Source organism: Bartonella sp. AP280QHHD (assembly GCF_042196125.1).
GTDB lineage: Bacteria > Pseudomonadota > Alphaproteobacteria > Rhizobiales > Rhizobiaceae > Bartonella.
Genome location: NZ_JBHIPQ010000050.1, coordinates 1 through 115,343, shown reverse-complemented (window position 1 = coordinate 115,343; position 115,343 = coordinate 1). Strand labels below are relative to the sequence as shown.

The window sequence follows — 115,343 nt, the reverse complement described above, 5'->3', positions numbered from 1 at the left end:
CTCTTCTCTATATTTCCATCAAGATGTGTTAGTACTTTATTCAGCATAAAAAAAACCTTTCAAGCCTTGTGTAATTATATTATAGATGCGATGACTTTAAGCCTCTTGTAAGATTTTGCAAGACACCTTATTCATTTTTGACATTGTGAGCAGTAAAAACTTGAACGTCCAGCCTGTAAAATGCGCATAATAGGCGCTCCACATTCCAAACATTGCTTGCCTTCTCGTCCATAAACTGAAAAAGCATGCTGAAAATAACCAAGCGAACCATCTATATGCATATAATCACGTAAAGAAGAGCCACCAGACAAAATGGCTTCAGAAATCACATTGCGTATATTTTGTGCTAAAGAATCTGCAAATTCACGTGCACGTGCCGTTTTTGATGCTAATGTAAATGCACCACGTTGTGGAGACAAACGACTCCGCCAAAGTGCTTCACAAACATAAATATTCCCAAGACCTGCAACAATAGACTGATCAAGTAAAACACCCTTGAGAGACATTTTTTTATTAACAAAAGCCTTTTGTAAATAACGACCAGAAAACGAATTACTTATAGGTTCAAGACCTAGCTTATTTAAAAGTGGATGTTCATAAAGCTTATCCGTATCGACTAAAAGCATAAACCCAAAGCGACGCACATCATTATAAATAAGACGATAAACGTCACCATTCTTTGTCTGAATATCCATGACAAAATGATCATGTTTAACTAATTTACTTGACGCTGAACAAGCTTTTCTTAAAAAATCATTCTCTATACGCCATGAACCAGACATTCCTAAATGGCTTAAAATCGTTTCATCCTGAGAAAGATGAAATAATAAATATTTCGCACGCCGACCAAGTTCTATAATTGTTCTGCCAATAAGGCGCTCAGAAAAAGCCTCAGGAAAAGGAAAGCGCAAATCTCTACGATTAAGTTTGACAGATACTATCTTTGCATCAGTTACAACGGACTCAAGTCCACGACGAACTGTCTCTACTTCAGGAAGCTCAGGCATTACTCTTCTTTAATAATTATACACTTTCCAATCGTATCACTGATAAATTGACTTCTTCCCCCCTCAAAAAACGAAGACTTCCTCTACATCTACTAAACAAATTCTTGATGAGTCGATTTTACTTGGATTCCTACTCATGTGAATCATTTAACTAAAGGCTTTATGGACAAACCCTGCCTTGAATATATACCACACACTCTAAAATACTTAACGTATCAATAAAGCTTACATCCCACCCCACCTCAAATGACCGTGTTTTATGGTAACAAAATTAAGCCCATTCACCCTTACGAAATACAGGAACTCTTACACCATCTTGGGTAATGCCATCTATGTCAATTTCACCAGAACCAATCATCCAGTCAATATGAATGACACTTTTATTCCCACCACGTGCTGCAATCTCTTCTGACGTCAATGATGCCCCATCTAAAAAGCATTTGGAATAACACTGCCCTAAAGCAATATGACATGCAGCATTTTCATCAAATAAGGTATTATAAAAAAGGAGGCCACTCTTAGAAATTGGTGAAGAATGGGGCACAAGGGCAACTTCGCCCAACCGGCTTGCACCCTCATCACTTTGCAAAACCTGCTGTAAAACTTCTTGGCCTGTTGATGCACGAGCCTCAACAATACGCCCGGCTTCAAAACGTACTTCAATATTATCAATCAGAGTTCCTTGATAGGAAAGGGGCTTTGTTGAGCGAACGAAACCTTCAACCTTATGAGCATGAGGAGTCGTGAAAACTTCTTCTGTCGGAATATTCGGATTGCAAATAACACCATTTTGAGCAACGGATGCACCACCATGCCATTCATGATCATCTGCCAAACCAACAGTTAAATCAGTCCTTGGCCCTGTAAAGTGTAAGGCAGAAAAACGCTGCTCATTAAGCCAAGATGACCGTTTCTTCAAATGTGCATTATGAACAGTCCACGCCTGCACCGGATCTTCTCCTGTAACACGTGAAGCAGAAAAAATTGCATCGGCTAATTTTTTAATCGCCTCATTAAGTGGTAAAGAAGGAAACATTGCCTCAGCCCATCCTGCTGTTGGATAAGCAACAATCGACCAATTCATAGCAAAATTTGATATTTGCTTGAGTGCCGGCTGGTAAGCTATTGAAGTGGCTTTATTTAAACGTGAAACCTTATCAAAATCCTGATTGGAAAGGAGCAAAGGATTATCACCAACAATCGCTAAACGCGCTGCCCCATTTTCAAAAGCCTTTGCCATTCCCTCATAAAGCCAAGAAGGGGCACAATCAAAACTAGCTGTATGGGCATTTTCAAACCGTGTAAGCGATAACATATCATCACTAAAAATTGGTGTAATGACACCAGCACCAACCTTATAAGCATGATATGCAATACGCCGAACAAAAGGTAACGCTGAAACTGGAGCAGTTAAAACAAGATCCTGCCCCTCTTGTAAATTCAACCCCACTTTCACTGTAATTTCTGCAAGACGATTAAGCATTTCAGGCAAAATTGTCTCATGAATATCAAAGTACATTACCAATACCCTTCTTTAAATAGAATGCGTTCTTTATGTCGTCATATTATAAATTGTTTTTCAGATCCTTTGAGTTCGCTTTCTCTACGTATATTTATGCGTATCATTATCGCTAAAATTCACTTAATTCATAAACCGCAATGGGTATATCATCCTTCTTTGGTCATGAAAAACTTACTAGTTCCTGTGTCGTTTTTCTAACATTGCAACAATTGCATTTAACTGATCAGATGAAGGTAAAACCATAATCGTTTTATTTTCCTCTTTCCTAGCTAGATGTTGAGGTGCATAGGCAGGGATAGGAACTTTATCAAGCTGTACCATAGCAAAAGGCGCAGGATGTGCCATCTTGGACTGTGCTACTTCTGTCGAAGGAGATGTACTTTTCTCTGCCTTTACGCCCCTACTCTCTAAGCCTTCATCTATAAAGCTTGGCGCATGACCAGAACGTTCTTGAGCAAAAGCATAAGCAACATCATAAGGGCGATTATTTGTAGGAACTTGAAGCTCTCCATCACGTGATCGTTTTTCATAAAAAGCATTTCCCCCTGCAACCTGAACATAATGCATGTTTTTATACGGAAAAGACAAACCAGCGGTATGAAAAAACTTAGCGTGTTTAACTTTCTTATCTCGTTCACCCCGTAAAACGGCATCAGCCGCCTCTCTTACACGAGCAACAGATGCTTTCTCCGTCATAGGACGCGTTAAAACACCAGGAGCAAATTGCCTATATTGACCAACAACACCACAAATCGTCTTAGGATAGGCGGTTGAATTAACACGATTCATAACAACCGTTCCAACGGCAATCATTCCTTCACGGCTTGTGCGATTTGATTCAAAATACATCGCTCGCATAAGACATTGACGCTCTGTCAATGGATATGTAACCGCTTTTGTCTTATTATTATTTATTTTTCCAGCATCTAAATGACTTGAAGCACATCCCACAACAACTAACGGCGCTACACAACAGGTAACAAAAACATTCCAACGATTTTTTTTCATCTTATGCAATACATTCCTATAATCTCTGATATATTCAAGTCTTGAAATGAGCTTTAAATGTATCTCTCAATAAAGTACATAGCTAATTGTTACCACTCAGTAAAATTTTAATACAAGAGGTAATCAAAAAGTATCTATGCAAAATAAAAAATAAAAAACTCTTAATTTACAGATCGATATTGTTATTCTTCATGGTTCAATATAGGCTATAATAACCCACACGTTTCAATTACAATAAAGTAACACTATCCACTTCTTCTACATACGAAAAAATAATACAGATATCCCCTTTAATATAAAATTTTAACAAAATGATCTGAAAGGAAATTCCCCTAGAAAACTCCCCTCCTGCCACAATACGAGTGATGATATCATCCAATATACAAATATGTCAAACCAAGAGTTAACAATCTGCCATGCTTCTCTGAAAAAACTCTTTGTTGCTTCTTTGTGCTTTGCCATAAAATGGTTATCTTATTCTTCTTATAGCTGCACTGTAAGAAAATACTCATATATCTACAAACTTATTTTATACATATAAGAAAAATTTTAATCTATTTTCTTCTCACCTACCCCAACTTTATAAGTAAGGTCATCACGAGGACGATCAGAGGACATATGGTAACCCGTTATGATATAATGCAGCATTTCAGCAATATTAGTAACATGATCACCAATTCGTTCAATATTCTTTAAACAAAACAGTAAGTGCGTACAAACCGTAATATTGCGCATATCTTCCATCATATACGTCAAAAGTTCACGAAAAAGAAAAGTATACAAAGCATCAATCTTCTCATCACGCTCACGCACCGCGTCAACACGCTCTAATAGGCGACTCGTATAAGCATTTAAGACTTCTTTTAATTGATTGAGTGCTAAAGCTGTAATTGTTTCAAGCCCATGATAAACAGAAGCAGATTGACGTATTTCTGAAAGTGCAACAGTCCTTTTAGCAATGTTTTTTGCCATATCCCCAATCCGTTCAAGATCAGAAGAAATACGAATGGCTCCAATAATTTCACGCAAATCGACAGCCATCGGTTGGCGTTTGCAAATAATAGCAACCGCTTTTTCATCAATGTCACGTTCTGCTTCATCTAAAAACACATCATCGGCAATCACTGTCGTTGCAAGTTGAAGATCACTACTCACAACCGATGCGACAGAACGTTCAATCATCCTTTCTGCATGGCTCCCCATTTCTGTAATCCTTACTCTTAAATATTTTAGTTCTGCATCATAAGAACGGACAGTATGTTTCATAGACATATCTTACACTCCTCAATTCACCTATCCAAAACGCCCCGTAATATAATCTTGTGTCCGTTGCTCTTTTGGTGAGGTAAAGATCATTTCAGTCGCACCAACTTCTACCAAATGCCCTAAATGAAACATAGCCGTATATTGAGAAACACGTGCGGCCTGTTGCATGGAATGCGTTACGATAACAATTGTATAATTTTGCCGTAACGCATCGATAAGCTCTTCAATCCGTGCTGTTGCAATGGGATCAAGAGCTGAACAGGGCTCATCCATCAAAATAACTTCAGGACTAACCGCAATAGCACGTGCAATACACAAACGCTGTTGTTGTCCCCCTGATAAACTTGTTCCAAGATCATGAAGGCGGTCTTTTACTTCTTCAAACAAACCTGCCTGCCTCAAACTCTTTTCAACGACATCATGCAATTCAGAGCGTGTTTTAACTAAACCATGAATGCGTGGACCATACGCAACATTCTCAAATATAGATTTTGGAAAAGGGCTGGGCTTTTGAAAAACCATTCCAACACGAGCGCGCAATTCTACAACATCAATCCGTGTGTCATAAATATTCTCCCCATCTAAGGTAATAAGACCAGTTGTTTTAGCGCCTTCAATTGTATCATTCATACGGTTAAAACAACGCAAAAAAGTTGACTTTCCGCATCCTGATGGACCAATCAAAGCAGTTACTTGATGTTCAGGAATATCAAGTGTAATACCGTGGAGTGCTTCTTTATCTCCGTAAGAAACCTTCACATCCTGACCGCGCATTTTAATCTTCATTACAAAAATTCACCTTACAAAAATCTTATCAAAGCTGTTGTTTTATTAAAATTACTGGCGGCGTTCAAATCGTCGACGTAAAAAAACCGCAGAAATATTCATGATCGCAAGAAAAATCATCAATACAATAATAGCACCTGATGTCTTTTCAACAAAAGCACGCTCTGCTTCACCCGCCCACATAAAAATTTGAACAGGCAAAGCCGTTGCTGGATCCATGGGGGTCGTAGGAATATTAACAACAAAAGCAACCATTCCAATCAAAAGCAAAGGAGCTGTTTCACCCAAAGCCTGAGCGACTCCAATAATTGTGCCTGTTAAAATGCCAGGCGCAGCTAAAGGAACAACATGATGAAAAATCATTTGTGTTTTTGATGCTCCCAACCCCAAAGCTGCAGAACGAATAGAGAGAGGAACAGCACGCAGAGCAGAACGTGTTGCAATAATGATCGTGGGAAGAGTCATGAGCGCTAAAACAAGACCACCAACAAAAGAGGCTGAACGTGGTAATCCTAAAAAATTAACAAAAAAAGAGAGTCCTAAAAGACCAAACACAATTGAAGGAACAGCTGCAAGATTATTGATATTAACCTCTATAAAATCTGTAAATTTATTTTTGCGTGCATATTCTTCTAAATAAAGAGCCGTTGCTATGCCTATCGGAAGGGAAACTAATAAAACGATGCCTATCATATAAAGAGAACCAATGATCGCAACACCTAATCCCGCAGTCTCAGGACGACTTGAAGCGCCAAATGTAAAAAAACCAATATTAAATGTTTTATAAAGCGTACCATCATGCGCTAAACGCTTTATCCATTCTATTTGTCGATTAGAAACTTTACGGTTTTTTTCTGCTACACGCAGATCAATCTGTCCCTTATAAGCAGAATCAATATCCGCAGATGCCAAAACTTTAACTTTTTGCATTGTGCCAATCAGTTTTGGATTTTTTGTCACCATTTCACGCAGTTGAACACGGACACCATTTGAAAACATACGGTTAACGTCCAAAAGAGAGGCTCGATCATTTTGATTGATATTAAGTTTCTTCGCTAAAGCATTGCGTACAAGAAGTGGATAATTCGCCGTCATGAGCACTTGTGGTTTTGTTTTACGTTGACCACTTGGATCAATGATCTTTTCATCCAAATAAATCGATAATGTCATTTCACTTTGAAAAAAAGCTGTATAACCCTGACTAATGATAGACCATAAAAGCGTAAATAAAAAAAATAAACCAATAAAAATGGCAATCAAACCATAGGCACGAAAACGACGTTCAGCCCAATACCGACGCTTGAGACTAATATTGCGACGAGGAAAAAAATCTTCATTCATTCATATTGTTCCCGATATTTACGCACAATATAAAGAGCTAGAATATTCATCAAAAGTGTCATAACAAAGAGCGTCATCCCTAAGGCAAAAGCCACCAGAGTTTGTGGAGAATTAAACTCAAAATCACCGGTCAATTGATTAACAATCTTAACAGTCATCGTAGTCATTGCTTCGAAAGGATTGAGTGTTAAATTTGCTGCAACACCTGCCGCCAAAACCACAATCATTGTTTCTCCAATTGCACGCGATGCCGTCAACAAAATAGCCCCCATAATCCCTGGAAGCGCTGCTGGTATAACAACTTTTTTAATTGTTTCAGATTGCGTTGCGCCTAAACCATAAGAACCTTCACGTAAAATGCGTGGAACAGCCGTAATAACATCATCCGATAAAGAGGAAACAAAAGGTATCAACATAATTCCCATCACAACTCCAGCAGTCAAAACACTTTGTGCCATAATAAAACTAACCCCGTCTGAGAGAGAAGCAGAGAGATCTCGTAAAAATGGTCCCACAACCTTCAAAGCAAAAAAGCCATAAACAATCGTTGGAATGCCAGCAAGAACTTCTAACAATGGCTTCACAATTGCTCGCAATCGCGCAGAAGCATACTCCGCCATATAAAGAGCTGAAAATAGTCCTATAGGTACAGCAAAAAGCATGGCAACAAATGCAATATAAAGCGTACCAGCAAGAAGCGGTATTAGACCAAATTGTCCTACTTCATCGCTGGAACCGCTCGCGGAAAAACGCGGATCCCAAACTGTTCCTAAAAAGAAATTTGAAAAGGATACAGACTGAAAAAAGCTTACTGTCTGAAAAAGCATAGAAAGCGCAATGGCTATTGTTGTCAAGACTGCAACAATAGATGCACAAATCAATCCAATAATAATAAAAGATTCAACCTTATTACGGGCACGTTGATGAGGCGCAATTTGCATCATTCCACAGATAAAACCAAAGGACGCAATAGCAAAAAGAAAAACATAACCTATAAACTTAAGCTTTTCAGAAGAGAATACCCACGACTGTGCTATTTTGAACACATCATCCGATGCTTCATCGGATAAAATCAATCCCTTCGCGAGTAATTGTGCCTGCACTTCCTTATAGGAAGCGGTAGAAAGATTCCCCTCAAAGCGATGAATCTTTTTGACGAGACTTCGAAGTGTCTCCCAAAGTAGATCGTGATTTACAGGCTCTGTTACATGCGCACTATACGCCCCCAGCTCTCGAGAGGCATTATATTCTAAATAAATTGTACTCCCAGCATCCCAAACAATTAAAAAAATAAAAGCTGGAATAACAGTAATCAAAAATGTCCACCAGCCATAATAATACGCACGAGAATGCATTTTATGTTGTCTGTATTCAAGAATGCGTGCTCGCATATAAGAAATACAAAAGCCACAAAATCCAAAAATCAATAATAGCAAAACAATGAAGGAAATGCGCATTTTATCTTTCAGTTTTTATAAAAAAATAGCACCCAAATTTCCTATCTCAGAAATCCAACAAATTTTCCCTGCAAATTATTTCAATGTCATTACTCGACCAGCAGAAAAATCAGAACGCTGTGCTTGACGTTCCTTTTCAGGAGAAACAATCAAACCATATTCAGCCAAAGGACCCTCTGGACCAATCATTTGATCAGAAAGAAAAAAATCAACATACTCTCGCAAACCTGAAATAATACCTAAATGTGCTTTCTTAATATAGAAAAAAAGCGGACGAGAAACCGGATATTGTCCACTAGAAATCGTCTCAACTGTTGGCGCAAAACCGTTAATATCGGCAACCTTTAGCCTATCAGCATTATTTTGATAAAAAGACAAACCAAAAATACCAACCCCTGTTTTATTAGAAATTAGACGCGCAAATGTTTCAGAATAATCACCATCAATATCAACCGCTTTTCCATCCTTACGTACCGCAATACAAGCAGTGTGTATCTCCTTATCATCCATTCCTAAAGACTTCATCACCTCAACTGCCCCACTCTCTTTACACCCCTCAGTAAGTAATTTTTCCTCAAAAACTTCACGTGTCCCATGCTTCTCCCCAGGAATATACGCTGCTATCGTCCAATCAGGAAGAGCACTATTGACTGCACTCCATTTCAAAACATTATTCGGTTGCAACTTTCCGTCTATAATAATTCGAGCAGCAAGGGCTTTATAAACATCTACTGGCTGTAATTTCCAATCAGGTCCCTTAATATCAGTTGCAAAAACAATGCCATCATACCCAATACGTATTTCCTCAACATCTTTTACACCAGCATCAAAACAAGACTGTAATTCACTCGGTTTCATTGCTCGCGAAGCATTAACAATATCAACAGTGTTCTCCCCAATACCACGGCAGAATTCCTTAATACCAGCTCCTGTTCCTCCCGATTCGATAACAGGAACCTTAAAATGGGGATAAATTTCTCCAAATGTTTCAGCAACAATCTTTTGATAAGGTAAAACTGTAGATGAACCAGTAATCTGTATTTGATCGCGCGCATTGCCTCCATTTGCTGACAGCAGTAGCGCAAAAATCAATCCCACTCCAATTGATAATACTTTGTTCATCTATAAACTCCCTAAAAATTGAAAACAAAGCCTCTTAATTTATATTATACGGTCATTCTAGTTCACATTTGCAACATAACAAATATAAAAAACAACATGGATCATTTTTTTAAAACCATGTTTTTGTCCTCTGTCAAATAAATTCATTTGAACGCTTGAACTCAATAACATCCCAAAACAAATGAGCAACATCCGTACCGCAGAAGCGTTTAATTTCACGAATTCCCGTAGGAGACGTCACATTAATTTCTGTTATATAATCTCCGATCACATCAATCCCCACAAAAAGAAGACCGCGTTCCTTTAAGGCTGGACCAATGCGTTCACAAATTTCATAATCACGTTTTGTTAACTCCACATTTTCCGCGCGACCTCCAGCATGCATATTAGAGCGCACATCTGTTTCTGTCGGAATTCGATTAATAGCTCCAACAGGTGTACCATCAAGCAAAATAATCCTTTTATCTCCTTTTCGTACTGCCTCTAAATAGCGCTGAACAATAAAAGGTTCGTGATAAATTTCTGCAAACATTTCTAACAATGATGCTAAATTGCGATCATCTTGTCTTAAATAAAAAATACCAGCGCCCCCATTCCCATAAAGTGGTTTAACAATAATATCGCCAAATGTCTCTCTAAAAGCTGTTATTTCTTCAATATCTTTGGTAATTAATGTTTCTGGCATCAGATCAGAAAATTCAGTAACAAAAATTTTTTCTGGACTGTTGCGTACCCATGCAGGATCATTCACAACGAGTGTTTTAGGATGAATACGCTCTAACAAATGAGTTGTTGTGATATAATTGAGATTAAAAGGTGGATCTTGGCGTAAAAGAACCACATCCATATCTGTTAATTCCGTACGAACAGGCTTTTCTAATCGATAGTGGCTTCCCTCTTTATCATGTACAATCAATGGCTCTAGTCGTGCAATCACACAACCATCGTATAGAGATAAACGATCTGGTGTATAATGGAAGAGAGAGTGTCCACGTTCTTGGGCTGCTAAAGCGAGTGCAAATGTCGTATCTCCTTGAATCCGAACTGTTGAAATATGATCCATCTGAATGGCAATTTTCATAAATAAATCCTCTCTATCCTAAAAGCAGACTGGTCTATGCATCATAAACTTAGTAAACAATAAAAGAACTATGACAAGAGAAAATTTATGACACAAGAAACAGATATAAAATTAAACAACAAAGAAATCGAACGCTATGCACGCCACATCATTTTGCCTGAGATTGGTGGTGCAGGGCAACAAAAGCTAAAAACAGCACGTGTTCTTGTTGTAGGCGCGGGTGGTCTTGGTGCTCCTGTCTTAACCTATTTGGCTGCCGCAGGTGTTGGAACCCTTGGAATTGTCGATAACGACATCGTTTCACTTTCCAATTTACAACGCCAAGTTATTCATAAAACAAATGCAATCAACAAAAGCAAAACAGACAGTGCTGAAACCACTATAAAAGCAATAAATCCCCATGTTGTAGTTGAAAAACACACCCTACGCTTAGATAAAAGTAATGTGGATAAACTGCTCAATGCTTACCACATCATTGTTGATGGAAGTGATAATTTTACCACACGCTATCTTCTCGCTGATCACGCTGCCCAATGCAAAAAACCTCTAATAAGCGGTGCTGTAGAACGTTTTAATGGCTCATTAACGGTCCTTATGCCGTATAAAGACAATAATCCTCACTATCGCGATTTATTTCCCACCACTCCAGCTCACGGGACTATCCCAACATGCGCTGAAACTGGAATCATCGGTGTTTTACCTGGCGTTATTGGGACCCTACAAGCAATGGAAGTTATTAAAATGATCACAAACATCGGAGAGCCATTAGTAGGAAAGATTCTTCTCTATAATGGATTATTAGCGCAATTTAATATTATTACTTATAAACGCTCAAATTATAAAGAAAATACCATAGTTATTAAGAAGCTTGGAGAATCATGATTATGTCCTCTCTTCCACTAATTTTTAGCACTCTCGCAATATGTATTGAAATACTAATTAATTTTATCGCAAGTCATCGAAACATTGTAACCAATGAAACCTATTAAATTTATCACAAATATGGCAAACCTTTTGTGAAAAAATAATTCTCTATAATGGATTATCAGCATAATTTCATGTCATCGTCTATAAATGGACAGAGACTCGTGGGAACGCAGCTGCTATCAGTATTCTTGTGTAAAAAATTTTCGACGTAGATAAAAATACAATCAGCAGAACTCTATTCAACTATTTTACTATTCACACATAAAAATTGTTTCACATGAAAGTGCTTACTTCAAACCATAACCTATAAATAAATAATTTAAGTCATATTTTAGTGATCGATACTATAAAAGGTCAATGATCTGTCCGTACATCTCTAACCTCAAGAGAAAACGTCTATTCATCGAGCATCATAAAATGCAGCTTAGGATTATTGCACGTATAAGAACAATCAATTGTCTCTGTTCATAAGAAAAATACATGGGACTTGATGTAAAAGTACATAGGGATTGATGTGTATAGAAGGATTGAGATAAACCTCATGGAGAGCTTTAATTACATAATTATTGCATTCAGAAGCAGAAAGCTGCGGCTCATGAATTGATAATCCTTCAGCAATAATTTCACAGACAAGTACAAGTATATGTAGAAAAAGTGAAGCACACAAATCTTGAAAACCAATCCACAGACGACAGCGTAAAGAGTGCATTTTTATAAAAGATCTCTTTAAAATAAGCGAGTAAATATGCAATGTTAAATATGTTCTGTTTTGCGTGAGGGGCGTTCCCCCCTAACAAAACATCAATAAGAGCTCTTTTTATAAAACTGTGAAACTAAAATTACAAAAAAATCAGACTTCTTTCTAAAATTAACATCTATGGTATAAGTTAATTTGGCTCGTTCGCTTTATTATTATCCATTGGTAAAGGAACAGGATGATCGGATAAACTGCGTAAATAAAGCAAGAGATCGGCACGATCTTGGTCATTTTTAATTCCACGAAAAGACATAATGGTCCCAGGAAAAGCTTCACGTGGAGAATGTAAATAACGATCTAACGTTACAAAATCCCATTTTTGATCAGAATGAGCACGTAATGCCCGTGAATAAGCAAAACCTGCTGCTGATGCCAAAGGGCGGTTAACAATCTCCCAGAGAACTGGACCAACACGCCCTGCTTCATTGCGTCCAGATGTGTGGCATATGGCACATTGGCGAAAAACTTTACGGCCATTTTCAAAATTGCCTTGTTGAAGGCGGCTATTTAGTGATAGGGAAACATCAGGTGCTTTTTGTTTTTCTTGAAATATATCATTCTTGGCAACTGTATGATGATATTGGACTGATGTAGGATGATCGTAAATTATATTGCTGAGTGTGGAAATCCCCACAATAGCGACCAGCACACATAAACAAGCACAAATAAAATAAATAAATCTCGAGCGATTCATAAAAACTCAAATGTTCACGGTTTTATTACCATTTTTAGTTTAAGCTTTTTCTTTATAACACACAATATCATAAATGCATCACAGATGACATTGGGAATCTTACAATGGCTCTTGAACCAATTATTCTTATTCCTGCCCGTATGGGCTCAACCCGTCTTCCTCAAAAAGCTCTCGCTGAAATTGGCGGAAAACCGATGATTGTTCATGTCGTAGAACAAGCCAAAAAAGCTGGAATAGGACGTACAATCGTTGCAACAGATCATAATGATATCGCTAAAGCTGTTGCAGATTATGGGCATGAATATATCATAACACGAGGTGATCATAAGTCTGGATCTGATCGTATTTATGAAGCTTTAGTGCGCATTGATCCTGAACAACGCTACAACGCCATTTTAAATATACAAGGTGACTTACCAACAATCATGCCTCGTGAAATCATTCGTGCGCTACGCCCTTTAGAAAATAGCTTTACTGATATTGCAACCTTGGGTGCCAAAATCATTGAAGAAAATGAAACAAGAGATCCCAATGTTGTCAAAATCATTGGTACACCGCTTTCTCAAAATCGCCTTCGTGCTCTTTATTTTACGCGCGCCAAAGCACCTTATGGAGAGGGTCCTCTTTATCACCATATTGGAATATACGCCTATAGGCGCGAAGCACTTGAGAAATTTGTATCATTCAAACCCTCACCACTTGAGAAACGTGAAAAACTTGAACAATTACGTGCATTAGAAAACAATATGCGTATCGATGTGGAAATAGTCGATACAATTCCCTTAGGTGTAGACACACAACATGATCTCGATAGAGTTTGTGAGATTTTAGCATGAAAATACTTAAAAAAACCAATAAAATTTCTTTCCAAGGAGAATACGGCGCTAATTCCCATATTGCTTGCTCCAATATGTTCCCCAATATGGATGCTGTTCCCTCTGCTACTTTCGAAGACGCCCTTAATTTAGTGGAAAGCGGGAAAGCTGATCTTGCTATGATCCCTATTGAAAATACCCTTGCGGGACGCGTTGCAGACATTCATCATCTTTTACCACAGTCATCTCTTTATATTATTGATGAATATTTTTTACCTATCCATTTTCAACTCATGGTTTTGCCCGGCGTTACACATGACGAAATTAAAACCGTCCACAGCCATACGCATGCCCTTGCACAATGCCGAAAAATCATACGAAACAACGATTGGAAACCTGTTGTTTCTGCTGACACCGCTGGAGCTGCAAAATTTATTAAAAAAAATGCTAAACGTTCACAGGCTGCCTTAGCACCTTTAATCGCAGCAGAACTCTATGGACTTGATATTCTTGAAAGAGATGTTGAAGATAACCCTCATAATATTACCCGTTTTGTCATCCTTTCACGCTCCAAACGACATGTCCCCAAACCTCAAAATGGCGAAAAAATCATCACCAGTCTTCTTTTTCGAGTGCGCAATGTCCCCGCTGCTCTCTATAAAGCTATGGGAGGATTTGCAACGAATGGTATCAATATGACAAAATTAGAAAGCTATCAAATTGGTGGAAATTTCAATGCAACACAGTTCTTTGTTGATATTGAAGGACATCCTGAAGACCCGATGATGAAACTTGCCTTAGAAGAATTATCTTTCTTTTCTGCAGAACTGCGTATTATCGGTACTTATCCAGCACAAAACGATCGAACATCGTATATATAAAAGCAATTAAGCTGCTATCATTTTTTGTTGATATCAAAAAGCATCGTAAAAATTTCATAATGCAACGTATCCTGAAAGAGCTCGTTTTTTTCTACTCAACACCCTTCATAAAAACTGAAGAAGAAAAAACAGCTCGTAACAGAATATATAAATTATTTGCATAATATTTTCTCACAAATTATATCATGATAAAAAGCACTTCAACTTGTATAAAAACCAGTGTAAAAAAACACAGTAACCAAAAATAAAAACGCTTGTACCATCTATTTCCTTTTATATATTCAAAGAGAGCTTCTTGAGAAAAGTCATTTCCTCTGACAATATTCCAATAAAGATAACGAACTTCTAAATTAGCTCTCAAAACAATTCAAATTATTATACATAATAGAGCATTCAAATCTCTTAGATTAATGTCATTCTAAACATGGTTTAAAACTAGAAAATGCAACTTAGCCCTGATTTTAGCGTTAAGTTTGAGCTTTTATCTTTATAAAAATTGATTTATGATTCACCTCACTTTAGAAAAAGGAGAGGATAATGAAAAAAATCTTCATGCAAGGATTATTAGCCACAAATATTCTCGCCTACTCTAGTGGTGCGTTTGCTGGCTTTGGTGAGAGAAAATGGAATTTTGGGCTGGATGAAAGTGTTGTGATCATCCCATCCGATACAATCCATCAAGGAGCTGAATACTCTTGTAGTATCTTTGAACCGAAGAAAGTATCCTTTACTTTATCATACTCTACCCCTTCTGATTTAAACAAATTGAGAATTGCTGTTGATGATGAAAAGAAAATAACCCATGATAAAGAAAAGAAGATCTTTATCCTAAAAAATATAAAATCTCTTCATATAAGTTTTCCTTCGTCAGGACATTATATTTTTAAAAATATTACGAAGAAAAAAGTTGTTGGAACAAATTGTGACACAGGAGATTATGATTAACAATATTTCTATAACATCTAAATTTGAGTAGAGTTATTCTTTTTTTAGGTATTTTTTTCAAAATAGGGCATAATGAGCCATTAAAGCTAATCGCTGAAAAGCTTATTTTTATCCTAATATGGCAAACCTTAAGCTGCTTATAAGGTTAGATATTAAAGAACTTTTGCGAAAACTAAATGACTAAAATTAAATTGTTCTGTATTTTCTACTATCAGAGCTATTTTTTTAATAAGAATATAACTTCTATCTTTGCAACTGCTTTATTTTAAGTACTATAAAGCACATCGTACCCAAATCACTTAGATAAACAGAAAAGTAAAATTTGCTCTACAGATGCATTCCTCACTGCACTTTAAGTCATACTCATTCAGCTTTTTATAAAAATTATCTCGCTTTTCCCTCCTTATTAAAGAATATAATTATCTGAAACTATAAAATGTCGCTTATATCGAATAAGAACCATTTTTATGCTTATAAAATCAGTACCCCCTTATTTCTATAGCGTTTAATGTTGCATCTTCTCTTGCATGAGTACAGTCTCTTAAAAATATATGAAACCTTTTCTCAAATAATAAAAATTCATATATTGATCCATCTTGTGATAAACATCAATGTTTTTTAATTAAAAGAACAAGCACGCAAAAAAAGAGCGATAACATCTACTCAGTATTTATATACGTTAAAAGAAAAAATATTACATATTTGATATTCTCATTCACTATAGAAATGAGGTGGTTCTCTTATAAGATATTTAATATATTGACTTATCATTATAAGAGTTCGATTTTTTATACTGAATTACAACCACAAATAAAGTAAGATCCTCCCATCTTAAATCTCATATTGAATCAATTAAAATCATTTCCTTGAAAGTTACAAATGGGAGTGGTGTGTGAGTAAAAACGATTAAAAAAGGAATAAAAATGCTTCTTATAAAGCCTCTCAAGTGCAAGGGATCGCAACATTGGGAGTTGTTAAGTAGTATGAGGGCTAAAATTTATACTTTTATTAAGCATAAAAAAGATAGTGCACAATGGACTTATATCTCAAGGAGAGTATGTATACTATTTATGAGTGGAGTTTGAAATATAGTTAAGAGTATTGAGCAATCGCTCTTTAAAAAGCCTGTGAATGTATAACATTAAATGTATTCTGTTTGGGATGTTCTGTTTTGTATAGAGGAGCAACACCATTAAAGCAATATTTTATAATTATTTAAATAGCACTCTTCCCCCTAACTTTCAAATGTTAGCCAATTACATGATCTATCTGCTTTATTTGCTTCTTTGACTGTTGTAAATTTTTGATGATTCAATTTCGTAGTTTTAGAACAGATGTATCTATCCTAAAACTCTTACATGTTTCAGCGAATGAGAATAATTATACATTCAGACTATCTTAAGCGAAAAAATATTTTCATACCAAATAAATATGAAGAGCTACTGCTATAAAAACTGGTAAATCCACAATCTCTTTGTTGTTTATATGTCAATAAATTAAACGCAAAGGAAAATTCTTCGTCGTTCTTAGGATATTTTTCGTTTCTGATCTTGATTTTTCATTCCAAATCGACAATATGAGCTTGGGAGGTTGGTGGTGGACGGACTACTCGCCAACTGGGTCAGGTCTGGAAAGAAGCAGCCCCAACGAGTTCTGGTACGGGTCATCGTTCCAACCTCCTATTTTGCTGAAGAAATTATTTTTTATGCTGTCTTTTAGCGAGGTATTTTTAATCTTCAGAGCAGCATTTGTATGCAGCAAATAAAGGGGTTTTGTTATTTTTAAACAAATTGTCCCATAAATAATTTGATTAAGAAAAAATCCTTTTATATGAGACTACAGTATTGATCTATGCTTTTGTATTATCAAAATGTACGCATAAAGAACTTCGAAGTTGGAAATACTCATGGAAAATTTACCGGTAGAAACAGCCTATCGTGTTCTTGCTCGTAAATATCGACCCCAAAACTTCTCTGACCTCATTGGTCAGGAAGCTATGGTGCGTACTCTCACCAACGCCTTTGAAAAAGGTCGTATTGCACAAGCGTGGATGTTAACAGGGATTCGTGGCGTAGGTAAAACCACAACAGCACGTATTTTGGCACGTGCGCTTAATTATAAAACAAAAGATATTGATCAACCAACAACTGTATTGGACTCTCTTGGTGAACATTGCACACAAATTATCGAAGGACGCCATATTGATGTTATAGAAATGGATGCCGCTTCTCATACGGGCATTGATGATATTCGTGAAATTATTGAACAAATACGCTATCGTCCTGTTTCTGCACGCTATAAGGTTTATATTATCGATGAAGTACATATGCTCTCAACACAAGCCTTTAATGGTTTATTGAAAACTCTTGAAGAACCACCTTCCCATGTGAAATTTATTTTTGCCACAACAGAAATTCGCAAAGTTCCTATTACAATTCTTTCGCGTTGCCAACGTTTTGATTTACGACGTATTGACTCAAAAGCTTTGAGTGCACATTTGCGTCAAATTGCGAAATATGAAAAGGTAGAAGTAGAAGATCAAGCACTCTCTATGATTGCCCGTGCTGCAGAAGGATCTGCACGTGATGCATTATCCATTTTTGATCAAGCAATCGCCCATAGCAATGGCAATGTTAATGCTATTGCGGTGCGTACAATGTTAGGATTAGCGGATCAAGCACGTATTATTGATCTTTTTGAATTTATCATGAAGGGCGATGTTGTCAATGCGTTACATGAATTACGCAGTCAATATGAAGCAGGTGCTGATCCTCTTACTATATTGACAGAACTAGCCGATTTTAATCATCTGGTCACACGTTTACGTTTTACACCAGAAATAGTGGAAGATTTCTCTCTGACTGAAGAACAACGTTTAAGAAGTTTAGACTTTTCAAAAAAACTTTCCGTTCCTATTTTATCCCGAAACTGGCAAATGTTACTCAAAGGTTTACAGGAAGTTAATCAAACTGCACGTCCTCTTCAAGCCGCTGAAATGCTTTTAATTCGTCTTGCTCACATGGCTGACTTACCAACTCTTGATGAGGCTTTAAAAAAGCTTACGCAAGAAAAAACGCCTCTCACACTGGTTAAAAACTCTTCTCATCAAGAATCTACAAATGCAAATAATATAACAAAAGAAACAATGGTCGGAGCCCATGCTTCCTCGAGCATTTCAAATACATTAGCCGATCAATCAGATTTAAAAACATCTTTGAAAAACCAATTAGATCATTCCTTACAACCAGAAAATTTAGTTAAAAATCAAAACCATGACAAAATCAGCGCCCAAGAAGTAACAGAAATTCTAGAAACTTCTCAATCTACTGATCTTTCTGAAAAGATTGCAAATTTATCGCATTCTGTCACGCAAAAAACAGAAAAGATTACTGAACCTAAAACTCTCGTGATTAATTCTTTGCACGATATTGTTCAATTAGCCGAACAGCATAATGACGTTCCTTTCAAACTCCTTGTTAAAGAATTTGTTCATCCTGTTTCTTTTGAAGCTGGGCATATTACCTTAAGACTTTCTGAAAATACCCCACAATTTCTTGCTCATGATATAGAAAAAAAGATATCTCAATGGACTGAAAAACGCTGGACAATAACTTTTGTTAATGAAGGAGGTGGCCCAACCTTACAGGAGGAAAGTATAGCGATTCAAAAGACTCTTTTTTCCAATGCAGAAACAGATCCTGATATCGCGAAAATCCTCAATCATTTCCCAGAAGCAAAAATTGTCGATATTCGACTCAATAAAGAAGAAAATGATCTTGATTTACTCCCCAATACCTTTAAAAATGCTGATATTTTTAAAAATAAAAATGATATCAATGATGAATAAGGATACCTATTCCTATGCGTGAAATGATGAGCATGATGAAAAAAGCCAAAGAAATGCAAGAAAAAATGCAGAAGATTCAGGAGGAAATAGCTAATCTGCAAGCTGTGGGCACTGCAGGGGGTGGTCTCGTCAATATCACTTTAAATGGCAAAAATATTATAACAGCAATTCAAATTGATCCTTCATTACTCAAACCTGAGGAAGCTGAAATTCTTGAAGATCTCATTATGGCAGCTTATAATGAAGCAAGAACAAAAATCGAAGTCGCAATAGAAGAAAAAACCAAAAGTATGACGGCAGGGCTACCACTCCCATCAGGTTTCAAGCTTCCATTTTAATGAAACGGATTTTTTCCGTGGGACAAAAATATGTCTAAATACATTGCAGGACCTGAGATTGAACGTCTCATTCAGATTTTATCACGGTTACCAGGTCTTGGTCCACGTTCAGCACGTCGTGCTGCGCTTCATCTTATCAAAAAAAAAGAGACATTGCTGGAGCCTTTGGGAGCGGCTATACAAGCAGCTATAGAAAAAGTCGGCATTTGTTCTGTTTGTGGAAATGTCGATACCATTGATCCTTGTTCAATTTGTACAGATTTGCGCCGCGATGATACAACAATCATCGTTGTTGAGGATATTGCTGATCTGTGGGCTCTTGAACGCGCAAAAACTTTAGCCGCACGTTACCATGTGTTGGGTGGACGACTCTCCCCCTTAGATGGAATAGGTCCTGACGAACTCAACATTGCCACCTTAATACAGCGTGTTGTACAAAACCCTATTACGGAAATTATTCTTGCTGTCAATGCGACTGTCGAAGGTCAAACAACTGCTCACTATATCACCGATCAGCTTTCCAATTTTCCAGTTAAAATTACGCGACTTGCTCATGGTGTCCCTGTAGGAGGCGAGCTTGATTATCTTGATGACGGAACTTTAGCAGCAGCTGTACAAGCAAGAACAAATCTTTAAAGCTTTTTCTTCTTAACCTTTAGCTCTTTAATGACGGGGGAATATTAAAATGATAAAGAAAAATCTCTCACTTTTAAACGACTTTGGTCCTGGTGTTTTAGTATGTTTACTCATATCAGCCTTAGCTTATGGCTTAGAAGTTGTAGAAAAACAGCTTTTCACGGAAGCGTGGCTTGAAAGCCTTGTTTTGGCAATTCTTTTGGGATCGATTATCCGTAGTTGTTTTCCTTTGCCAACATATTTTCAAAAAGGTATCACCTTTTCTGCAAAAACACTTCTCGAAATTGCTATCGTTCTTCTAGGAGCAAGCATTAGCATTAACGCAGTCCTTTCAGCTGGTTGGAATTTGCTTGCTAGTATCATTTTCGTGATATTCGTAACGATTATCCTGAGCTTTGCCATCGGCCGACTTTTCGGGCTTTCTACACATTTAGCAATGCTGGTCGCTTGTGGGAATGCTATTTGTGGCAATTCAGCTATTGTCGCCGTTGCACCTGTCATAAAAGCAAAACATGACGATGTAGCCGCGTCAATTGCCTTCACTGCTCTTTTAGGAATTCTTATTATTTTATTTCTACCCTTTTTACATCCATCTCTGAATTTGTCATTTAGCCAATATGGTGTGCTTGCTGGCATGGTTGTATATGCTGTACCACAGGTTTTAGCAGCAACAGCACCTATCTCTTTTCTAAGTGTTCAAATTGCAACAATTGTCAAATTAGTACGGGTTCTCATGTTAGGCCCTGTTATTTTTACTCTATCAATCATTTATCGCCAATCAGCACAAACACGCTTGCGTTTACATACCCTCGTCCCATGGTTTATCATTGGCTTTATTATCATGATGCTTGTTCGCTCAAGTGGTCTTATCCCTGAAAAGGCTATCAATCCCATCAAATTTATTGCCCAGTTGTTTACTGTTATCTCAATGGCTGCACTAGGATTAGGTGTTGATATCCGATCACTAAAAAAAGCAGGATGGCGCGTCATTTTGGCGTCAACCTGCTCCATAATTATTCTCGGTATTTGTAGCCTTATTATGATACAATTGAATGATTTAAATCATATAACATTTTAAAATGTGCATTGATTATTATTTTTTCAACGTAGTATGCAATCAACCCAAAGTCCTTATTATTATTAAAATCAGTTCTTTCATAAACCAGAAAAAGTTCTAAAATACTGCTCATTATTCTATACAAAAAATTGAAAGAGCTGATATTTAAGTGAAAACTGTCAAATGTGCTTTTCAGTCCATAATGATTTGCAACAGGGTAGTATCAAAATACGTAACTCATGCAAAACAATGCCATTTCTTTCATCTGCTCTCATTACGCTAAGTTTTTTATATAAAGACGGATAGAATATGTTCTTATTTGGAAAAAATGTGGGGTCATAACTTTTCCTCTTTTAAATTACTTTTACTTACTATGTAATACAAGTGGCATCAAAGTACTATTTGATAGCTTACAAGTTGTGACAACCCTTACATTTAAACGATTCGTGAAGGAGTTTTTATTCTTTTCTTCAACAGTTTTGATTCATACGCTAACTCCGCTTGTAATATACAAGCTAATAACTTTAATTGTTTCACCATAAGTAGACTTAAAATAAGAGAATCTTACAATACTCAAGGTACTCATTCAAAAAGTGATAAAAATAAGGATTAAATCAACATCTCGTTCTATCCCATAAAAAGATATTGTTGCTTATTGGTACTAGTAACTTTCTTACAAATGAAATATACGATAATGAAAAGATTAAAAATACAGCAGGACTTTTATTTATCGTTTTATTCAACTAAAATATTTTTATGCTTATCCTTGCTATAGATACTGCTTCAATTTATTGTGCTGTTGCGCTTATTCGTCATAAATCTGTTATTGCGCGTATCAATGAGCGCATGAACAAAGGACATGCTGAAAAACTTATTGGGCAGATTACACAAATAATGAAACAAGCCAATATGACGCTTGATCAAGTTGAGCATATTGCTGTCAATATTGGACCTGGATCATTTACTGGTGTACGTGTCGGTGTTGCAACAGCGCGCGCTTTGGCATTAGCACTTGAAATACCTGCTGTTGGAGTGAGTGCTCTTGAAGCGTTAGCAGCACAAGTCATAAACAATAAAAGTACAGCATCGGCAATTACTGTTGTCATTGAAGCAGGGAGAGGGATGTTCTACCATCAAAATTTTCATAATGATCTCACACCTTTGGGAGCGCCGGGATTAAAAACAATTGAAAATATCCTCGAAGATTTGCCCAAAAAAACCCGACTGACTGGCCCAGCTGCTGATATCGTTGTGGAGCATATTAAAAACCATAAAATATACGAAAAAATTGTCCTAGAAAAAATCCCCTGCGAAGCGGCCGATATTGTAAACTATGCTTATCTTGCTGCAAACAAACAATCAAAAAATTCACCTCGCCCACTCTATCTACGCAGCGCTGATGCAAAACAACAAACCAATTTTGCTTTACCACAAAAAAAATAATGCCCAAATTTTCATTGACAGAAAAGAATTTTGGAATTGCTCCGCTACAAGTTAATGATAGTGCTTCTCTTCATCAAATTCATCAGCATTGTTTTACCCCTTCTTGGGAAAAACAAGCTTTTGATAATTTCTTAACAGATCACTCTATCTTCGGATACAAAGCTTTTCTCATTGATCACTCTGATCAAATTTTAGGCTTTTGCCTATGCCGTCTCATCCTTGATGAAGCAGAAATCATCACAATTGCTGTTCATCCTCATTATCGTCAAAAAGGAATTGGTACCTTTCTTATCGATCGTACAGTTCACCATCTTCACGACAAGGGCGCTACAAAATTATTCTTGGAAGTAGAAGCCACAAATCTTTCTGCTTTGAACCTTTATCAACGCTTTGAATTTCAAAAAATTTCTGAACGTCTTGCCTACTACGCGTCAAAAAATGGTCGTGGTGATGCAATTATCATGCAAAAAACTTTTAAGCAAATAGATTGAGATTTGTGTAAAAAACATTTACACATGCGCTATGAATAAAGTAAATCCTAAAAATACGCCTCCTGTTGCTCCTAAAAAGGTTTTTATCAAAACCTATGGATGTCAAATGAACGTTTATGATAGCCAACGGATGACTGATAGCCTCAGTTCGCAAGGCTATGTGACAACACAAATTCCCAATGATGCCGATCTTATTCTTGTTAATACCTGTCATATTCGTGAAAAAGCAGCAGAAAAACTTTATTCTGATCTTGGTCGTTTGCGCGTTATGCGTCAAGAGCGCACACCTGATAAACCCCTGATGGTTGGTGTAACAGGTTGTGTTGCACAAGCTGAGGGAAGTGAAATCTTGCGCCGTGCTCCAACAGTGGATCTTGTTATTGGTCCGCAAATGTATCATCGCTTGCCAGAATTGTTAGAAAAAGCCAAACAAGGGAAAAAAATTATCGAAACAGACTATGCTGTTGAAGATAAATTTGCTCATTTGCCGCCCCATAATAAACATGCAGTAAGAAAACGAGGTGTTAGCGCATTTTTAACAGTACAGGAAGGTTGCGATAAATTTTGCACTTTTTGTGTTGTTCCTTACACACGCGGTGCTGAAATATCACGGTCTGTCGAGCAAATTACCGAGGAAGCCCTTCAACTCATCGAAGCGGGTGTCAAAGAAATTACGCTGCTTGGACAAAATGTCAATGGTTGGCATGGACAAAGTGCTGATGGCAAAACTTGGCGTCTTGGCGATCTTCTTTATCATCTCGCAAAACTCAATGGTTTAAAGCGTTTGCGTTACACAACCAGCCACCCACGTGATATGGATGATAGCCTTATTGCCGCGCATCGAGATCTTGATATGTTAATGCCTTACCTCCATCTTCCTGTTCAATCAGGTTCAGATCGCATCTTAAAAGCCATGAACCGACAACACAAAAGCTCTCATTATCTTCATCTTATCGAAAAAATTCGAACCGCACGGCCAGATATCGCCTTTTCAGGCGATTTTATTGTAGGGTTTCCAGGAGAAACAGATGAAGACTTTGAAGAAACCATTAAACTTATTCAACAAGTACAGTACAGTTTAGCTTATTCTTTTAAATATTCCCCCCGTCCTGGAACAGTGGGAGCCACAATGAAAAATCATGTTGATGAATCTGTAAAAGATGCCCGACTTCAACATTTACAAGCCCTTCTCCTTGAGCAACAAAATGCGTTTTTGCGTTCTAAAATTGATCAAAAAACGAACGTTCTCATCGAAAAACCTGGACGTCACTCAGGGCAAATGGTAGGGCGTTCCCCTTGGCTTTTACCTGTTGTTGTCAATACAGAAGCCTCTACAGGTAGCGTGATAGAAATTCATATTAAAAATGCAAGCTCAAACAGTTTTGTTGGTGAAGTGACAAATAGATAAACATGCCTCTAATACCTCGTTCAAAAATAAATATTTTGGAAAACTCTTTTATTTTAAAAGCAAATGATTACATCTAAAGCGTGCACTTTTTGTAAAAATTGTCTTTTATAAAGTTTACTTAACAAAATGTGCAATATTTATGTAAATATGGAGAATAGGCTGAAAGCTTCAACCGAAAAAATAAAGCGTATTAAAGAAAAAGTAAATACGTCCCTTGAAAAGGCTGATACCTTGAAACAAACAAGCGCTTCAGATGTGAGCCAAGTTGTTTTGATTTTCGAAAATAATAAATATGCAAAAGCAGTTTTTGGTAAATTTGACGAAAATCTCGCTTATATCGAAAAAAAACTCGAACTTAGTATTCATCCGCGTGGTAATGAAGTCTTAATCCGTGGAAATGTTTCTGTTATAAAACGTGCGCAATATGTATTGCAGCAGCTTTATGAACGTGCCAAAACACATCAAGAGCTCACTTTATCAGATATAAAAGGAGCGATTGCTATGGCAAATATACCAAAGAAGCAGAAAGAAGACACAATAACACACAAATCTGCAACGAAACGTATACCAGCTCGGTTGAGTACCCATAAAAAAATAATTCATGCAAGAACTCCAACACAAGACGCTTACATAAGTGCTATGGAGCATACTGAACTTGTGTTTGGTGTAGGACCAGCAGGAACAGGAAAAACATATCTTGCTGTTGCTCATGCTGCAATGCTTCTAGAACGTGGTATCATTGAGCGAATTATTCTCTCACGTCCAGCTGTTGAAGCTGGAGAACATCTTGGTTTTCTTCCCGGTGATCTCAAAGAAAAAGTCGACCCATATTTACGACCACTTTATGATGCTCTTTATGATATGATGCCCGCTGAAAAAATAGAACGCATTTTAGCCTCTGGTGTCATAGAAATTGCTCCTCTCGCCTTTATGCGCGGACGAACACTTGCCCATGCTGCTGTTATTCTTGATGAGGCACAAAATACTACGCCCATGCAAATGAAAATGTTCCTCACACGTCTTGGAGAAGGAACACGTATGATTGTTACCGGTGACGTAAGCCAAATTGATTTGCCTACAGGGCAAAAATCAGGTCTCATTGAAGCAATTCGCATTCTTTCAAATGTAGAAAATATTGCAATTGTGCATTTTGATGAAAAAGATGTTGTACGCCACCCACTTGTTGCTGCTATCGTTCGTGCTTATGATCGTGATTCCGAAATACAAAATAAAAAAAAATCATTCGCATGCGATGCATTAAAAAATGAATTTGATTCATCATGATTATTATTGATATAATGATTAAAAGCGCAGGGTGGAATGATGAGAAAATGCTTTATAATATCACTGAAAAAGCATTAATGGCAACTATGCATCATGTTTCATTGGCAAATGTTGTAAGCGAGATTAGCCTGCTTTTTACGGATGATGAACATATGGCACAAATCAATGCACAATGGCGCAACAAAAACAAATCTACTAATGTATTATCCTTTCCTGCTTTTCCACTTAAAGCTGGAAATCGACCTGGTCCCATACTCGGTGATATTATTATTGCCCGAGAAACTGTTGTTTTCGAAGCAGAGAAAGAAGGAAAAACATTTCAAGACCATTTAACACATATGATTGTTCATGGTATCTTGCATCTGCTTGGTTATGACCATGAAACTGATGATGAAGCATATAAAATGGAAAAGCTCGAAAGAGAAATTCTTCAAAAGCTTTCCATAAAAGATCCTTACGCATAATTGTCTATCAATGATAAAATTTAACTTTTAAAATCAATATTACCAGCATACCATTTAAAGCCTCTTATTTATCTATTATAAAAAAGAAAGTCTAGAAGATTTCAAAACCATGGCAAACAAAATAAATGCACAAAATAATAGTCAAGCATCTTCTAATAATGAAAAAGACCCCTCTCAGCAGACGAATCATACAGAGAAATATTCCCTGATGAATCATTTATTTTCATTCTTACGGGGTCGTAATTGTGCATCTACGTCACTGCGCGATGATCTTACCGTTGCACTCACGACTAACAATGAAAAAGATACCGCCCTCTTCTCACCTGAAGAACGTACTATGCTGCATAACATTTTACGCTTACGTGAAGCACGCGTGGATGATGTTATGATACCTCGTTCTGAAATCGAAGCATTAGAAATAAACACCTCTCTTGGAGAAACCCTTAAATGTTTTGCAAAAATTGGTCATTCTCGTATCCCCGTTTATGCTGAAACTTTAGATGATCCGCGCGGCATGATCCATATCCGCGATATTCTTAACTACATCACTCGCTTTATTATCAACCCAACAAAAACCGAACAAAAATCTGATTTGCTTCAATTAAACCATACAGACTTGCATACTCCAATCGGTGAATTGGATTTGATCCGAACAGTTCTCTTTGTTCCCAGTTCTATGCTTGCAAGCAAATTATTAACACGGATGCAAACTACACGAACTCAAATGGCTTTAGTTATTGATGAACATGGAGGAACAGATGGTCTCGTTTCAATGGAAGATATTGTTGAGTTAGTCGTTGGGGATATCGAAGATGAACATGATAATGTCGACAATGCTATCGTACGTGAACCAAATAATAAATGGCTCGTTGATGCAAAAACTGAACTAGAAGATGTGGAGAAAGCTCTTGGTCCTGATTTTATCGTAGGGGAATATGGTGATGAAGTTGATACTATTGGTGGTTTGATCGTCTCAATTCTTGATCGCATTCCTGCTAAAGGTGAAATTGTCGAAGCTGTACCTGGCTATAGATTTCGTATTTTAGAAGCTGATAAACGCCGGATTAAACGATTGCGCATTTTTCGCATTCCCAAAAATGAGAATCTTGAGAACAATGCCATCCCTAAAGAATAGTCCAGTATTTTTAAACAATTTCATCGTTTTTTTGTTCTCTGTTACAGGCTGGAAGCGCCAAGCATGGATATTTCTGTGTGGTGCTCTTACTTCTTTTGCACTTCCACCCTTTTATTTAACGCCTCTTTGCTTTTTAACTTTCCCTCTCTTTATTGTTTTACTTGACTCAATACGGGCCACCAAAAACAATAAAAAATATTTTTTTACTTACGCTTTAAGCTGTGGAACCTTTGGTTTTAGTTATTTTATTTGCGGCCTTTGGTGGCTATGCAATGCTTTGTTAACAGATCCAGATTCTTTTGGTTGGGCAGTCCCATTAGCCATTTTATTCCCTCCACTCTACCTTTCTCTTTATTGGTTTTTTTCTGGTTTTATTGTCGGTTTATTATGGACAAAAGGAATAGCACGCTTTTTTGTTTTAGCCTTTGCATTAGGATTATCCGAGTGGTTGCGTGCGTTTTTATTCACAGGATTTCCATGGAATTCTCTTGGCTATACAGCCATGCCAACCCCAATGTTCATGCAATCTGATGCAATCGTAGGACTTTACGGAATGAATATTCTTGCTGTCTTAGCCTACAGTTTGCCAACTGTTTTATTAACGGATGAAAAAAAGAAAGTGGCACTTTCTCTTTGCTTATCACTTATATTCATTCACTGTGGTTTTGGGTTTTATCGTCTCCATACTATAGAAAACACAACTGAAGATCAAAAAAGTGCTTATTGGGTGCGCATTGTTCAACCGTCCATCCAACAAAATATAAAATTGCGTGATAATACACGAGAATCTATGTTGGAAGCACATATGAAGCTAAGTGCAACGCCAACAACCGATCAAAATTCAGAACCCGATTTTATCGTATGGCCTGAAGCTTCCGTTCCTTACCTTCTCTATGATAATTCATCTATCACAATGCGCATTGCCTCTCTTTTAAAACCTAAACAATGGGCTATTGTTGGAGCAATACGCGCCAGCAATGATCTACCTCATTCCCAAACACAATATTTTAATACAATTGCAGTCATTAATGCTCAAGGTAATATTTTAAATACTTCCGATAAACTTCATTTGGTTCCTTTTGGTGAGTATCTTCCTTATCAGAATTTATTGAAAAAAATTGGATTGCGTACCCTTGCTGATAATATTGGTGGATATAGTGCTGCAAGTGTGCGCAAAATTGTTACAATGCCAAACGGATTTTCTTATCTACCCTTAATTTGTTATGAAGCAATATTTCCCCATGAAATGACTTTTAAAGGCTCCCCACCTCAAGCAATTATTAATATTACAAATGATGCATGGTTTGGTGTAACACCTGGACCCTATCAACATCTTCAACAAGCACAGCTTCGTGCCGTTGAACTGGGAATCCCCCTCATACGGGCCGCCAATAATGGCATATCAGCTGTTATTGATTCTTATGGACGAATCGTTGTAGCTCTTCGACAAAATGCTGTGGGCATTATTGATTCACAAGTTCCATCATCCATTACCCCTATAGGAAGCAATGAATACAGAACTTTCTCTACTTTTATCTTATTCATCCTTATGCTATTGTGTCGTATTGGTTTTGGTTTTACAAAACAGCTTAAATGATTCAAGTGCCCTTTGTACGGTATTGTGTTGTGTGTACCAGTGATATTGGGAAAAAATATTACATATTGTTTTAATTATATGATAAATCAACTGCGCATAAATATGATGTTGGTTTAGAAGAAAAATGCTGGAAATAAAGAGTTGCATTATGACCGAAACTAGAAAAAAACCTGACCCTATAGATATCTATGTTGGAACTCGTATCCGTTTACGTCGTAATATTTTAGGACTCACTCAAGAGAAACTAGGTGAAAAATTAGGAATTACTTTTCAGCAAATCCAAAAATATGAAAAAGGAACAAACCGTATTGGTGCCAGCCGTCTTCAAGCGATAGCGGAAATTATGGATGTTCCTGTTTCTTACTTTTTTGATAAAGGTATTACCTCCCAACAAGTAGAGGGTTTTGCTGAAAGTGAACACAATTTTATAGACTTTTGTTCTAGCAGCGAAGGGATTCAGCTCATGCGCGCTTTTACAAATATATCTGATGCTAAAGTGCGTCGAAAAATTATTGACTTGGCAAAAGCACTTTCTGAGGAAGATTTGACAAATAAGTTATAAATTAAAATTATATCTTTTCTCTTTTATTCATATACATTTGCATTGACTATTTGCTGTAGAATTAGCAAATGGTGACGACTTTAGTAAGCAATTGATTAAATCGTTGGTTTTCTTTTTTGAAGGAGTTCCTATGCCGCATCAAGATTATCTTTTTACGAGCGAATCGGTATCGGAAGGACATCCTGATAAAATTTGTGATCGTATTTCCGATGAAATCGTTGATATGATCTATAAAGAAGCTGAAAAGACTGGTACTGATCCATGGTTAGTACGCGTTGCCTGTGAAACTCTCGTCAGTGTCAACCGTGTTGTTATCGCTGGTGAAGTACGTGTTCCCGATACGCTATTAAAAAAAGATAAAAACAAAGAATTCATCTATGATGAAACTAGCTTTCCACTCATTAATCCTACACGTTTTCGTACAGCAGCGCGCCGTGCTATTCGTACCATTGGCTATGAACAAGCAGGCTTCCATTGGAAAACTGTTAAAATTGATGTTCTTTTGCGCCCACAATCAGCTGATATAGCAAGAGGGGTTGATAATGCTACGGATCGGCATGGTGAAGAAGGAGCGGGTGATCAAGGTATCATGTTTGGATATGCTTGCCGTGAAACACCTGATCTCATGCCTGCGCCAATTTATTATGCGCATAAAATTCTCAAACTTCTTGCCGCAGCTCGTCATAAAGGAGAGGGAGAAACTGGAAAATTAGGACCAGATGCTAAAAGCCAAATAACCATACGTTATAAAAATGGAAAACCGATAGAGGTCACATCCATTGTTCTTTCAACGCAGCACCTTGATGAAAGCTGGGATTCCAATAAAGTACGTACAGTGGTTGAACCTTACATTCGCCAAGCTTTACATGACATTCCCATTGCAGCTCAATGCAGTTGGTATATTAACCCAACAGGAAAATTTGTCATTGGAGGCCCTCAAAGCGATGCCGGATTAACGGGACGCAAAATTATTGTGGACACTTACGGAGGTGCAGCACCCCATGGAGGCGGTGCTTTTTCAGGAAAAGATACAACAAAAGTTGATCGTTCTGCTGCCTATGCGGCACGCTATCTGGCTAAGAATATTGTTGCTGCTCATTTAGCAGAGAGATGCACCATTCAACTCTCCTATGCAATTGGTATTGCACAACCTTTATCTATTTATCTTAATCTTCATGGAACAGGAAAAGTCGATGAAAAGGTTATTGAAGAAGCCATCCGCAAAATAATGGACCTTTCACCTACCGGCATTCGAAAACATCTTGACCTCAATAAACCTATTTATGCGAAAACAGCTGCCTATGGTCACTTTGGTCGTAAACCAAAACACGATGGTTCGTTTTCATGGGAAAAAACTGATCTCGTGAAAACGCTTCAAACAATGATCCAAATCCCATGATTAAACATAATATACGTAAGAGTGAAGCATTTTTTGGACGCCGACAAGGAAAACAACTTCGAAACAGTCAGCTTACACGTATACAAATGCTTCTCCCCAGTTTGAATATTGATTTAAATGTCCCTCCTCCCTTAAACCTTACATCCTTATTTTCAAGCAAAGTAAGAGAAATTCGACTTGAAATCGGTTTTGGTGGAGGTGAACATTTACTTCATGAAATGGCATATTTTCCAAAAACCGGTTTTATCGGCGTCGAGCCCTTTATCAATGGCATGGCAAAAATATTATCGTCTCTTGAACAGCATCAAAACCATCAAAATCGTCTTCGCCTCTATAATGATGATGCTACACGCCTTCTTGATTGGCTCCCTGATAACTCGCTTGATGGAATAGACCTCTTCTATCCTGATCCTTGGCCGAAAAAGAAACACTGGAAACGACGCTTCATCAACATAAAAAATCTTAACCGTTTTGCTCGTGTTCTTAAAATAGGAAAATTTTTTCGCTTTGCTAGCGATATAGACAGTTATGTAAACTGGACTTTGTATCATTGTGCACAACATGATCACTTTGAATGGAAAGCAGAAAGCCCTCAAGACTGGAAACTCCCTTATCCACTATGGAGCGGAACCCGCTATGAAGCAAAAGCTTTACGCGAAGGACGAACGCCTGCCTATCTTACCTTTATCAAGAAATAAATGATCAAGCACTTTTCTCATAAACAACTTGAAAAATTTTGAATTTAAGAGTATCAATAGTTAAATTCTTGGTCTTATGATGAAGAGTGGGCCGTTGGACCCGCTCTTTTTTAATATCATAAAACTGATGAAACCAACTTGGATAAAATGTATGAACGAAGCTGAAAAAATAAGCAATCTTGACGAACCGCGCCTGTTTGAAGAAGATGGTATCGAAGCACAGGTTGCTGCTCTTGTCATACCACTACTTAAACCTTTAGGTTTTCGTTTGGTTCGTGTAAAACTTCTTGGTCAAAATGGTTTAACACTTCAAATTATGGTTGAACGTGCCGATGGTTCTATGACCATAGAAGATTGTGAAACTGTTAGTCGAACTGTTTCTCCCCTCCTTGATGTACAAAATGTTATTGAACGCAAATATCATTTAGAAATCTCATCACCTGGAATTGATCGTCCATTGGTAAGAAAATCTGATTTTTTTCATTGGCAAGGGCATCTTGCAAAAATTGAAACCAAAATAACAATTGATGGGCGCCGAAAATTTCGTGGGACACTTACAAATATCACGCAAGATGGATTTATTTTAAACACTGATAAAGCTGCTTATGGAGAAGCCATGTATACCCCTATTTCCTTTTGTGATATCATAAATGCGCATTTAGTGCTTACCGATGAGCTTATTCGCGATGCATTGAAACAAAATAAAGATTTAAGTCAACAATTCATTGCCGAAGAGAACGCTAACGACTCTATACAGACGCTCAATTTCAAAAAATAATATCACTGGGAAATACCCATCGTGTGGCACAAAGAAGGAGAAAATTGATGGCTACAAGCGCTAACAGGCTTGAGATTCTGCAAATTGCAGATGCTGTTGCACGTGAAAAGTCAATCGACCGTGAAATTGTCATTTCTGCGATGGCTGATGCTATTCAAAAAGCAGCACGTTCTCGTTATGGTCAAGAAACCAATATTCGTGCTGAAATCAATTCTAAAACAGGTGAAATTAAATTACAGCGCCTGCTTAAAATCGTTGATGTCGTTGAAGACTATACAACGGAAATTACTTTGTCTGATGCTCTCAAACGTCAAGCAGAAGCAAAAATTGGTGATTTTTTTGCTGATCTTTTACCTCCTATGGATTTTGGACGTATCGCAGCACAATCTGCTAAACAGGTTATTGTACAAAAAGTACGCGATGCAGAGCGCGATCAGCAATATGAAGAATTCAAAAATAAAGTTGGTGAAATTATTTCTGGTACAGTTAAGCGTGTGGAATATGGTAACGTCATCGTTGATCTAGGGCGCGGTGAAGCTATTGTTCGCCGTGATGAATTAATTCCTCGTGAATCATTCCGCTATGGAGATCGCATTCGTGCTTTTGTCAATGATGTACACCGTGAAACGCGTGGTCCGCAAATTTTCCTTTCACGCACACATCCCCAATTTATGGTAAAACTTTTCACTATGGAAGTACCAGAAATTTATGATGGTATTATAGAAATCAAATCTGTTGCTCGTGATCCAGGTTCACGGGCTAAAATCGCCGTTGTTTCACGTGATGGTTCCATTGATCCTGTTGGAGCATGCGTTGGAATGCGAGGAAGTCGTGTACAAGCTGTTGTTGCTGAATTACAAGGCGAAAAAATTGATATTATTCCTTGGTCACCTGATGCGGCAACATTTGTCGTTAATGCACTGCAACCTGCTGAAGTTTCTAAAATCATCCTTGATGAAGATGCTGAACGGATTGAAGTTATTGTGCCAGATGATCAACTTAGCCTTGCTATTGGACGACGTGGGCAAAATGTTCGCTTGGCTTCGCAACTAACAGGATGGAACATTGATATTTTAACGGAAAAGGAAGAATCTGAAAATCGTCAAAAAGAATTTACTGAACGAAGTAAATTGTTTATGGAAGCCTTAGAGGTTGACGAAATGATCGGACAGGTTATGGCATCAGAGGGTTTTTCTTCTATTGAAGAAATCGCCTATATTGATCTTGAAGAAATCGCTTCTATTGATGGTTTTGACCATGATACCGCCGCTGAAATCCAAAGTCGTGCCCGCGAATATCTTGATCATCAAGAAAAAGAACTTGATGAAAAACGCAAAAAGCTTGGAGTTTCTGACGAATTGCGAACACTTCCTGGAATGACAAGTGCTATGTTGGTTGCTGTAGGTGAAGATGGTGTAAAAACAATAGAAGACTTTGCTGGCTATGCCGTTGATGATTTAGCTGGTTGGAGAGAACGTAAAGAAGGTCAAACACAGAATTTTTCTGGTATTTTAACCCCTTTTGACATTACACGCGCAGATGCAGAAGCTATGGTTTTAGCCGCACGTGTACAAGCAGGCTGGATAGACCAAGCTGATCTTGTTACAGAAAGTCCTGTAGAAGATGAAAAAACAGATGATTTGGATGTGGATACACTTTAAATGAACGAACGGACTTGCATTGTGACCCGAAAAAATGCTTCAGCACAAACGCTGATCCGTTTTGTTATTGGTCCCAATAACCAAATTGTTCCTGATCTTAAAGCGAATTTACCAGGGCGTGGCGTTTGGATTTCTGCCCATCACGCTGTTATTGAGAAAGCAATCAAACAGAAAGCTTTTCATAGAAATTTTAAAACAGATGTTGAGGTTGCACCAAATCTTGTGCATATTGTTGATACGCTTTTACTAAAAGCCGCTCTTTCAAGCCTTTCCATGGCACGAAAAGCGGGAGCAATTGTTATGGGAGCAACAAAGGTTGACGCTGCTATCCGCTCTGGTAAAGTTATTCTTGTACTTCATGCTAAAGAAACAACAGAAGATGGGAAACGAAAAATTGCACAGGCCATCCATTCAATACAACAACAAACAAATCGGACTATAAAAACCATATCTTTATTTACAAGTGATGAAATGCGAGTGGCTTTTGGCTCTAATCCTGTAATGCACGCAGCTTTATTGGACACAAAAGCTGCTGAAGGATTTCTCAAAACAACATGTAAATTGATCAGCTATCGTGACGACAAGCATAGTAAGTCTAGTGAGATGACGGCCCAAGCCGTGAAGGAAGTACAATGAGTGAAAATAACAACGACAAAACAACCGTCAAGAAGACACTAACTCTCAAGAGGTCTGTCTTGGAAACGAGTACGGTTAAACAAAATTTTAGTCATGGCCGTACGAAGGCTGTCGTTGTCGAAACCAAACGGCGTAAAATTACGCGACCTGATGAAAAAGCTGAAACCCTACAGCCCATTACAAAGCCGCATGTGGCCCCCCAGCGTTCTAAACCGCGTTTTGAGGGAAAAAAGCCTCAAGAATCTGTGACCAAAAGCAATCTTTCATCAACTGAAATGGAAGCGAGACTTCGCGCGTTAGAAGAAGCACATATCCAAGAAAAAATAACGCGAGAACAAGCCGAAGAAGAAGCAAGACGCGCTAAAGAGCGTGAAGAAATTTTACAGCAAGAAATTAAAGAAAAAGAAATACATCTCCAACAAGAAGAAGAAATATCGCCAGTACAGACTCCACCTGTTCCCCCTCTCATTGAACAGACAGATATTCCTATTGCCCCTAAACAGACAACCGTGGTTGAAAAACGCAAAATAGATGACAATAAAGAGGAAGAACGGCATAGTCGACGTGCTAATCCTGCTAAATCAGAAATACGTGTACCCAAAGTTGTCAAAGGAGCTGATGAGCGGAGACGCGGAAAGTTAACTCTGAATAGTGCACTGGATGAAGAAGGAAGCGCACGTGGGCGCTCAATGGCTGCAATGCGGCGTAGACAGGAAAAGTTTAAGCGTGCACAAAATCAAGAACCAAGAGAAAAAATTTCTCGCGAAGTTGTTCTTCCTGAAACGATTACTATTCAAGAGCTCGCACAACGTATGACTGAGCGTTCTGTTGATGTGATTAAATTCTTGATGAAACAAGGACAAATGATGAAACCTGGCGATGTTATTGATGCAGATGTTGCCGAACTCATCGCTGTTGAATTTGGCCATACTGTTAAACGTGTTTTAGAATCTGACGTAGAAGAAGGTATCTTTAATATAACAGATAATCCTCAAAACATGCAGCAGCGCGCCCCTGTTGTAACCATTATGGGCCATGTTGACCACGGAAAAACTTCGCTTTTGGATGCTATTCGTAAAGCAAATGTTGTTTCTGGCGAAGCAGGAGGTATTACGCAGCATATTGGTGCCTATCAAGTAGAACAAAATGGTCAAAAAATTACCTTTATTGATACACCAGGTCATGCTGCATTTACCGCTATGCGTGCACGCGGAGCTCGTGTTACTGATATTGCTGTTCTCGTTGTAGCCGCTGATGATAGTGTTATGCCTCAAACGATTGAATCAATCAATCATGCGAAAGCTGCTGGTGTACCTATCATTGTTGCTATCAACAAAATTGATAAACCAGCTGCGAATGCACAAAAAGTGCGTACAGAACTTCTACAACATGAAGTGTTTGTTGAAACTATGGGTGGAGAAACTTTGGACGTTGAAGTTTCTGCTAAAACTGGTCAAAATCTTGATAAACTTCTCGAAGCTATCCTTCTTCAAGCTGAAATGCTTGATCTGAAAGCAGATCCTCAACGAACTGCAGAGGGCGTTATCATTGAAGCCAAATTGGATCGCGGACGTGGGTCTGTTGCAACAGTTCTTGTTCAAAAAGGTACATTACACCCTTCTGATATTATCGTTGCTGGAAATGAATGGGGTCGTGTACGTGCTTTGATTGACGACCATGGCCGCCATGTCAAAGAGGCCGTTCCCTCTACACCAATTGAAATTTTAGGCATGCAAGGAACACCACAAGCCGGAGACCGTTTTGCTGTTGTCACACATGAAGCAAAAGCACGTGAAATTTCTGAATATCGGCAACGATTAGCACGTGATAAAGCTGTTGCGCGGCAAACTGGTTCGCGTGGTTCTCTTGAACAGATGATGACAAAATTGCAAACGACTGGTGTTAAGGAATTTTCTCTTATTATAAAAGGAGATGTGCAAGGATCAATTGAAGCAATCGCTTCAGCATTGGAAAAACTCGGAAATGACGAGGTTCGTGCGCGTATTGTACATTCTGGTGCTGGAGGAATTACCGAAAGTGATATTTCTCTTGCAGAAGCTTCTAACTCTGCTGTAATTGGCTTTAATGTTCGAGCCAATAAGCAGGCACGTGATTTTGCTAAAACACAAGGAATTGAAATTCGTTATTACAACATCATTTATGATCTTGTTGACGATATCAAGGCTGCTATGTCTGGATTACTCTCACCAGAACAGCGTGAAACTTTCCTTGGTAATGCTGAAATTCTAGAAGTCTTTAACATTACAAAAATTGGAAAAGTTGCAGGATGTCGTGTTACAGAAGGTAAAATAGAACGAGGAGCCGGTGTTCGCCTTATCCGCGATAATATCGTTATTCACGAAGGAAAGCTGAAAACACTCAAACGCTTTAAGGATGAAGTCAATGAAGTGCAAAGTGGTCAAGAATGTGGAATAGCCTTTGAAAATTATGAAGACATGCGCGCAGGAGACATCATTGAGACCTTCCGTATCGAACATATTAACCGCACATTATAAAATAATCCAATAACTTTCCTCATTTCACGACAGAGTTAAAGTGATTGGATTTTATAAACAATGTCTCTTTTTTCCTTATCTTGATGATTAAAAAAGAGATCTTGTAGCAGGGATAAAACTTTGATGAAAAATGCAGGGCCATCACAACGGCAACTTAGAGTAGCAGAGCAAGTACGTCATGCAATAGCGCATATATTACAGCGTGATATTTTGCTTGATGATGTCTTGAAAGATATTGTTATTTCTGTCTCTGAAGTACGCATGTCACCAGATTTAAAAATTGCTACTTGCTTTGTATCACCTCTCAGTACTCTTAAAAATGCTTCTCATACCGATGTTGTTGATACCCTCAATAAACATAGTCGTTTTCTCCGTGGAGAAATCAGTCATGCGTTGCGACAAATGAAATATATGCCAGAACTGCGTTTCCGACTTGATAATAGCTTTGATAATTTTTCAAAAATTGATGCCCTCCTTCGCTCGCCTGAGGTTGCACGCGATCTTCACCATAGTGATACAGATGAGGATTAAAGATATGGCGCGGCAACACAAGAAAAAAGGGCGTCCTGTTTCTGGCTGGGTCATATTTGATAAACCAAAAGGAATGAAATCAACAGAAGCTGTCTCACAAATCAAATGGCTCTTCCATGCTCAAAAGGCAGGACATGCGGGTACACTTGATCCTCTTGCTTCTGGTCTCCTTCCCATTGCATTGGGCGAAGCAACCAAAACCGTCCCTTACGTGATGCAAGGCAAAAAAACTTACCGTTTTCATATTGCTTGGGGGCAAGAGCGCTCAACAGATGATTTAGAAGGAGAAATAACGAAAACTTCTCTCATACGTCCAACACAAGAAGAAATACTTGCTCTTCTTCCTCAATATACAGGTGTTATTTTGCAAACACCTCCACAATTTTCAGCAATCAAAATTGCTGGAAATCGTGCCTATGATTTAGCGCGTGAAGGGGAAGTTGTTGACATTCCGCCCCGTGAAGTGGAAATAGAAACTTTCAAGTTATTAGAAATGCCTACCAAAGAGCATTCTATCTTTGAAATAACCTGCGGAAAAGGAACTTATGTGCGCTCTTTAGCACGCGATATGGGACGTGATCTCGGTTGCTATGGGCATATTGCTGATTTAAGACGTATTGCCGTCGCACCTTTTGATGAAGAAGATCTCATTACATGGGAGGAACTAAAAGCGGCCATTCCGCCAAATAAAAACACTACAGATGAGAATAATCGTTCTTTTGAAAAAAACTTCTCAACACTCGATGGGCTCTTAATTGACACAAGCGCCGCATTGGATTGCCTCCCTCACTATATCCTTAATGAAACTCAAGCACAGAGAATTATAAGAGGCCATTCTATCCTCTTGAATCATCACAAAGCACCTCTTGATGAAGAGGAAATTTGTGTCCTCTATAAGGAACAACTTCTTGCTATAGGCACTCTCGACAAAGGTCTATTTAAACCAAAGCGGATTTTCACAATTTAATCGATTCTTTTCCCAACCACCTTTTGCGGAAAGATATTTTTCTCTATCAATTAAGAAAAATATGGTGCTTTTCATTGTCTATATTTACCGTATTCATATCAAAATTTAAGTCAGTGCTATAAGCTAACACCACCACACACTTTTTCCTCTTAATGTCGCAATAATCCTTGCATTTAAAGGATTCATAAAAGGCTTTTTATTTCTTTTTCAATCGTTTTTTACTCATACTTTAGTCCTCGTTTATAATGTACAAGCAAAGATATGGACTGATTTACTCTAAATAGATTTGAAACGAGAAAAGCTTAAGATTTTCAGAATCTATCACTCAACATGAAAAATGAAAAATAACCATTATAAATCAATTCATTAAATATTGAAACAGCAATTTTTTTATGATTACGCTAACAAATTGATCGAAATAATATTAACATAATTTAATATTTTACAAAAACTGTTTTAACCCTAAGGGAGATGATCAGAGGAAACTTTTAAAAGCATCTCATTGGCTTGAGGTATTGTTTGGCGTTCAATCATACGGTGCACTCTTATACCGTTAGGAGCACAATTTAAATGACGCAGACGCTTATTGACTTCTGCATCCGCTTTTGTGCGACGATGATTATGGCGTAAATAATCTACCCATGTTGGCATATGATAAGCCTCTGTCCAATATTCAGGTCTTTCAAGATCTCGTAAAAGAACCCACTGACGCGCACCATCACGTAATCGAATATGGCGTCGACGCGTCATCACTTTGAGAAACTCTTCAAGATCATTTTCATGAATTTTATAATCGATCATTATCATAATCGGGCCACTTCTTGCTTTGAGGTCGAGTAATAATTCCGGCTCTCTAAAATGATCAAGAGGATTTAAATCTATCTGAGGAATTTCTTGAATTCTAAATTTTACCCCTGCAAGAGCACCAAAAATCAAGAATAAAGAACAAACGCTCAAAGCAATTGTTGGAGAATAACCATCAGCTAAACCTCCCCAGATTGCACTTCCAATAGCCATCCCCCCGGCAGATGCCGTTTGATAAAGAGCTAAAGAACGTGCAACAACCCAGCGTGGTGTAGAGAGTTGTACAGATGTATTAAACAACGATAAGGCCAAAACCCAACATAACCCTGCAGGAAATAAAGCAATATGGCTTATAATCAGTGAACGACTGATTCCCAATAAAAAGCAAGAAAAGGCGAAACCAATAAATGCACTTGCAATAATTGTTTCTGAACGAAAATGATGCCGTACAACTGCATTAATAATACCTGCTGTCATGGCTCCTAACCCAAAACAACCGAGCAATGTACCATAAAGAAGGGCACTTCCTCCAAGAACTTTATGCGCAACAATTGGCAAAAGTGCTAAAATAGAAGTTGCTCCTATACCAAAAAGGAACGCTCGAACCATAATACTTAAGAGATTAGGTGACATCGCAACATAACGCAAACCATCTGAGACAGCTCCTAACAGCCTTTCTCGTGGCAATGAGTTGTTTTCATAATTCGACTTCCAGAAAAACAACGCACCAATAAGAGGAATATAGCTTATAGCATTAAACAAAAAAGCAGCCGATGCCCCTAAAGTTGCAATGATGGCACCACCAATCGCAGGACCAACACTCCGCATCAAATTAAAGCCGACACTATTCAAACTAACAGCAGCAGGAATATTTTCCCTGCTCACAATATCTCCTATCGTTGCTTGCCAAGAAGGATTATAAAAAGCTGTGCCACATCCAATCAAAAACGTAAAACATAACAAAAGCCAAGGTGTTAGAAATCCCATATAGGCTAAAACAGATAAACTCATCGATATGACCATCATCATAATCTGTACACACAACATAATTTGACGCCGATTAAAATTATCAGCTAATGCCCCTGCCATCAAAGAAAACATAACAAGTGGTAATGTTGTGGCACTTTGAACTAGCCCAACCATGGAATGCGAAGAACTAATCAACGCCATTAACCACCCTGCTCCAACAGCTTGTATCAGCCCCCCTAAATTAGAAATAAGAGTAGATGACCATAAATTTCGAAATACCGAATTACGAAAAAGTTTTAATGTTGAAATGCTCTGCATCTTTTCCCTCCAACGCTATTTATCACTTTTGTTACCACTCACACACACTCATAATCTTTGTATCAAAAGGATGCATAATTGTTTAAAACACTTCTCATAAAACTCTATTTAAATCAATATTTCAAAACAAAAGCTTTTATTTAAAGAAAGACTTCAAAATGCTGTCAAGGACTAGTATTTTAACCTTCTTTCCTATATAAGAACGAAAATAGGTAAGAGTCTTCGACTTTTCCTGTTTTCTCACAGACCCTTGCTGAACGACATCTCGGCTATGGGTGGCTTTATGTTTCTTCGTTTTTGGAAAGGATAATACGATGTCGATTACAGCTGAACGTAAAAAAGCTCTTGTCGCAGAATACGCAAACAAAGTTGGTGATACAGGATCACCAGAAGTGCAAATTGCTGTACTTTCTGAACGTATTTCTAATTTAACAAACCACTTTAAATCTCACAAAAAAGATAATCATTCTCGTCGTGGTCTTTTGAAGATGGTATCTCAACGTCGGCGTCTTCTTGATTATCTTAAAGGAGTTGACCAAAATCGTTATCAGACACTTATAAAGAAGTTAGGTTTGCGTCGCTAAAAGAAAAATGGAAGTGGTATTAAAAAAACACCCATTTTTTCAACGTGTTGCTTTTAATTAAAAATTTTAAAAACTGATAAGTTATTATGGGATAGAACTGCTCATCGTTTCGCATTTAAGCAGTTTACTTCTCTTTTCTTGCAACAAAGATAAAAAGTATGTTGTCCACCCCAGATCTTGGAAGTATGCTACGCAAAACCAGAATGTGAGCAATCAAAGATTTAAACACTGGTCATTAAGGATAAAAAATGTTCAAAACGCACAAGATAGAAATTGAATGGGCCGGGCGTCCGCTCACCCTTGAAACAGGGAAAATAGCGCGTCAAGCTGATGGTGCAGTGATTGCTACCTATGGAGAAACGATTGTCTTAGCTACCGTTGTATCGGCCAAAATCCCAAAACCAGACCAGGACTTTTTTCCACTCACCGTTAATTATCAAGAAAAATCCTATGCTGTTGGTCGAATACCTGGGGGCTATTTAAAACGTGAAAGTCGACCAAGTGAAAATGAAACTTTGGTTTCACGTTTGATTGATCGCCCAATTCGTCCCCTTTTCGTTGAGGGATATAAAAATGATACACAAGTTATTGTTTCCGTTATACAGCATGATCTCGAAAACAATCCCGATATCCTTGCGATGATTGCATCTTCTGCGGCATTGACCCTGTCAGGTGTTCCTTTCATGGGGCCTATAGCCGGTGCCCGCGTTGGCTATTGTAATGGACAATATATTCTTAATCCTCATATCGATGAAATGCCTGAATCAAAACTTGATCTTGTTGTTGCTGGAACAGAAAGTGCTGTTTTGATGGTTGAATCAGAAGCACAAGAATTACCGGAAGATATCATGTTGGGGGCCGTAATGTTTGGTCACAAAGGCCTTCAACCTGTCCTTGATGCCATTATAAAGCTTGCTGAAGTTGCTGCAAAAGATCCTCGTGATTTTGTTCCTGAAGATCTTTCTGAGCTTGAAAAAGCGATGCAGAAAATGGCAGAACAGGATATACGAAAGGCTTACACAATTACTGATAAGCAAGAACGTTATGCTGCAATTGATGCACTAAAGACAGAAATCCTCAATAAATTTATGCCAGAACCAGAAAAAGACTGTCAATTTAGTGCAGATCAAATTGCAACCGTATTTAAACAGTTGCAAGCAAAAATTGTTCGCGGAAACATTCTTGATACCCAAAAGCGGATTGATGGACGCAATCTTTCTACCGTACGCCCTATCCAATCAGAAGTAAGTATTTTACCCCGCACACATGGATCAGCACTCTTTACCCGCGGAGAAACACAAGCGATTGTCGTTGCAACATTGGGAACTGGTGAAGATGAACAATATGTTGATTCTTTGACAGGAATGTATAAGGAAACATTCCTTCTCCATTACAATTTTCCACCATTTTCAGTGGGTGAAACGGGACGCCTTGGTTCTCCAGGTCGTCGTGAAATTGGACATGGCAAATTGGCATGGCGGGCAATTCACCCCATGTTACCAACGAAAGAATCTTTTCCTTATACCATTCGTGCTGTCTCAGAAATCACTGAATCCAATGGCTCTTCTTCTATGGCAACGGTTTGTGGAACCTCACTTGCTCTTATGGATGCTGGTGTTCCTCTAGCACGCCCTGTTGCTGGTATTGCTATGGGCTTGATTAAAGAAGGAGAACGCTTTGCTGTTCTTTCTGATATTTTAGGGGATGAAGATCATCTTGGAGATATGGATTTTAAAGTCGCAGGAACAGAAAATGGTATTACTGCCTTGCAAATGGATATCAAAATTGATGGTATTACCGAAGAGATTATGAAAATCGCGCTTGAACAAGCCAAAGGTGGACGAATCCATATCCTTAATGAGATGGCGAAAGCTTTAACCAGTGCACGTGCTGAGCTGAGTGAATTTTCTCCACGAATCGAAGTTATGAATATTTCTGTCGATAAAATCCGTGATGTTATCGGCTCTGGTGGTAAAGTTATTCGGGAAATCGTGGAACAAACTGGAGCAAAAATTAATATTGAAGATGATGGTACCATTAAAATTGCTTCTGCTGATGCTAAAACCATTGAAGCAGCAAAACGTTGGATCCATTCTATTGTCGATGAGCCTGAAGTTGGTGCTATCTACCAAGGAACAGTTGTAAAAACTGCAGAATTTGGTGCATTTATAAACTTCTTTGGTTCTCGTGATGGACTCGTTCATATCTCTCAGCTTGCATCAGAACGCGTCACCAAAACAACAGATATTGTAAAAGAAGGTGACAAAGTTTGGGTTAAATTAATGGGCTTTGATGAGCGTGGAAAAGTTCGGTTATCAATGAAGGTCGTTGATCAAACAACCGGAAAGGAAATCACCGGTGATAAAGCGATGAATGAAGAAAAGTGCGTGGATGAAAAAAAACAACCTGAAAATAAGCGCCGCCGTAAGAAAGAAGAGTAAGTTTTTCCTCTTATCGTATCATGAAATGCCATCCCAACATTGGAGTGGCATTTTTCTTTGAAAGAGTCATATGTGTTATTATTTTTGCCTTTTGAAAATCATGAACTCCCGTATCCTGATCCAAACCAGTGTTGGCTAAGTTTTGGTTTAACAGAAATCCCAGCTCCAGAATGGGCACAAAATTTAAAAGTTATTACGCCTTGGCGACCAGATTTTTTAAAATTTGTCGATACTCAATTTCACTGCTCTCCTCAAATAGATAAAACTTTCAGCTATGATGGTGCATTTTTACATTTGAGCAAATATCGTGGTTTGAACCAAAATTGTTTTCTTGATTTATTAGAATGCGTTAAACCCAATAGATGGATTGTAATTAGTGGGGATAAAACTGCTGGTGCTGCTTCAATGATGAAATGGGTCAAAACAATTGTTCCCATCACCAATAAATTGTCTAAAAATCATGGTCTTGTATTTTGGTTGCAAGTTCCTCAACAAATTGAGAGACATAACATTGCGCAATTGCGCTCACCACCGCTCACTTTTGGTAAATTTCAAACCACTTCTGGTATGTTCTCACACGGTCGTATTGATCCAGGATCTGCTGCGCTTGCTTCTTATATGCTCAAAGTTATTTCTGGAAAAACAGCTGATTTTGGTGCTGGATGGGGTTATCTTTCTCACGTTGCGCTTGAAAGAAGTGAAAAACTCACTGCTCTCGACCTTTATGAAGCAGACTACAATGCTTTGAGAGCAGCAAAACAGCACCTTAAATCCATAACAACTCCTTTTCCAATTCATTTTTATTGGCATGACCTTGTACATGAACCTGTCACAAATCTATATGACACAATCATTTCAAATCCACCGTTTCACACACAACAAACAACAGATGTTTCATTAGGAAAAAATTTTATTATAAATGCTGCAAAGTGCTTAAAGCCAAGCGGCAGTCTGCTTTTTGTTGCAAACCGCCACCTGCCTTATGAAACATTATTAAAAAATATTTTCCGCACAGTGTTGATACATGAACAAGCCCATGGTTTCAAAATTATCGAAGCACGCAGATAAACAGAACAAGCAATAACTTTCAAAGAATAAAACGTGAAAGATCGATATCAGCAGCAAGCTCGCCAATCGATTTTCTCACATAAGCAGCATCAATTTTAAACGATGTTCCAGCTTTATCAGGTGCAGTGAAAGAAATCTCATCCAAAACGCGCTCCATCACTGTTTGCAAACGACGTGCCCCTATATTTTCAATCCTTGCATTTAAATCTACAGCAATATCTGCTAAAGCATCAATTGCATCATCGGTAATTTCCAAATGAACCTCTTCTGTTGCCATAAGAGCAATATATTGTTTAATCAAACTAGCTTCTGGTTCCGTTAGAATGCGCCGTAAATCTTCCCTTGTTAAAGGGTTCAGCTCCACACGGATGGGCAAACGTCCTTGAAGTTCCGGTAATAAATCAGATGGCTTGGAAACATGAAATGCACCTGAGGCAATAAAAAGAATATGATCTGTTTTGATTTGCCCATATTTTGTAGCAATTGTTGTTCCTTCAACCAAAGGCAAAAGATCCCGTTGAACGCCCTCACGCGAAACCGCAACACTTGCTCCACCATCCCTGGTTGCAATTTTATCAATCTCGTCGATAAAAACAATACCGTCATTTTCAGCAACACGAAGCGCCTCTTGAATAATTTGCTCCTGATCAAGGAGTTTTTCAGATTCATCATCAATGAGCGGTTTAAAAGAATCCTTTACTGTCGTCTTACGGACTTTTGTACGACTGCCCATTTTTCCCAAAATATCTGATAAATTCATAATACCCATTTGTGCCCCAGGCATACCAGGAATATCAAAGGTTGAAGCACTATTGCTATTATTATCGGCGACTTCAATTTCAATCTCTTTCTCATCCAATTCACCTTCACGCAATTTTTTACGAAAACTATCACGGGTAGCAGGACTTGCTGTTTTACCAACAAGGGCGTCTAAAACCCGCTCTTCAGCATTCACGTGAGCCTTTTCTTTTATTTCATCCCGTTTCTTTTCACGCACAAGAGAAATGGCAATTTCAACAAGATCTCGAATAATTTGCTCAACATCACGTCCCACATAACCAACTTCAGTAAATTTCGTCGCTTCTACTTTCACAAAAGGTGCTCCAGAAAGTTTTGCTAATCGACGTGCGATTCCTGTTTTACCAACACCTGTTGGCCCTATCATTAAAATATTTTTTGGCATAACTTCTTCACGCATCGGCTCATCAAGCTGTTGCCTACGCCACCGATTGCGCAATGCAATAGCTACAGAGCGTTTGGCATCATTTTGGCCAATAATAAAACGATCAAGTTCAGAAACAGTCTCACGAGGGGAAAATACAACACACATTTAAATAGCTTTCTCTAAAGAAGATAATTCTGCATCCAATGTTTCAATCGTAAAATGATCATTGGTGTAAACACAAATTTTAGCGGCAATAGCCATAGCTTTACGAGCAATAGTTTCTGCATCCAAATCCAAATCCATGAGTGCACGCGCTGCTGAAAGAGCAAAATTTCCTCCAGAGCCAATTGCCATAACCCCATCTTCTGGCTCTAAGACATCACCAAGCCCTGTTAGAGCCAAAGTTACTTTCTTATCAGCCACGAGCATCATTGCTTCGAGACGACGCAAATAGCGATCTGTTCTCCAATCTTTTGCAAGTTCCACACAAGCACGCATAAGCTGATCAGGATATTGTTCAAGCTTTGTTTCCAATCTCTCCAGTAATGTAAAAGCATCTGCCGTAGCACCTGCAAAACCAGCAATAACCACTCCGTTCTTTCCAAGACGACGCACTTTACGTGCATTGCCTTTCATAATTGTCTGTCCAAGAGAGACCTGACCATCACCGGCCATCACGACTTTTCCACCTTTTCGTACCGTAATAATTGTTGTACCATACATTATGTCTGGCTTATGTTCTGTCATAAGGAAACTCCTTAATATTAACTTTACTTTTTAATATTGATTTCTTTTCATACAATGTAAAACTCAATTACTATTGTCCTATTTAAGAACATATACAGCAAAACACAATGATTCAGCATAACTCAATTTGTTGAAAATGGAAAAATGATATCATTGTTGTCAATGTAAATTACTGCTAAATAGCTTTATATAAACAGTTTGTGCTTTTTAGAGGAAAATTATGAAAAAAATAGCCATAGGGACCTTAGGTGGAACAATTGCAATGACTGCTGATAGTTTTGGTCACATGCAACCGACTTTAACTTCAGATAACCTCATAAAAAGTGTTCCTGATTTAAATAACGTTGCTGATATTCATGCACAAACATTGATGCAAATACCAAGTGGATCTTTATCGTTTCAAATGCTTTTTGAAATAATTAAGTGGGCAAAACAACAAATAAACGCTGGTGCAGAAGGTATTGTTTTAACACAAGGGACTGATACTCTGGAAGAAACAGCTTTTTTTCTTTCTCTTTATTGGAAAGAAGCCGAACCACTCATCATAACCGGTGCTATGCGCATGCCTCATGAAGCAGGCGCCGATGGCCCCGCCAACATTTTAGCAGCCACTCGTGTCGCAGCAGCCACACAAAGTCGTAACCGGGGCGTTCTCGTTGTCATAAATGATGCAATTCATTCACCTTATTGGCTCTATAAAAGCCATACCGTCAAAGTCGAAACATTTCAATCAGGTCTTGCAGGTGTTTTAGGAACTATTTTAGAGGGAAAACTTATTTATTTCAATGATCGAAAATTTTTCCCAAAAACGTTTGATCTTCCCCAAAACCATGATCATCAAATTGCACTCCTCTATTCCTCTTTATCATCTGATGCAAAATTAATGAAACTATGCCTTGAAAGTGGGTATTATGCTGGAGTTGTTATTGCTGGTTTTGGTGCAGGACACTGTAGTTTTCAAGAAGCAGACCTTGTACAACAATATGCACAAAAAATACCAATCATTATTGCTAGTCGTTGTTGTAATGGCTCAACAACTCGTATAACTTATGGCTATAAAGGCTCCGAAATCGATATGATTGCTTCTGGTGCTCTCATGTCTGGTTATTTATCAGCCGTAAAAGCGCGTCTACTTTTATGGACTTTTTTGGCGCAAGGGCACTCATTAGCACAAATCCGTGCAAACTGGAATGACTGGACTATAAGTTAATGAAAAATGATCTACTATCTTAAAAGAAGAGAGCATGCAAAACAAAATTTACTTGAAAATGAAGCCGCTCATCTGTCTACTCTTAAATCAATTGCTGCTGCAAAAAATTCTCGACCAATACAAATGATTGATACGACTATACAAAAAATTAATCAGAAAGATAATCTGATCAAATCCGTTTCTGACCGATATTCACCCTATCGCGTTTTTACTGCACAAGAATGGTCAGAGTTTCGTGCAGACACACCTCTTACTTTGACTTTTGATGAAATTAAGCGTTTACGCTCTATTGATGATCCTATTGATCTTAAAGAAGTCCAACGCATTTATCTTTCTTTATCGCGTCTATTATCATGCCATGTTGAAGCAGTACAGGAACTTTTTCACAAACGTCAGCAGTTTCTCCATCAAGAAGAGAGTAGAAAAACGCCCTTTATTATTGGAATTGCTGGTTCTGTAGCTGTAGGAAAATCAACCACGGCTCGCATTCTTCAAGAACTGTTGAAAAGATGGACATCTAGCCTTAAAGTTGATCTAATCACAACGGATGGTTTTCTCTATCCTAACGCAATCTTACAGCAAAAAAATCGAATGAATCGCAAAGGATTTCCTGATTCCTATGACATTAAAAAGTTGCTGTGCTTTCTTTCGGCTATAAAAGCAGGTATCGGAAATGTCCGTGCCCCGCTTTACTCACATATGATCTATGATGTTCTAGAAAATCAGACTATTACCATTGATCGTCCTGATATTTTAATTGTTGAAGGTATTAATGTATTACAGGTCAGTGATCTTCCTAAAGATGGAAAAGCTATTCCTTTCGTATCAGATTTTTTTGATTTTTCAATCTATGTCGATGCTGAAACAGAAGTCATTCGTCACTGGTATTTGGAGCGCTTTAAACGTTTGCGTAAAACAGCTTTTCAAAATCCTGAATCCTATTTTCATCGTTATGCCCATCTCAATGAAAAAGAAGCTTCAAAAATCGCTGAGGATCTTTGGCAAACGATTAATTTAAAAAATTTACAGGAAAATATATTGCCAACACGACCACGGTCCAATCTCATTCTACGAAAGGGAAAAAATCATTTGGTCGAATATGTCGCACTTAGACGACTATAAGGATCTCATAACTATGCAGCACCACCACATTCATTTTACCTCAACACGTATCGATAACAGTTGCCCTATCATCTTGGTAAACCAAAGAACTCTTGCCAACTTATCACTTGATGCGTCAACAACAGCATGGATAAAAGTTAATGACTTTACTGGTAAAGCGGGACAAATACTCTTTATTCCTCACGAAACGGGGCATTTAAAAAAAGTTTTATTTGGAATTGGCAATGGTAACGATCCTTTTATCACAGGAGTTCTTGCTCAAAAACTTCCTGCTGGTCAATGGCATTTAGAAGGTACAACCTCTGATGAAATAAATACCTATCTTGGATTAGCATTCGGTAGCTATCAATTTAATCGCTATCGTCAAAATTCTTCTTTCAAATCATTATCTATCCATGTCAATGAGGCTATTGATCTTAATGAACTCCAACGAATTTATGAAGCTGTCTTTTTCGTCCGTGATCTCATTAATATTCCAGCCAATGATATGAACCCTGATACTCTCGAAAAAGAAGCTCGAAAACTAGGAAAAACCTATGGTGCTCATATCAAAAGTATTTGTGGAGACGATCTCTTAACCCATAACTTTCCGATGATTCATGCTGTAGGACGAGCAGGCAGCACTGCACCACGACTGATTGAGTTACTCTGGGGGCAAGAACATCATCCTAAAATAACGTTGGTGGGCAAAGGCGTAACTTTTGATACTGGAGGCCTCGATATTAAATCAGCCAATAACATGTTGCTTATGAAAAAAGACATGGGGGGTGGAGCAAACGTTTTGGGATTGGCTAAACTTATCATGGATGCAAAATTGCCTTTCCGTTTACGCGTTTTGATTCCAGCTGTAGAAAATGCAATTTCTGCGAATGCTTACCGACCAGGTGATATTCTTAAAAGTCGTAAAGGTTTAAGTGTTGAAGTAGGTAATACAGATGCTGAAGGGCGCCTTGTCCTTGCCGATGCACTCGCCTATGGTGATGAAGAAAGTCCACAATTCATGCTTTGTATGGCTACTTTAACAGGGGCAGCGCGTATAGCATTAGGACCAGATCTTCCCGCATTTTATTGTAATGATTCAATATGGGCACAACAAATTTCTGAATCTGCTCACGCTGTCTTTGATCCTCTTTGGCAAATGCCCCTTTGGAAACCTTACCAAGAGATGTTATCATCACCAATTGCCGATCTTAACAATGTAACTGGAAATAGCTTTGCTGGTTCTATAACGGCTGCTTTATTTCTTAATTCTTTTGTTGAAAAAGCTGAACATTTTGCGCATTTTGACCTTTATGGATGGGTTCCAAAAGAAAAACCAGGATACCCTATTGGTGGATCAGCACAAACTATTCGTGCCCTTTATAATATTTTTAAAAAATGAATTTTGACACAAATATCCACAAAAATGGACAATTTTGCAGCTTAAAGAATAATTGGTCTTACACTGTGTTCTTAGTTTTGTTTGAGGATAAAAACCTTACCAATACAGTTTTCATGAGTTTGTTTAAAGGTAAGGAGTAACAAAATGGAAAGCAAAAAGATGATCTCTAAAGACCCAAGACTTCATGCATTCAGAGATGATCTAGCAGATCAACGTCTTGAAACAGAAATTACAGCTCAACGCTTTGTTCAAGGTGAAAAAAGACGTGTTAATACAGCGGTCGCTGGACTTTTTAAAGAAAATAGTAAAAAAAGTGAAAGACAAACAGAATGCTTATTGGGAGAAGAACTTCTCATTTTTGAACAAGGGGAAACATTGTCGTGGGGACAATCACTCAAAGATGGTTATGTCGGTTATATTGATACAAAAGTTCTTTGTACATCAACCATAAAACAAACACATGTGGTTTCAGTACCACGCACATTTAAATATTTACACGCTGACTTACGTGGACCAATAGTATCCCCATTATCTATGGGAAGCAAAGTCAGTGTTGTTGATGAAATTGAAGTCCGTGACACAATGTATTCTATTCTTGAAAATGGAACAGCAATCATTACGAGCCATCTCAGCCCCATTGGACGCGTATATGAAGATTATGTCACAGTTGCAGAAACCTTTATCCGTACACCTTATCTTTGGGGTGGTGTCAGCGGTTTTGGAATTGATTGTTCGGGACTCATTCAGCTCTCTATGATGATGACCGATCAAATAGTCTTACGTGATACCGATATGCAGCAAGAAACTATAGGCAGTCTTCTTACAGATACTGATAAACTTCAACGAGGTGATTTAATTTTTTGGAAAGATCATGTTGCTATTATGGTCGATCACGCAAATATTATTCACGCAAATGGTTTTTCTATGGACGTTATGATTGAGCCATTGGAAAAAGCAATTACGCGTATCGCTAAAAAAAATCAATATCCTATCGCAAAACGCCGTCCAATTCAAGAAACTTAATACATGCCTCCTATAAAAAATTAATTGAATGTTTTTATTATGCAATAGATTGATTTATAAGGATAATTATCCATCATTCACTCTGCATCAAGCATTCTAAATATCGTAAAATTCTCTTATTTCAAATCTGTTTTTATGTTGAATCAATCAAAATCGCTTGCTTGTTCATCACAAGCGAAATTGATGTATAAGTAAAAATGATTACGAAAAGAAAAATATCCCTTCTGAATGCTCTCAAATGCCAAGAGCTATCATAACTAACATTGGAACCAGCTTACTCCTTCACAAGCGTAAAGATAGTGGCGCTCAATAGATTTTATCTTATAAAGCTCTACCATTATACCATTCACGAGTGCCGGCACGAAATGGGCTTTGGAATATTGCGAGATGCCTCTTTTAAACAACCCCGCAAATATGCAACACAATGGCGTTCTATATTACGTAAGGGATATGCCCCTCTTAATCAAAAGCAACATTTTTTGAAATTTTTCCTATTATCGATATCTTATGAAAGAAATACTCCTAATATCTCTCGGTGCATCCAAGACAATCTCTCAATAATAATCGCGAAAAGTATAAATCCATTATCTACCACCATTTTTATGCTTATGAAGCGTGCAAAGGCATCATTATACACTTTGCCAATTCTCAATGTTGCGATAACCCTTGGCTATTGGAGAGTATTCTTTCAACACGTATTTTATTTCTTTCTTAAATAATTTTATCCACATGACCCGCCCCGCTTGGAACGTGCAAAAGAATGGTTTTGACTAATTTAACATAAAACAGATTTGAAATGAGAAAATTTTTATGACCCTGGACTTTCCCATTCAACATAAAAAATATAAATTATTATTTTAAATCAATATATTGAATTATATTTTCTTCTTATAACACATTAAAGAAGATGATTTTTCAATACCTGAACCAATGGTTTATCAGCATCAGGCATAGGGTATTTATCAAGATCATTAATAAAAACCCATTCTAAATTTTGGCCCTCTCGTCCTTGCGCAACGCCCTCATAATGGTCACAAAGATACAATGGCATTAAGAGATGAAATGTTTTATAGCTATGACTTGCAAATGTTAAAGGGTGTAAATTATTTGGTTGAACATAAATACCAAGCTCTTCCTCTAATTCACGAATCAATGATGCTTCCGGAGTTTCACCTTGCTCAACCTTGCCACCAGGGAACTCCCATAAACCAGCCAATGATTTTCCTTCAGGACGCTGTGTAAGCAAAACACGATTATTCTGATCTAACAGTGCACATGCAACAACAAGAAGAATGGAACTTTTCATACACATATCACTCCCCAATAGGGAACATAAAGATAACTGACTTTTCTATCATATCCCCTCTGCTCCTAAAAGAGCTCACATACCCCATTTGCTCTGAAAAATAATAAACTGTTAAATATAAAGTGCATCCATTAACTTCTGTAATCGCTATTGATCATAACGTACTCTTTTGTTAAATCGCAAGACCAAACCGTCGCCGTACTCTTACCCAAACCGATATCAACACGAATCGTGATGTGCTTACCTTGCATATAAGTACCTATTGTCTCTTCACAATACTCAGGATCTCGTACGCCATTCACGGCCACACGATGCTCACCAAACCAAATCGTCAATAGATCACGATCGACTTCAACACCGGCCTTCCCAACTGCCATAACGACCCGCCCCCAATTCGCATCTTCACCGGCAATAGCCGTTTTTACGAGCGGTGAATTTGCAATTGATAAAGCAATAGTTTTAGCTGCATTATTTGTTGTAGCACCCACCACATTAACCTCAATTAAATGACGAGCACCTTCACCATCACAAACAACTTGTAGTGCAAGTTCATGCAGAAGTGCACTCAATTGTTTCACAAAAACCCCATAACGCGGATCAGATTTACTTGTAAGACATGGAACATGTTCTTTTCCTGTCGCAAACAACATAAGCGTATCTGAAGTTGAGGTATCGCTATCAACAGTAATTGAATTGAAAGAACCCTCAACTGCCTCTGATAACATGGATTGGAGTGCATCCGAAGAAATGGTAGCATCACTAACCACAAATGACAGCATTGTCGCCATATCGGGTGCAATCATACCAGCACCTTTTGCAATTCCATTAATGGTAACACGCTCTCCCCCACAGTCAAAAGTGCGGGTCGCAAGTTTTGGAAATGTGTCCGTTGTCATTATGGCTTTTGCAGCTTCCAACCAATTTCCCTCTTCTGCTGTCTCTGTCATACTTGGTAAAAGATTGACAATACCCGATGCATCCATTGGCTCACCAATAACACCCGTAGAAGCTATAAAAATTTCATCTTCTCTAACCTTTAAAGCGTTCGCTGCTGCACAAATAATTGCATCGGTTGTGTGCTTTCCTTTGCTTCCTGTAAAAGCATTTGCATTTCCAGAATTCACAACAACACCCCTCGCAACCCCATGAGGAAGCGATGCACGACAATGCTCTACAGGGGAAGATGGACATTTTGAACGGGTAAAAACACCGGCCACACTCACTGGCTTATCGAATATGATGAAAAGAAGATCTGTACGATCTTTATATTTAATCCCAGCTTCAGCTGTTGCTATCCGTACACCAGATAATGGAGAAAGCTCTTGGATCTTTTGAGGCGACAAAGGAGAGATTTTCAAAACCACAATATGCTTTCTATAAAAAAATGAAATGATTGCAGATCAATAACCTCTCATAGAAAACTGCTAGGCTTTTTGAACAAAACTAACCTAGCAAATTATCTATTAAAGAGGCTATCTACTTATTTTTACTAGCTATTCCGTATCTTCTTCATCAGATGTCTCATCGGGAAGTAGCGTCCCATTTTGATGAAGCGATTCCATGATTTTTGTAACATTAGGATCAGGGTATTTCACATCTATCTTGCTACGCAAATCAACAATCAGTTCTTGATAGCGCTTTTTTATCAGCTGTGTCCGCAACATCTCTTTAACATCATCAAATGCAGGCGGTTGTTTTACACGACGATCTTCTAATTTAATAATATGCCAACCAAAAGGACTTTCAACGGGTTGTTTTGTGTATTCGCCAACTTTCAAACCAAATGCGGCATCTTCAAAAGGCTTGACCATTTGACCATGGCTAAAATAACCAAGATCACCCCCAACGGCAGCAGAACCATCTGTTGAACTTTTCTTTGCAATCTCTTCAAAATTTTCGCCTTTATTTAAATGCTTAATGATAGCTTCTGCTTCTTTTCTCGTTTTGACCAAAATATGACGCGCTTTAACCTCATCCTCTTTAGGTAAAGCAGCAACTTCTTGCTTATAAAGAGCTTCCAAATCAGTATCCGATATTTTATCAACAATCGCCTGTTTAAAATAAAGCTGTTGAAGAACATTGTCACGCATGACTGCCATACGTTTATCGTAAGCTTCTGTCTTATCAAGACCTTTGCTTCTTGCTGCTTTTGCGAGGGCCTGCATATCTAAATAAGCTTTTAGAACCATCATACGGCGTTGTTCATCAGGAAAACGTGCTAAATTAGGATTTATTTCAAGCGCTAAATCATCCAATTGGCCTGCTGTAATATTTTTCCCATCAATAACCGCCATAACATGAGAAGGAGAAACGGCTTTTTCAGAAGCTTTCTCTAAAGTCTTTAAATCACTCGACGATGAATTCAAACCTTCTTGAGCACTCACCCCTAAACTTGTACTTGCCAATAAAGTTGATGCTAAAAAAAGCGTGATAAAGTTAAATTTCATAAATATACTCCTTAAAAATGAAGGCAGGTTCAAGATTCCAATTTTCTTTACCATAACACTTTAATCTTTAAACATAGAGAAATAAATTAGTAATTTTATTTAAAAAAAGTATAAAATTATCCTTTTATCTCAGTTTCTCCAATCCTATCTAATGCAGATGAAAAACATGATAATAGAGAAAAATGACATATTGTATCTTAAATTACTTTGTATTGTATCAGTTAAATAGCATACTTAAAGTTGACATAAAGCGCTTAGCCTCTTATCTCTACTTTATAATTAGAGTGAAAAATTGCACACCAGCAAGTATAATGGTACCATCTGCATTTCATGATGTCACTAATGATATCAGATAATTTGAAGAAAATGTAGAGTATGGGGAGAGCGTATGAATTACCCAACAAGAGTGACAACAATTAAAAGAAAGGGCCAGAGATGGTCAGTTTAGGTGTTTTTGCCCGTAAGTTTTTTGGTTCAGCTCATGAGCGACATCTCAAAGCACTCCGCCAAAAAGTTGCACAAATTAATGCTTTGGAAGAACAATTCGTAAAATTAAGTGATGAGCAACTTTGCCAAAAAACAGATGCCTTTCGTAAACGTCTTAGTGAAGGTGAGGGTGTTGATTTGCTCTTACCGGAAGCTTTCGCGACTGTTCGTGAAGCCGCAAAACGTGTTTATGACATGCGTCCTTTTGACGTACAACTTATTGGTGGAATGGTCCTTCACGACTGCGGCATAGCTGAAATGCGTACTGGTGAAGGTAAAACATTAATGGCAACTCTACCAATTTATCTCAATGCATTGGAAGGTAAAGGCGTTCATGTTGTGACAGTAAACGATTATCTCGCCAGTCGTGATGCTGAAACAATGGGGAAAATTTTTAGTTTTCTAGGGCTTACAACAGGCGTGATTCTTCATGATCTTGATAGTGATGCCCGCCGAGAAGCCTATGCATGCGACATCACCTATGCCACAAATAATGAACTAGGTTTTGATTATTTGCGTGATAATATGGCCTTCGATCATAGTCAAATGGTCCAACGTGGACATCATTACGCAATTGTTGATGAAGTTGATTCGATTCTTATTGATGAAGCCCGTACCCCCCTTATTATTTCTGGTCCTCTAGAAGATCGCACTGACTTCTATAACCTTATTGATACATTTATTCCTGCCTTAACTCCAGAAGACTATGAAATAGACGAAAAACAAAAAACAACGACCTTTACCGAAGTTGGTACTGAAAAAATTGAAAAAATGCTCGAACAAGCTGGGCATCTTAAAGGTGAGAGTCTTTATGACATAGAAAATGTCGCTATCGTTCATCATGTCAATAATGCTCTAAAAGCTCATAAACTGTTTGCTCGCGATAAAGATTATATTGTTCGCAATGATGAAATCGTTATTATTGACGAATTTACAGGGCGAATGATGCCTGGGCGGCGTTATTCTGAAGGACTTCATCAAGCGTTAGAAGCTAAAGAGCATGTTGCTATTCAACCAGAAAACCAGACACTTGCTTCCATCACTTTCCAAAATTACTTCCGTATGTATAGAAAATTATCTGGCATGACTGGAACTGCAACAACAGAAGCCGAAGAATTCAGAAATATTTATGGTCTTGACGTTGTCGAAGTCCCTACAAATTTGCCAATACAACGTATTGATGAAGATGATGAGATTTATCGAACAGCAGAAGAGAAATATCGGGCAATTGTGCGTGATATCCGTCAAGCTCATGAAAAAGAACAGCCTATTCTTGTTGGAACAACCTCTATTGAAAAGTCAGAACAATTGGCAGAGCGTTTGCGAAAAGAAGGCATTACCGATTTTAGAGTCTTAAATGCTCGCTATCACGAACAAGAAGCATATATCATTGCGCAAGCAGGAGTTCCTAGAGCTCTCACCATTGCAACCAACATGGCAGGACGCGGTACGGATATACAGCTTGGTGGTAATGTTGAAATGCGCATCCGACAAGAGTTACAGGATATCCCGGAAGGTCCAGAGCGGACAGCTAAAATTGAAGAAATAAAAAAAGATGTTCAGAAGCTTAAAGAAAAAGCTTTAGCGGCTGGAGGGCTTTACGTTATCGCTACTGAACGTCATGAAAGCCGTCGTATTGATAACCAACTTCGTGGACGTTCTGGTCGCCAAGGCGATCCTGGTCGCTCAAAATTCTTTCTCTCTCTTCAAGATGATCTTATGCGTATCTTTGGCTCTAACCGTATGGATGGTATGCTGCAAAAACTTGGATTGAAAGAAAATGAAGCTATTATCCATCCATGGATTAATAAAGCCCTTGAAAAAGCACAAAAAAAGGTTGAAGCACGAAACTTTGAAATTCGTAAAAATCTGCTAAAATATGATGATGTCATGAATGATCAACGCAAGGTTATTTTTGAACAGCGTATGGAGGTCATGAACGCAGATGATTTATCAGAAATGATCCTTGAAATGCGCAATGAAGTCGTAGAGGATCTCGTAGAGGCTTATATTCCTTCAGGGACATATTCTGAAAAATGGGATGCAAAAACTCTTGAAGAAGAGCTTCAACAACTCTTTAATCTTGAGCTTCCAGTGGAAGAATGGGCAAAAGAAGATGGAATTGCCGAGGAGCAAATTCTAGAGCGTGTATCAAATGCTGTTACAAAACTTGAAAATGAGCGTACTGAACGATATTCTCCAGAAGTTATGGCTTATTTTCACAAAGCAGTATTGCTCGAAACTATTGACACGTTATGGCGTGAACATCTGGTGAGTTTAGACCATTTGCGTTCTGTTGTTGGTTTTCGTGGTTATGCGCAGCGGGATCCGCTCAATGAATATAAGACAGAATCATTTGAACTCTTTCAAAGTATGTTGAAAAATTTGCGCCGAATTGTCACTTCTAAGCTTATGCGCTTTGAAATCATTCAACACCCCACAGAACCGACCATACCTGAGCAAACTGATGCTGCTTCTTCTGTCTTTAATGATCAAAGTCAAGAAAATGCTCCCACCTTATGGGCACGATCACAAGAAAATAGATTTGTTAATCCACAAGATCGTGACCCTAACGATATAACCACATGGGGAAAAGTTGGACGTAATGAGCGTTGTCCTTGCGGTTCAGAGAAAAAATACAAACACTGTCATGGAGCCTTTGTTTGAAAAGCAAACTATGCAAATGAATAAAAAGCGAAATTATGAGCAAGAATTGCGCACAGCTGGTTTAAGAGTAACACGTCAACGACGAGTTATTCTTGATATTTTGACTGATACAAATGATCATCCTAATGCATTTGAAATTTTTCAGCGTGCAAACAAAATAGATTCGAATATTTCACTCTCAACTGTTTATCGAACCATGAAAATATTAGAAGGAAATGGAACAATTCATCGCCATAGCTTTAGTGGTGGTCCATCTCGTTTTGAGCAAGCAGATGGGCAACATCATGATCATCTCATTGATATAGAAACAGGACAAGTTATCGAGTTTCATTCTGATGTTATTGAAAAGCTGCAAGAGGAAATTGCAAAATCCCTTGGCTATGATATTATTCATCACCGCCTTGAACTTTACGGAAAAAAAAACTCTTAAAAAAGTAATCATATATCATTAGATAAAATACCTCAGGCAAATCAAATTTTATAAAAATTTACCTTTAAAATATAATAGTTTTCATTGGCAAAAAAAAAGAATTGCTTTATTACCCCTCTTTGTATGATGCTATACGGTAATTCATTGCCAATATTATAACAAACAATCATTGCAACAAAATATTATAAAAATTGTATTATGAAAAATTAGGCCAATATTATCATGGTTTCCTTGCCACAAGATCGTATGAGACAGCTTGAAAAGCGCTTTGAAATAATTGAAAGCCAAATGACGACGAATCCAAATGCTGAAACATATGTCAAATTAGCTTCTGAATATGCAGAACTACAACCCGTTATTACCTCTATACGCGCATTAAATGCTCTTTACGAAGAGATTACAGAATTAGAAACGATTATCAACGATAAACAAACAGATATAGAGATGCGTAATCTTGCCCAGGAAGAGCTACCATCGTTATATAAAAAAGTAGAGCAATTTGAAAAAGAACTCCAGATTCTGCTTTTACCTAAAGATGTTGCTGATGAAAAAAACGCTATTGTTGAAATTCGAGCAGGAACGGGTGGCTCAGAAGCAGCACTTTTTTCCGGTGATCTTTTCCGCATGTATGAACGTTATGCCCATGCTCACAATTGGAAAGTAGAAGTTATTTCACTTAGTGAGGGGGAAGTTGGCGGATATAAAGAGATTATTGCTACCATTTCAGGAAAAGGTGTCTTTTCTAAATTGAAATATGAATCAGGGGTTCATCGTGTGCAACGTATCCCAGAAACAGAGACAGGTGGGCGTATCCATACATCTGCTGCTACCGTTGCTGTGCTTCCAGAAGCTGAAGATATTGATATTGATATTCGTCCTGAAGATATTCGTATCGACACAATGCGTGCATCTGGAGCAGGAGGACAGCATGTTAATACAACGGATTCAGCTGTTCGTATCACGCATATTCCAACAGGAATTATGGTCGTACAAGCAGAAAAATCACAACATCAAAACCGAGCACGAGCCCTTCAAATTTTACGGGCACGCTTATTCGATATCGAACGACAAAAAGCGGAAAGTGAACGTTCAGCTTCTCGTAAAAGCCAAGTTGGTTCTGGTGATCGCTCAGAACGTATTCGTACCTATAATTTTCCACAAGGACGTGTCACGGATCACCGTATTAATCTAACCTTGTATAAGCTTGATCGCATTCTAGAGGGAGATCTTGATGAGCTTATTCATGCACTCATCTCAGATCACCAAACAGCACTCCTGATGGAAATGGACAATAATTGAACAAATATTCTTTCAAAAATGTCATCCAACAAACTCAAGAAAAATTGCGCATGAAAGGAATTTCTGAAGCCAATCTCGATGCGAATATACTCATTGAATGGATAACAGGAATAAATGCTGCTGAAAGAGTTTCTAAACCAGATATGCATCTATCTTCTGAGCATATTATACAAATAGAACAGGCTTTACAACGGCGTATTGCAGGCGAACCCGTTTACCGTATTATAGGAGCACGAGAATTTTATGGTATATCTTTTACATTATCTCAAGAGACGTTAGAACCACGCCCTGATACAGAAACGCTGATAGATCTTGTTCTCCCTTTTCTCCAAAAACAGATCGAAAATTCGAGAAGAACAACATTCCTTGATATGGGAACAGGAAGTGGCGCCATTGCCATTGCCATTCTTAAACAAATTCCCCAATCCTATGCAGTCGCTGTCGATATTTCTGAAGATGCCCTTAAAACAGCGACAAAAAATGCAAAAAATGCTGAAGTAGCACACCGCTTCACACCCCTTCTTAGCGACTGGTTTGATTCTGTCACAGATCGCTTTGATTTTATTGTTTCCAATCCACCTTATATCCCCGCAAAAGATATCAAAAAACTTGCAAAAGAAGTGCGCTTACATGATCCATTGCGCGCTCTTGTCGGTGGAAAAGATGGTCTTGATTTTTATCGAAAGCTCGCCCATGAAGCAGCCAACTACTTAAAAGAAAACGGCACTATCGCTGTTGAAATTGGTTACTCTCAAGAAAAAGAAGTTTGCAATTTGTTTGAAACAAATGGCTTCCAATGTTTAGAAATGCGCAAAGACCTCAGTGGAATACCCCGCGCACTTCTATTTGCATGCAAACATTAAAATTCCCAATCATCATCCGTGGTAGCAACCGCCTTGCCAATGACATAAGAAGAACCTGCCCCTGAAAAAAAGTCATGATTTTCGTCAGAGTTTGGTGATAAAGCTGCCAAAATAGCGGGATTAACACGACAAACCTCAGGGGGGAAAAGAGCTTCAAAACCTAAATTCATTAAAGCCTTGTTAGCGTTATAATGAAGAAAAATTTTAACATCTTCTGTCAATCCAAGCGCATCATAAAGATCTTCAGTATATTTGCACTCGATGTTATAAAGATCAAAGAGCAGGTTAAAAGCAAAATCTTTAATTTCTTGTCTTTTGGCTTCATCAAGCTTTGCAAAGCCCAATTGGAATTTATAACCTATATAATAACCATGGACTGCTTCATCACGAATGATTAGTCGAATGAGGTCTGCTGTATTGGTCAACTTAGCGCGACTGGCCCAATACATGGGCAAATAAAAACCAGAATAAAATAAAAAGCTTTCCAGCAAAGTCGAAGCAATTTTTTTCTTAAGTGGATCATTTGCTTCATAACGCTCAAGTACTAATCTAGCCTTTTTCTGCAAATGAATATTTTCTTCTGACCATCTAAACGCATCATCAACTTCTACCGTCGAACAAAGGGTTGAAAAAATAGAGGAATAAGAACGTGCATGAACCGCTTCCATGAAGGCAATATTCGTCAAAACTGCCTCCTCATGCTCTGTTATCGCATCAGCCAGAAGCGAAATGGCTCCTACAGTGTTTTGAATTGTATCAAGAAGCGTTAGTCCTGTAAAAACACGAATCGTTAGCTTGCGTTCTTCATCCGTTAAGCTTGACCATGAGGGAATGTCATTGGAAAGTGGAACCTTCTCAGGTAACCAAAAATTCCCAGTTAAGCGGTTCCATACTTCAAGATCTTTCTCATCATGTAATCTATTCCAATTAACAGCGCACACAACAGGATTTTTGGTTGTAATCTTTGTCATATGATGATCTCCTATAAACTGCACGAAACACAGCCATCTACTTCTGTTCCACTCAATGCTACTTGCCGTAATCGTACATAGTAAATACTTTTTATCCCCTTTTTCCAGGCATAAATTTGTGCGCGATTAATATCACGTGTAGTAGCCGTATCAGGAAAAAATAATGTTAATGAAAGACCTTGATCAACATGCTGTGTTGCCGCAGCATAGGTATCTATAATTTTTTCAGGGCCAATCTCATAAGCATCTTGGTAAAAATTCAAATTCGTATTATCCATATAAGGAGCAGGATAATAAACGCGCCCAATTTTTCCCTCTTTGCGAATTTCGATTTTTGAAGCAATCGGATGAATGGAGGAAGTGGCATGATTAATATAGGAAATAGATCCCGTGGGAGGAACTGCCTGTAGATTGCGATTATAAAGCCCGTACTCAATAACTAATTTTTTGAGTTCCTGCCAATCCTTTTGATCTGGAATAACAATATTATTCCGTGCAAAAAGCTCTTGCACAAGCGCAAATTGCGGTTTCCATTCTTTTTCAATATATTTCTCGAAAAAACGTCCATCTGCATAAGCTGATTTTTCAAACCCTGCAAACATTTCTTGACGTTCGTGCGCAATTAAATTGGAAGCACGTATGGCGTGATATGTCACAATATAAAAATAGATATTGGTAAAATCAATCGCTTCTGGAGACCCATAATAGATCTGCTCACGCGCTAGAAACCCATGCAAATTCATTTGTCCCAAACCAATCGCATGACTTTCAGCATTGCCTTTCGCAATGGAAGGCACACAATCAATATTGCTCATATCCGAAACAGCAGTCAGAGCGCGAACAGCAGATTCCACGGTCTGTCCAAAATCAGGACTTTCCATTGCTTTGGCAATATTCATGGATCCAAGATTACAGGATATATCACTTCCAATCGTGCGATAAGTTAAATCTGTCTCCAGTTCACTCGCCTCACTCACCTGCAAAATTTCTGAACATAAATTGCTCATACTTATGCGCCCAGCTATCGGATTCGATCGATTAGCAGTATCCTCAAATAAAATATAGGGATAACCCGACTCAAATTGAATTTCCGCTAATGTCTGGAAAAAAACGCGTGCACTTATTTTCTTTTTACGAATCTTTGCATTATCAACAAAAGAACGATAATGCTCCGTTAAAGAAATATCGCTAAAGGGCTTACCTGTCACACGCTCGATGTCATACGATGAGAAGAGATACATATCCTCATTATTCCGTGCAAGCTCAAAAGTAATATCAGGAATAACGACACCAAGCGAAAGCGTTTTAATTCTAACTTTTTCATCAGCATTTTCACGCTTTGTATCCAAAAACTTCATAATATCTAAATGATGAGCATGCAAATAAACAGCTCCAGCCCCCTGTCGTGCCCCAAGCTGATTGGCGTAAGAAAAAGAATCTTCCAAGAGTTTCATCACCGGTAAAACACCTGAGGACTGATTTTCTATTTGCTTAATTGGCGCCCCTGCTTCCCGCAAATTCGTTAAACAAAGCGCCACACCTCCACCACGTTTTGAAAGCTGCAAAGCCGAATTAACCGAACGACCTATCGATTCCATATTATCTTCAACACGTAGCAAAAAACACGAAACCAATTCACCTCGTTGTTTTTTCCCAGCATTTAAAAATGTTGGTGTTGCCGGTTGAAAACGTCCTGTAATAATTTCATCCACAAAACTTTCAGCAAGAGCTTTATTCCCTTGTGCCAAATATAAAGCTACAAGACAAACGCGATCTTCATAACGTTCAAGATAACGTTTCCCATCAAAAGTCTTCAGTGTATAGCTGGTATAATACTTAAATGCGCCTAAAAAGGTAGGAAAACGAAATTTAAATGCATAAGCACGTTTAAAAAGCTTTTTAATAAAAGAAAAATCATAAAGCTCAAATAAAGCTTTTTCATAATAACCTTCCTCTATTAAGTAATCTACTTTTTCCTTCAGGTTATGAAAAAAAACTGTATTTTGATTAACATGCTGAAGAAAATATTGCCGCGCAGCAAGCCGATCCATATCAAATTGAATATGACCATTTTCATCATAAAGATTAAGCATTGCATTCAACGCATGATAATCAGTAATCTGATCCGATTTCTGCGATTGTCCTATACCAATTGTTTCCAAAATCTTTCCAATCCCTTTTTTACATAAATAACGTCTTCATCAGTTCCACGCAGCTCAAAACGATAAAGGCAAGGTACACAACATTTTTCAGCAATAATTTTACTTGCTAGATTATAATAGCGACCAAAATTACGATTCCCACCGCCAATAACACCACAAATTAATTTTCGGTTCTCAGCTTCATTAAGAAACTGGACAACGGCTTTCGGCACGGCCCCTCTTCCTTCACCATCTGCATATGTAGGAACAACCAATACATAAGGTTCACCAACCAATGCAGAAGGCTTTCTTTTATCAATTTTGAAGAGTCTTTGCCCAAGCTGCGAGACAAAATGTTCTGTATTACCCGTTGCACTCGAATAATAAACAATAAGCCCCATTAAGCACAAAGACCACTAATCATATCTGGTCTAAAACCAGACCAATGATTTTCACCACAAACAACGACAGGAACCTGACGATACCCCAGAGATTGAACAAAACTGTATGCTTGTTCATCACAGGAAATATCAACAACACGATAATGAATGCCTTTTGCATCAAAAGCGCGGCGTGTAGCATCACATTGGACACAAGATGGTTTGCTATAAATAGTGATCGACATTTTCTTCAACTTTCACAATTCCAAACAATCAACCCTGAAAGGTCAATCTAATAATTTTATAGGTACTCAAGAATAACAAAAAATAGAAATTGTACGCAAAACATGTGGTTATTTTCAAATAATACACAGCTTCCTGAACATAACAGAATTCCTCATCAAATAACTTCAAAAACTATGATGAGAATAAGCGATTATTCTACAACTTAAATGGCAAAGCCCCCTAGTTATAAAACAATCTTTTGCTTGCATTACAATTCCCTCCTGCTGTCTAAAAAACTAATGTTCTAAACTACCGTTTTTCAAGAGCTCTGTTTGCTCTTTTACGGCAAAAATCAATTACAAAAACGAAAGGAAATCCTTCCAAAAGAGACCCTTCAGTAAAAATACTGCTATACCTTTGGCCAATAAACTCTTTACAATAATGGAAATAACTTAGATACCAAACGAAACACACTAACACCCTCTCTTGTGCTTATTTAGAATCACCAATCATTTTGATACTATATATAGTATATACTCTCTCTCTTTCGTCAAGGTGAATTCAATTATTATTTTTAATTTTCCACGATCTTCCCACTAAAATTTTCAGTACTCAAAACTATGTAATAATATAACATTTTGTTGACAAACGTTATATTATTACATAGTTTCCAAAATAATAAGCAACGATGGTAAAAAATATGGATCTGCACTTCAATAAAACAACATTAGGCTATAGGAATAGAATAGCAATAAAGAACTTTTCAGCAAAGTTAAAAGCTGGTTCATTGGTTGCAATAACAGGTGATAATGGCGCTGGAAAATCGACACTGCTAAAAGCCATCGCCGGATTGATTAAACCTCTTAAAGGAAAAATTACAAAACCAAAAAAAAGCCGCATTGCTTATCTTGCTCAGCAATGTAATATAGATCAAACATTTCCAATTGATGTGAAAACGCTTGTAAAAACAGGACTGTGGTCTTTTTGTGGATTATGGAAGAATCAGCGCCCTTATGATTCTAAGATTCAAAATGCTCTTAAAATGGTTGGGCTTACAGAACTCGCACCCCGTTCGCTTGAAACATTATCAGGCGGGCAATTACAACGCGCTCTTTTTGCACGTATCATTGTACAAGATGCCAATATTATTTTACTTGATGAACCTTTCAATGGTGTAGATCATAATACCCAAAAAGACCTTCTTGCTCTGATCACATACTGGCAACAGCAAGGACGCACAATTCTCACCGCACTCCATAACCCTCTCATCGTGCAAGAATTTTTCCCCCAAATGATTCAAATTGATCAACAAAACGCCTTTTATGGAGAAACAACACAGTTTTTAAACAACACCCTTCATCACGTTATGCCACCTCTCACATCCAATTCTTTCCCTATTAGCGCACAAAAACAAAATCTTCTCATCAATGATCCTCTCTTTCTTAGGTTATAAGACGTGTATGCATTTTTTCTTGCCCCCTTTGTTGATTTCCAATTTATGCAAAACGCCCTTATCGGTTCTATTTTTCTGTCTATTAGCGCTTGTCCTGTTGGTGTGTTTTTGATGCTCCGAGGAATGAGCTTGACAGGAGATGCTATCTCTCATGCCATTCTTCCTGGTGTTGCAATTGCTTTTCTGATTTGTGGCTTTTCCCTCATATCTATGACACTTGGTGGTATCTTCGCTGGTCTTATTGTTGCTTTAGCAACCATTTTGATTTCACGAAACAGCTTTCAGAAAGAAGATGCATCCATGACCGTCTTTTATCTTATTGCACTCGCGGCAGGTGTTATTATTATCTCACTGAAAGACTCAACAATTGAGCTGCTTCATCTCTTATTCGGATCGGTTCTTGCACTTGATGCACAAGCCCTTTGGTTAATCACTACTATAATGCTGATTACACTCTGCAGCCTTTGTATTTTTTGGCGTGCACTCGTTTTAGAAAGCTTTGACCCCCTCTTTTTTAAATCACTCTCTCCATTGAGTAAATATATTCATATTTCATTGCTTGGACTTGTGGTGCTGAATCTGGTTGGAGGCTTTCAATCACTAGGAACATTACTTTCCGTTGGTATTATGATGATTCCAGCCATTACAGCCCGTTTTTGGTTTTCACGGCTAGGCCCTATTTGCGCGCTTTCCACTCTTTTTGGAATCATTTCTAGCGTATGTGGTCTCCTGCTTTCTTTTCATCTTTCACTTCCCTCCGGCCCTGCTATCATCATTGCCGCAGGATTTATTTATCTTGTTTCCTGTTTGATAAGTCCACGTGGCTTTATTGTAACATGGTTTCCCCACCTCTTTTATACCTCCTCACTTTAAGGAAAAAAATGTGCCTAAGTTTGCTCAAAAATTTGTTCTTCTTGGAGCTTTATTGCTTGCCCTTTCTCCATTTTCTGCTTCTGCACACAATAAAATCAAAGTTGTTGCGAGCTTTTCTATTCTTGCAGATCTCGTAAAAAATGTAGGAGACAACCATATCTCTATGACCACTTTTGTAGGTCCCAATGCGAATACTCACACTTATGAACCTACCCCCCATGATGCTCAGGCTCTTAGAAATGCTCAAATTATTTTCATCAACGGGCTTCATTTAGAAGGATTTATTGATCGCCTCATTACAGCAAGTGGTACAAAAGCACTTCTTGTCGAAGTTAGCGCTAACATTCCCTCCCTCAAAATGAAAAATCAAGAACATAATGCCCATCACCACCACAGCGTTATTGATCCACACGCTTGGCAAACAATTCCCAATGTCAAAATCTATGTGAAGAATATCGCTGCTGCTTTTTGTAAAATCGATCCACAATCCTGTACCAGCTACAAAAAAAATGCCGAAACCTACATCCAAAAACTTAAAATAGCACAAGATACCCTGAAAACAAAAATTGCTACCATTCCTAAAGATAAACGTATCATTATCACATCTCATGATGCCTTTGGCTATTTTGCCAAGGAATATGGTTTTACTATCCTTGCCCCTCAAAGTGCTTCAACAGAAACTGAAGCAACCGCAGCCGATGTTGCTAAACTTATAAAACAAATTAAAGCGAATAAAGCAACTGCCCTATTCGTTGAAAATATCTCTAATCCCCGTCTCATAAAACAGATTGCAAAAGAAACAGGCTTAACAATTGGTGGAACACTTTATTCTGATGCATTGTCAAACAAAAATGGCCCTGCAGCAACTTATCTCGATATGATGGAACATAATGTGAATACCATCATTGATGCTATCACAAAACATTAAGATCTTCTATAAAAGAGATAAAAAAGAGTTCATAAAATCGTAAGTCTATGATTATGTTACTAATGATGCCCCAACAGCTATAATTGATAACATTGATATGAAATAAAGTTACTTTTACAGAGAAATTTATACTCTATAGATTCTAAGATAGATAAAGTAAGTGGATTTATTGCCTCATGGTGCCCAAACTGTCAGCAGTAGCATTCTATTTTTCAATGCTTTTTTTACAATAACTCTCGACACTTGAAACGATTCATAAGAAGAATTTGGTGTCTCTTTCTTAAAGTATTTTTATCTATCCAACTTCATTTATAACATGCAAGTAGAATTAGTGTATGAATAAAAACCACTTGAAGAAAAAATACCTCTTATGAAGAGTCTCAACACAATAATTGTTGCAATGTTGGAGACTGAAAGAGAGTATGATAATGGCCCCAGCTTGCATTTTTATAAGCATAAAGATGGCGATACACAATGGATTTTATGTTATACTACTTATAAACGACTGCGTGAAAAAATAGTTGGAACAACCTTGCAAGATATTTTTTAAAAAAAGTGCGTAAATTGGCAACCCAATAGCCTTCTGTTTAGGTATTCTGTTTTGTATGAGAGATGCAATTCTATTACGTAAAAAAATGTGTTCGGCAATACTTAATCGCCATTATGTAAGAGACACTGGCTCAGATGTTTTTGAAAATTGCAATACTAAATTAAAAGATGATGCTAAAGACAGAATCTATTTTTTATTTGATGCTTTCATATTCTCCCTAAATTAAGCTGTCTCCTCATTTTAGAAATTACACAAGCAGATAAGCTTATTCTACTTTGGCATACAAAACTGAATACAGCACTGAACCGTCTTCATATTTGTCTCAAACATACTGCTGTATAAAGTTTAGGTTGATTTATAAGCAACAAAAAGCACGCGCTTTATAAGAAAGTAATATCATAAAACCATTAATAAACTGGCAATATATTGAAAAAATATACCAGCTTTTATAGAATGCTTTGTAAAACAATAACATAACTGCCTTTGTCCCTGCTGATTCTTATAGGTATTCGCATCGATCCCTTATGTTATATTCATAAAGATCTGTTTGAGGATGATCTACAGGCAATTTTTAACTCAAGAATATAGAAAAGATCGATGAGATGTTACAGATGTGTTTCATCTGCTTTTATCGCTAAAAGTAATGAAAATTCTAAAACAAGCACGCCTTCTATCTCTCAGTGATTTTTTGCAACTTATCAGATACCCTTGCTGAGAATTGCATAGTGATTTACACGAGAAAAAATAAACTTGCAGCATGCGCGCATAGGTTTCTCTCTAATTTATGTGATTGGTAAAAAAAACAAATGCTTCTTATAGGAGCTCTGAAACTATTTTAGATCATATGGCCAGCGGTAAGATAGAATGCGCCTATTCTCGTAGAGATTATTTAGAACAGCGTCGTATTTTGTGCATCAAATAGACTTCTTATGTTAGGGATCAAAGCTCAGATATGGGGCGCATCCTTCCTTATCTGTAACTCATTTTTTCTCTCTATTTCTCTCATTTACTTTTATAATACACATAAATTATTACATCAAGAAACATATGATAATATGTTGTTTTTTATAACAAAATTATAAATGAGTAAAAATATGGTTAATAAAGATTTATTCTATATTGATATTTTTTTTATAATGAAAATGATGTTTGAAAATTATATTCTTCTTACAGACCGTGAAAATGCAAAATTTCTTCATATAAATGTTTTGACATTCTCAGCGCTATGGGACAATAGATCATTACCAAAACTGTTAAAATTTTGTTTTTAATCCCATCGGTTACAACCTGAGTTTGTAAATGTAATTGAGCAAGTCAAAACACACCATTATCATGACGCAGCATAAAAGAGAGTCGTATCACATCAATTAATGCTTACTTATTATTTGTGCGCTTTCCTGTGTTTTTATTAAAAGTATGAAAATTCTGATGAGCAACAGTGAAACTTAGTTTTTGACCATAGTCGTGTGTCAAGCGTTCTTTTATTTCAATCGTAAAGATGATACCATTCCAACGCGTTAAAACATGGCAACCTGTTCCAATAAGCTTGATAAGCTCAATTTTTGTGTGAAAGACAGGCCCTTTATCTGGATGTTCGCCCAATAAGATTATTTCAGGTCTGAATGCTAAAAGATCAGTTTCTTCACCATAAGAAAATGAATGCCCTAAATGTTGTTCTAAGACATAGCGATCAAGAAAATTCATAGGAGGAGAACCAATAAAATCAGCAACAAATGTTGTTGCTGGAGTATCGTAAATTTCCATTGGTGTTCCAATTTGCTCGATAGCTCCTTTATTCAAAACGACTATTCTATCAGCTAATGTCATAGCTTCTAGTTGATCATGGGTAACATAGAGGCTCGTTGTTCCTAATGAACGCTGTAGTGTTTTTATTTCAATACACATTTGCGCCCGTAATTTTGCATCAAGATTTGAAAGAGGTTCATCAAAGAGAAAAACACGGGGTTGACGTACAATCACACGCCCCATTGCAACACGCTGACGTTGTCCTCCTGATAATTGTCGTGGTTTACGATCAAGAAATGGTTCTATCTCCAAAAGCTTTGCAGCATGTGCGATACGTTTTTTAATTTCTTCTTTAGGAGTTTTACGATTTTTAAGACCATATTCTAAATTTCCACGAACTGTCATATGGGGATAAAGGGCATAATTTTGAAAAACCATAGCGATATCACGATCAGCTGGTTCACGATCATTGATACATTCGTTATCAATGCATAATTCACCTGAGGTAACTTGTTCAAGTCCTGCTATAATACGTAATAAGGTCGATTTTCCGCACCCTGAAGGACCGACAAGAACAAGAAGTTCTTTATCGGCAACAGTTAAGTTTAAATCATCAATGACCAGAATGCCGTTGTCATACTGTTTTTTTATATTTGATAACTGGATTATGGCCACAATTACTTCTCCGTTTCAATAAGGCCTTTGATAAAAAGCCGCTGCATGAAGATAACAACAAGAACAGGGGGAACCATGGCAACAACCGATACTGCCATGAGTATATTCCATTGAGGATCATGTTGAAGTGATTCGACAATAAGCTGTTTTAAAATAATAAGGATCGTTTGATGATTTTGATCCGTTGTGATGATAAGAGGCCAGAGATATTGTATCCATCCATAAATGAACATAATGATAAATAAAGCAGCAATATTGCTTTTACTAAGAGGAAGAAGAATATCCTTAAAAAATTTAACTGGACCTGCACCATCAACACGTGCCGCCTCTAAGAGTTCATCTGGAACAGTCAAAAAAAACTGGCGAAATAAAAATGTAGCGGTCGCAGATGCAATAAGTGGAATAATCATTCCACTATAGGTGTTGACCATCCCCAATTTTGCAACAATCTCATAGGTTGGAAGAATACGAACTTCGACAGGGAGCATCAATGTAACAAAAATAAGAACAAAAGCAGTTTTTCGGAAGGGAAAGCGCATGTAAATAATTGCATAAGCAGACAAAAGTGAAATAATAATTTTTCCAACGCTAATCCCAAGAGCCATAATGAATGAATTCATTAAGAGTGGCCAGAGGTTGGGCAAACCCAGCTGTGCAAGGCCATCACCAAAGATTGTTTTATAATTTTCCAGAGCATATTTCCCAGGCAAAAGAGGAAGTGTTCCTGAGTTAAATGCTGCTGAACTATGAGTTGATGCAATGATAGCAACATAAACTGGAAAGCAAATAATGATAATACCAACAATGAGAATAATATGGGTTAGAAATTTCAAAACAGGGCGATTTTCAACCATAATTTGTTTCCTAATATTGTACACGGCGCTCAATCCAGCGAAACTGGATAAACGTTAAGACAATAACCATCAACATCAATATTGTTGATTGTGCTGCTGATGCACCGATTATTTGATTTCTAAAGCCATCGTCATATACTTTATAGACGAGGATGCTCGTTGCACGCGCAGGACCTCCAGAAGTTGTATTATCAATAATACCAAAAGTATCAAACATAACATAATTGACATTGACAATAAGAAGGAAAAACGTCGTTGGTGAAATTTGCGGGAAAACCACTGTCCAAAATCGTTTAAAGGGACCAGCACCATCAATGGCGGCTGCTTCTATTTGAGAACGCGGAACAGATTGAAGACCTGTAAGAAAAAAGAGAAAATTGTAAGAAATTTGTTTCCAACTAGCCGCAATGACAATAAGAATCATTGCTTGAGTGCCATTAATACGATAATTCCATAGCACCCCTATTTTCTCGAGAAAAAAAGGGATAATTCCGATGGTGGGATGAAAGATAAACAGCCACAATATACCTGCCAATACTGGAGCAACAGCATAGGGCCAGAGCAAAAGCATTGTATAAGCCTTTTTTGCACGGATGACACGATCAACACAGACAGCTAAGAGAAGTGATATTGTCATTGAAGCGACAGTAACTGAGATGGAAAATACTGCGGTTGTAAAAAGCGATTGCCGATAAGTAGGATCAGAAAGAACGGTTAGATAATTCTCAAAACCAATAAAGGTTGTTGTAAAGCCAAAAGGGTCTTCACGCTCAAAAGATGATTTTATTGCTTGAGCAGCAGGCCAAAAGAAAAACAAAAAAGTCACAAGAAGCTGAGGAAAAAGCAGTCCGTAAGAAAGTAGACTATTTTTAAAATATGCATGTTTTTCTTGCATTCATAGGGCTCTTTAAATGTAGAGACTTTAAAAAAGTAAACAAAAAGGACTCAACCGTTTTTGTTGAGTCTTTAATGTTTAACAATAAAACGAAATTAATGATTAGATCTTTCAAATTCACGCAAGAGTTTATTTCCACGTTCAACGGTCTCATCTAAACCATCTTTCGGCGTTTTTGAACCACTAAGAACAGCTTCCAACTCTTGATCAAGAATGGCACGAATTTGTGGTAAATTACCAAATCTTATCCCTTTTGAGTTAACTGTTGGTGGATTAAGATTAATCTGTTTGATAGCTATATCCGCACCTGGCGTTTTTTCATAGAAATGTTGTTTTTTGCTCAATTCATAAGTCGCTTTTGTGGTTGGGAGATAACCTGTTTCCTGATGCCATTTTGCTTGATTTTCTGTTTTTGAAAGAAATTTAAGAAAAGCGGCTGCCCCTGCATATTCCTTTGGAGTATGGCCCTTAAACGCCCAAATAGAAGCTCCCCCAATAACTGAATTTTGTGGTGCTCCTTCTGTATCCTTATAGTACGGTAGCATACCAACCCCCACATTAAACTGAGCTTCAGAAACAATTCCAGCATGTGATCCTGAAGATTGCATAAAAATTGCACAATTTTGTGCCATAAACATTGGTGTTGAATCTAATGCACCTGCTGGACCACCATAACGGAAAATACCTTGATCAGACCACTTTTTCAGGTCAGTCCACATACGCACTTGTAAAGGTCCATTAAATGTAAGTTCTGAATCAAGTCCTTTAAAGCCATTTTCCTTCGTTCCAAAAGGAACATTATGCAACGCTGAAAAATTTTCTATACCAATCCATTGAGCGGCATAAGCCATTGTAAAACCACAAGTTGCCGCTTTAGTCTCAAGAATTTTCTTGGAAAAGTTTTCTATATCTTGCCACGTTCTAGGAGGCTGTTCTGGATCAAGCCCTGCTTTTTTAAAGATATCTTTGTTATAATAAAGGATGGGTGTTGAAATATTAAATGGCATAGAGACGATACGTCCCTGTTCATCGGAGTAATAACCACTAATAGCAGGGAAATAATCTGTAGGATCAAATTCTTGTTTTGTATCAGCCATAAGTTGATAAAATGGGTAGATTGCACCTTTTGCAGCCATCATAGTTCCAGTACCAACGTCATAAATTTGAGCAAGTACTGGCTGTTTCTTTCCACGAAATGCTGCAATGAGTGAAATCAATCCCTCTTCATATTCACCGCGAAATGAAGAAACAACTTTATACTCAGATTGACTTGCATTAAAATCGTTAATGAGACTTTCAGTTTGCTTTCCTAATTCACCACTCATAGAATGCCAAAAGCTGATTTTTGTCTGTGCAAAACTTTCTGTCATCCCCGCTGTGGACATTATGATAGCAACCGTGGCCGCTATGGAAAGATAAAAACGACTCATGCTTCACCCTTTCTGAAGTGATGGAATACAAACTACCCCTAAATTTATAGTATTACACATGAACATGCTATGACAGTTTTATTTCAGAAACATATTCTCTCATTTAAACAGGAACCACCTAAAGGTCAAATGAATTTGTTTAAATTTATTTATTTTCTTTTATAAGCTTTCTTATGTATTCACGAAATACGCGTTTGTAACTATCTGAAAAAAGTGAGATGGCTTAAATAAGAAAAGTCACTTGGTAAAAAGATATAGATCGTAAATATCATTTCAATGACTATTTTAATATCTGGATTTACTTTTTTAAAAAGAATTGTTTATTCTTTTATTATTTGTCTTATAACTTTCGGCTTATAACTTTAACACGATGTTGCTACTGAATTTAAAGAAGAGACAAATAGAATTTTTTTAAAATTAAGAAAATCATTTTGAAGCGCTTAATAGTCTCTTTCCCTGTAACAAGATCACACCCCTCACGCAAAACAAAATGACACTGTATAACCAATTTCCATGCTGTTAAAAAATCTTTCAATACATCTACATTTCATGATAGCACCTATAAAATAAGCCCTAAAGCCTCTCCATTAAAGTATATAAGACTTTTTGTATGCCATCATTTTTACACTTCATAAAAGTGCAAAACGACATCATCATGTGCGATCCTAATGCTTCAACAAATCTTGCATTTAAAATACGTTAAATGAATATTTTTATTCTTTTCTCAATCATTTTTTATCCACACACCAACCCTGCTTGTAATGTGCAAACGAATGATTTTGATTGATTCATTGTAAAAATATTTGAAATAAGAGAATCTTACGTATTAAGGTCTCTTACTCACATGAATAAAATATTAATTATGATTATAAATCAATGTATTATTGTCGTATATTAGATAATTTTTCTTCTTTCATTACGCTAACTTTATGAAGATATATAGTTCCTTTTGTGTTGATGTATTTTTACCTTTGTGCACACAATTGCAATGCGAGATCAGGTTGATCTGTCGTAATATAATGTACAGGCATATCAAGCCAATATGATAACCGAGCTTTTCCATTAATTGTCCATACCCCTACAGTAAAACCAGCCTCAAGAGCTGATTCAATAAAGTTCTGTGAAACAATAGAGCCATCTAAACTTAGATCAGAATAACCTAATTGCTTCCATTCAGAAAAATGACGGTACATATCACCTTCGAAATTATCAACACATGGACCAGATGGTATTCCTGCTTCAATAAAAGGACGAAGGATAAAAGGATCAAAACTAATAGCAGAAACCCGTTCTGATAAATTTCGGCTTTTTATTAGCGCAAGCGCTTTTTGGGATAATATTGTTTCGCGCTCCACTTCACCACATGTCTTGATTTCAAGATGCAATGCAACATTCGTTGGTGCTAAAAGATCAAGCACTTCTTCTAATAAGGGAGGTGCTTCTTGGCTTCCTTTTACGCAGAGTTGTTTGCGTGTTTCATTATCAATGTCGTGAATATACCCCTTTTTTCCAACCAATTGGTCTAGACGGAAGTCGTGAAAGACAACCACTTCACCGCTTTTTAGCAAATGAACGTCGCATTCAACTTCATCAACACCTAACGCTATAGCATTATTAAATGCCGAAAGGGTATTTTCAGGATAAAGATGAGCTCCTCCACGGTGTGCAACAATTTTTTTCTCAGACATGCAAAATCCCACACTTCTCAATTTTAAACGATATTGACGTACAGATTGCCAGATAAAAGCTTATATCATATGAAAATACACAATCATTTTTAAATGATTTTTTCTACACTTTTCGAATATCAAACCCTCAGTCATATTTTATTCTTAAAAGACTTATCCTTCATTTTAATTATTCCCATTCAATAGTACTAGGAGGCTTTGAGGTTACATCATATACAACACGATTAATCCCTCTAACTTCGTTAATAATACGTGCTGCTGTCTTACTTAAAAACGCCATATCATAAGGATAAAAATCAGCAGTCATTCCATCTACAGATGTGACGGCGCGAAGAGCACAAACAAATTCATAAGTGCGACCATCCCCCATAACACCAACAGTTTGAACTGGAAGAAGAACAGCAAAAGCTTGCCAAATTTCATCATAAAGACCGGCCTTACGGATTTCCTCAAGATAAATAGCATCTGCTTCGCGTAAAATTTCTAATTTTTCACGTGTTACAGCACCTGGACACCGAATTGCAAGGCCGGGACCTGGAAAAGGATGGCGACCAATAAACTGCTCCGGTAGCCCTAACTCTCGTCCTAGCGAGCGAACCTCATCCTTAAAGAGCTCACGTAACGGTTCTACAAGTTTCATCTTCATCTGTTCTGGTAGCCCACCCACATTATGATGGCTTTTAATGGTTACCGTTTCACCAATAGCAGACACACTCTCAATAACATCTGGATAAAGTGTTCCTTGTGCTAAAAACTCTGCACCTCCTATTTTTTTCGTTTCTTCTTCAAAAACTTCAATAAAAAGGCGACCAATTGTTTTGCGTTTTTTTTCTGGATCTGTCTCACCTTTTAAAGCATTAAGAAACACATCAGCAGCATTAACGTGAATAAGCTCTATATTATAATGATCACGAAAGAGCGTGAGAACTTCTTCAGCTTCATTCTTGCGCATCAGCCCATGGTCTACCAAAATACATGTCAGTTGATCTCCTATAGCTTCATGAAGGAGTACCGCTACAACAGATGAATCCACTCCCCCTGAAAGACCACAAATCACACGACTTTTCCCAACTTTTTGTCGTATCGTAGCAATTGCCTGCTCACGATAAGAAGCCATTGACCAATTGCCTTTAATAGCAGAGATCTTATGAACAAAATTTTGCAAAAGTTTTGTACCATCCGGTGTATGGATAACTTCAGGATGAAACTGTACCGCATAAAAATGTCTTTTTTCATCCGCAATAGCCGCATAGGGAGCTCCTTTTGAGGTTCCTATGACACGAAAACCTTCTGGTAAAGCTGCCACACGGTCACCATGGCTCATCCATACTTGATAACGAGAACCTTTTTCCCACACTCCATCAAAAAGGGCACTCTCTTCTTGAACTTCCAAAAAAGCACGCCCAAATTCACGCTCATGTCCAGCTTCAACCTTTCCTCCAAGCTGAACACACATGACTTGTTCACCATAGCAAATACCCAAAATCGGAACACCCGCCTCAAAAATTTCCATTGGTGCACGCGGAGAGCCCTCATCAATAACGGAATAAGGACTCCCTGATAAAATAATAGCTTTAGGATTTATGCGGCGCACAGCTTCTAAAGCCAATTGAAAAGGAGCAATTTCACAATATACCCCCATTGCTCGTACCCGTCGTGCAATAAGTTGTGTAACTTGTGAACCAAAGTCAATAATAAGAACAGTGTCTGGATGTGATATGCTCATAGAAAACCAATCAACAATTGTAAAAGAAAACTCATGAGAGTTATGATTTAATCTTTCTCTTTTCACAAGCCTATTTTCTTACGAAAAAGATTATTCTCGTAAAGTTTATGATAAAAAGTGCAAAAATATGGATCAATGTTTTTTTTGCAACACAGATAAAAAGAACCCATCTGTTTGTGTTGTGGCTGGCGACAAAGTAAGTCCATAATTTGAAAAAACTGGTTGCACAGGAGAAAAACTAAAATGTTTCTGCCAAAGCGCTGGCATATCTATTGGAGAAAAATGAGAATGTTGTTGAAGGAAATGGGAAATTTGTTCCTCATTTTCATCTGTAAAAAGAGAACAGGTAATATAGATTAAGCGCCCATTTGGCTTAAGATAAGCTATCGCTTCATTCAAAATATCCCTCTGTTCTGTTTGGCGTTGTTTCACTTGTTCTAATGTTAAACGCCATTTCGCATCTGGACGACGACGCCATGTTCCTGTCCCACTACATGGTGCATCTAGTAGAACTCTATCCATCTGGCCTATTAATGGCTTCAATTCTTCTTTTTGTGCTCGTGTTTGTACATTACGAACACCAGCGCGTCGAAGACGATCAAAAATAGGAGCTAAGCGCGCTTTATCGGAATCATAAGCATAAATTTGCCCACGATTGTTCATATCGGAAGCTAAAGCTAATGTTTTGCCACCAGCACCTGCACAATAATCTAATACCTGCATGCTCTCTTGCGCTTCCACAAGGTGAGCAACAATTTGAGATCCTAAATCCTGTATTTCAAAGTGTCCTTTTTGAAAAGCTGGTTCCACTTGAACATTGGGATGACGATTAAACTTTTCAATCGGTGCAATTCTTAAAGCTTGCCCAAACCATGGAAAAGATTTAAGTTTGGTTTTTGCTAATTCTTTCAGCACCTTTTCTGGTGTTGCCTTTAGGTTATTTACCCGTAGGTCTAAAGAAGGACGCGTTGCTAACGCAGCCGCTTCAGTGATCCAATTATCACCAAATAAAGGACGCAGATGCGCTTGACACCATTGCGGAATATCACCACGAATATAGTCTGGAGCATCCACTAATTGCTGACCTTGCCACGATTTACGCTGTTTAGCCCCTAATAACTGCGGTGCAAACCGATCTTCTGTCAACTCACCGTCAATTTGCTCCAGCGTCATTTTTCCAGAATCTAATAAGGCACCAAAAACGATATCTCGGATATCATCACTCTCCATACGCCATTGTAAAGAATAACGTCGTCTTAAAACATCATAAACGATTGTACCAATAGCTGCACGATCACCTGCTCCAGCAAAGCGATGAGAAAGACCCCAATCCTTTAAAGCTTCTCCTACTGGGCGATGCTTCATTTCTATCTCTGTGAGAACATCTATTGCTGCTTGCAAACGCCCACCTAATCGCATTCATTTCTCCCATTAAAATAATAAAATTTTAAATCATCTAAAAAATAATATTATCGCCTTCTTGCCAATGAAACCTTCTCAACGCCATAAAAAATTTACATTCAATCTTAAAACGATCTGATCATACTTTTTTATAAGATCCAATTTAGAGTATCTAAATTTTTCCTTTCATCTTCTGCCCATTCGTTTTTTATCCTTCTACCTCTTATACTAAAAGATACGTAGCCATCCATAAAAAACTTATTTCCGCCATGCATTACGAAAAAAACAAACTCTTTAATTTATTGGCGTAAAATAAAGTTTACGAGGATTGTCTGAACAATAGAAAAAATCTTCTCATAAAATTAAACAAGCTCATCTTACGTTCAACAAAAAATTAACTTTTTAGAAAATGCTTGGAACCACTATTTGGCATGACCGTTTTTACTCTAATGGCAACTGCCAGACAATTTTAAAGGAGAAAATAATGACTTATAATAATGGAAAAACAACTTCGTCTAAAAGCCGTCATAATACAATGCCCTCAAACAACGGAAAGAAATCCGTTCAAAGTGATCAGACAAACACTCGCCAACGTGCGTCAAAGACTGGACGGAAGACAACAAAAAGTTAATTCTAATTTTATATAACTTATTTCATATAGTCTTAACAGAAAGAATTAGAGTTTTAACCTCTAATTCTTTCCTTTTTGGGATTATTACACCAAATTACAAACAGAAAAAGCGCAGTCTCTCTTTCTTGTTCTCGGCAAATTTTATATTTATGCAATATGATATTAGGCTCTTGTATCTTTAAACTGGCCCACGATAATTTGGACTCTCTCGTGTGATAGAAACATCATGCGTATGACTTTCATGGAGTCCCGCATTCGTAATACGTACAAACGTTGCTTTTTCACGAAACTCTACGAGATCTTTTGCTCCAACATACCCCATCGAAGCACGAAGTCCACCAGCAAGCTGATGTAGAACTGATGCTATAGGACCTTTATAAGCCACCTGCCCCTCCACACCCTCAGGAACCAACTTAAGTTCATCACGAACATCATCTTGAAAATAGCGATCTGCCGATCCTCGTGCCATAGCACCAACAGATCCCATGCCGCGATAAGCTTTAAAGGATCGTCCTTGATAAAGATAAACTTCACCAGGACTTTCTTCTGTACCCGCTAAAAGAGAGCCAATCATAGCAGCACAAGCCCCACCTGCTAAGGCTTTAGCAAAATCACCCGAAGCTTTTATCCCCCCATCAGCAATAACGGGAATGCCCGCTTTTTCAGCAACTTCTGCAGCATTCATAATGGCTGCAAGCTGAGGAACACCAACACCTGCAACAATTCGCGTTGTGCAAATAGAACCAGGACCAATCCCAACTTTTATAGCATCCGCACCACTGTCAATCAAAGCCTGTGTTGCTTGAGCAGTCGCCACATTACCAGCAATAATAGCTGGAGAAAACGTCATTTTTTTAATACGCTCAACAGTGTCTAATACACGCTGAGAATGTCCATGTGCAGTATCAATTACTAGAATATCAACGCCTGCATCAATTAATCGTTCAGCCCGCTCAAACCCATCGTTCCCTACACTACTTGCAGCTGCAACACGCAAGCGACCTTGTGAATCTTTGGCAGCGTTTGGATTTAATTTTGCTTTTTCAATATCCTTAACTGTTATCAGTCCGACACAACGATTCTGTTCATCCACAACTAATAATTTTTCAATACGATGATGATGTAAAAGATACTTCGCTTCATTGAGTTGAACATTTTCACGCACTGTGATTAAATTTTCATGCGTCATTAATTCATAAATTTTTTGTTTAGGATCCGATGCAAAACGCACATCCCTATTTGTCAAAATGCCAACAAGCCGTCCAGCAGTTTCACCTTTAGCACCATTTTCAACAACCGGAATACCGGAAATACCATGAGAGCGCATCAAAGATTTTGCTTCTTCAAGTGTTGCATCTGGTCCAATGGTGACTGGATTAACAACCATACCAGATTCAAACTTTTTTACTTGGCGAACTTCTTCTGCCTGCTCTGCAGGAGACATATTACGATGAATAACCCCAAGACCACCAGCTTGAGCCATAGCAATTGCCAAACGCGATTCTGTTACCGTATCCATTGCCGCAGAAAGCAATGGCAAATTGAGCTTAATATCCGCTGCAATGCGCGTACTGAGATCCACTTGACTAGGCATAACAAGAGAATGACCGGGTTGTAAAAGTACATCATCAAAAGTCAGTGCCAATGCACCTGTCCCCGTTTCAACAATCTTTGCCATATCAAAATTCCTTTTATAATAAAACACCGCAAGAAGCTTTAAAATACAACTGCGGTTCTCATACATGGTAGATTGGCAAAAAATTATGCCATGCTACAAACAAAATGAAAAGAAAAATAAATATTTTTTTTAAGTGTGGTTTATAAAAATTTACAATTGTGATTCAATAGGTAACCAACTTATTATTTTTGCAAATGCGCGACGCCAAAAATTGCTTTCTGGCTCATAGTCAATGCTATATTTTTTTTCATTTTCAATAAAATCCCAATAAATACGATTATTATCACCAAGACGCAGATGATAGCTCATTTCCCCTGTGGTTTCTTCAGAAAACAACAAATCTAATCTTGCTGTAATGGGAGCACATTCAAAAAGAATGCCCATTTCTGTATTTAATGATGCTGATCTTGGATCAAAATTTAAAGATCCAATAAAAGCTGTTTTACGATCAATTAAAAAAGCTTTGGCATGTAGACTTGCCTTACTCGATCGAAACAATCGTAACCCATGAGTATTGCCTTCCGCTTTTAATTCATAAAGATTAACACCACTTTTCAACAATGCCTTACGATAAGGTACATAACCACCATGCACTAATGCTACATCAGTAGCTGCTAAAGAATTTGTCAGAATTTTGACATCAACACCTTTTGAAACCAAATTACTAAAATTCTGCGTGCCAACCTTACCAGGAACAAAATAAGGTGACGTAATCTGAACCGTTTTTTGGGCATTTCCAATAACCTTTGAAAGTGCCTTCATAAGCCAATTACTTGCTTTTTTACGCAATGCTTTTTCTGGAGGGTCAGAAAGAACAACAACTTTGTCTGCTAAAAATAACCGCTTTCCTGTTTGGATAAAACAATTAAAGTTAATGTGCTCTTTGACATAATCTAAATAAACTTTTGCAACTTTGGAATCACGAAACTTTCGTAATTTATCTTTCCAATAGCTAAGATCACTTGCGCTTTTAGGAACAACCAAAGTATGAATTGGCAAAACAACAGCACTATTCCAAAAATCATCAAAGATACTTTCTACCTTTTTAACAGAAGGACCGATTAACATCAAATCTAAATCTCGAAAATGGGATTCTTTACCAGCATCAAAATAAGAATCTGCAAGATTACGTCCTCCTACAAAAGCGACCCTGCCATCAACAATAAAAGCTTTATTATGCATTCTACGTGTTACAGTAATTGCCCGTAATATAATTTCTAAACCACGGCGTAAACCACCTTTACGCGATCGCCCTGGATTAAACATTCTCACCTCAATGTGAGGATGTTTATCTAGCGCAATATAAGCTGGATCACGTGCCTGAGCATTAATATCATCCAAAAGAAGCCGTACCCGAACCCCTCGATCAGCTGCCTCAACTATTTCACTTAATAATAGGCGCCCCGTTAAATCATCATCCCAAATATAATACATCAGATCAAGGCTACGCCCAGCCTCTGCAGCTCCTATTGCCCGAACACAAAACGCATCCAAATTGCTGATAATGAGGGAAAGGGCATCTTTATCAATCCCCAATCCATTTTCTTTCTCAGCTAATTGACTGACGATACGATCAAGCTTAGTTTCATCTTTCTGAAGAGGTAACGCATAAGAACATTTTCCCCTAGCATTTTTCACAAAACGCCCATAGGTGTAGATTGCCAACATAGATGCAATAAAAAAAAAGAGGACAAAACCAATAACAATCTGTAAAAGAGTCAAAGAGGGCAAACTTTCTATTTTAAACTATCACATCATCAGTAATGCAAACGATAACACTAATCACTTTATCTTAATCGTATAGCAGATAAAATGCCACTTCTTGCTTAAGAGAGTATAAATTTAATATTGATGATACAAAAATTTTAGCGGTAGTATTTAAAAGTTTTTAAAAATGCTTCTCTGTTTTAATAAATGTAAACTTAACTAAAATTGTATAAATTGAAACAAACGATTAAAATAGTCACATAAAATTTATATTTGATTTAAATCAACAAAATCATCCACTATAGATAAATTTTACAATAAATGATTGTTTTCTTCAGCTTTCCCCCACGGACTTTATCAAAATTCACTCTATTTTTTGAAACGCTTGCTTGTCATGAAGAGAAATTTGTTATGAATTTACTTTCGTTCTTGATTTCTTATTGCTCTCAATTCTTCCATTTTTCTATAAAGTGTAGAGCGACCAATATGAAGGCGACGCGCAATCTCACTCATATGTCCTTTATAATGTTTAATCGCTTTCTCTATAATATCATGCTCCATTTCTGCAAAAGTACGTACATGCCCATCAGTATTCAAAAATTTTATCGATTCTTGCTCATTATCTTCTTGCATATTACCCTCAATGATATTGGGAACATTCATTAATGAATTTCCCATTAATTGCGGAAAATCTCGAACAGTTAATAACGGTCCTTCACTGAGTAAAATCGCACGAAATAAAAAGGTTTCAAGCTCATTTCTATTGCCAGGCCAATCATACTGCATAAGCAAGGAAAGAGCAGAGCCTGCTAAACCATGGACATGTGATCGCCCTGTTTCTGTGATAATGCGATCAATCAAACGTTGTGTGATCTCTGGAAAATCATCCCTTAATTCTCGTAAAGCAGGAACGCTAATAGACAAGTGAGAAAATTGTTCAAACAAACTATGCAAAAAAAAGTTCTCATTAACCAAGTCCTTTAAACGCGATGTTGAAATAGCGATGATCCGAAAAGGAAAAAAATCTCCTTTTGTATCCCTTTCCCTTTCTTTAAGGTAATGAGCAAACCGTTTTTGCTGTATGGGCTCAAGTCGATCAATATCACAAAGGCAAAGTGTCCCTTTTTCAAGAGAAGAAACCAATGGTAGGAATTCTTTAAACCACTGCTGATTTTCTTCTTCTGGATCAACGATGGCTGAACATTGAAAGCGAACAAAAACACCCTCCGAAAATAATCCCTCATGATGAATAATCCGAGCTAATGTCTCACGTCCTGTTCCAGCTTCTCCCTCTATCAAAAGATTCTGTAAAGAAGTTGCTGCTTGTCTCGATTGTTCTAATACTATCTGCATAGCTCTACTTTTTACGCAAAGATCAGAAAACCGTAAATGATTCTCTTTTTTTCGCCGAATATCTCGAACCTCATGCTCCAAGGCAGAAATAAGAGCAAGGATATCCAAAGTAACTCTTACACGTAATAATGTTACTGGATGGATCCAATAATCAATAGCTCCAGCTGTTAAAGCTTTCTGGAGTAAATGCTGATTCTCTTGTTGTGCTATAACGACAATAGGAACAGAAACACCAGCAACTCTAATCATTTTAATCAAATCGCTCACACTCAAATCACTCATAACGACATCAAGGAGTGCAAGCACAATGTTTTTACGCCTGTGTAAAAGATCAATCGTACGGAGACCATTTTCTGCTTCAATGACACGATAACCAAAACCTCGCAGCATAGAAGAAAGTTCTATACGTCTTCCATAATCTTCACTCGCAACAAGAATGGGACCAACCATAATGTCAATAATCTCCTTTGAGACTACTTAGCAGCTTAATATAAAAATTGTTGTAAACCATAAGAAATATTTTACCTCTTGTGTTTCACTTACGAAATTCATCAAGCTGTCAATTAAATACAACATTAAGGCATTTTTTTCCATTTTTTTGCTTTTTCATTGATTTTTATCAAATTTTTCATATTGACTCATGGGGTAATTTAATAATGTTATAGAAACTAGAGAGCAAAATAATCTAAATAGAGTGCAATAAATGAAACATACCTATCATATTTTATGTCTTACAATTACCGCCTTGCTGTTAAGTGCCTGTAACTTTTCGCGATATTATAACTCAAATATGCCAACTGGAATTGATGGAAAATGGGTTGATGAGAATGGTATTATTTCTTCTTTCCACAATGGTGTTTTTGAAACGCATGCAGCAGATACAGAAGAAAAACTATCAGAAGGAGCATATAATTATCTCAATGCCCAAAATATAGAAATTGAAATACGCTCTATTCTCCGTGGAACAATTTCTAGAGTCAATTGTACAATGTCATATGACGCCACACAACTTCTCTGCACCTCACATACAGGAGCACAGTTTTTCCTTAAGCGGAAATCTTAACAAAGTACAAGGGAAACCTCTCTTAAGAACAGAGGGAGCACACACATTAAGCAGGAGGCGATATCCTTTCTCCTCCTGATAGAAAATCCTCTCTAAAATACGCAAAGAGGCTGGTATAATCTTTACCCTGAAAATTTTCTAAACATTATGAAATGCGTAAAATAATCATTTTCTTCCACAAAATATCAGTAAAGCCACCTCACAATAAAATTGTAACTTTGTATCATTCAATCTATTTCAACCTAAAATAACATTTTATTTGATAGGGAACTTTAATCTAAGCAGCGCCAATGCGCAAAAGATCATGAAAATGAACAATTCCTATCGGTTTTTTATCTTCAACCACAAAAAATGCACCAATCTGATGATCATTAATAAAAGCTGTTGCTGCACCAACAAGTGTATTTGGCTTTACAACTTTAGGAGCTTTGGTCATCACCTCGTCAACATTAAATTTTGATAAATTAAAATGAATGTTACGTGCAAGATCGCCATCAGTTACAATTCCGATTAGTTCACCTTCTTGATTCACAACACCAACACAACCAAAATGTTTTTCCACCAAAACATTCATCGCTTCAGTCATAGCTGTTCCCTGCATAACCAAAGGAATATTATCACCCTCATGCATAATATCACACACGTATTTAAGGCTTGCACCAAGAGAACCACCAGGATGATATATTTTGAAATCCGTTGCGGTAAAACCACGCATTTCTAAAAGAGAAACCGCTAATGCATCTCCCATTGCCAATTGCATAATTGTTGAAGTTGTAGGGGCTAAACCATGGGGGCACGCCTCTTCTATCTTTGGTAATAATAGTACAATATCAGCTTGTCGTCCTAACACAGAGTGCTTACTTGATGTCATCGCAATAAGGGGGATACGAAAACGCGCCGCATAACTTATAATACCACTTAACTCTTGAGTTTCACCAGACCATGATAAAGCAAGAATAACGTCATCAGAGCCAATCATACCAAGATCACCATGATTGGCTTCTGCAGCGTGAACAAAAAAGGCAGGTGTTCCAGTTGAGGCTAAGGTTGCTGCAATTTTTGTCCCTATATGACCACTTTTTCCAAGACCAGTAATAACCACATGTCCACGAGCATTTCTAATAGTTTGAACAGCCGCTTCAAAAGAAGAAGAAAGACTTTCCAGAAGAGCTTTTTCAAGAGCTTCAAGCCCCTGCTTTTCACTAGCAAGTGTTTTAAGCGCTGATGCTACTGCACCTTGCAAAGCCATATGAGGAGACGATATTGTCATAATCAAATTCGACCAATAAAATTAAGTGAGAGATCTATATCACTTTTCGACATTAATGGTTTCTAGTAAATTTTTCAATGAAGCAGAAACGTGGCTGTGCATATCAGCGCGTGCCAAAGAAAATGCAACGTTGGCTTCAATAAAACCAGCTTTAGAACCGCAATCAAAAGTGCGCCCTTTTACTTGCAAACCCCAAAAATCTTGCTCATTTGAAAGCCGTATCATAGCATCTGTTAATTGAATTTCATTTCCTGTTCCCCGTTCTTGAGTGGAAAGAATATTAAAAATTTCTGGCTGCAAAATATAACGTCCATTGATGTACAAATTTGATGGTGCCGTACCTTGTGCTGGTTTCTCTACCATTTTTGTGATTTCAAAACCATTTGCAATCTGTTTGCCTTTCCCAACAATACCATATTTATGTGTTTCTCTAGGATCGCATTCCTGAACTGCTATAATATTTCCCCCACCCACCTTTTCATAAAGGCTCATCATTTCAGAAAGACAGCCCTTTTTCGCTTGTATCAACATATCCGGTAATAACAAAGCAAAAGGTTCCCCTGCAACTAATTCACGTGCACACCAAAGAGCATGCCCTAATCCCAAAGGTTGCTGTTGCCGAGTGAAAGAAGTTGACCCTGGTAATGGCTGTAAACGGTATAAGTGTGCAAGATCTTCTTTCTTTCCACATTCAGCAAGTATCGTGTATAATTCAACTTGCGCATCAAAATAATCCTCAATGACTGCTTTGTTACGTCCAGTCACAAAAATAAAATGCTCAATACCAGCTTCCCTCGCCTCATCCACAACATATTGAATAACAGGTTTATCAACAACTGTTAGCATTTCTTTAGGAATCGTTTTTGTCGCAGGAAGAAAACGCGTACCAAGACCTGCTACTGGGAATACTGCTTTCCGGATTTTACGCACACTCACCCTCCTCAATGAATTCATATAACTTTTTTGTTTTATTTATCATATGTTTTTACGAAATGGTAAAAAAGATATCTTATTGTTTTGATTATCATTATAATGAGCAATAAAAATGTAAAAAGAGTCTGAGAATTTATTGAAGGGATTAAAACGTATTATTTATTTCAGTTTTTTCCTCTTCTTGATCATATTATCGATTAAACTAAATACAAAATAAAGTTATTGCACATCTAATGAATTGAATATTAATGGGGATTTCAAAATGCAAAAAACAGAATTGAAGACTTTCTCTTTTTTAGAGAAGTCAATAGCTTGGAGAACTCTTCTCACTGGCTCTGCCGTTATTTTTTCTGCTTTTTTAATGTTTTTTGCACCCCTTTCATATGCTGATAGCGGATTTAAACACTGGATTAAAGAATTTAAAAAAATAGCTATTGCTCACAATATTACCCCCTCTACGTTTCATATGGCGTTTAAAGGTGTTAATGCCATTGATCCAGAAGTTCTAAAAAGCGCCGCATACCAACCGGAATTTGTTGCTCCTTCATGGAACTATTTCGATAATCGTGTCCATGATATTGCAATTGAGGAAGGACGACGCCAAACTCAAAAATGGAACAAATGGCTTCTTCAAATTGAAAAACGTTTTGGTGTTGATCGCAATATTCTGCTTGCTATTTGGTCAATGGAAAGCAACTATGGGAAGGTTTTAGCTAATAAAAGTGTAATGCGTGATACCATTCGCTCTCTTGCAACTTTAGCCTATGCTGATAAAAAACGTGCAAAATATGCATATACACAGCTGATTGCTGCTATGAAAATTCTACAAAGTGGCGAAATTAAACGCTCTCAACTCACTGGATCTTGGGCCGGTGCATTGGGGCATACACAATTTATTCCAAGCAGTTATCTCGCCTATGCAGTTGATATGGACCAAGATGGACGGCGTGATATCTGGAACTCTGTTCCAGATGCTCTGGCTACTGCTGCTAACCTTCTCCACAAAAATGGCTGGCAACCTAATCTTATTTGGGGAGTAGAGGTAAAAGTGCCGCAGGGGAAAACCCTTCCTGAAGGCTGGTATTCCTTTGAACAATGGAAAAAATTAGGTGTAAAACACGCAAATGGGCACCCTCTTCCTACATCAGCTGAACAAGCAATATTAAAATATCCAGATGGAGCAAAAGGACCTATATTTTTAGTCACAAAAAATTTCTTTGTTCTGAAACATTATAATAATGCAGATCGTTATGCGTTTGCTGTTGGCCTTCTTGCTGATCGCATTGCTGGACATCCTAGATTGGTAAATGATTGGCAAAGACCTTTTCAACCTCTTACTTTCCAGGAATGTAAAGAACTACAATCTCGCTTAAGTGCACTGGGCTATTATAAAGGGAATGTTGATGGAAAAATCGGAACAGCTTCTCGCAAAGCAATTAAAGCTTTTCAACTGCGTCACGGTCTAAAAGCAAATGGATATCCATCATCTCAAGTGCTTTTTCTCCTTCGCAAACAATAAGGGAGACTAAATTTTTGTCTTCTTTTCGCCTGATATACTTGACATTATTGCTGTTTTCACTTTCTATTGTGGGGATCTTACAGCCATCCCCAAGTAAAGCAACGAACTTCTTCAAATGGTTGTCACAACAAAACAAACAGACACAGCAGCCACCGCAAATTATAGAACAAAAAATAGACAAGCCGCAAAAAAAGATCGTAACACAAAAAAACATACAAAAGCTAAAAAATGAGAATGCAAAGCGCATTCTTGTCATAGGGGATTTTGCAGCTTCTGCTGTTGCCGATGCACTTAAGAAATTTTTTATAAATAATAGCGATATCGTTATCATGAACAACACAATGCCAGCTTCCGGCTTAGTTCGAACGGATTATTATTCTTGGCAAAGCAATATTTCTAAACTCATTGATCAAAATAATCCCGATGTTATTATCATGATGATCGGTGCAAATGATAATCAACCCATCACAGACTCTCATAACATGATTAACACAAATCAGTCAGAATGGATGCGCATCTACAAACAAAGAATTATCGAAATTGCTGAAAGTCTTCACGCCTCTGGAAAATCATGGATATGGATAGGTCAACCTTCTTTTGGAAATGATCTTTTGACACAAAAAATGAGAATTTTTAATGCGCTCTATAAACAAGAAACAGAAACAGCAGGAGGGTATTTTCTCGATATCTGGAGCGGCTTTAGTGATGAGACAGGAAATTTTTCTTTTTCAGGCTATGATATTAATGGAAAAATAACCAAATTACGCACCAATAATGGCATGCATTTCACCCCTGAAGGAAAGAAAAAACTTGCCTCTTATTTAGAAAAAACATTGAAAAATATTTCAAATTTTTATGCCTTTTCTCATGAAAATTCTTACTCAACCGATCAAGTTATTCAAAAACTTATACAAGAATCAGAGAATCAAGAGCGGAGTAAAATTATGCGTCAGCCTCCAATGAGCCTCGATGATATGGCACAAAAAAACACTCACCTTTTAGGCAAAAGAAAGTCAAGTTTTATAAAAAAATCATGGTTTCCACCAAATGGGCATCAAAAAGATCGAGCTGATAATTTTTCTTTTCCATAATGTCTATTTAAAATACAAAATCTATTTTCCTCTATAAACAAAAAGCGAATAAGATAAAAAACTCTGTTTACAGAGCTATTATGAAGAGAAAATTTGCATAAATCGCAACTGTACCTTTCGAATAATATGAAAACGGCATGGTGTTAACCATACCGTTATATCTTATAGTCCACGTTTGTTAATCATTGCCTCTGGTAAAGGCATTCGTCCCCGAAAAGCTTTATAAAGCTCCTCTGGATCACGACTTCCTCCAGCGGAGTAAATAAAACGTTTCAACTTATCAGCAAGCTCTGAATTAAAAACATCTCCCGTTTCTTCAAAAGCTTGAAAAGCATCAGCATCAAGGACTTCCGACCACATATAAGAATAGTAACCAGATGCATAACCATCCCCCGCAAACACGTGCATAAAATGTGGGGGACGATGACGCATAATAATTGTATCAGGCATTTGCAGCTTTTCTAATTCTTGGCGTTCAAACACTGTTGGATCAGTGACTGTTTCGCCTTGATGAAAAGCCATATCCACTAAAGCTGATGAGATAAATTCAACGGCAGAAAATCCTGCATTAAATGTCTGTGCTACTAAGACTTTATCTATCAACTCTTGTGGCATAGGATGGCCTGTTTTTGTATGTATAGCATAAGATTTTAATATCTCTGGTACTGTTAACCAATGTTCGTAAAGTTGAGAAGGTAGCTCAACAAAATCACGTGAAACAGATGTTCCCGACACAGATGGCCATGTGACATCAGAAAGCAAACCATGCAATGCATGTCCAAATTCGTGGAAAAGCGTACGTGCATCATCAAGTGATAAAAGAGCAACTTCCCCTTTAGGTGGTTTAGCAAAATTACAAACATTGTAGATAATAGGCTTTTGTCCGCCATCCAATTTATGTTGTGATTGCAAACTACTCATCCACGCACCGGAGCGTTTTGAAGAACGTGCAAAATAATCACCAATAAAATGCCCAAGTAGACTTCCATCAGACTTTTTTACTTCCCACAAACGTGCATCAGGATGCCAAAGTGTAACAGCGTTTTTTTCTTCAAATGTAATGCTAAAGAGTTTTTCGGCTACCCCAAAAGCCGCTTTAATCATAAGATCAAGCTGAAAATAATATTTAATCTCAGCGCTATCGAAAGAAAGTTTTTCAGTGCGAAGCTTTTCAGCATAATAACGCCAATCCCAAGCAGCTAAAGATTCATTGCTGCCCTGATTGTTGGCAAAATTTTGTAAGTCAATTTGCTCAGTAGAAGCTTTCGCTCTTGCGCGCTTCCATACAGGCATAAGCAAATCCATAACGGAATCAACACTTTTAGCCATAGTATTATCGAGCTTCAAATCTGCGAAAGATTTATATCCCAATAATTTAGCCTGCTCATCTCGAAGCGCAACAATCTCTACAATAATTGTTTTATTATCATTCTTGTTATTATTTTCACCACGTTTAGCCCAAGCTTGGAATGCAACCTCACGCAAATCACGACGATCAGAGAATTTTAAAAAAAGTTCAACAATCGAACGTGCTAGTGTTAATGCATACGCTTCTTCATTGCCTCTTTCACACGCAATTTCCTTCATTGAAGCAATGAGATCTTGCGGTAAACCAGATAAGTCTGTTTGTTTTAAAAACAGAATCCATTCAGCTTCATCATTTAAGACATTTTGTCCAAAAGTAGCATTTAAAAAAGCAAGTCTTTCATTAATTTCCAAAAGCCGTTTCTTAGCTTTTTCATCGAGTTTTGCCCCATGACAAACAAACTTTTTCCACCATAATTCAAGAACACGTGTTGTTTCACTCTCAAATGTGCCCAACTGCGACTGTTTATAAAGCATATCTATTTTCGCAAATATCCGCGCATCCATCATCATTTTTGAAGAATAACGAGAAAGTTTTACAACGAACTCTTGCTCTAGCTGTTGAATTAATACATTCGTATGAGCACTGGTGCGTAAGAAAAATATTGAACAGACACGATCAAGCGCTTTGCCGCAAAGCTCAAAAGGCTGCAAAAAATTCTCAAGCGTTGGTGGTTCTTGCACCATCGCAATTGCCTCTAGTTCTTCTTCTGCTTCTTGAAGTGCCTGTTCAAAAGCGGGTTTAAAATCTTCGTCACTTATAGAAGAAAAATCAGGAAGACCTAAAAATCCCTTCCAGTCCAGCACTGCTGCTTTTGTCATAATACTTTATGTCTCCATTATAAATTTAAACTGTAACAATTATCTTTACGACACAAATTGATAACATACTAAAACTATTTCGTGAGTTTCAAAACTACCTTTCAAAACCCTATTGAATAAAAAACCTGAAAATCGTAAAGTTCTTTCATTCAAACCATATTATATTGAAGCAATAAAGATTATTCGCTCGCACATCACAATAGAATTGCATATTAACAAAAACACTTGGAGAAAAGCATAATCTCCACTCTTTATAAAATATTGCTTTAGATTCTTTTGAAAATCGCAAACTACATTAAAGAAATGATGGTAAAATCAGAACTGATTTTTACATTTACGTTTTTATATTATCCTCAAATTAAGCTGTATTCTCGTTTTAGTGATTCAGAAACTTGTTTATAACTTATAATTTACCCTTGACTTTACTTCAAATATTAACAATTGGGAATATAGCTGGGGAGTTTTTTTTAAATCTTCCATAAACTTTTGTTTTTATCTCATCTATTATCTAGATTTACAACTCTCCAACTCTTCAGGAGGTACTTTATCATGACTGAAATCAAAACGGCCTTCGACTTCAAAAATTTTTCTCCTGAAGCTCTCGCTGAAAAGTTAAAGAACCAGCATTTTGCAGACTCTATTGATATCATCAATGACCTCGATATCATGGAACGTGTAACTATTCTTAGTCTTCTGCCTCTTGATTATGTTATCGAACTTTTTGATAAACCAGAGCTTGAGCAACCTGCTGCCATCCTAGAACTTCTCCCTATAAATCGTGCTGTTGAAATTCTTGATGGCATGTCTGCCGATGCTGCTGCAGACGTCTTTCAAGAAATGGATAAGGAAACCCGCACACGACTTTATGCCTTGCTTAACCCCTTAACGCGCGCTGAACTTAAAAAACTCACCAGTTATCCTGATCATACAGCAGGAGCACTGATGACAACAGAGTTTATAGCCGTTCCTTCAAACTGGACCATACAAAAAACTTTGGATCACATTCGTGAGGTCGAGCGAACACGTGAAACAGTTTATACCAGCTATGTAATTGACCCCAAAACAGGTACTCTTCTCAAAGCTGTTTCCCTGCGTAACCTTATTCTTGCCTCACCTGATGAACAAATTCTTAATGTCCCTACCCATGACTCGCCCATTACAATATCACCTTTCACACATCATGAAGATATCGCACGCCTTTTCCAGCGCCATGATCTTCTCTCTGTGCCTGTAGTTGATGAAAGTAACCATGTCATTGGCATTGTAACCGTTGATGACGTGCTTGATACTATGGTCGATGAAATGAATGAAGATGCCTATAAATTTGGGGGTATGGAAGCACTTAATAAGCCCTATATGCAAATTAAGTTTCCTGAAATGATGAAAAAACGCGGAGGCTGGCTCGCTTTACTCTTTATCGGTGAAATGCTGACAGCAAGCGCTATGCAACATTTCGAAACAGAACTCGAAAAAGCGATTATTCTTACACTGTTCATACCTCTCATTATGAGCTCAGGAGGAAATTCCGGCTCACAGGCTACATCCCTTATTATCCGTGCATTGGCTTTACGTGAACTCACGTTGAAAGACTGGTGGAAAGTGATCATTCGTGAAATTCCAACAGGACTATCCCTTGGTCTCTTACTAGGAATTATTGGTGTTACGCGCATTGCTCTTTGGCAAAAACTAGGTATCTACGACTATGGCCAACATTGGATTGCTATTTCGACAACAGTGGGTACAGCTTTAGTTGGAATCGTTACCTTTGGTTCTCTTTCTGGATCTATGTTGCCTTTTATTCTTAAAGGTTTAAAATTTGATCCAGCAAGTGCTTCTGCTCCTTTTGTGGCAACTTTAGTAGATGTCATGGGCATTATAATCTATTTTTCTGTAGCTTCTCTCATTTTGTCAGGAACTCTTCTTTAAACATGTAAAGTAAAAACTCTTACTTATGGAAAAATCTTGTCATGTAACCTAAGATTCTTTCCATAAGAGAATAAGCTTTATTATTTATTTTCTAGCGCACCGCTCTATAGATAATTTATTATTTTTTTGAATAACAGCTCCGAATAACGTAATTTTACCTCATCATAAAGCTTCTCATATTAAATCGATTAAAGTCATCTTCTTGCCAGTCACAAACGAGATCGGTGTATGTCTAAAAACTATTCAAGAAAAAATAAAATACTTCTTATATCCTCTCTCTCTCGTATCAAAAACTGGCGCAATATTGACAGCTGAGAAAGAATAATCATGATGATACTCAACAGGCTTTATATTTCTTCACAAAGGCGTTAATAGTATACTATTCGCGTATATTATATCATTTATGAGCTCTATCATGGAATGGATGTAGTGTACGTTAAGCAATCTCTCTTAAGTACATGAATATGCAACAAAAAGTATATGCTGTTTAAAGTGTTCTGTTTGGCATGAAAAGCATACTCCTATTAGAGAGTGCAATTAACAAAAGTAAGGCAATGCACTATCTCCATGGTTTAAAAGATATTACTTTAGATGCTTTTGAAATTATAAATTGGATTAACAGCAAAGATGGGAATTTTCTTTGGATGCCTTCATATTCTTTCTAAATAAGACTGTATTCCGGGTTCATAAATAAATCAAACAGATATAACTCTTGCCCTAATCTGGCATACAAAAGCTAGAACTTCTTATAAAATTCTTAATCGTCTCAATATTTACCTCAAATACACGATTGCATTAAATCTGGATTTTGATTGACAAGTTATAGAATAAGAAAAAGCTTTATTTAGAATAAGAATGTTGTACAGTTGTCAATAAATTGGCTATGGATTGAGAGATATTCCGGATTTTTATTAATCTCTTTGCAAAACAACAACAATAATATGGCTAGCTTTATACTTACTCTTACAAGAGCTCATATAAATTCCTTGTGTCATATTGATAAAAATCAAGTTGACGGTGATTTTTTGGATAATTCTTAGCTCGAGAATAGAACATACGTACTATAAAAACTTTTACGAAGCTTCAGAAATTGAAGCTCAATAGAGCCTTAAAGACTTGGATAAATAGTTTTGCCATAAAAATATTGCCTCCATCTTCCAAAATTATAAAAAAACATGTAAAAGGTTTTCTAATAGTCAGGCAAAGAATGTAAAGACTTTACCTCAAATGAAATTTCATTAAACGAAAAGAAGAAAATTTATGCAATTGCGTAACATTGCCATCATTGCCCACGTTGACCATGGGAAAACAACGCTTGTAGACGGGCTTCTCAAGCAATCAGGAAACTTCCGTGATAATCAGCGTACAAGCGAACGTATGATGGATTCAAACGATATTGAGAAAGAACGCGGAATTACAATCCTAGCGAAAGTGACATCTGTTGTTTGGAAAGATACTCGAATTAATATTGTTGATACACCAGGACACGCCGACTTTGGTGGAGAAGTTGAACGCATCCTCAATATGGTTGATGGAGCCATTGTACTTGTTGATGCTGCTGAAGGACCGATGCCACAAACAAAATTTGTCGTTGGCAAAGCATTGAAAGTAGGATTGCGCCCTATTGTTGCTATTAATAAAATTGACCGACCGGATGCACGCGTTGATGAAGTCATTAATGAGGTTTTTGACCTTTTCGCTGCTCTTGACGCAACCGATGAACAGCTTGATTTTCCTATTCTTTATGGATCTGGACGCGATGGATGGATGGCGGAAGCCCCTGAAGGACCAAAAGATCAGGGATTAGGTCCTTTATTTGATCTTGTGACGCAGCATGTCCCTTCTCCTAGTGTAGCAGAAGGACCGTTTCGCATGATTGGAACTATTCTTGAAGCGGATCCGTTTTTGGGACGAATTATTACAGGACGGATTCATTCTGGCTCTTTGAAACCCAATCAAAATGTCAAGGTTCTTGGACAAGATGGAAAACTTTTAGAAACTGGGCGTATTTCAAAAATTTTAGCGTTTCGTGGCTTAGAACGGCAACCTATTGAAGAAGGAAGTGCTGGTGATATTGTTGCGATTGCAGGTCTGCAAAAAGGTACCGTAGCTGATACTTTCTGTGATCCTACTGTCAATGAACCCCTTACTGCCCAACCAATTGATCCTCCTACTGTTACTATGAGTTTTCTCGTCAACGATAGTCCCCTTGCTGGAACTGAAGGCGATAAAGTAACAAGCCGTGTCATTCGTGACCGATTGTTAAAAGAAGCAGAAGGCAATGTCGCTCTTAAAATTGAAGAATCAGCCGATAAAGATTCTTTCTACGTTTCAGGACGAGGAGAATTACAGCTTGCAGTTCTCATTGAAAATATGCGCCGTGAAGGATTTGAACTTAGTGTTTCACGCCCACGTGTTGTTATGCAAAAAGATGAAAATGGAATAACTCTTGAGCCAATCGAAGAAGTTGTTATCGATGTTGATGAAGAATATTCCGGTATTGTTGTACAAAAAATGTCTGAACGTAAAGGCGAAATGGTGGAGTTACGTCCTTCTGGAGGTAATCGTGTCCGCCTTGTCTTTTATGCCCCAACCCGAGGACTCATTGGTTATCAATCTGAACTTTTAACGGACACACGTGGTACAGCAATTATGAATCGCCTTTTCCATGCTTATGAACCTTATAAAGGAGACATTGCTGGTCGTGTTAATGGTGTTATGATTTCAAATGACAACGGTGAATCTGTCGCTTATGCTCTTTTTAATCTTGAAGATCGTGGACCTATGATCATCGATGCGGGTGTGAAAGTCTATCAAGGTATGATTATTGGCATCCACTCACGAGATAATGACTTAGAAGTTAATGTGTTAAAAGGAAAAAAACTCACCAATATGCGCGCTTCTGGAAAAGATGAGGCCGTAAAGTTAACGCCTCCCATTAAAATGACGTTAGAACGCGCCTTATCGTGGATACAAGATGATGAGCTTGTAGAGGTAACCCCTAAAAATATTCGTCTCCGCAAGCTCTATCTTGATCCTAATGAACGTAAACGTTTTGAAAAAACACGTGCATCAATTTCAAATTAATTTCATAATCTCTTTGGTAAAATATTTAATTGTATTGAGCCTCACTATATTCCAGAAAGGATGTCTCTATGAATATTAAGGAAATACCCGTAGGCAAAAATCCACCAGAAGATATTAACGTTATTGTGGAAGTCTCTCTTGGTGGGCAGCCAATAAAATATGAGATGGATAAAAAGTCGGGTGCATTATTTGTTGACCGTTTTCTTCATACATCAATGGTTTATCCTGGAAATTACGGTTTTGTCCCTCATACGCTTTCAGATGATGGTGATCCTATTGATGTCCTTATCTGTAATACCCGTCCACTTATGCCTGGTTGTGTTATCAATGTTCGCCCCATCGGAGCTCTAATGATGGAAGATGATGGTGGTAAAGATGAAAAAATTATTGCCATTCCCACTACAAAATTAACAAAACGCTATATCAATATTCATGACTATACAGACCTGCCCGAGATTACACTCAAACAAATTGAACATTTCTTCAAGCATTACAAAGATCTGGAACCTGGAAAATGGGCTAAAATTGAAGGATGGCGTGATAAAAACTTTGCTCATGAATTAATTAAGCAAGCTGTTGAGCGCAATAACAAAATATAACGATTTAATAAAATAAAGCCTATTTTTTATAGGCTTTGTTATTTATTTTTTCTACGAGATGTAATCTCTAAAGGATTGCCATATCTGTTTTAGCTCTTCTAAATGTGTTGAAAAGTAAAGTTGTTTGTAGCGAGATATTGCACCGTTTTTCAGAGAAATAGAAGAAGATGGGATTCTCCACTGCTTCGCAAGAAATTTAATGAGAGCTTTATTCGCTTTTCCATCTTCAGGAACAGCACGAAGGCGTATAACCAGATATTGTTTTTCACCATCCCTACATTCAACCCCTATTATTTTGTCAACAGATGATTTTGGAATGAGATATACAAACAAAATCAAGTTATTTTTATCAACTTGATAAAACATGTATTCGCCTCAAGTAATATTTCTATACATACATGTTTGCGTAAACGCGCCACATAAAAGTACGAATAAAATAAATAATAATGAACACTACAATAGGTGAAATATCAATCGTTCCAAAATTTGGTAAAATTTGCCGGATACGGCTTAGAACGGGATTTGTAAGACGATATAGAAAGCTTCCTATCAAAACAACAAAGCGATTGCGCGAATTTATGATATTAAAGACATAAAGCCAAGAAAAAATGACACTCGCGATTAAAATATCAATATAAATCTCAAAAATCAAATCAATCGTTCGAAGCAATGCATAAATCATGCGTCATCCCTTTCAATCAAGGAAACAGAAGAGCGTATAGAAAACCTTCATTAAAGCAGGTCTGTGTATCAAAAAATGGTTTTATATTTCAATACTCTTTTTTCTTGAATAAAAACCAGACATCTAAATTCTTCATCTCTCTATTTAATGACGATGCAGTTAGAAAACAAATATCAAAATTAAAAATAGCACATAAAATAGAAGAAACGGCAAAAAATCTGAATATCCCTTATAGGATTAATCTTAAATCTCATCGTTTTAATTATTAATTATAAAAAACAAACAAACTAAAAACGGCCTTTTAAAGGCCGCTTTTAGTTTTAAAATTATTTCTGCAAAGCAGTCAAACGATTAAGAGCACTGCTAAAACCATCTAGCTGAACAAATAAATCATTCAAAGCTGGTTCACCTGCAGCAGCAATTGTCATCGCCAACTTTAACTGTTTTCCAGAACGTAAAGCTGCTACGTGATTTTTGTCAAAAACGACAGGAACCACACAACCTGCTGGTACACAAGTCCGGATACCGGTTTCGATAACAGCTTTTCCCTCATCAACTTGTAAACGAACAGGCTTAGAAACCAAAATGCCAAAAGGAACTGTTAAATTACCAGATACAACACCCTCAGCATCGAGAGTAAGGCCCATAGCCACAACAACACGCCCCTGCTCATTCACTTCTTGACGGTGCATAAAACAAATTCTTTTCCCTTCTTGTATACCACAGTTAATAGTCCACAAACCGTAGGTTTCAGTCAAAGAAGAAGCTCCATTTGGCAATGTCGCTGCCGCATCTTTTGATGCAGGAGGTTTTGAACTTGTTGCAAATGCAACAGATGAAATACTCAAGAGAGTAAAAACTATAAGTAAATTAAATAACTTTTTCATTTTATATTCCTGTTCTTTACATAAAAGAGAAACATGTTTATTATTTATTATAATATAAAGCATCTTAATAAAAAAAGCTTTCTCGTAATCATATAGCTTTTATAATGGTCTAAGGCTACCTCGAAATTCGCTGACAACTTTCGTATAAACGTGCTTTTTAAAAGAAACAGCAATCAACGGAAGGGTTTCTAGATCAATCCATTTCCATTGATCGAATTCCGCTTTATTGCCATCTGGTGGCGGATTAATCGCAATTTCAGAAAGCTTTCCTGTAAACTGGAAAGCAAACCATTTTTGTATTTGCCCACGATATTTATTTGTTAATGTGCACCCAATAAGTTCTTGTGGAAAATCATAATGGAACCAATTTTGTGCTTCTTTAATCAACTTTACAGATCGAATACCCGTTTCTTCATAAAGTTCACGATATGCCGCATCTAATGGTTTTTCATCTTCATCAATCCCTCCTTGAGGAAGCTGCCAACGATGAGATATGTCAATATCTGCATCTGCATGAATGGGCATCATTAAACGACGCCCAACCCACACTTTCCCCTCATGATTAAAGACAACAATCCCAACACATTTGCGATATGGAAGAATCTTCAAATTAATATCTGCATCCATTTAATATTCCTCAAAATCGCAAGCTATAGATATCAATTCTCACTTTAACACATCCTTATTGGGATCTGGTGGAAATGCTGCATTTGCCATTTCACCTCGTAACAGTTTATAAGCCTCATTCAATTGAATATCATCTTTAGGGTCTTTGGGAACAAAAGCAGCTGAACCAGATCCTTTATTACTCTCTCGTTTTCCTTTGATATGTCCTTTTAATGCAGACTCACCAACTTTTACATCATAACCTTTATATTTTTCAGGGAGTGGTTGCTCTACAATAATATCAGGTGTGATCCCTGTTCCTTGAATAGAAGTGCCTGATGGCGTGTAATAAAGTGCTGTTGTTAAGCGTAAAGCCCCATTTTCACCCAAAGGAATAATTGTTTGAACAGATCCTTTACCAAAAGACTGCGTCCCTAAAATTGTTGCACGACGATGATCTTGCAGTGCACCCGCAACAATTTCAGAAGCACTTGCTGAACCACCATTAATAAGAACAATGAGCGGTTTTCCATTAATGACATCACCTGGCTTCGCATCAAATCTTGTCACATCACTCTTTTTGCGCCCACGAGTCGACACAATTTCACCTTTATTGAGAAAAGCACTCGAAACATTAACAGCTTGATCTAAAAGCCCACCGGGATTAAGCCGCAAATCAAGGACGTAACCTTTTAGCTTATCTTCAGGAATTTTAGATTGGATATCTTTAATTGCCGCTAGAAGATTATTTAATGTCTGTTCAGAAAACTGGATAACTCTTAAATATCCAATATCACCTTCAACCCGATATTTCACCGCTTTTACTTTGATAATATCACGAACAATCTTCACTTCAAATGGCTTATCAACGCCAGAACGAATAATTGTTAAGGTAATTGGTGTTCCAGGAGCACCTCGCATCTTATTAACAGCTTCATTCAATGTTTGACCATTCGTTTGTACATCATCAATTTTTGAAATAAGGTCTCCTGCTAGAATACCTGCTTTTGAAGCGGGAGTATCATCCATTGGTGAAACAACTTTAATTAAGTTTTTTTCCATAGTGACCTCAATACCAAGACCTCCGAACTCTCCTTTCGTAGAATCCCGCATATCCTTGGCTTCTTCAGCATTCAAATAAGATGAATGAGGGTCCAGTGATGTGAGCATGCCATTGATAGCATTTTCAATAAGCTTTTTATCATCTGGAACTGTAACGTATTGCATACGCACACGCTCAAAAACATCGCCAAATATAGCTAGCTTTTTATATGCATTATCTTCATTATTCGCAGCAACAGACTGCACCATAATCATTGAACAGGCGCCGAGCAATACCCCAGCGACCAAAAGAATAACTTTACGAATCATTTTGGCTCCTTCTTATTTTTTCAGTCTGCCACCAAGGAGTTGGATTTACAGGTTTTCCCTGCTTTCTAAACTCAATGTAAAGCATTGGAGAAGTTTTTCCTATATCCAATGCAACACTGTTTGAAATAAATTGCATTTCCATTATACCCAGAGGCTCACCTGAAAGAACAAACTGCCCCTGTTTTACATTAATTCTCGACATTCCAGTAAGAATGATATGATAACCATTTCCAACATTGAGAATGATTAAATGTCCGTAAGAACGAAATGGCCCAGCAAAAGCAACAAAAGCATCCACAGGTGATATAACAACAGCTCCTGACTCTGTTTCTATCGTTTCACCAAAGCGCGTAATCTGCGAACTTTTGTTAGAGTGATGTATTCTTTTTCCTGAAACAGGAAAAAGTAAAGAACCTTTTCGGCTTTCAAAATTGGACTGTTCTAACAATTGCAAACTTTTCCGTACCTGTACTGATGCATCAGAGCTAAGTTTTGACTGACGGTCGAGCTCTAAAATCAATTCTTCTAAAGACTGCGCTTTTTTAGCAAGAGCAATATTTTTTTGTTGCTGTTCTGTAAGTTCTTTTTCTGATTTTTTTTGTAGTTTGTTTTTTTGGTCTAATAAAAGCTCTAGACGTTTTCGCTGCTCTGCTTGATTTTGCAGCTTTGTCTTTAATGCCTTATATTCCGTAGTAATGGAATTACTCAAATTGGTCAACTCCTTGAGTTTTTCTGTTAAATCTCGTGTTTTCTCTTGCATCTGAGGAATAACGGTACCTAATAAAACAGAACTACGTATAGAAGCCAACGCGTCCTCTGGCTGTATCATAAGAGCAGGAGGCGGATTCAATCCCATACGCTCCAAAATTGCAAGAACTTCCGCAAATTCAGCACGACGATTTTTTAAACGTTGATAGACTTGTACCCGCTTTTCTATCATTTTTTTAAGCTTTTCTTCCCTTTTAGCAATATCATCTGCTACTATACGTTCTTCTTTAGCCGCCTTTATGAGTGCATCACTCAAAACACGTTGATCTTTTTTTAAATGCTCAACTTGATGCATAAGAAAAGCAACACGCTCACGCGAAAGTGAAATATTTTGGCGAATTTCTCCTAATTCTTTATGGACTTCCGTACTCCTCATTGTATCTTCCGCATGCGATACAGAAAAGCAAAAAAATATACTCAAGAGCAGAATGACAAATATGACGCACTCCTCATATAAATATAGCATCTTTCTATGAAGAAGCTTTTTCATTTGCAAAAACCATGACACCTCATCGTATACATTAGAGATGCTTTAAATGGTGTCAGCTAAAACAATATTAATAAACATATAAATAAGTGCTAAAAATTGAACAAAAATATTAAAAACGATGATACGGATGATTATTTTCAATTGTTACAGCGCGGTAAAGTTGTTCTGTAAGAAGAATACGTGCAATTTGATGTGGCCACGTCATCAAACCAAAAGATAAAAGAAAATCAGCACGCTTCCTTATTTGTTCATTATGCCCATCAGGTCCTCCCAAAGCAATGACGACATCTCGAATGCCCTCATCACGATAACGCCTCAATTTTTCAGAAAAAGAAATTGACGAAATCGATTCTCCACGCTCATCTAACACAATTAATCGACATTTTTCAGGTAAAAATTCAATAAGTTTTCTCCCCTCTTCCTCCATACGTTGATAAACTGTTTGAGCACGACTTTCTGGTATCTCTTGTAACTTTTTTAAATGAAAGCCTACATCTCCAGAAATTTTAGAAAAACGATCCAAATAATGCTGAACTAATTTTTGCTCCGCCCCACTTTTCATACGACCAACCGCAAAAATAGAAATTTGCATTTTAATGATCTCCGAAGAGAAGCAAAGCCGTATCGTTTAAATCCGGCGTCATCCATATTTTTTCTAAATTATAAAAAAGACGAATTTCTGGACGAAAAAGATGAATGATAATATCACCTGTATCAATCAATACCCAGTCACCTCCAGCAAGCCCTTCTACACGCGCAAGCCCCTGCCCACTATCTTTCCAAGTATGTAATAAATGATCAGCAACAGACGATACATGACGCTGCGAATTTGCTGAAGCTATGACCATATAATCAGCCAAAGATGACTTCCCTCGAATATCAATAGCAACAATATCTTCTGCTTTTGTATCTTCTAAACTCTTGAGAATAACTTCAAGACTCTCACTAACAGAAAAAACTTTTTTTTCTTTTGAAGGCATAGTATCGTAAGAGTGTTTGTGTGCAATGTTTTTCAGATCAATATCCTTTCTTATCGTTGTGGAATCTAAAAAAGAGACTTCTCTAAAGAGAAACAGAATCTTATGAAATGTTCAAGAAAAATCATTCTTCTTCAAACGAAGGTTTGTTGAAGATTGAAAAGATAAAGGTCCATGCAAATAAGTCCAAACTGGTGGCTTGATAAAAGGTAATCGCTTACTTTCTCTCTCATCCAAACGAAAACGGCGATAAATATGTGCCATAGGAGAGGAAAGTGCTGACCAATTGCCTAAAGGACGATCAATAATCGCAATAGGAAGCATAGAGACGATATCATGCCATCGATACCAATGATGTATCGTCGCAAAACTATCTGCCCCCATAATCCATACAAAATTTACGCCACTGTAATGGGTAAGAATATGAAAAATCGTATCTACTGATACTTTGCTCCCTATAGCCTGTTCAAAACCTGTCAAGCGAATTTTCGGATGGTCAATAAGTTTAAAACTTAATCGCATTCTCTCCTCTAAAGGGAGCAACTGTGTACAATCCTTTAAAGGATTTCCTGGAGTGATCATCCACCATAACTGATCAAGATGCAAACGCCGAATGGCAATTTTTGCAACAAGAAGATGCCCCGCATGCGGTGGATTAAAGGAACCACCAAAAAGACCCACAACATTAGATCTTTCAACATGTGGCATACAATTTTTCCATGGAAAAAATGGTGTTCTCAAGCTCTAACCTGACCATTTCCTTTAACGTGATATTGAAATGATGTTAGCTGTTCAACACCTATGGGACCACGTGCATGCATTTTTCCTGTTGCGATACCAATTTCCATTCCAAAACCAAATTCACCTCCATCAGCAAATTGTGTAGATGCATTGTGCAATAAAATAGCTGAATCTAAATGATTAAAAAAATTCTTCACCACTTCCAAATCCTCAGCAATAATCGATTCCGTATGTCCTGATGAATAACGCTTGATATGAGCAATGGCTCCCTCAACACCCTCAACCGTTTTAACAGAAAGAATAGCATCAAGATATTCATGCGACCAATCTTCTTCAGAAGCTAATTTGACATCTGGCATAAGAAAAACAATATCTTCTGTGGCACGAATTTCACACCCCTTTTCCTGTAAAGCAGTTAAAACAGGAAGAAATTTTTTTAATGCTTGGCTGTCAATGAGAACTGTCTCAACAGCACCGCATATCCCTGTTCGCCGCAGCTTTGCATTTAAAACAATATTGCGTGCCATATTTAAATCTGCCGATTTATCAATATAAATATGACAAAGTCCCTCCAAATGAGCAAAAATTGGAACACGTGCATCAGACTGAACACGAGCAACAAGGCTCTTTCCACCACGTGGTACGATCACATCAATCGCTCCATCCAACCCTTTGAGCATTTCCCCAACGGCAGCACGATCTGTCGTTCCAACCATTTGGATGGCATCTTTAGGTAAACCAGAGCGCTCTAAACCTTGTACCAAAGCTAAATGAAGAGCATGAGAAGAATGAAAGCTATCCGAACCACCGCGCAAAATCGCAGCATTGCCAGCTTTTAAGCACAAAGAACTCGCATCAACTGTAACATTTGGACGACTTTCATAAATAATGCCAATCACACCAAGAGGTGTTCGTACACGACTTATATGAAGCCCATTTGGACGCGTCCATTCATCCATCACTTGTCCAACAGGATCAGATAAACGAGCAACTTGGCGAACACTGTCTATCATTGCACGTAAACGCAAATCATCTAATTTTAGCCGATCAATCATTGCAGCTTTCAAATTATTCTGAGCAGCATTCTCTAAATCTTGACAATTCGCCCGTAAAATTTCATCTGACTGAGCCTCTAAACTTAAAGCGATCATTTCTAATGCATTGTTCTTTTGCTCAGAAGAAGCAACAGCCAATGCTGCAGCGGCATAGCGTGCTTTTTGTCCCATATCTTTCATTTTTTCTTCTAAAGTCATCGTAACATCCACTCTGCCAAAACAATAAAAACAAAAGTAACTTTTTTAAACAGAATTGATCAAGAAACGTACAATCATATCATTACGATGCACCATAGCAGAGCGCGCCTCATACCCAAGAATAGCTTCGATTTCTTCACTTTTATGTCCTATAATGCGTACAGCCTCATCTTTGTCATAGCTTACAAGTCCACGCGCAATCTCAACTCCATCTGTACCAACAATTGCAACCGTATCCCCACGCTGGAAATTTCCCTCAACGGCAATAACCCCTGCAGCTAATAATGATTTTCCTGATTCAAGAGCCCTAATGGCTCCTTGATCAATCGTCAAAACACCAGATGGATCTAAATGACCAGAAATCCATGTTTTCCAAGCATTGACAGATTTCTTACTTGCCGCAAAAAAACTCTTGCGTTCACCTTTGTCAATTGCAGCAAGAGGATTCATACGCTTGCCTGAGGTGATAATCATCGCCGTTCCAGCAGCATTAGCTATTTTTCCGGCTTCAAGCTTAGTCTTCATTCCTCCCCGTGAAAACTCTGAAGCAGCAACATCTGCCATTTTTTCGATATCATGCGTAATGGATGCAACAAAAGGTATAAATTCAGCCGTAGGATCACTATGGGGAGACTTTGTATAAAGACCATCAATATCGGATAAAAGTATTAAAAGATCTGCCCTCACCATTGTTGCCACACGTGCAGCTAAACGATCATTATCACCATAACGAATTTCAGTTGTTGCAACAGTATCATTCTCATTAATAACAGGCACAGCTCCCAAATATAAAAGCGTCTCAATCGTTGCACGTGCATTGAGATAACGCCTTCGCTCCTCCGTATCAAATAAAGTGAGCAAAATTTGGCCTGTTTTGAGCCCATGTTGAGCAAGCGCATCACCATAGGTTTTTGCTAACTCAATTTGCCCCAAAGCAGCACATGCCTGGCTTTCTTCCAATTTCAAAGCCCCCTTAGGAAGCTGTAGCAATGTCCTTCCTAAAGCAATAGCACCTGAAGACACCAATAATATCTCTACGCCTCCTTTGTGTAATTCAACAACATCATTGATCAAGCTTTTAAGCCATTCAACCCGTAAACCTGCCTGAGGATCAACCAAAAGGGCAGATCCAATCTTGACCACAATACGTTTATAGTGTGTAAGTTTTTGCGATCCAACAGCCATCTCAATCAACCTTGCTATCCCCACTGATCTCCTCTTTGCGTGACATTTCAATAATATGTGCACCAGCACGCAGCACATTTTCTAAACCTTCGCGGCTAACCGCAGAAAACATCATAACTGGTTGATCCGCTGCTCTTTGCAAAGCTTCCCGTTTAGCTTCACGCTCTTCAATTGTCAGAGTATCTATCTGGCTTAAAGCAACAATTTCAGTTTTATCACTTAGATTATTTCCATATGCCTCAAGTTCATGACGCACAATTTGATATGCTTTTGCTACATCTTCTTCTTGAGAAGAAATTAGATGAAGCAGTACGCGACAACGTTCCACATGTCCTAAAAAACGATCTCCAATTCCCACACCTTCATGCGCTCCTTCAATTAATCCTGGAATATCAGCCAAAACAAATTCACGACCATCAATACGTACAACACCAAGATGAGGATGTAGAGTGGTAAAAGGATAATCTGCAACTTTTGGTTTTGCAGCCGTTACAGAAGCTAAAAAAGTTGATTTTCCAGCATTTGGTAAACCAACAAGCCCCGCATCAGCAATTAACTTCAAACGAAGCCATATTGCACGCTCTTCTCCAGACAAACCTGGATTTGCACGACGCGGTGCCCGATTTGTCGATGTTGTAAAGTGAAGATTGCCAAAACCGCCATTCCCTCCTTTTGCAAGGCGATAGCGCTGTCCCACTTCCGTTAAATCACATATTAACGTTGTATTATCTTCTTCAAAAATTTGCGTCCCAACCGGAACTTTAAGGATGACATCATTACCCTTTTCACCCGTCATATTACGCCCCTTGCCATGCCCCCCTGTTTTTGCTTTAAAATGCTGTTGGTAGCGATAATCAATCAGCGTGTTAAGCCCATCAACAACAAGAGCCCAAACATCACCACCCCGTCCTCCATTCCCCCCATCAGGTCCCCCAAATTCTATGAATTTTTCACGACGAAATGATACTGCTCCAGAACCTCCATTACCAGAACGAATATAAACTTTAGCTTGATCAAGAAATTTCATTGGAAGTACTCACTGAGGAATCAATCTCTTTACCTCTATAGGCAATACATTAGTTTTACCAGTTTTTCATCATTGATAACAGAAAAACTGTCACTATCGCCGATAACTCTTTGAGAAAAAAATCATCACATCTAAATAGGTTAAGTAAAGTTAAATCTTCTTAAAAGAAGGCGCTATTCTTGAATGTTTGTTTTTCCCTTAAGTTCAAGTGCTAGAAGATAAAGCTCTACTGATTCTGATCGGCTTGCGGGTGGTTTAACATGATAGACTTTTTTAAAATGCTGTTTTAGTGTCGTAAGAAGAGTGTTTTCTGCTCCTCCTTGAAAAGCCTTTGCTAAAAAATGTCCCCCAGGCTTAAGAACCGAAAGAGCAAAATCAGCCGCAACTTCACATAAATAAATCGTTCTTAAATGATCCGTCTGACGATGACCTGTTGTTGGCGCTGCCATATCAGAAAGAACCACATCCGGTTTTGTCCCTAAAGTTTCAATTAATTTCTGCGGTGCATCTGTATGCAAAAAATCCATTTCCAACATGGCAACTCTAGGTAATGGATCAACATGTAAATAATCAATACCAACAACGCTAGGATCCTCATCACTTGACCCTACTATACGCTCAGCCACCTGACACCAGCCCCCAGGTGCTGCTCCTAGATCAATAACCTTTTGACCTTTTTTCAAAAACCTATAGCGCTCATTAATTTCAATGAGTTTATAAGCCGCACGCGAACGATACCCATCTACTTTTGATTGATGGACATAAGGATCATTCAGATGCCTCTCTAACCATCGTCGTGATGAAGCTTTAATGGTTCCTGCTTTCTTTTTTACGCGCTGATATAATTCATGTGACCCTGAACCTCCATAGCCACCTCTCGGTGTTTTTGTTGTTTTTTTCATCGTTATTCATTGTCTCCATATTTAATTCTCTAACGCTTGAAATCTCTGCTCTTTCTACGACGACACCATACCCCATCGCGTAACATTAGCTCTATCAAAATTCCTTCCCTTAATCCACGATCAGCAACTCTTAAACGCTGACTTGGCCAAACTTCCCGAATAACATCTAAAATTGCACAACCAGCTAAAACTAAATCTGCTCTCTCGCGCCCAATAAAAGGACTTATGACACGTTTTTCTATATCCCATGATAATAGACGTTGTGTCATAAGTGTAATGTCTGCATCCTTCATCCAAATGCCATCCACTTTTTTCCTATCATAACGCTCTAAATTAAGATACATTCCTGCTAAAGTCGTAACTGTACCGGAGGTTCCCAAAAGATGAAACTTTGAACCTTGTGCTAACTCTCCTAATTTATGACGATCTGAAAAATTATTTAATAACCCTCGCACATAACTTTTCATTTTTTCAAAATCGTCTAAGCTAATATCATTCCCTCCAAAACGTTCAGCAAGCGTAACAACACCAACAGGAAGAGAAGTCCAAGCGATAATTTGTCGAGCTAAACGAAAAGAACGCTTTTGAGAAACATCAAGTAGCACAATTTCTGATGATCCTCCTCCAATATCAAAAAGCACAATTGCGTCAGTATTTGGTTCAACAAGTGTACTACACCCTGTAACAGCAAAACGCGCTTCTGTTTGCCGATCAACAATTTCCAATTCAAGACCTGTCTCCTCCAAAACACGCTGAATAAAATGTCTACCATTTTCTGCAGAACGACAAGCTTCCGTTGCAATCAAGCGATAACGCTTAATATGCCTTTGTTTTAGCTTTAAATGACAAATCTTTAATGCTTCAATCGCACGATCCATAGCTTGTGTATTAAGAAAACCGTTATTTATTAAACCTTCTCCCAATCGTACAATACGAGAAAAAGCATCAACAACACGAAAATATCCAGGTTTACTGGGAGATGCGATAAGAAGACGACAATTATTTGTTCCGAGATCAAGTGCCGCATAAAGAGGTGGAGATTTTACTGGATGGAACCGTCGAAGAAAAGGTGCTTTGAGTTTTTTTGTTTTTTGAGCACCTATCATTATCTGATTATGAAACTCAAAAGCTGCCTCAGATTGAACAAAAACCTGTTTCTGTTCATAATGTTTTTTTCTCTGTTGTCTCTTTATATCAACAAGGACAGAGTATGCCTCTGTTCGTGACAATGCAGAAAGATTATTTGTATTACTACCGCACTGATCATACAATTGATCTGCTTTGGTATCGTATATTTCTCCTTGCTTTAACTCTTTTGAACCATAATTTAACGGGGTCATGTCCCTTATCCCTTGAGCGTCCCCCAATAAATAAACGCGAAAACTCTTCTGCTCATTCCTAAATAAAGCAATAATGCAGCATCAAATGATATATACAAGAAATCATTCTTTCTTTTTCTATCATTAAAATTTTCTACACTAACATCATTCAGTTTTTTGTATAATCTTTCGGTTGTTTCCGTGAAATCATGCATCTCTTTATGAACTTAAAACTATAAATTAATCGTTTACGTTCACATCAATTTTTATAAATTATGCTCTTTTCTTTATACCATTTACACGGAGCACACCTCTATTGTAACAAACCTACACTATCATACTATTTGCTGACTCTTAAGGTTACAACAACCTATACATTAGTACGATTTATAAGAAAAAAATTTTTTTTGTTATCCACACACAAACCTCGTTTGTTATATGCAATGAAATGGCTTTGATTATGCTGGAATAAAAGTTCCGTAGTACTACAAAATGCAATTACAATAGCTGTTATTTCGTGAATACCAATAAAAACTATCGTTCAAAAAAAACTCTAGAATTATAAATTTATCTGAAAAATATTAATGCTTAATCAGACCGCTTTAAAAATCCATTTTAAGCTTAAAAAAAGAATTTAGTCTACTCATTATTGTAAGGAATAAATCGAGTATTTCTAATCTTTTTTACTTTTAATAACTAACGAAATCATTCTTTAAGCATTACGGGAAACACTAACTTTATTTTCTATTACATATAAATAACTTACTGTGACTTTATATTCATAAAACTCTCACTCTTTCCAATAAATCACCTCGATATCATATTATATAAAACTTCTTACTTATTTGACCTTATAATTTACACTCAGAAATATAATACAACAATTTATGGAAAAATGACTCTTGTTAAAAATACTCGATGAATTCTAAGGACGGAAAGAATTAAGTGCTGCATTTAACCCTTTAAATGGTACAGTAAAAGAAAATACCTTACCTTCTTTAGTTTTATAGGAAATACGTACCTTATTGTTCTGCTCTATTTGTTTAGTCAAAACCGGCCCTACAGGTGATTGTGCCAAACAAACCGTTTCATTACATTGCGTATAATTAATAAGAACAGGTTTTTTAACACCTTTTACAAACATTTGAATCGGAACATTTATATCAGAATTTGGCAATGTTCGAAAAAGCATCACTGCTTGACCACTTGTCGTAGAAACAAGAGACCAACTAAAAATGGTATTTCCTTCTTGATCATGAACCGTCTGTGTCACATTACATATACCTTGCTTATGTTTAAGCTTTTGTTTTTCGTCACAAATCAAAGTCCAATCATAAAACTGCATAATAATTCGACGTGTTTCGCCAGGTTCTCCCTTAGGTATCGATAAGTGCGGTGGATGCACTGTATAAATATTATTGTTCTCGTTGGCAAAGCTTTCGCTCTTGCCTATTAAGGCAAGAGCAAACAGCAGAACCTTTACTAACATACTTCTCGTTTTTACAATAACAGCCATTTTTTCTATTATCATCTCAACCTCAGAGTAATTCCAGCACCTATTCCCCAATGACCTCCAGCACTTGTCACAGATACATTCGAGCGAATATTTCCATCTTCAGATGTATAACCAGCACCAATAGCAAGTGCAGATTGACTGCGCCATAAACCACTCCCAAATGAAACACTTAAAGATCCTGGTATATCATAGTAACGTAAGTTGGACACCGCTAGACCAATAGCAGCAGCTTGTCTTGCTTCTTTCCGAACATCCTGAATAGCATAATTCAATGTCTCAAACTTCATATCCGTATAGGATTTCGACTCGTTAACACCATCATTGACAAGACCACTAACTTTCTCATCCGTATACTTATTGGCATCTTCAAGAACTATCTTCATCTGCTCTTCAGTATAATCATGTAACTGACCCCCATTAACAGCTTGCTGAGAACCTGTTGCAATCTTGCCTGCCGCTACATTGTCTATCATAACAGGTTCGCTGTCATTGCCTCCTACTAACGTAATGCTATTGGTCTTTTTCCCATCACTATCTTTGTCATAGTTAACAACGCCATCTGTTACGGCTACTTCAATATCTTTCACATGTTGATCTATCGTATCTACTTTGTCTTCAACCTCTTTTACCCTCTCATTCGTGCTCCAAAGCTGACCACCATTAACAACTTCTTGCGAGCCTTCTTCTATCTTACCATCCAATACATTCGTAATCTTACTCGACTTACCATCATGCTTCGCATCATACGCGCCTTCTTCTTCATTCCAATTCAAACCATTGCTCGCCACATTCTTCTCAACATCATGAATACGCTCGTTGATACTCGTCATACCATCACTGACACCATCAAAAGCTCCTGCTACATCATGATAGATCTTCTTTTCTGACGAACTACCATCAGAATTGAATTGTGAAACCTTGAATTCCGGAGCCCTCCATTCGCCACCTTCATAGCTAGCTCCTCCTCCTAAATACATCGCTAGCGTCTGATGCAAGGAATAAAGCTGTGAACCATTCACGGCTTCCGTCGAGCCTTCAGAAAGTGTTCCAGCTTTCACGCCAGAGAGACTACGTGTATCACCATTCATGTTTGCAATTGTGATTGCACTACCCTCTTTTTCACCACCTATCTTGATTACCTTCGTAGCATCATCCTGCTTAACAAGACTATCTCCTACAACTTTATTAATCTCATTCTGAAGCTCTTTATGAATATTCATGAATGAATCACCAACACCAGCAAAGGCAGACGCAACATCATCATAGCTCTGCTCTTCAACGGCACTGCCATCTTCTTTGACGATCTTAACTTTGAAGCTTGGAGTACTCCATTGACCTTCCTTATATTCAGCGCCACCACCTAAATAAGTTGCAACAGTCTTATTCGTCTCAAAAAGCTGAGAACCATTGACCGCTTCACTTGAGCTTGCAGAAACCTCTCCATTGGAAAGAAACTTAATTTTACTGTTGCCTTTCTCATCACCCTCTCCATGTGTTGCTACAAACGCCTTTTCAGAATCACTCCACAACAACGCATTCTGCTTAATATTTTCAGTAACCTCCGTGTTGTTTTGAGTAAACTCTTTTTGAAGATTCTCAAAAGATGTTCCTACACCAGCAAATGCTTCCGATACAGTATCATACTTCTTCTCTTCAACTTTAGTACCATCCTCATTAACGATCTTAACTTTGAAACTTGGAGCCGTCCAAGCGCCACCTGCATAACTAGCATCACCACCTAAAGACTGCGCAACACTGTTACCTAGAGCATATAGCTGATTCCCTGCTACAGCATCGCTTGAGCTAGCAGTAATATCACCATTTGCAAGTGATGTGATTTTGCTGTGTGTCTTCTCACCATCTTTTTCTCCATGCAAGGCGACAAAAGCACCTTCAGCCTTGCTCCATGATAAAGAATCTTGTGCAACTCCTTCTGAAACTTCCTTAATACGAGCGTTGATAGTGCTCATGCTGTCATTAATGTCATTAAAAGCACCTGCAACATTATTACTGCTCTTCTTATCACCTTTCGTACCATCATTGCTGAAAGTCTGAATTTGGAAATCCGGATCTTGCCATTCGCCTTTCTCATTATAACCAGCACCACCACCAAAATAGCCAGCAAACTGTTTTTGCAGATCATAAATCTGTCCACCCGTAATCGCATCACTCGAGCCTGATACTATAGAGCCAGCTGCAAGTGATGTAAGCTTGCTGTTCTCTTTATTGTCCCCATGCATCGCTACAAACGCCTCTGCGTCCTTATCCCACAACAGCGCATCGCCTTGAACTTCCTGAGTAATATTCGTGATGTTTTCAGTAAGTTCATTAAACTTATTCGTTAGGTTGTTATTCACATTCTTGAAATTCGTATCAATACCTTCAATGGCTAAACTAACATCACCATAGGATTTTTCTACTACCTCGCCTTTTGCATCAACACTGGATAATTTATAGGTTGGACCCGTGAAAGTACCATCTTTAAAGCTTGTACCTCCACCTAAGTATTTCGCAATATCCTGAGAAACCTTAGAAATCTGACCGCCATTAACCGCATCATGCGAATTCTCACTAATCTGACCTTCGGCAACATTATGCAAACCAACAGGTGCAGAACCCTTACCTTTACCTAAAGTCACACTCGTGTAATCAATGCCGCCATTCTCACCCTCTTTTTTATCGTAATGAACAACAGCTGAATCATCTGACTGAAGGCTGGTAGAAATATCCTTCAGACTTGCGTCAAGCTGACCTTTGTTAACAGCTTCATTATCCTTTGTTGCTTCACCAACACCTGAAAGTGTCCGCTCCCCTTTGTCTTTATTTGCGATATTGAGTTCTGTACCTTCTACTTCTTTACCAATAGTGATAACTTTTGTCTTTTCATCCTGCTTCGCAAGGCTATCACTGACTACATTGGTAACATCATTATGAACATTCGTGATAGAACTCGCAACTCCAGCAAATGCTTCCGATACACTCTTATAGCTTTCTTCACTTTCTTTACCTTCCGCATCAACTTTCTTGATCACAAAACTTGGAGCTTTCCATTGTCCATCTTTATCATAACCAGCTCCTCCACCAAAATACTCAGCAAATGTCTGATTCATTGAATAAAGCTGATTGCCCGTGATCGCTTCTGTTGAACCTTTAGAAATTTCTCCATCTAAAAGAAACTTCAATTTGCTATTGTTTCCTTCCGTTCCATGCTTAGCTACAAATGCATTGGCTTCATTATTCCAATTCAAAGAA

95 protein-coding genes and 1 other RNA gene (1 of these 96 running past the window's edge) are annotated in these 115,343 nt (G+C 37.7%); 46 read left to right on the top strand and 50 right to left on the bottom strand.

The window, feature by feature from the left end:
- From ACFIMK_RS08580 to gshB, 10 genes are all read right to left on the bottom strand, one after another.
- Positions 1-47 carry the beginning of a M20/M25/M40 family metallo-hydrolase gene (locus ACFIMK_RS08580; RefSeq protein WP_375611787.1) on the bottom strand. Its footprint begins 1,348 nt before the window's first position, so 47 of the gene's 1,395 nt are visible here — the first part of the coding sequence; it begins with the start codon at positions 45-47; its stop codon lies off the left edge, out of view.
- An 84-nt stretch (positions 48-131) separates the two neighbouring features.
- Positions 132-1,007, bottom strand: a complete 876-nt coding sequence (mutM, locus tag ACFIMK_RS08575) for a bifunctional DNA-formamidopyrimidine glycosylase/DNA-(apurinic or apyrimidinic site) lyase (RefSeq protein WP_375613328.1) — start codon at positions 1,005-1,007, stop codon at positions 132-134.
- Between the two features lie 271 nt (positions 1,008-1,278).
- Positions 1,279-2,526, bottom strand: a complete 1,248-nt coding sequence (locus tag ACFIMK_RS08570; protein ID WP_375638371.1) for an aminopeptidase — start codon at positions 2,524-2,526, stop codon at positions 1,279-1,281.
- Between the two features lie 177 nt (positions 2,527-2,703).
- Entirely contained in the window at positions 2,704-3,537 is an 834-nt protein-coding gene (locus ACFIMK_RS08565) for a cell wall hydrolase (RefSeq protein ID WP_375613326.1), read from the bottom strand.
- A 549-nt stretch (positions 3,538-4,086) separates the two neighbouring features.
- Positions 4,087-4,809, bottom strand: coding sequence for a phosphate signaling complex protein PhoU (gene phoU / locus ACFIMK_RS08560; protein ID WP_375638370.1), 723 nt, complete (start codon positions 4,807-4,809; stop codon positions 4,087-4,089).
- A 21-nt stretch (positions 4,810-4,830) separates the two neighbouring features.
- Entirely contained in the window at positions 4,831-5,589 is a 759-nt protein-coding gene (gene pstB / locus ACFIMK_RS08555; RefSeq protein WP_375611792.1) for a phosphate ABC transporter ATP-binding protein PstB, read from the bottom strand.
- 51 nt (positions 5,590-5,640) lie between these two features.
- Positions 5,641-6,930, bottom strand: coding sequence for a phosphate ABC transporter permease PstA (gene pstA, locus ACFIMK_RS08550; protein WP_375611793.1), 1,290 nt, complete (start codon positions 6,928-6,930; stop codon positions 5,641-5,643).
- A complete protein-coding gene (gene pstC / locus ACFIMK_RS08545) occupies positions 6,927-8,387 on the bottom strand; it encodes a phosphate ABC transporter permease subunit PstC (protein ID WP_375611794.1) in 1,461 nt (486 codons plus the stop codon). Before pstC ends, pstA begins: the two co-directional genes overlap by 4 nt.
- A 75-nt stretch (positions 8,388-8,462) precedes the next feature.
- On the bottom strand, positions 8,463-9,509 hold the full coding sequence (locus ACFIMK_RS08540; protein WP_375611795.1) for a PstS family phosphate ABC transporter substrate-binding protein: 1,047 nt from the start codon (positions 9,507-9,509) through the stop codon (positions 8,463-8,465).
- Between the two features lie 133 nt (positions 9,510-9,642).
- On the bottom strand, positions 9,643-10,590 hold the full coding sequence (gene gshB, locus ACFIMK_RS08535) for a glutathione synthase (protein WP_375611796.1): 948 nt from the start codon (positions 10,588-10,590) through the stop codon (positions 9,643-9,645).
- A gap of 87 nt (positions 10,591-10,677) precedes the next feature.
- Between gshB and ACFIMK_RS08530 the strand changes: the two genes are divergently transcribed.
- Positions 10,678-11,472, top strand: a complete 795-nt coding sequence (locus tag ACFIMK_RS08530; RefSeq protein WP_375638369.1) for a molybdopterin-synthase adenylyltransferase MoeB — start codon at positions 10,678-10,680, stop codon at positions 11,470-11,472.
- A gap of 932 nt (positions 11,473-12,404) precedes the next feature.
- On the opposite strand, the gene ACFIMK_RS08525 is transcribed toward ACFIMK_RS08530, so the two are convergent.
- Positions 12,405-12,968 carry a c-type cytochrome gene (locus ACFIMK_RS08525; protein WP_375638368.1) on the bottom strand — a complete coding sequence of 188 codons (564 nt, stop codon included), beginning with the start codon at positions 12,966-12,968 and terminating at the stop codon, positions 12,405-12,407.
- Between the two features lie 104 nt (positions 12,969-13,072).
- Here ACFIMK_RS08525 and ACFIMK_RS08520 point away from each other — a divergent pair, with 104 nt between their 5' ends.
- The 24 genes from ACFIMK_RS08520 (at position 13,073) to truB (ending at position 39,057) form a co-directional block, all read left to right on the top strand.
- The gene (locus ACFIMK_RS08520) at positions 13,073-13,804 is read left to right on the top strand and encodes a 3-deoxy-manno-octulosonate cytidylyltransferase (RefSeq protein WP_375632301.1); all 732 of its coding nucleotides are present in this window, start codon (positions 13,073-13,075) and stop codon (positions 13,802-13,804) included.
- Positions 13,801-14,664: a prephenate dehydratase gene (locus tag ACFIMK_RS08515; RefSeq protein WP_375646290.1), complete on the top strand. Its 864-nt coding sequence runs from the start codon at positions 13,801-13,803 to the stop codon at positions 14,662-14,664. The genes ACFIMK_RS08520 and ACFIMK_RS08515 overlap by 4 nt, the downstream gene beginning before the upstream one ends.
- A gap of 537 nt (positions 14,665-15,201) precedes the next feature.
- On the top strand, positions 15,202-15,609 hold the full coding sequence (locus ACFIMK_RS08510) for a hypothetical protein (RefSeq protein ID WP_375668310.1): 408 nt from the start codon (positions 15,202-15,204) through the stop codon (positions 15,607-15,609).
- Positions 15,610-17,194: 1,585 nt separating this feature from the next.
- Positions 17,195-17,292, top strand: an RNA gene (ffs, locus tag ACFIMK_RS08505) — signal recognition particle sRNA small type.
- 223 nt (positions 17,293-17,515) lie between these two features.
- On the top strand, positions 17,516-19,456 hold the full coding sequence (locus tag ACFIMK_RS08500) for a DNA polymerase III subunit gamma/tau (RefSeq protein WP_375682850.1): 1,941 nt from the start codon (positions 17,516-17,518) through the stop codon (positions 19,454-19,456).
- Between the two features lie 14 nt (positions 19,457-19,470).
- Positions 19,471-19,794, top strand: coding sequence for a YbaB/EbfC family nucleoid-associated protein (locus ACFIMK_RS08495; RefSeq protein ID WP_375606797.1), 324 nt, complete (start codon positions 19,471-19,473; stop codon positions 19,792-19,794).
- Positions 19,795-19,824: 30 nt separating this feature from the next.
- Positions 19,825-20,430 (top strand): recombination mediator RecR, encoded by a 606-nt coding sequence (gene recR, locus ACFIMK_RS08490; RefSeq protein WP_273790577.1) that lies wholly within the window; start codon positions 19,825-19,827, stop codon positions 20,428-20,430.
- Between the two features lie 49 nt (positions 20,431-20,479).
- Positions 20,480-21,508 carry a YeiH family protein gene (locus ACFIMK_RS08485; RefSeq protein ID WP_375682849.1) on the top strand — a complete coding sequence of 343 codons (1,029 nt, stop codon included), beginning with the start codon at positions 20,480-20,482 and terminating at the stop codon, positions 21,506-21,508.
- A gap of 735 nt (positions 21,509-22,243) precedes the next feature.
- Complete coding sequence (gene tsaB, locus ACFIMK_RS08480) at positions 22,244-22,930, top strand: tRNA (adenosine(37)-N6)-threonylcarbamoyltransferase complex dimerization subunit type 1 TsaB (protein ID WP_375681915.1); 687 nt, start codon at positions 22,244-22,246, stop codon at positions 22,928-22,930.
- Positions 22,930-23,421 (top strand): ribosomal protein S18-alanine N-acetyltransferase, encoded by a 492-nt coding sequence (rimI, locus tag ACFIMK_RS08475; protein ID WP_375682848.1) that lies wholly within the window; start codon positions 22,930-22,932, stop codon positions 23,419-23,421. The genes tsaB and rimI overlap by 1 nt, the downstream gene beginning before the upstream one ends.
- A 31-nt stretch (positions 23,422-23,452) precedes the next feature.
- Positions 23,453-24,829: a tRNA (N6-isopentenyl adenosine(37)-C2)-methylthiotransferase MiaB gene (gene miaB / locus ACFIMK_RS08470; RefSeq protein WP_375693542.1), complete on the top strand. Its 1,377-nt coding sequence runs from the start codon at positions 23,453-23,455 to the stop codon at positions 24,827-24,829.
- A 159-nt stretch (positions 24,830-24,988) separates the two neighbouring features.
- Positions 24,989-26,113 (top strand): PhoH family protein, encoded by a 1,125-nt coding sequence (locus tag ACFIMK_RS08465; RefSeq protein WP_375639981.1) that lies wholly within the window; start codon positions 24,989-24,991, stop codon positions 26,111-26,113.
- Positions 26,110-26,577: an rRNA maturation RNase YbeY gene (gene ybeY / locus ACFIMK_RS08460; protein ID WP_375611807.1), complete on the top strand. Its 468-nt coding sequence runs from the start codon at positions 26,110-26,112 to the stop codon at positions 26,575-26,577. The genes ACFIMK_RS08465 and ybeY overlap by 4 nt, the downstream gene beginning before the upstream one ends.
- Before the next feature lie 109 nt (positions 26,578-26,686).
- The gene (locus ACFIMK_RS08455) at positions 26,687-27,712 is read left to right on the top strand and encodes a hemolysin family protein (protein WP_375682847.1); all 1,026 of its coding nucleotides are present in this window, start codon (positions 26,687-26,689) and stop codon (positions 27,710-27,712) included.
- Positions 27,675-29,309 carry an apolipoprotein N-acyltransferase gene (gene lnt, locus ACFIMK_RS08450; protein ID WP_375682846.1) on the top strand — a complete coding sequence of 545 codons (1,635 nt, stop codon included), beginning with the start codon at positions 27,675-27,677 and terminating at the stop codon, positions 29,307-29,309. The genes ACFIMK_RS08455 and lnt overlap by 38 nt, the downstream gene beginning before the upstream one ends.
- 148 nt (positions 29,310-29,457) lie before the next feature.
- Positions 29,458-29,871, top strand: coding sequence for a helix-turn-helix domain-containing protein (locus tag ACFIMK_RS08445; protein ID WP_375611810.1), 414 nt, complete (start codon positions 29,458-29,460; stop codon positions 29,869-29,871).
- A 130-nt stretch (positions 29,872-30,001) separates the two neighbouring features.
- Positions 30,002-31,270: a methionine adenosyltransferase gene (gene metK / locus ACFIMK_RS08440; protein WP_375613312.1), complete on the top strand. Its 1,269-nt coding sequence runs from the start codon at positions 30,002-30,004 to the stop codon at positions 31,268-31,270.
- The gene (locus ACFIMK_RS08435) at positions 31,267-31,968 is read left to right on the top strand and encodes a tRNA (guanine(46)-N(7))-methyltransferase TrmB (protein ID WP_375682845.1); all 702 of its coding nucleotides are present in this window, start codon (positions 31,267-31,269) and stop codon (positions 31,966-31,968) included. Before metK ends, ACFIMK_RS08435 begins: the two co-directional genes overlap by 4 nt.
- A 127-nt stretch (positions 31,969-32,095) precedes the next feature.
- Positions 32,096-32,746: a ribosome maturation factor RimP gene (gene rimP, locus ACFIMK_RS08430; RefSeq protein WP_375611870.1), complete on the top strand. Its 651-nt coding sequence runs from the start codon at positions 32,096-32,098 to the stop codon at positions 32,744-32,746.
- A 47-nt stretch (positions 32,747-32,793) separates the two neighbouring features.
- Positions 32,794-34,407, top strand: a complete 1,614-nt coding sequence (gene nusA, locus ACFIMK_RS08425) for a transcription termination factor NusA (RefSeq protein ID WP_375650859.1) — start codon at positions 32,794-32,796, stop codon at positions 34,405-34,407.
- A complete protein-coding gene (locus ACFIMK_RS08420) occupies positions 34,408-35,043 on the top strand; it encodes an RNA-binding protein (RefSeq protein WP_375627645.1) in 636 nt (211 codons plus the stop codon).
- On the top strand, positions 35,040-37,559 hold the full coding sequence (gene infB, locus ACFIMK_RS08415; RefSeq protein ID WP_375611815.1) for a translation initiation factor IF-2: 2,520 nt from the start codon (positions 35,040-35,042) through the stop codon (positions 37,557-37,559). The genes ACFIMK_RS08420 and infB overlap by 4 nt, the downstream gene beginning before the upstream one ends.
- Positions 37,560-37,682: 123 nt before the next feature.
- On the top strand, positions 37,683-38,090 hold the full coding sequence (gene rbfA / locus ACFIMK_RS08410) for a 30S ribosome-binding factor RbfA (RefSeq protein ID WP_375611816.1): 408 nt from the start codon (positions 37,683-37,685) through the stop codon (positions 38,088-38,090).
- A 4-nt stretch (positions 38,091-38,094) separates the two neighbouring features.
- On the top strand, positions 38,095-39,057 hold the full coding sequence (gene truB, locus ACFIMK_RS08405) for a tRNA pseudouridine(55) synthase TruB (protein ID WP_375611817.1): 963 nt from the start codon (positions 38,095-38,097) through the stop codon (positions 39,055-39,057).
- A gap of 462 nt (positions 39,058-39,519) precedes the next feature.
- Here truB and ACFIMK_RS08400 read toward each other — a convergent pair whose 3' ends face one another.
- Positions 39,520-41,148 (bottom strand): MFS transporter, encoded by a 1,629-nt coding sequence (locus ACFIMK_RS08400; protein ID WP_375611818.1) that lies wholly within the window; start codon positions 41,146-41,148, stop codon positions 39,520-39,522.
- A gap of 314 nt (positions 41,149-41,462) precedes the next feature.
- On the opposite strand from ACFIMK_RS08400, the gene rpsO reads away from it, so the two are divergent.
- The 3 genes from rpsO to ACFIMK_RS08385 all read left to right on the top strand — a co-directional run bounded on the left by rpsO (position 41,463) and on the right by ACFIMK_RS08385 (position 45,241).
- Positions 41,463-41,732, top strand: a complete 270-nt coding sequence (gene rpsO, locus ACFIMK_RS08395; protein ID WP_375611819.1) for a 30S ribosomal protein S15 — start codon at positions 41,463-41,465, stop codon at positions 41,730-41,732.
- 248 nt (positions 41,733-41,980) lie between these two features.
- Positions 41,981-44,173: a polyribonucleotide nucleotidyltransferase gene (pnp, locus tag ACFIMK_RS08390; protein ID WP_375630006.1), complete on the top strand. Its 2,193-nt coding sequence runs from the start codon at positions 41,981-41,983 to the stop codon at positions 44,171-44,173.
- Between the two features lie 72 nt (positions 44,174-44,245).
- Positions 44,246-45,241, top strand: a complete 996-nt coding sequence (locus tag ACFIMK_RS08385; protein ID WP_375650867.1) for a class I SAM-dependent methyltransferase — start codon at positions 44,246-44,248, stop codon at positions 45,239-45,241.
- A 19-nt stretch (positions 45,242-45,260) separates the two neighbouring features.
- Here ACFIMK_RS08385 and hslU read toward each other — a convergent pair whose 3' ends face one another.
- Both hslU and hslV read right to left on the bottom strand, forming a co-directional pair.
- Positions 45,261-46,571 carry an ATP-dependent protease ATPase subunit HslU gene (gene hslU, locus ACFIMK_RS08380; RefSeq protein WP_375611822.1) on the bottom strand — a complete coding sequence of 437 codons (1,311 nt, stop codon included), beginning with the start codon at positions 46,569-46,571 and terminating at the stop codon, positions 45,261-45,263.
- Positions 46,572-47,153 carry an ATP-dependent protease subunit HslV gene (hslV, locus tag ACFIMK_RS08375; RefSeq protein ID WP_012754621.1) on the bottom strand — a complete coding sequence of 194 codons (582 nt, stop codon included), beginning with the start codon at positions 47,151-47,153 and terminating at the stop codon, positions 46,572-46,574. It abuts the gene before it with no gap.
- 220 nt (positions 47,154-47,373) lie between these two features.
- Here hslV and ACFIMK_RS08370 point away from each other — a divergent pair, with 220 nt between their 5' ends.
- From ACFIMK_RS08370 to ACFIMK_RS08355, 4 genes are all read left to right on the top strand, one after another.
- On the top strand, positions 47,374-48,363 hold the full coding sequence (locus tag ACFIMK_RS08370; protein ID WP_375627650.1) for an asparaginase: 990 nt from the start codon (positions 47,374-47,376) through the stop codon (positions 48,361-48,363).
- A gap of 123 nt (positions 48,364-48,486) precedes the next feature.
- On the top strand, positions 48,487-49,485 hold the full coding sequence (coaA, locus tag ACFIMK_RS08365; RefSeq protein ID WP_375627680.1) for a type I pantothenate kinase: 999 nt from the start codon (positions 48,487-48,489) through the stop codon (positions 49,483-49,485).
- Positions 49,486-49,498: 13 nt separating this feature from the next.
- Positions 49,499-50,866 carry a M17 family metallopeptidase gene (locus tag ACFIMK_RS08360; protein ID WP_375668330.1) on the top strand — a complete coding sequence of 456 codons (1,368 nt, stop codon included), beginning with the start codon at positions 49,499-49,501 and terminating at the stop codon, positions 50,864-50,866.
- Between the two features lie 159 nt (positions 50,867-51,025).
- The gene (locus ACFIMK_RS08355) at positions 51,026-51,889 is read left to right on the top strand and encodes an NlpC/P60 family protein (protein WP_375611871.1); all 864 of its coding nucleotides are present in this window, start codon (positions 51,026-51,028) and stop codon (positions 51,887-51,889) included.
- A gap of 898 nt (positions 51,890-52,787) precedes the next feature.
- Here the strand turns inward: ACFIMK_RS08355 and mutT are convergent.
- The 3 genes from mutT to ACFIMK_RS08340 form a co-directional block, all read right to left on the bottom strand.
- On the bottom strand, positions 52,788-53,201 hold the full coding sequence (gene mutT, locus ACFIMK_RS08350) for an 8-oxo-dGTP diphosphatase MutT (protein ID WP_375627652.1): 414 nt from the start codon (positions 53,199-53,201) through the stop codon (positions 52,788-52,790).
- Positions 53,202-53,326: 125 nt separating this feature from the next.
- Positions 53,327-54,559 (bottom strand): bifunctional glutamate N-acetyltransferase/amino-acid acetyltransferase ArgJ, encoded by a 1,233-nt coding sequence (gene argJ, locus ACFIMK_RS08345; RefSeq protein WP_375638357.1) that lies wholly within the window; start codon positions 54,557-54,559, stop codon positions 53,327-53,329.
- A 129-nt stretch (positions 54,560-54,688) separates the two neighbouring features.
- Positions 54,689-55,642, bottom strand: coding sequence for a peptidylprolyl isomerase (locus tag ACFIMK_RS08340; RefSeq protein WP_375611828.1), 954 nt, complete (start codon positions 55,640-55,642; stop codon positions 54,689-54,691).
- 435 nt (positions 55,643-56,077) lie between these two features.
- On the opposite strand from ACFIMK_RS08340, the gene secA reads away from it, so the two are divergent.
- From secA to prmC, 4 genes are all read left to right on the top strand, one after another.
- Positions 56,078-58,795 (top strand): preprotein translocase subunit SecA, encoded by a 2,718-nt coding sequence (secA, locus tag ACFIMK_RS08335; protein WP_375682844.1) that lies wholly within the window; start codon positions 56,078-56,080, stop codon positions 58,793-58,795.
- A complete protein-coding gene (locus tag ACFIMK_RS08330) occupies positions 58,734-59,225 on the top strand; it encodes a Fur family transcriptional regulator (protein WP_375611830.1) in 492 nt (163 codons plus the stop codon). The genes secA and ACFIMK_RS08330 overlap by 62 nt, the downstream gene beginning before the upstream one ends.
- A 222-nt stretch (positions 59,226-59,447) precedes the next feature.
- Entirely contained in the window at positions 59,448-60,524 is a 1,077-nt protein-coding gene (prfA, locus tag ACFIMK_RS08325; protein WP_375613296.1) for a peptide chain release factor 1, read from the top strand.
- Entirely contained in the window at positions 60,521-61,387 is an 867-nt protein-coding gene (gene prmC / locus ACFIMK_RS08320) for a peptide chain release factor N(5)-glutamine methyltransferase (RefSeq protein ID WP_375638355.1), read from the top strand. The genes prfA and prmC overlap by 4 nt, the downstream gene beginning before the upstream one ends.
- Here prmC and nrdF read toward each other — a convergent pair.
- From nrdF to nrdH, 4 genes are read right to left on the bottom strand one after another with little or no spacing between them, the layout of a single operon-like run.
- Entirely contained in the window at positions 61,384-62,358 is a 975-nt protein-coding gene (gene nrdF, locus ACFIMK_RS08315; RefSeq protein ID WP_273722534.1) for a class 1b ribonucleoside-diphosphate reductase subunit beta, read from the bottom strand. The genes prmC and nrdF overlap by 4 nt on opposite strands.
- Positions 62,359-62,369: 11 nt before the next feature.
- Positions 62,370-64,520, bottom strand: a complete 2,151-nt coding sequence (gene nrdE, locus ACFIMK_RS08310) for a class 1b ribonucleoside-diphosphate reductase subunit alpha (protein ID WP_375638354.1) — start codon at positions 64,518-64,520, stop codon at positions 62,370-62,372.
- The gene (nrdI, locus tag ACFIMK_RS08305) at positions 64,502-64,900 is read right to left on the bottom strand and encodes a class Ib ribonucleoside-diphosphate reductase assembly flavoprotein NrdI (protein ID WP_375613294.1); all 399 of its coding nucleotides are present in this window, start codon (positions 64,898-64,900) and stop codon (positions 64,502-64,504) included. The genes nrdE and nrdI overlap by 19 nt, the downstream gene beginning before the upstream one ends.
- Positions 64,900-65,124: a glutaredoxin-like protein NrdH gene (nrdH, locus tag ACFIMK_RS08300; RefSeq protein ID WP_005774163.1), complete on the bottom strand. Its 225-nt coding sequence runs from the start codon at positions 65,122-65,124 to the stop codon at positions 64,900-64,902. The genes nrdI and nrdH overlap by 1 nt, the downstream gene beginning before the upstream one ends.
- 680 nt (positions 65,125-65,804) lie before the next feature.
- Here nrdH and ACFIMK_RS08295 point away from each other — a divergent pair.
- From ACFIMK_RS08295 to ACFIMK_RS08285, 3 genes are read left to right on the top strand one after another with little or no spacing between them, the layout of a single operon-like run.
- Positions 65,805-66,557 carry an ABC transporter ATP-binding protein gene (locus tag ACFIMK_RS08295; RefSeq protein WP_375613293.1) on the top strand — a complete coding sequence of 251 codons (753 nt, stop codon included), beginning with the start codon at positions 65,805-65,807 and terminating at the stop codon, positions 66,555-66,557.
- Between the two features lie 3 nt (positions 66,558-66,560).
- Entirely contained in the window at positions 66,561-67,430 is an 870-nt protein-coding gene (locus ACFIMK_RS08290; protein WP_375613292.1) for a metal ABC transporter permease, read from the top strand.
- A gap of 10 nt (positions 67,431-67,440) precedes the next feature.
- Positions 67,441-68,358 carry a metal ABC transporter solute-binding protein, Zn/Mn family gene (locus ACFIMK_RS08285; RefSeq protein WP_375613291.1) on the top strand — a complete coding sequence of 306 codons (918 nt, stop codon included), beginning with the start codon at positions 67,441-67,443 and terminating at the stop codon, positions 68,356-68,358.
- A 1,924-nt stretch (positions 68,359-70,282) separates the two neighbouring features.
- On the opposite strand, the gene ACFIMK_RS08280 is transcribed toward ACFIMK_RS08285, so the two are convergent.
- The 7 genes from ACFIMK_RS08280 to ACFIMK_RS08250 form a co-directional block, all read right to left on the bottom strand.
- Entirely contained in the window at positions 70,283-71,329 is a 1,047-nt protein-coding gene (locus tag ACFIMK_RS08280) for a sn-glycerol-3-phosphate import ATP-binding protein UgpC (protein ID WP_375613290.1), read from the bottom strand.
- A 2-nt stretch (positions 71,330-71,331) separates the two neighbouring features.
- On the bottom strand, positions 71,332-72,183 hold the full coding sequence (gene ugpE, locus ACFIMK_RS08275; protein WP_375613289.1) for a sn-glycerol-3-phosphate ABC transporter permease UgpE: 852 nt from the start codon (positions 72,181-72,183) through the stop codon (positions 71,332-71,334).
- Between the two features lie 10 nt (positions 72,184-72,193).
- On the bottom strand, positions 72,194-73,078 hold the full coding sequence (ugpA, locus tag ACFIMK_RS08270) for a sn-glycerol-3-phosphate ABC transporter permease UgpA (protein ID WP_375627662.1): 885 nt from the start codon (positions 73,076-73,078) through the stop codon (positions 72,194-72,196).
- Between the two features lie 95 nt (positions 73,079-73,173).
- Positions 73,174-74,508, bottom strand: a complete 1,335-nt coding sequence (gene ugpB / locus ACFIMK_RS08265) for a sn-glycerol-3-phosphate ABC transporter substrate-binding protein UgpB (RefSeq protein ID WP_375618067.1) — start codon at positions 74,506-74,508, stop codon at positions 73,174-73,176.
- A 965-nt stretch (positions 74,509-75,473) separates the two neighbouring features.
- A complete protein-coding gene (locus ACFIMK_RS08260) occupies positions 75,474-76,196 on the bottom strand; it encodes a glycerophosphodiester phosphodiesterase (RefSeq protein ID WP_375611843.1) in 723 nt (240 codons plus the stop codon).
- A gap of 169 nt (positions 76,197-76,365) precedes the next feature.
- Positions 76,366-77,922, bottom strand: coding sequence for a glutamine-hydrolyzing GMP synthase (gene guaA, locus ACFIMK_RS08255; protein WP_375611844.1), 1,557 nt, complete (start codon positions 77,920-77,922; stop codon positions 76,366-76,368).
- Positions 77,923-78,054: 132 nt separating this feature from the next.
- Positions 78,055-79,341, bottom strand: a complete 1,287-nt coding sequence (locus ACFIMK_RS08250; protein WP_375627664.1) for an RsmB/NOP family class I SAM-dependent RNA methyltransferase — start codon at positions 79,339-79,341, stop codon at positions 78,055-78,057.
- A 466-nt stretch (positions 79,342-79,807) separates the two neighbouring features.
- Here ACFIMK_RS08250 and ACFIMK_RS08245 point away from each other — a divergent pair, with 466 nt between their 5' ends.
- Positions 79,808-79,954, top strand: coding sequence for a hypothetical protein (locus ACFIMK_RS08245; RefSeq protein ID WP_273722522.1), 147 nt, complete (start codon positions 79,808-79,810; stop codon positions 79,952-79,954).
- 178 nt (positions 79,955-80,132) lie between these two features.
- Here the strand turns inward: ACFIMK_RS08245 and guaB are convergent, their stop codons facing one another.
- From guaB to ACFIMK_RS08230, 3 genes are all read right to left on the bottom strand, one after another.
- Positions 80,133-81,632, bottom strand: coding sequence for an IMP dehydrogenase (gene guaB, locus ACFIMK_RS08240; RefSeq protein WP_375613284.1), 1,500 nt, complete (start codon positions 81,630-81,632; stop codon positions 80,133-80,135).
- Between the two features lie 150 nt (positions 81,633-81,782).
- Positions 81,783-83,354 (bottom strand): phospholipase D family protein, encoded by a 1,572-nt coding sequence (locus ACFIMK_RS08235; RefSeq protein ID WP_375613283.1) that lies wholly within the window; start codon positions 83,352-83,354, stop codon positions 81,783-81,785.
- 402 nt (positions 83,355-83,756) lie between these two features.
- Positions 83,757-85,142: a sigma-54-dependent transcriptional regulator gene (locus ACFIMK_RS08230; RefSeq protein ID WP_375611848.1), complete on the bottom strand. Its 1,386-nt coding sequence runs from the start codon at positions 85,140-85,142 to the stop codon at positions 83,757-83,759.
- 253 nt (positions 85,143-85,395) lie between these two features.
- Between ACFIMK_RS08230 and ACFIMK_RS08225 the strand changes: the two genes are divergently transcribed.
- Positions 85,396-85,755, top strand: a complete 360-nt coding sequence (locus ACFIMK_RS08225) for a hypothetical protein (RefSeq protein WP_375611849.1) — start codon at positions 85,396-85,398, stop codon at positions 85,753-85,755.
- Between the two features lie 277 nt (positions 85,756-86,032).
- On the opposite strand, the gene ACFIMK_RS08220 is transcribed toward ACFIMK_RS08225, so the two are convergent.
- Both ACFIMK_RS08220 and ACFIMK_RS08215 read right to left on the bottom strand, forming a co-directional pair.
- Positions 86,033-87,025 (bottom strand): SIS domain-containing protein, encoded by a 993-nt coding sequence (locus tag ACFIMK_RS08220; RefSeq protein ID WP_375613282.1) that lies wholly within the window; start codon positions 87,023-87,025, stop codon positions 86,033-86,035.
- A 39-nt stretch (positions 87,026-87,064) separates the two neighbouring features.
- Entirely contained in the window at positions 87,065-87,955 is an 891-nt protein-coding gene (locus ACFIMK_RS08215) for a UTP--glucose-1-phosphate uridylyltransferase (RefSeq protein ID WP_375638353.1), read from the bottom strand.
- Between the two features lie 265 nt (positions 87,956-88,220).
- Here ACFIMK_RS08215 and ACFIMK_RS08210 point away from each other — a divergent pair, with 265 nt between their 5' ends.
- Positions 88,221-89,477 carry a lytic murein transglycosylase gene (locus ACFIMK_RS08210; protein WP_375613280.1) on the top strand — a complete coding sequence of 419 codons (1,257 nt, stop codon included), beginning with the start codon at positions 88,221-88,223 and terminating at the stop codon, positions 89,475-89,477.
- 14 nt (positions 89,478-89,491) lie between these two features.
- Entirely contained in the window at positions 89,492-90,568 is a 1,077-nt protein-coding gene (locus tag ACFIMK_RS08205; RefSeq protein ID WP_375638352.1) for an SGNH family hydrolase, read from the top strand.
- A 162-nt stretch (positions 90,569-90,730) separates the two neighbouring features.
- Here ACFIMK_RS08205 and ACFIMK_RS08200 read toward each other — a convergent pair whose 3' ends face one another.
- Positions 90,731-92,755, bottom strand: coding sequence for a M3 family metallopeptidase (locus ACFIMK_RS08200; RefSeq protein ID WP_375638351.1), 2,025 nt, complete (start codon positions 92,753-92,755; stop codon positions 90,731-90,733).
- Between the two features lie 549 nt (positions 92,756-93,304).
- On the opposite strand from ACFIMK_RS08200, the gene mgtE reads away from it, so the two are divergent.
- From mgtE to ppa, 3 genes are all read left to right on the top strand, one after another.
- Positions 93,305-94,681, top strand: coding sequence for a magnesium transporter (gene mgtE / locus ACFIMK_RS08195; protein ID WP_375606748.1), 1,377 nt, complete (start codon positions 93,305-93,307; stop codon positions 94,679-94,681).
- A gap of 1,260 nt (positions 94,682-95,941) precedes the next feature.
- Positions 95,942-97,768, top strand: coding sequence for a translational GTPase TypA (gene typA / locus ACFIMK_RS08190; RefSeq protein WP_375613277.1), 1,827 nt, complete (start codon positions 95,942-95,944; stop codon positions 97,766-97,768).
- Between the two features lie 68 nt (positions 97,769-97,836).
- Positions 97,837-98,367 carry an inorganic diphosphatase gene (ppa, locus tag ACFIMK_RS08185; RefSeq protein WP_375613276.1) on the top strand — a complete coding sequence of 177 codons (531 nt, stop codon included), beginning with the start codon at positions 97,837-97,839 and terminating at the stop codon, positions 98,365-98,367.
- A 51-nt stretch (positions 98,368-98,418) separates the two neighbouring features.
- Here ppa and ACFIMK_RS08180 read toward each other — a convergent pair whose 3' ends face one another.
- The 16 genes from ACFIMK_RS08180 to ACFIMK_RS08105 all read right to left on the bottom strand — a co-directional run.
- Positions 98,419-98,733, bottom strand: coding sequence for a DUF167 domain-containing protein (locus ACFIMK_RS08180; protein ID WP_375611858.1), 315 nt, complete (start codon positions 98,731-98,733; stop codon positions 98,419-98,421).
- Positions 98,734-98,755: 22 nt separating this feature from the next.
- Positions 98,756-99,049 carry a YggT family protein gene (locus ACFIMK_RS08175; RefSeq protein WP_375611859.1) on the bottom strand — a complete coding sequence of 98 codons (294 nt, stop codon included), beginning with the start codon at positions 99,047-99,049 and terminating at the stop codon, positions 98,756-98,758.
- Between the two features lie 326 nt (positions 99,050-99,375).
- Entirely contained in the window at positions 99,376-99,936 is a 561-nt protein-coding gene (locus ACFIMK_RS08170) for an invasion associated locus B family protein (protein ID WP_273790632.1), read from the bottom strand.
- Between the two features lie 99 nt (positions 99,937-100,035).
- On the bottom strand, positions 100,036-100,563 hold the full coding sequence (locus ACFIMK_RS08165; RefSeq protein ID WP_375611860.1) for an RNA pyrophosphohydrolase: 528 nt from the start codon (positions 100,561-100,563) through the stop codon (positions 100,036-100,038).
- 39 nt (positions 100,564-100,602) lie between these two features.
- A complete protein-coding gene (locus tag ACFIMK_RS08160) occupies positions 100,603-101,913 on the bottom strand; it encodes a S41 family peptidase (RefSeq protein WP_273790634.1) in 1,311 nt (436 codons plus the stop codon).
- Positions 101,903-103,147 carry a murein hydrolase activator EnvC family protein gene (locus ACFIMK_RS08155; protein ID WP_375611872.1) on the bottom strand — a complete coding sequence of 415 codons (1,245 nt, stop codon included), beginning with the start codon at positions 103,145-103,147 and terminating at the stop codon, positions 101,903-101,905. Before ACFIMK_RS08155 ends, ACFIMK_RS08160 begins: the two co-directional genes overlap by 11 nt.
- 133 nt (positions 103,148-103,280) lie before the next feature.
- The gene (rlmH, locus tag ACFIMK_RS08150) at positions 103,281-103,763 is read right to left on the bottom strand and encodes a 23S rRNA (pseudouridine(1915)-N(3))-methyltransferase RlmH (RefSeq protein WP_375611861.1); all 483 of its coding nucleotides are present in this window, start codon (positions 103,761-103,763) and stop codon (positions 103,281-103,283) included.
- A gap of 1 nt (position 103,764) precedes the next feature.
- On the bottom strand, positions 103,765-104,151 hold the full coding sequence (rsfS, locus tag ACFIMK_RS08145) for a ribosome silencing factor (RefSeq protein WP_375610572.1): 387 nt from the start codon (positions 104,149-104,151) through the stop codon (positions 103,765-103,767).
- Positions 104,152-104,262: 111 nt separating this feature from the next.
- A complete protein-coding gene (locus ACFIMK_RS08140) occupies positions 104,263-104,856 on the bottom strand; it encodes a nicotinate-nucleotide adenylyltransferase (RefSeq protein ID WP_375681871.1) in 594 nt (197 codons plus the stop codon).
- 29 nt (positions 104,857-104,885) lie between these two features.
- Positions 104,886-106,142, bottom strand: coding sequence for a glutamate-5-semialdehyde dehydrogenase (locus ACFIMK_RS08135; RefSeq protein WP_375693541.1), 1,257 nt, complete (start codon positions 106,140-106,142; stop codon positions 104,886-104,888).
- A gap of 45 nt (positions 106,143-106,187) precedes the next feature.
- Positions 106,188-107,327 (bottom strand): glutamate 5-kinase, encoded by a 1,140-nt coding sequence (gene proB / locus ACFIMK_RS08130; RefSeq protein WP_375627675.1) that lies wholly within the window; start codon positions 107,325-107,327, stop codon positions 106,188-106,190.
- 1 nt (position 107,328) lies between these two features.
- Positions 107,329-108,354, bottom strand: a complete 1,026-nt coding sequence (obgE, locus tag ACFIMK_RS08125) for a GTPase ObgE (protein ID WP_375681872.1) — start codon at positions 108,352-108,354, stop codon at positions 107,329-107,331.
- Between the two features lie 173 nt (positions 108,355-108,527).
- The gene (locus ACFIMK_RS08120; RefSeq protein ID WP_375681873.1) at positions 108,528-109,256 is read right to left on the bottom strand and encodes an RlmE family RNA methyltransferase; all 729 of its coding nucleotides are present in this window, start codon (positions 109,254-109,256) and stop codon (positions 108,528-108,530) included.
- A 29-nt stretch (positions 109,257-109,285) separates the two neighbouring features.
- Positions 109,286-110,596: a Ppx/GppA phosphatase family protein gene (locus ACFIMK_RS08115; protein ID WP_375627678.1), complete on the bottom strand. Its 1,311-nt coding sequence runs from the start codon at positions 110,594-110,596 to the stop codon at positions 109,286-109,288.
- A gap of 904 nt (positions 110,597-111,500) precedes the next feature.
- Positions 111,501-112,106, bottom strand: coding sequence for an invasion associated locus B family protein (locus ACFIMK_RS08110; protein ID WP_375611868.1), 606 nt, complete (start codon positions 112,104-112,106; stop codon positions 111,501-111,503).
- Positions 112,103-115,343 (bottom strand): Vomp family autotransporter (locus ACFIMK_RS08105; protein ID WP_375693540.1); only part of this gene is annotated, 3,241 nt, incomplete at its 5' end. The genes ACFIMK_RS08105 and ACFIMK_RS08110, both read right to left, overlap by 4 nt.

Coding starts and splice junctions, on each gene's coding strand:
- mutM (WP_375613328.1), bottom strand. CDS start 1,007: ATGCCTGAGCTTCCTGAAGTAGAGACAGTTCGTCGTGGACTTGAGTCC.
- ACFIMK_RS08570 (WP_375638371.1), bottom strand. CDS start 2,526: ATGTACTTTGATATTCATGAGACAATTTTGCCTGAAATGCTTAATCGT.
- ACFIMK_RS08565 (WP_375613326.1), bottom strand. CDS start 3,537: ATGAAAAAAAATCGTTGGAATGTTTTTGTTACCTGTTGTGTAGCGCCG.
- phoU (WP_375638370.1), bottom strand. CDS start 4,809: ATGTCTATGAAACATACTGTCCGTTCTTATGATGCAGAACTAAAATAT.
- pstB (WP_375611792.1), bottom strand. CDS start 5,589: ATGAAGATTAAAATGCGCGGTCAGGATGTGAAGGTTTCTTACGGAGAT.
- pstA (WP_375611793.1), bottom strand. CDS start 6,930: ATGAATGAAGATTTTTTTCCTCGTCGCAATATTAGTCTCAAGCGTCGG.
- pstC (WP_375611794.1), bottom strand. CDS start 8,387: ATGCGCATTTCCTTCATTGTTTTGCTATTATTGATTTTTGGATTTTGT.
- ACFIMK_RS08540 (WP_375611795.1), bottom strand. CDS start 9,509: ATGAACAAAGTATTATCAATTGGAGTGGGATTGATTTTTGCGCTACTG.
- gshB (WP_375611796.1), bottom strand. CDS start 10,590: ATGAAAATTGCCATTCAGATGGATCATATTTCAACAGTTCGGATTCAA.
- ACFIMK_RS08530 (WP_375638369.1), top strand. CDS start 10,678: ATGACACAAGAAACAGATATAAAATTAAACAACAAAGAAATCGAACGC.
- ACFIMK_RS08525 (WP_375638368.1), bottom strand. CDS start 12,968: ATGAATCGCTCGAGATTTATTTATTTTATTTGTGCTTGTTTATGTGTG.
- ACFIMK_RS08520 (WP_375632301.1), top strand. CDS start 13,073: ATGGCTCTTGAACCAATTATTCTTATTCCTGCCCGTATGGGCTCAACC.
- ACFIMK_RS08515 (WP_375646290.1), top strand. CDS start 13,801: ATGAAAATACTTAAAAAAACCAATAAAATTTCTTTCCAAGGAGAATAC.
- ACFIMK_RS08510 (WP_375668310.1), top strand. CDS start 15,202: ATGAAAAAAATCTTCATGCAAGGATTATTAGCCACAAATATTCTCGCC.
- ACFIMK_RS08500 (WP_375682850.1), top strand. CDS start 17,516: ATGGAAAATTTACCGGTAGAAACAGCCTATCGTGTTCTTGCTCGTAAA.
- ACFIMK_RS08495 (WP_375606797.1), top strand. CDS start 19,471: ATGCGTGAAATGATGAGCATGATGAAAAAAGCCAAAGAAATGCAAGAA.
- recR (WP_273790577.1), top strand. CDS start 19,825: ATGTCTAAATACATTGCAGGACCTGAGATTGAACGTCTCATTCAGATT.
- ACFIMK_RS08485 (WP_375682849.1), top strand. CDS start 20,480: ATGATAAAGAAAAATCTCTCACTTTTAAACGACTTTGGTCCTGGTGTT.
- tsaB (WP_375681915.1), top strand. CDS start 22,244: ATGCTTATCCTTGCTATAGATACTGCTTCAATTTATTGTGCTGTTGCG.
- rimI (WP_375682848.1), top strand. CDS start 22,930: ATGCCCAAATTTTCATTGACAGAAAAGAATTTTGGAATTGCTCCGCTA.
- miaB (WP_375693542.1), top strand. CDS start 23,453: ATGAATAAAGTAAATCCTAAAAATACGCCTCCTGTTGCTCCTAAAAAG.
- ybeY (WP_375611807.1), top strand. CDS start 26,110: ATGATTATTATTGATATAATGATTAAAAGCGCAGGGTGGAATGATGAG.
- ACFIMK_RS08455 (WP_375682847.1), top strand. CDS start 26,687: ATGGCAAACAAAATAAATGCACAAAATAATAGTCAAGCATCTTCTAAT.
- lnt (WP_375682846.1), top strand. CDS start 27,675: ATGAGAATCTTGAGAACAATGCCATCCCTAAAGAATAGTCCAGTATTT.
- ACFIMK_RS08445 (WP_375611810.1), top strand. CDS start 29,458: ATGACCGAAACTAGAAAAAAACCTGACCCTATAGATATCTATGTTGGA.
- metK (WP_375613312.1), top strand. CDS start 30,002: ATGCCGCATCAAGATTATCTTTTTACGAGCGAATCGGTATCGGAAGGA.
- ACFIMK_RS08435 (WP_375682845.1), top strand. CDS start 31,267: ATGATTAAACATAATATACGTAAGAGTGAAGCATTTTTTGGACGCCGA.
- rimP (WP_375611870.1), top strand. CDS start 32,096: ATGAAACCAACTTGGATAAAATGTATGAACGAAGCTGAAAAAATAAGC.
- nusA (WP_375650859.1), top strand. CDS start 32,794: ATGGCTACAAGCGCTAACAGGCTTGAGATTCTGCAAATTGCAGATGCT.
- ACFIMK_RS08420 (WP_375627645.1), top strand. CDS start 34,408: ATGAACGAACGGACTTGCATTGTGACCCGAAAAAATGCTTCAGCACAA.
- infB (WP_375611815.1), top strand. CDS start 35,040: ATGAGTGAAAATAACAACGACAAAACAACCGTCAAGAAGACACTAACT.
- rbfA (WP_375611816.1), top strand. CDS start 37,683: ATGAAAAATGCAGGGCCATCACAACGGCAACTTAGAGTAGCAGAGCAA.
- truB (WP_375611817.1), top strand. CDS start 38,095: ATGGCGCGGCAACACAAGAAAAAAGGGCGTCCTGTTTCTGGCTGGGTC.
- ACFIMK_RS08400 (WP_375611818.1), bottom strand. CDS start 41,148: ATGCAGAGCATTTCAACATTAAAACTTTTTCGTAATTCGGTATTTCGA.
- rpsO (WP_375611819.1), top strand. CDS start 41,463: ATGTCGATTACAGCTGAACGTAAAAAAGCTCTTGTCGCAGAATACGCA.
- pnp (WP_375630006.1), top strand. CDS start 41,981: ATGTTCAAAACGCACAAGATAGAAATTGAATGGGCCGGGCGTCCGCTC.
- hslU (WP_375611822.1), bottom strand. CDS start 46,571: ATGTGTGTTGTATTTTCCCCTCGTGAGACTGTTTCTGAACTTGATCGT.
- hslV (WP_012754621.1), bottom strand. CDS start 47,153: ATGACAGAACATAAGCCAGACATAATGTATGGTACAACAATTATTACG.
- ACFIMK_RS08370 (WP_375627650.1), top strand. CDS start 47,374: ATGAAAAAAATAGCCATAGGGACCTTAGGTGGAACAATTGCAATGACT.
- coaA (WP_375627680.1), top strand. CDS start 48,487: ATGATTGATACGACTATACAAAAAATTAATCAGAAAGATAATCTGATC.
- ACFIMK_RS08360 (WP_375668330.1), top strand. CDS start 49,499: ATGCAGCACCACCACATTCATTTTACCTCAACACGTATCGATAACAGT.
- ACFIMK_RS08355 (WP_375611871.1), top strand. CDS start 51,026: ATGATCTCTAAAGACCCAAGACTTCATGCATTCAGAGATGATCTAGCA.
- mutT (WP_375627652.1), bottom strand. CDS start 53,201: ATGTGTATGAAAAGTTCCATTCTTCTTGTTGTTGCATGTGCACTGTTA.
- ACFIMK_RS08340 (WP_375611828.1), bottom strand. CDS start 55,642: ATGAAATTTAACTTTATCACGCTTTTTTTAGCATCAACTTTATTGGCA.
- secA (WP_375682844.1), top strand. CDS start 56,078: ATGGTCAGTTTAGGTGTTTTTGCCCGTAAGTTTTTTGGTTCAGCTCAT.
- ACFIMK_RS08330 (WP_375611830.1), top strand. CDS start 58,734: ATGAGCGTTGTCCTTGCGGTTCAGAGAAAAAATACAAACACTGTCATG.
- prfA (WP_375613296.1), top strand. CDS start 59,448: ATGGTTTCCTTGCCACAAGATCGTATGAGACAGCTTGAAAAGCGCTTT.
- nrdF (WP_273722534.1), bottom strand. CDS start 62,358: ATGACAAAGATTACAACCAAAAATCCTGTTGTGTGCGCTGTTAATTGG.
- nrdI (WP_375613294.1), bottom strand. CDS start 64,900: ATGGGGCTTATTGTTTATTATTCGAGTGCAACGGGTAATACAGAACAT.
- nrdH (WP_005774163.1), bottom strand. CDS start 65,124: ATGTCGATCACTATTTATAGCAAACCATCTTGTGTCCAATGTGATGCT.
- ACFIMK_RS08295 (WP_375613293.1), top strand. CDS start 65,805: ATGGATCTGCACTTCAATAAAACAACATTAGGCTATAGGAATAGAATA.
- ugpE (WP_375613289.1), bottom strand. CDS start 72,183: ATGGTTGAAAATCGCCCTGTTTTGAAATTTCTAACCCATATTATTCTC.
- ugpA (WP_375627662.1), bottom strand. CDS start 73,078: ATGCAAGAAAAACATGCATATTTTAAAAATAGTCTACTTTCTTACGGA.
- ugpB (WP_375618067.1), bottom strand. CDS start 74,508: ATGAGTCGTTTTTATCTTTCCATAGCGGCCACGGTTGCTATCATAATG.
- ACFIMK_RS08260 (WP_375611843.1), bottom strand. CDS start 76,196: ATGTCTGAGAAAAAAATTGTTGCACACCGTGGAGGAGCTCATCTTTAT.
- guaA (WP_375611844.1), bottom strand. CDS start 77,922: ATGAGCATATCACATCCAGACACTGTTCTTATTATTGACTTTGGTTCA.
- ACFIMK_RS08250 (WP_375627664.1), bottom strand. CDS start 79,341: ATGCGATTAGGTGGGCGTTTGCAAGCAGCAATAGATGTTCTCACAGAG.
- ACFIMK_RS08245 (WP_273722522.1), top strand. CDS start 79,808: ATGACTTATAATAATGGAAAAACAACTTCGTCTAAAAGCCGTCATAAT.
- guaB (WP_375613284.1), bottom strand. CDS start 81,632: ATGGCAAAGATTGTTGAAACGGGGACAGGTGCATTGGCACTGACTTTT.
- ACFIMK_RS08230 (WP_375611848.1), bottom strand. CDS start 85,142: ATGGTTGGTCCCATTCTTGTTGCGAGTGAAGATTATGGAAGACGTATA.
- ACFIMK_RS08225 (WP_375611849.1), top strand. CDS start 85,396: ATGAAACATACCTATCATATTTTATGTCTTACAATTACCGCCTTGCTG.
- ACFIMK_RS08220 (WP_375613282.1), bottom strand. CDS start 87,025: ATGACAATATCGTCTCCTCATATGGCTTTGCAAGGTGCAGTAGCATCA.
- ACFIMK_RS08210 (WP_375613280.1), top strand. CDS start 88,221: ATGCAAAAAACAGAATTGAAGACTTTCTCTTTTTTAGAGAAGTCAATA.
- ACFIMK_RS08200 (WP_375638351.1), bottom strand. CDS start 92,755: ATGACAAAAGCAGCAGTGCTGGACTGGAAGGGATTTTTAGGTCTTCCT.
- mgtE (WP_375606748.1), top strand. CDS start 93,305: ATGACTGAAATCAAAACGGCCTTCGACTTCAAAAATTTTTCTCCTGAA.
- typA (WP_375613277.1), top strand. CDS start 95,942: ATGCAATTGCGTAACATTGCCATCATTGCCCACGTTGACCATGGGAAA.
- ppa (WP_375613276.1), top strand. CDS start 97,837: ATGAATATTAAGGAAATACCCGTAGGCAAAAATCCACCAGAAGATATT.
- ACFIMK_RS08180 (WP_375611858.1), bottom strand. CDS start 98,733: ATGTTTTATCAAGTTGATAAAAATAACTTGATTTTGTTTGTATATCTC.
- ACFIMK_RS08175 (WP_375611859.1), bottom strand. CDS start 99,049: ATGATTTATGCATTGCTTCGAACGATTGATTTGATTTTTGAGATTTAT.
- ACFIMK_RS08170 (WP_273790632.1), bottom strand. CDS start 99,936: ATGAAAAAGTTATTTAATTTACTTATAGTTTTTACTCTCTTGAGTATT.
- ACFIMK_RS08165 (WP_375611860.1), bottom strand. CDS start 100,563: ATGGATGCAGATATTAATTTGAAGATTCTTCCATATCGCAAATGTGTT.
- ACFIMK_RS08160 (WP_273790634.1), bottom strand. CDS start 101,913: ATGATTCGTAAAGTTATTCTTTTGGTCGCTGGGGTATTGCTCGGCGCC.
- ACFIMK_RS08155 (WP_375611872.1), bottom strand. CDS start 103,147: ATGCTATATTTATATGAGGAGTGCGTCATATTTGTCATTCTGCTCTTG.
- rlmH (WP_375611861.1), bottom strand. CDS start 103,763: ATGCAAATTTCTATTTTTGCGGTTGGTCGTATGAAAAGTGGGGCGGAG.
- rsfS (WP_375610572.1), bottom strand. CDS start 104,151: ATGCCTTCAAAAGAAAAAAAAGTTTTTTCTGTTAGTGAGAGTCTTGAA.
- ACFIMK_RS08140 (WP_375681871.1), bottom strand. CDS start 104,856: ATGCCACATGTTGAAAGATCTAATGTTGTGGGTCTTTTTGGTGGTTCC.
- ACFIMK_RS08135 (WP_375693541.1), bottom strand. CDS start 106,142: ATGACTTTAGAAGAAAAAATGAAAGATATGGGACAAAAAGCACGCTAT.
- proB (WP_375627675.1), bottom strand. CDS start 107,327: ATGGCTGTTGGATCGCAAAAACTTACACACTATAAACGTATTGTGGTC.
- obgE (WP_375681872.1), bottom strand. CDS start 108,354: ATGAAATTTCTTGATCAAGCTAAAGTTTATATTCGTTCTGGTAATGGA.
- ACFIMK_RS08120 (WP_375681873.1), bottom strand. CDS start 109,256: ATGAAAAAAACAACAAAAACACCGAGAGGTGGCTATGGAGGTTCAGGG.
- ACFIMK_RS08115 (WP_375627678.1), bottom strand. CDS start 110,596: ATGACCCCGTTAAATTATGGTTCAAAAGAGTTAAAGCAAGGAGAAATA.
- ACFIMK_RS08110 (WP_375611868.1), bottom strand. CDS start 112,106: ATGATAATAGAAAAAATGGCTGTTATTGTAAAAACGAGAAGTATGTTA.